Annotated in this window: 110 protein-coding genes, 1 tRNA gene and 1 riboswitch (1 of these 112 only partly in view); of the genes, 15 read left to right on the top strand and 96 right to left on the bottom strand. The window is 39.5% G+C overall.

Translation table 11 applies throughout. From position 1 onward, the window contains the following. On the bottom strand, positions 1-160 hold the beginning of the coding sequence (locus tag MOQ65_RS04790; protein ID WP_005385096.1) for a succinate dehydrogenase/fumarate reductase iron-sulfur subunit. 803 nt of this gene lie to the left of the window's left edge; only the first 160 of its 963 coding nucleotides appear in the window; it begins with the start codon at positions 158-160; its stop codon lies off the left edge, out of view. 1 nt (position 161) lies between these two features. Beyond that, positions 162-1880 (bottom strand): FAD-binding protein, encoded by a 1719-nt coding sequence (locus tag MOQ65_RS04785; protein WP_257846839.1) that lies wholly within the window; start codon positions 1878-1880, stop codon positions 162-164. A gap of 885 nt (positions 1881-2765) precedes the next feature. On the opposite strand from MOQ65_RS04785, the gene MOQ65_RS04780 reads away from it, so the two are divergent. Both MOQ65_RS04780 and MOQ65_RS04775 read left to right on the top strand, forming a co-directional pair. Further along, on the top strand, positions 2766-3440 hold the full coding sequence (locus tag MOQ65_RS04780; RefSeq protein WP_024066445.1) for a response regulator transcription factor: 675 nt from the start codon (positions 2766-2768) through the stop codon (positions 3438-3440). Beyond that, positions 3418-4833, top strand: a complete 1416-nt coding sequence (locus MOQ65_RS04775) for a sensor histidine kinase (RefSeq protein WP_257846838.1) — start codon at positions 3418-3420, stop codon at positions 4831-4833. Before MOQ65_RS04780 ends, MOQ65_RS04775 begins: the two co-directional genes overlap by 23 nt. 123 nt (positions 4834-4956) lie before the next feature. Here the strand turns inward: MOQ65_RS04775 and MOQ65_RS04770 are convergent, their stop codons facing one another. From MOQ65_RS04770 to MOQ65_RS04755, 4 genes are all read right to left on the bottom strand, one after another. Continuing rightward, a complete protein-coding gene (locus tag MOQ65_RS04770) occupies positions 4957-6270 on the bottom strand; it encodes a DUF445 domain-containing protein (RefSeq protein WP_257846837.1) in 1314 nt (437 codons plus the stop codon). Then, on the bottom strand, positions 6267-7502 hold the full coding sequence (locus tag MOQ65_RS04765) for a DUF445 family protein (protein WP_257846836.1): 1236 nt from the start codon (positions 7500-7502) through the stop codon (positions 6267-6269). The genes MOQ65_RS04770 and MOQ65_RS04765 overlap by 4 nt, the downstream gene beginning before the upstream one ends. A gap of 104 nt (positions 7503-7606) precedes the next feature. Continuing rightward, a complete protein-coding gene (locus MOQ65_RS04760; RefSeq protein WP_257846835.1) occupies positions 7607-8308 on the bottom strand; it encodes an MBL fold metallo-hydrolase in 702 nt (233 codons plus the stop codon). Positions 8309-8498: 190 nt separating this feature from the next. Beyond that, complete coding sequence (locus MOQ65_RS04755; protein WP_060923763.1) at positions 8499-8855, bottom strand: winged helix-turn-helix transcriptional regulator; 357 nt, start codon at positions 8853-8855, stop codon at positions 8499-8501. A gap of 433 nt (positions 8856-9288) precedes the next feature. Here MOQ65_RS04755 and MOQ65_RS04750 point away from each other — a divergent pair, with 433 nt between their 5' ends. Continuing rightward, positions 9289-9918: an NAD(P)-dependent oxidoreductase gene (locus tag MOQ65_RS04750; RefSeq protein ID WP_257846834.1), complete on the top strand. Its 630-nt coding sequence runs from the start codon at positions 9289-9291 to the stop codon at positions 9916-9918. A gap of 183 nt (positions 9919-10101) precedes the next feature. On the opposite strand, the gene MOQ65_RS04745 is transcribed toward MOQ65_RS04750, so the two are convergent. The 3 genes from MOQ65_RS04745 to MOQ65_RS04735 form a co-directional block, all read right to left on the bottom strand. After that, complete coding sequence (locus MOQ65_RS04745) at positions 10102-10893, bottom strand: hypothetical protein (protein WP_257846833.1); 792 nt, start codon at positions 10891-10893, stop codon at positions 10102-10104. Positions 10894-11102: 209 nt separating this feature from the next. Further along, on the bottom strand, positions 11103-12101 hold the full coding sequence (gene pta / locus MOQ65_RS04740; RefSeq protein WP_119207069.1) for a phosphate acetyltransferase: 999 nt from the start codon (positions 12099-12101) through the stop codon (positions 11103-11105). Between the two features lie 57 nt (positions 12102-12158). Beyond that, entirely contained in the window at positions 12159-13373 is a 1215-nt protein-coding gene (locus tag MOQ65_RS04735; RefSeq protein ID WP_257846832.1) for an ATP-binding protein, read from the bottom strand. Positions 13374-13720: 347 nt separating this feature from the next. Between MOQ65_RS04735 and MOQ65_RS04730 the strand changes: the two genes are divergently transcribed. Further along, complete coding sequence (locus MOQ65_RS04730) at positions 13721-14398, top strand: lactate utilization protein (RefSeq protein WP_129823301.1); 678 nt, start codon at positions 13721-13723, stop codon at positions 14396-14398. Here the strand turns inward: MOQ65_RS04730 and MOQ65_RS04725 are convergent. Continuing rightward, on the bottom strand, positions 14376-14651 hold the full coding sequence (locus MOQ65_RS04725) for a helix-turn-helix domain-containing protein (RefSeq protein WP_257846831.1): 276 nt from the start codon (positions 14649-14651) through the stop codon (positions 14376-14378). The genes MOQ65_RS04730 and MOQ65_RS04725 overlap by 23 nt on opposite strands. Positions 14652-15139: 488 nt before the next feature. After that, positions 15140-16492, bottom strand: a complete 1353-nt coding sequence (locus MOQ65_RS04720; RefSeq protein ID WP_213467350.1) for an NAD(P)-dependent oxidoreductase — start codon at positions 16490-16492, stop codon at positions 15140-15142. Between the two features lie 386 nt (positions 16493-16878). On the opposite strand from MOQ65_RS04720, the gene MOQ65_RS04715 reads away from it, so the two are divergent. Next, a complete protein-coding gene (locus MOQ65_RS04715) occupies positions 16879-18072 on the top strand; it encodes a MalY/PatB family protein (RefSeq protein WP_257846830.1) in 1194 nt (397 codons plus the stop codon). 156 nt (positions 18073-18228) lie between these two features. Here the strand turns inward: MOQ65_RS04715 and MOQ65_RS04710 are convergent, their stop codons facing one another. The 7 genes from MOQ65_RS04710 to MOQ65_RS04680 form a co-directional block, all read right to left on the bottom strand. Next, a complete protein-coding gene (locus tag MOQ65_RS04710) occupies positions 18229-19806 on the bottom strand; it encodes a DUF438 domain-containing protein (RefSeq protein ID WP_257846829.1) in 1578 nt (525 codons plus the stop codon). Positions 19807-20237: 431 nt separating this feature from the next. After that, complete coding sequence (locus tag MOQ65_RS04705) at positions 20238-20867, bottom strand: superoxide dismutase (RefSeq protein ID WP_257846828.1); 630 nt, start codon at positions 20865-20867, stop codon at positions 20238-20240. 316 nt (positions 20868-21183) lie between these two features. Then, positions 21184-21723, bottom strand: coding sequence for a cysteine hydrolase family protein (locus MOQ65_RS04700; protein WP_257846827.1), 540 nt, complete (start codon positions 21721-21723; stop codon positions 21184-21186). Between the two features lie 91 nt (positions 21724-21814). Continuing rightward, the gene (locus tag MOQ65_RS04695) at positions 21815-22333 is read right to left on the bottom strand and encodes a phosphatidylglycerophosphatase A family protein (RefSeq protein ID WP_105093711.1); all 519 of its coding nucleotides are present in this window, start codon (positions 22331-22333) and stop codon (positions 21815-21817) included. A 10-nt stretch (positions 22334-22343) separates the two neighbouring features. Beyond that, positions 22344-22739 carry a hypothetical protein gene (locus MOQ65_RS04690; RefSeq protein WP_257846826.1) on the bottom strand — a complete coding sequence of 132 codons (396 nt, stop codon included), beginning with the start codon at positions 22737-22739 and terminating at the stop codon, positions 22344-22346. Positions 22740-22846: 107 nt separating this feature from the next. Further along, entirely contained in the window at positions 22847-23191 is a 345-nt protein-coding gene (locus MOQ65_RS04685) for a zinc ribbon domain-containing protein YjdM (protein ID WP_257846825.1), read from the bottom strand. 503 nt (positions 23192-23694) lie between these two features. After that, positions 23695-24057, bottom strand: a complete 363-nt coding sequence (locus MOQ65_RS04680; RefSeq protein ID WP_156719894.1) for a MerR family transcriptional regulator — start codon at positions 24055-24057, stop codon at positions 23695-23697. Between the two features lie 66 nt (positions 24058-24123). On the opposite strand from MOQ65_RS04680, the gene MOQ65_RS04675 reads away from it, so the two are divergent. Both MOQ65_RS04675 and MOQ65_RS09560 read left to right on the top strand, forming a co-directional pair. Further along, positions 24124-24501, top strand: a complete 378-nt coding sequence (locus MOQ65_RS04675; protein ID WP_038141050.1) for a carboxymuconolactone decarboxylase family protein — start codon at positions 24124-24126, stop codon at positions 24499-24501. A gap of 214 nt (positions 24502-24715) precedes the next feature. Beyond that, complete coding sequence (locus MOQ65_RS09560; protein WP_219565824.1) at positions 24716-24787, top strand: putative holin-like toxin; 72 nt, start codon at positions 24716-24718, stop codon at positions 24785-24787. A 166-nt stretch (positions 24788-24953) separates the two neighbouring features. On the opposite strand, the gene MOQ65_RS04670 is transcribed toward MOQ65_RS09560, so the two are convergent. The 18 genes from MOQ65_RS04670 to MOQ65_RS04585 all read right to left on the bottom strand — a co-directional run bounded on the left by MOQ65_RS04670 (position 24954) and on the right by MOQ65_RS04585 (position 36846). Then, positions 24954-25301, bottom strand: a complete 348-nt coding sequence (locus tag MOQ65_RS04670) for a succinylarginine dihydrolase (protein WP_257846824.1) — start codon at positions 25299-25301, stop codon at positions 24954-24956. A 13-nt stretch (positions 25302-25314) separates the two neighbouring features. Further along, entirely contained in the window at positions 25315-25641 is a 327-nt protein-coding gene (locus MOQ65_RS04665) for a type II toxin-antitoxin system RelE/ParE family toxin (RefSeq protein ID WP_257846823.1), read from the bottom strand. 2 nt (positions 25642-25643) lie between these two features. Next, positions 25644-25925, bottom strand: a complete 282-nt coding sequence (locus MOQ65_RS04660; protein ID WP_105089900.1) for a type II toxin-antitoxin system Phd/YefM family antitoxin — start codon at positions 25923-25925, stop codon at positions 25644-25646. Positions 25926-25987: 62 nt separating this feature from the next. Next, a complete protein-coding gene (locus MOQ65_RS04655; RefSeq protein ID WP_257846822.1) occupies positions 25988-26485 on the bottom strand; it encodes an ECF transporter S component in 498 nt (165 codons plus the stop codon). Between the two features lie 109 nt (positions 26486-26594). Beyond that, on the bottom strand, positions 26595-26888 hold the full coding sequence (locus MOQ65_RS04650; protein ID WP_257846821.1) for a DUF2695 domain-containing protein: 294 nt from the start codon (positions 26886-26888) through the stop codon (positions 26595-26597). Positions 26889-26945: 57 nt separating this feature from the next. Next, entirely contained in the window at positions 26946-27710 is a 765-nt protein-coding gene (locus MOQ65_RS04645) for a leucine-rich repeat domain-containing protein (RefSeq protein WP_257846820.1), read from the bottom strand. A gap of 77 nt (positions 27711-27787) precedes the next feature. After that, positions 27788-28294: a YfbM family protein gene (locus MOQ65_RS04640; RefSeq protein ID WP_213467360.1), complete on the bottom strand. Its 507-nt coding sequence runs from the start codon at positions 28292-28294 to the stop codon at positions 27788-27790. Positions 28295-28325: 31 nt separating this feature from the next. Then, positions 28326-28868, bottom strand: a complete 543-nt coding sequence (locus tag MOQ65_RS04635; protein ID WP_156719889.1) for a hypothetical protein — start codon at positions 28866-28868, stop codon at positions 28326-28328. A 1-nt stretch (position 28869) separates the two neighbouring features. Next, complete coding sequence (locus MOQ65_RS04630) at positions 28870-29466, bottom strand: hypothetical protein (RefSeq protein WP_213467361.1); 597 nt, start codon at positions 29464-29466, stop codon at positions 28870-28872. A 52-nt stretch (positions 29467-29518) separates the two neighbouring features. Next, positions 29519-30325, bottom strand: coding sequence for a hypothetical protein (locus MOQ65_RS04625; RefSeq protein ID WP_156719887.1), 807 nt, complete (start codon positions 30323-30325; stop codon positions 29519-29521). 11 nt (positions 30326-30336) lie between these two features. Then, entirely contained in the window at positions 30337-30534 is a 198-nt protein-coding gene (locus tag MOQ65_RS04620) for a hypothetical protein (protein ID WP_257846819.1), read from the bottom strand. Positions 30535-30546: 12 nt separating this feature from the next. Beyond that, the gene (locus MOQ65_RS04615) at positions 30547-30837 is read right to left on the bottom strand and encodes a hypothetical protein (protein WP_257846818.1); all 291 of its coding nucleotides are present in this window, start codon (positions 30835-30837) and stop codon (positions 30547-30549) included. Between the two features lie 71 nt (positions 30838-30908). Beyond that, positions 30909-31340: a hypothetical protein gene (locus MOQ65_RS04610; protein ID WP_257846817.1), complete on the bottom strand. Its 432-nt coding sequence runs from the start codon at positions 31338-31340 to the stop codon at positions 30909-30911. Between the two features lie 20 nt (positions 31341-31360). Next, positions 31361-32176, bottom strand: a complete 816-nt coding sequence (locus MOQ65_RS04605; protein WP_257846816.1) for a DUF2262 domain-containing protein — start codon at positions 32174-32176, stop codon at positions 31361-31363. Positions 32177-32294: 118 nt separating this feature from the next. Continuing rightward, a complete protein-coding gene (locus MOQ65_RS04600; RefSeq protein ID WP_257846815.1) occupies positions 32295-33125 on the bottom strand; it encodes a DUF6630 family protein in 831 nt (276 codons plus the stop codon). Between the two features lie 234 nt (positions 33126-33359). Then, positions 33360-35504, bottom strand: a complete 2145-nt coding sequence (locus MOQ65_RS04595) for a YadA-like family protein (protein WP_257846814.1) — start codon at positions 35502-35504, stop codon at positions 33360-33362. A 227-nt stretch (positions 35505-35731) separates the two neighbouring features. Next, positions 35732-35808 (bottom strand) — tRNA-Arg (locus MOQ65_RS04590). Between the two features lie 48 nt (positions 35809-35856). Beyond that, the gene (locus MOQ65_RS04585) at positions 35857-36846 is read right to left on the bottom strand and encodes a 5'-nucleotidase, lipoprotein e(P4) family (RefSeq protein WP_257846813.1); all 990 of its coding nucleotides are present in this window, start codon (positions 36844-36846) and stop codon (positions 35857-35859) included. 187 nt (positions 36847-37033) lie between these two features. Here MOQ65_RS04585 and MOQ65_RS04580 point away from each other — a divergent pair, with 187 nt between their 5' ends. Continuing rightward, positions 37034-37915 carry a hypothetical protein gene (locus MOQ65_RS04580; RefSeq protein ID WP_257846812.1) on the top strand — a complete coding sequence of 294 codons (882 nt, stop codon included), beginning with the start codon at positions 37034-37036 and terminating at the stop codon, positions 37913-37915. A gap of 170 nt (positions 37916-38085) precedes the next feature. Here the strand turns inward: MOQ65_RS04580 and MOQ65_RS04575 are convergent, their stop codons facing one another. The 7 genes from MOQ65_RS04575 to purB form a co-directional block, all read right to left on the bottom strand. Further along, positions 38086-39354, bottom strand: coding sequence for a pectate lyase family protein (locus MOQ65_RS04575; protein ID WP_257846811.1), 1269 nt, complete (start codon positions 39352-39354; stop codon positions 38086-38088). Between the two features lie 124 nt (positions 39355-39478). Beyond that, positions 39479-39763: a hypothetical protein gene (locus MOQ65_RS04570; protein ID WP_105086046.1), complete on the bottom strand. Its 285-nt coding sequence runs from the start codon at positions 39761-39763 to the stop codon at positions 39479-39481. A 109-nt stretch (positions 39764-39872) separates the two neighbouring features. Next, on the bottom strand, positions 39873-41339 hold the full coding sequence (gene dinB, locus MOQ65_RS04565) for a DNA polymerase IV (protein WP_257846810.1): 1467 nt from the start codon (positions 41337-41339) through the stop codon (positions 39873-39875). A 2-nt stretch (positions 41340-41341) separates the two neighbouring features. Then, the gene (locus MOQ65_RS04560) at positions 41342-41686 is read right to left on the bottom strand and encodes an ArsR/SmtB family transcription factor (RefSeq protein ID WP_257846809.1); all 345 of its coding nucleotides are present in this window, start codon (positions 41684-41686) and stop codon (positions 41342-41344) included. A gap of 541 nt (positions 41687-42227) precedes the next feature. Further along, positions 42228-43511, bottom strand: coding sequence for an adenylosuccinate synthase (locus MOQ65_RS04555; protein ID WP_178885836.1), 1284 nt, complete (start codon positions 43509-43511; stop codon positions 42228-42230). Positions 43512-43599: 88 nt separating this feature from the next. Further along, positions 43600-44748, bottom strand: a complete 1149-nt coding sequence (locus MOQ65_RS04550) for an MFS transporter (RefSeq protein ID WP_257846808.1) — start codon at positions 44746-44748, stop codon at positions 43600-43602. Between the two features lie 120 nt (positions 44749-44868). Further along, positions 44869-46164 (bottom strand): adenylosuccinate lyase, encoded by a 1296-nt coding sequence (gene purB, locus MOQ65_RS04545; protein ID WP_060923735.1) that lies wholly within the window; start codon positions 46162-46164, stop codon positions 44869-44871. A 233-nt stretch (positions 46165-46397) separates the two neighbouring features. Between purB and MOQ65_RS04540 the strand changes: the two genes are divergently transcribed. Then, positions 46398-46808, top strand: coding sequence for a CAAX protease (locus MOQ65_RS04540; protein WP_257846807.1), 411 nt, complete (start codon positions 46398-46400; stop codon positions 46806-46808). A 95-nt stretch (positions 46809-46903) separates the two neighbouring features. On the opposite strand, the gene MOQ65_RS04535 is transcribed toward MOQ65_RS04540, so the two are convergent. The 9 genes from MOQ65_RS04535 to MOQ65_RS04495 all read right to left on the bottom strand — a co-directional run bounded on the left by MOQ65_RS04535 (position 46904) and on the right by MOQ65_RS04495 (position 57812). Further along, complete coding sequence (locus MOQ65_RS04535) at positions 46904-48556, bottom strand: malolactic enzyme (RefSeq protein WP_257846806.1); 1653 nt, start codon at positions 48554-48556, stop codon at positions 46904-46906. A 103-nt stretch (positions 48557-48659) separates the two neighbouring features. Continuing rightward, positions 48660-49505 carry a hypothetical protein gene (locus MOQ65_RS04530; protein ID WP_257846805.1) on the bottom strand — a complete coding sequence of 282 codons (846 nt, stop codon included), beginning with the start codon at positions 49503-49505 and terminating at the stop codon, positions 48660-48662. Positions 49506-49509: 4 nt separating this feature from the next. Then, the gene (locus MOQ65_RS04525) at positions 49510-49914 is read right to left on the bottom strand and encodes an ExbD/TolR family protein (RefSeq protein WP_009352440.1); all 405 of its coding nucleotides are present in this window, start codon (positions 49912-49914) and stop codon (positions 49510-49512) included. Further along, positions 49911-50516 (bottom strand): MotA/TolQ/ExbB proton channel family protein, encoded by a 606-nt coding sequence (locus MOQ65_RS04520; RefSeq protein WP_257846804.1) that lies wholly within the window; start codon positions 50514-50516, stop codon positions 49911-49913. The genes MOQ65_RS04525 and MOQ65_RS04520 overlap by 4 nt, the downstream gene beginning before the upstream one ends. A gap of 196 nt (positions 50517-50712) precedes the next feature. Continuing rightward, complete coding sequence (locus MOQ65_RS04515; RefSeq protein ID WP_257846803.1) at positions 50713-50973, bottom strand: hypothetical protein; 261 nt, start codon at positions 50971-50973, stop codon at positions 50713-50715. Positions 50974-51023: 50 nt separating this feature from the next. Then, positions 51024-51914: a DUF3829 domain-containing protein gene (locus tag MOQ65_RS04510; protein WP_005384998.1), complete on the bottom strand. Its 891-nt coding sequence runs from the start codon at positions 51912-51914 to the stop codon at positions 51024-51026. A 295-nt stretch (positions 51915-52209) separates the two neighbouring features. Continuing rightward, complete coding sequence (gene meaB, locus MOQ65_RS04505; protein ID WP_257846802.1) at positions 52210-53463, bottom strand: methylmalonyl Co-A mutase-associated GTPase MeaB; 1254 nt, start codon at positions 53461-53463, stop codon at positions 52210-52212. After that, a complete protein-coding gene (gene scpA, locus MOQ65_RS04500) occupies positions 53456-55645 on the bottom strand; it encodes a methylmalonyl-CoA mutase (RefSeq protein WP_257846801.1) in 2190 nt (729 codons plus the stop codon). Before scpA ends, meaB begins: the two co-directional genes overlap by 8 nt. Positions 55646-55649: 4 nt before the next feature. Beyond that, on the bottom strand, positions 55650-57812 hold the full coding sequence (locus MOQ65_RS04495) for a methylmalonyl-CoA mutase family protein (protein ID WP_257846800.1): 2163 nt from the start codon (positions 57810-57812) through the stop codon (positions 55650-55652). A 295-nt stretch (positions 57813-58107) separates the two neighbouring features. Further along, a riboswitch (cobalamin riboswitch) is annotated at positions 58108-58283 on the bottom strand. Positions 58284-58575: 292 nt separating this feature from the next. On the opposite strand from MOQ65_RS04495, the gene rarD reads away from it, so the two are divergent. Next, positions 58576-59466, top strand: coding sequence for an EamA family transporter RarD (rarD, locus tag MOQ65_RS04490; protein ID WP_257846799.1), 891 nt, complete (start codon positions 58576-58578; stop codon positions 59464-59466). A gap of 173 nt (positions 59467-59639) precedes the next feature. Here the strand turns inward: rarD and MOQ65_RS04485 are convergent, their stop codons facing one another. Next, positions 59640-60542 (bottom strand): DUF3829 domain-containing protein, encoded by a 903-nt coding sequence (locus MOQ65_RS04485; protein ID WP_257846798.1) that lies wholly within the window; start codon positions 60540-60542, stop codon positions 59640-59642. A gap of 266 nt (positions 60543-60808) precedes the next feature. On the opposite strand from MOQ65_RS04485, the gene MOQ65_RS04480 reads away from it, so the two are divergent. Further along, entirely contained in the window at positions 60809-61186 is a 378-nt protein-coding gene (locus tag MOQ65_RS04480; protein WP_005384984.1) for a type II toxin-antitoxin system HicB family antitoxin, read from the top strand. A gap of 16 nt (positions 61187-61202) precedes the next feature. Here the strand turns inward: MOQ65_RS04480 and MOQ65_RS04475 are convergent, their stop codons facing one another. The 13 genes from MOQ65_RS04475 to MOQ65_RS04415 form a co-directional block, all read right to left on the bottom strand. Continuing rightward, entirely contained in the window at positions 61203-61616 is a 414-nt protein-coding gene (locus tag MOQ65_RS04475; RefSeq protein WP_024064856.1) for a hypothetical protein, read from the bottom strand. Positions 61617-61618: 2 nt separating this feature from the next. After that, complete coding sequence (locus MOQ65_RS04470; RefSeq protein ID WP_257846797.1) at positions 61619-62227, bottom strand: tetratricopeptide repeat protein; 609 nt, start codon at positions 62225-62227, stop codon at positions 61619-61621. 190 nt (positions 62228-62417) lie between these two features. Continuing rightward, the gene (locus tag MOQ65_RS04465; RefSeq protein WP_257846796.1) at positions 62418-65240 is read right to left on the bottom strand and encodes an FAD-binding and (Fe-S)-binding domain-containing protein; all 2823 of its coding nucleotides are present in this window, start codon (positions 65238-65240) and stop codon (positions 62418-62420) included. A gap of 563 nt (positions 65241-65803) precedes the next feature. Continuing rightward, a complete protein-coding gene (locus tag MOQ65_RS04460; RefSeq protein WP_257846795.1) occupies positions 65804-66598 on the bottom strand; it encodes a sulfite exporter TauE/SafE family protein in 795 nt (264 codons plus the stop codon). Between the two features lie 46 nt (positions 66599-66644). Continuing rightward, complete coding sequence (locus MOQ65_RS04455; protein ID WP_257846794.1) at positions 66645-68189, bottom strand: ClC family H(+)/Cl(-) exchange transporter; 1545 nt, start codon at positions 68187-68189, stop codon at positions 66645-66647. A gap of 394 nt (positions 68190-68583) precedes the next feature. After that, a complete protein-coding gene (fucO, locus tag MOQ65_RS04450; RefSeq protein WP_257846793.1) occupies positions 68584-69735 on the bottom strand; it encodes a lactaldehyde reductase in 1152 nt (383 codons plus the stop codon). A gap of 209 nt (positions 69736-69944) precedes the next feature. Next, positions 69945-71093, bottom strand: a complete 1149-nt coding sequence (locus MOQ65_RS04445) for a glycoside hydrolase family 3 N-terminal domain-containing protein (protein ID WP_257846792.1) — start codon at positions 71091-71093, stop codon at positions 69945-69947. A 216-nt stretch (positions 71094-71309) separates the two neighbouring features. Then, the gene (locus MOQ65_RS04440) at positions 71310-71543 is read right to left on the bottom strand and encodes a (2Fe-2S)-binding protein (protein ID WP_024047871.1); all 234 of its coding nucleotides are present in this window, start codon (positions 71541-71543) and stop codon (positions 71310-71312) included. A 239-nt stretch (positions 71544-71782) separates the two neighbouring features. Next, positions 71783-72415 carry a site-2 protease family protein gene (locus MOQ65_RS04435; protein WP_156719856.1) on the bottom strand — a complete coding sequence of 211 codons (633 nt, stop codon included), beginning with the start codon at positions 72413-72415 and terminating at the stop codon, positions 71783-71785. 9 nt (positions 72416-72424) lie between these two features. Beyond that, positions 72425-73195, bottom strand: coding sequence for a carboxymuconolactone decarboxylase family protein (locus MOQ65_RS04430; protein WP_257846791.1), 771 nt, complete (start codon positions 73193-73195; stop codon positions 72425-72427). Positions 73196-73283: 88 nt separating this feature from the next. Further along, positions 73284-73682, bottom strand: a complete 399-nt coding sequence (locus MOQ65_RS04425) for a hypothetical protein (RefSeq protein ID WP_105089942.1) — start codon at positions 73680-73682, stop codon at positions 73284-73286. Between the two features lie 161 nt (positions 73683-73843). Beyond that, a complete protein-coding gene (locus MOQ65_RS04420; protein WP_257846790.1) occupies positions 73844-74362 on the bottom strand; it encodes a MarR family winged helix-turn-helix transcriptional regulator in 519 nt (172 codons plus the stop codon). Between the two features lie 218 nt (positions 74363-74580). Then, positions 74581-75009 (bottom strand): ferritin family protein, encoded by a 429-nt coding sequence (locus tag MOQ65_RS04415; protein WP_257846789.1) that lies wholly within the window; start codon positions 75007-75009, stop codon positions 74581-74583. 246 nt (positions 75010-75255) lie between these two features. Between MOQ65_RS04415 and MOQ65_RS04410 the strand changes: the two genes are divergently transcribed. Together MOQ65_RS04410 and pgtP are read left to right on the top strand one after the other, a co-directional pair. Next, on the top strand, positions 75256-75846 hold the full coding sequence (locus MOQ65_RS04410; RefSeq protein WP_257846788.1) for a nitroreductase: 591 nt from the start codon (positions 75256-75258) through the stop codon (positions 75844-75846). Between the two features lie 322 nt (positions 75847-76168). Next, complete coding sequence (pgtP, locus tag MOQ65_RS04405) at positions 76169-77497, top strand: phosphoglycerate transporter protein PgtP (RefSeq protein WP_119208575.1); 1329 nt, start codon at positions 76169-76171, stop codon at positions 77495-77497. A gap of 96 nt (positions 77498-77593) precedes the next feature. Here the strand turns inward: pgtP and MOQ65_RS04400 are convergent, their stop codons facing one another. The 7 genes from MOQ65_RS04400 to MOQ65_RS04370 all read right to left on the bottom strand — a co-directional run bounded on the left by MOQ65_RS04400 (position 77594) and on the right by MOQ65_RS04370 (position 82597). Then, on the bottom strand, positions 77594-78367 hold the full coding sequence (locus tag MOQ65_RS04400) for a hypothetical protein (RefSeq protein ID WP_257846787.1): 774 nt from the start codon (positions 78365-78367) through the stop codon (positions 77594-77596). Positions 78368-78978: 611 nt separating this feature from the next. Further along, on the bottom strand, positions 78979-79332 hold the full coding sequence (locus MOQ65_RS04395; RefSeq protein ID WP_005384960.1) for a Spx/MgsR family RNA polymerase-binding regulatory protein: 354 nt from the start codon (positions 79330-79332) through the stop codon (positions 78979-78981). 76 nt (positions 79333-79408) lie between these two features. Continuing rightward, complete coding sequence (locus tag MOQ65_RS04390) at positions 79409-79723, bottom strand: HigA family addiction module antitoxin (protein WP_024064215.1); 315 nt, start codon at positions 79721-79723, stop codon at positions 79409-79411. A 12-nt stretch (positions 79724-79735) separates the two neighbouring features. Continuing rightward, on the bottom strand, positions 79736-80020 hold the full coding sequence (locus MOQ65_RS04385) for a type II toxin-antitoxin system RelE/ParE family toxin (RefSeq protein ID WP_119208579.1): 285 nt from the start codon (positions 80018-80020) through the stop codon (positions 79736-79738). Between the two features lie 370 nt (positions 80021-80390). Then, entirely contained in the window at positions 80391-81107 is a 717-nt protein-coding gene (locus tag MOQ65_RS04380; RefSeq protein WP_257846786.1) for a DUF554 domain-containing protein, read from the bottom strand. A gap of 447 nt (positions 81108-81554) precedes the next feature. Further along, positions 81555-82154 (bottom strand): DNA-3-methyladenine glycosylase I, encoded by a 600-nt coding sequence (locus MOQ65_RS04375; protein WP_257846785.1) that lies wholly within the window; start codon positions 82152-82154, stop codon positions 81555-81557. After that, the gene (locus MOQ65_RS04370; RefSeq protein ID WP_213467390.1) at positions 82154-82597 is read right to left on the bottom strand and encodes a hypothetical protein; all 444 of its coding nucleotides are present in this window, start codon (positions 82595-82597) and stop codon (positions 82154-82156) included. Before MOQ65_RS04370 ends, MOQ65_RS04375 begins: the two co-directional genes overlap by 1 nt. Positions 82598-83251: 654 nt before the next feature. Here MOQ65_RS04370 and MOQ65_RS04365 point away from each other — a divergent pair. After that, positions 83252-84601: a hypothetical protein gene (locus MOQ65_RS04365; RefSeq protein ID WP_257846784.1), complete on the top strand. Its 1350-nt coding sequence runs from the start codon at positions 83252-83254 to the stop codon at positions 84599-84601. A 189-nt stretch (positions 84602-84790) separates the two neighbouring features. On the opposite strand, the gene MOQ65_RS04360 is transcribed toward MOQ65_RS04365, so the two are convergent. The 8 genes from MOQ65_RS04360 to MOQ65_RS04325 all read right to left on the bottom strand — a co-directional run bounded on the left by MOQ65_RS04360 (position 84791) and on the right by MOQ65_RS04325 (position 93323). Further along, positions 84791-85327: a flavin reductase gene (locus tag MOQ65_RS04360; RefSeq protein ID WP_119206384.1), complete on the bottom strand. Its 537-nt coding sequence runs from the start codon at positions 85325-85327 to the stop codon at positions 84791-84793. A gap of 21 nt (positions 85328-85348) precedes the next feature. Next, positions 85349-85942: a hypothetical protein gene (locus tag MOQ65_RS04355; RefSeq protein ID WP_213467392.1), complete on the bottom strand. Its 594-nt coding sequence runs from the start codon at positions 85940-85942 to the stop codon at positions 85349-85351. 1040 nt (positions 85943-86982) lie between these two features. Further along, the gene (locus MOQ65_RS04350) at positions 86983-88203 is read right to left on the bottom strand and encodes a hypothetical protein (RefSeq protein WP_257846783.1); all 1221 of its coding nucleotides are present in this window, start codon (positions 88201-88203) and stop codon (positions 86983-86985) included. A 591-nt stretch (positions 88204-88794) separates the two neighbouring features. Then, positions 88795-89370: a TonB-dependent receptor gene (locus MOQ65_RS04345; protein WP_257846782.1), complete on the bottom strand. Its 576-nt coding sequence runs from the start codon at positions 89368-89370 to the stop codon at positions 88795-88797. 528 nt (positions 89371-89898) lie between these two features. Continuing rightward, entirely contained in the window at positions 89899-90468 is a 570-nt protein-coding gene (locus tag MOQ65_RS04340) for a hypothetical protein (protein ID WP_257846781.1), read from the bottom strand. 8 nt (positions 90469-90476) lie between these two features. Continuing rightward, positions 90477-91049, bottom strand: a complete 573-nt coding sequence (locus MOQ65_RS04335) for a hypothetical protein (protein WP_257846780.1) — start codon at positions 91047-91049, stop codon at positions 90477-90479. Between the two features lie 35 nt (positions 91050-91084). Beyond that, positions 91085-92341, bottom strand: coding sequence for a hypothetical protein (locus MOQ65_RS04330; protein WP_257846779.1), 1257 nt, complete (start codon positions 92339-92341; stop codon positions 91085-91087). A 625-nt stretch (positions 92342-92966) separates the two neighbouring features. Further along, positions 92967-93323 (bottom strand): hypothetical protein, encoded by a 357-nt coding sequence (locus tag MOQ65_RS04325; protein ID WP_257846778.1) that lies wholly within the window; start codon positions 93321-93323, stop codon positions 92967-92969. Positions 93324-93583: 260 nt separating this feature from the next. On the opposite strand from MOQ65_RS04325, the gene MOQ65_RS04320 reads away from it, so the two are divergent. After that, positions 93584-94999 carry a sodium:solute symporter family protein gene (locus MOQ65_RS04320; protein WP_257846777.1) on the top strand — a complete coding sequence of 472 codons (1416 nt, stop codon included), beginning with the start codon at positions 93584-93586 and terminating at the stop codon, positions 94997-94999. A 515-nt stretch (positions 95000-95514) separates the two neighbouring features. Here MOQ65_RS04320 and MOQ65_RS04315 read toward each other — a convergent pair. The 15 genes from MOQ65_RS04315 to MOQ65_RS04245 form a co-directional block, all read right to left on the bottom strand. After that, positions 95515-96072, bottom strand: a complete 558-nt coding sequence (locus tag MOQ65_RS04315) for a hypothetical protein (protein ID WP_257846776.1) — start codon at positions 96070-96072, stop codon at positions 95515-95517. A 5-nt stretch (positions 96073-96077) separates the two neighbouring features. Continuing rightward, complete coding sequence (locus tag MOQ65_RS04310) at positions 96078-96644, bottom strand: hypothetical protein (RefSeq protein WP_257846775.1); 567 nt, start codon at positions 96642-96644, stop codon at positions 96078-96080. A gap of 85 nt (positions 96645-96729) precedes the next feature. Beyond that, complete coding sequence (locus tag MOQ65_RS04305; RefSeq protein WP_257846774.1) at positions 96730-97956, bottom strand: hypothetical protein; 1227 nt, start codon at positions 97954-97956, stop codon at positions 96730-96732. 137 nt (positions 97957-98093) lie between these two features. After that, positions 98094-99281, bottom strand: coding sequence for a YadA-like family protein (locus MOQ65_RS04300; protein ID WP_257846773.1), 1188 nt, complete (start codon positions 99279-99281; stop codon positions 98094-98096). After that, positions 99281-101017 carry a YadA-like family protein gene (locus tag MOQ65_RS04295; RefSeq protein ID WP_257846772.1) on the bottom strand — a complete coding sequence of 579 codons (1737 nt, stop codon included), beginning with the start codon at positions 101015-101017 and terminating at the stop codon, positions 99281-99283. The genes MOQ65_RS04300 and MOQ65_RS04295 overlap by 1 nt, the downstream gene beginning before the upstream one ends. A gap of 368 nt (positions 101018-101385) precedes the next feature. After that, positions 101386-103680, bottom strand: coding sequence for a hypothetical protein (locus MOQ65_RS04290; protein WP_257846771.1), 2295 nt, complete (start codon positions 103678-103680; stop codon positions 101386-101388). 306 nt (positions 103681-103986) lie between these two features. Next, positions 103987-105033 carry a hypothetical protein gene (locus MOQ65_RS04285; protein WP_257846770.1) on the bottom strand — a complete coding sequence of 349 codons (1047 nt, stop codon included), beginning with the start codon at positions 105031-105033 and terminating at the stop codon, positions 103987-103989. 612 nt (positions 105034-105645) lie between these two features. Further along, positions 105646-106254, bottom strand: coding sequence for a hypothetical protein (locus MOQ65_RS04280; protein ID WP_257846769.1), 609 nt, complete (start codon positions 106252-106254; stop codon positions 105646-105648). Positions 106255-106729: 475 nt separating this feature from the next. Then, a complete protein-coding gene (locus tag MOQ65_RS04275) occupies positions 106730-107635 on the bottom strand; it encodes a sigma-70 family RNA polymerase sigma factor (RefSeq protein WP_257846768.1) in 906 nt (301 codons plus the stop codon). A 333-nt stretch (positions 107636-107968) separates the two neighbouring features. Then, the gene (locus MOQ65_RS04270) at positions 107969-109033 is read right to left on the bottom strand and encodes an ATP-binding protein (RefSeq protein WP_257846767.1); all 1065 of its coding nucleotides are present in this window, start codon (positions 109031-109033) and stop codon (positions 107969-107971) included. A gap of 370 nt (positions 109034-109403) precedes the next feature. After that, a complete protein-coding gene (locus MOQ65_RS04265; protein WP_308221096.1) occupies positions 109404-110552 on the bottom strand; it encodes a glycoside hydrolase family 3 N-terminal domain-containing protein in 1149 nt (382 codons plus the stop codon). Between the two features lie 394 nt (positions 110553-110946). Next, on the bottom strand, positions 110947-112377 hold the full coding sequence (locus tag MOQ65_RS04260) for a [FeFe] hydrogenase, group A (RefSeq protein WP_060924841.1): 1431 nt from the start codon (positions 112375-112377) through the stop codon (positions 110947-110949). A gap of 402 nt (positions 112378-112779) precedes the next feature. Beyond that, positions 112780-113154, bottom strand: coding sequence for a hypothetical protein (locus MOQ65_RS04255; RefSeq protein ID WP_060924842.1), 375 nt, complete (start codon positions 113152-113154; stop codon positions 112780-112782). Between the two features lie 90 nt (positions 113155-113244). Next, positions 113245-114288: a Fic family protein gene (locus MOQ65_RS04250; RefSeq protein ID WP_257846765.1), complete on the bottom strand. Its 1044-nt coding sequence runs from the start codon at positions 114286-114288 to the stop codon at positions 113245-113247. A gap of 275 nt (positions 114289-114563) precedes the next feature. Next, complete coding sequence (locus MOQ65_RS04245) at positions 114564-114929, bottom strand: hypothetical protein (protein ID WP_213467414.1); 366 nt, start codon at positions 114927-114929, stop codon at positions 114564-114566. Positions 114930-115343: the final 414 nt, after the last annotated feature.

Here is a 115343-nt window from a genome sequence, read left to right as displayed (position 1 = left end):
AACGGCAAGCTGCCAAGAATGTTAAAGTTGGATCTTGAGTATCTTTAATTTTTTGAAGGCCCCAAAGAATTGTACGGTCAGCTTCATAGTCAAATTTGAAAGTCTGTACAAACGCGCGACCTTGTTGGTAACGGTGAATATGGTAGGTGATTTGTCTCATCTTAGTACTTCCTTTCTTGTGGTTCGTATTTAGTGAACACTACGTCGCGTTCAGTCAATTCGTACTCGCCGTTAGCACCCAATTTGATCAAAGAGTGTTTTAAGTATCTTTCATCATTACGTTTTGGATGGTCTTCACGGATATGAGCACCACGAGATTCACGACGGTGTAAAGCGCCCATAGCAATAGCTTTAGCTACTGTTAACATGGAACCGATTTCACAATAGTTAACGAATGCCATGTTGTAAGTACGTTCAGGGTCACCTACATAACAAGTTTTATAATCTTCCATCAATTGATTGATTTCTTTTAATGCTTCAGTAATACCGTCTTCATTACGGAAGATACCTACTTTGTTCCACATTGCATCAGCCAATGCATCGCGGATTTCAACTACAGGACGACCGCCTTCACGAGTTGTTACTTCAGTGAATTTAGCTTCCCAAGCTTTTGCAGCTGCAGCTAATTCTGCATCTACGTTAGGTTGTTCATGTGTTTCAGCATAGTCAGCTGCGCCAGCACCGGATACTTTACCGAATACTACGCCGTCTGCCAAGGAGTTACCACCTAAACGGTTAGCACCGTGGATGGAGATACAAGAAGCTTCGCCGGAGGAGAACAAACCAGGCAATTCACATGCACAAGTTTTGTAATCAACTACGTCGATACCGCCCATTGTATAGTGACATGTAGGACGAATAGGTACTGGTTGTACTAATGGATCGCAATGTTCGAAAGTCATAGCCAAGTCACGGATACCATGAAGTTTTTCAATGATAACTTCAGGACCTAAGTGACGAAGGTCAGCTACTACGTATGCGTTAAGACCAGAACCGAAACCACGACCTGCAGCGATTTCATCTTCGATTGCTTTCGCTACAACGTCACGGGATGCTAATTCCATTTTGTTAGGCGCATATTTTTTCATGAAACGTTCGCCTTCAGCGTTAAGAAGGTAACCACCTTCACCACGAACCGCTTCAGACATCAAGATACCAGTACGACCAAGACCAGTTGGATGGAATTGAATCATTTCCATATCTTTCAATGCATTACCAGCGCGGAATGCTGCTGCCATACCATCGCCTGTGGAAAGGAATGGGTTTGTAGTACGAGTCCAGAAAATACGACCTGCACCACCAGTAGACAAGATAACTGCTTTTGCTTTAATTTGTTCTACGCGACCTTCTTTCATGTTCCACACAACTGCGCCACCAACGTGACCGTTTGCGTCTTTAACAAGATCTAAAAGGTACCATTCTTGTAAGAAGTGTACACCTTCTTTCAAGCATTGTTCATAAGTAGTGTGCAAAATTACGTGACCAGTTTTATCCGCAGAGTAGCAAGTACGTGGATAAGATTGACCACCGAAGTTACGTTGAGCAATTTTGTTTTGCTCTGTACGAGAGAATGGAGCACCCATGTGGTCCATTTCAAGTACGCCTTCTGGACAACGAGAGCAGAAGAATTCGATCGCATCTTGGTCACCAAGATAGTCAGAACCTTTTACTGTGTCGAAAGTATGAGTTTCAACTGTATCTTCAGCTGCAACGTTATTCAAACATGCATTTACACCGCCTTGCGCCATTGCTGTTGCAGAGCGAGTTGGGAAAATTTTAGTAATAAGAGCTACATTTAAGCCTTTGCGACGACCAACTTCAAGAGCCGCGCGTTGACCAGCGCCACCGCTACCTACTACTAGAACATCAAACTGTTCCATAATGACCTCCTCATAACTACCTATTAATAAGAAAATTTGTTAGACTATCTCATTTCAAAAACTTATAAAAATTTTTGATAACCTAATCATTTTTCTTTCAAGAAAAGCCCCATACTTATGCGACTTTTCTTATAGCTTTACATATAATTATAGAGAGCATTTGGTGTGATGTCTAAACCCTATTATGCATAATTAATTTTGATTAATCTAACTGATAATTTATTTCACTTATTATTTTTCTTGTTTACTTATGAACATTTAAAATAGATTTATGAATATTTCATACAAGAAGTTAAGGATATTACGAAAGTAATTCGGTTCCGAAATTTTTGTATATTTTTATTTCTTACAAGACATCAACTAGCCTTATAAATACTGTGTTTATTCAACGTCGAAATCATTCATAATAATTAATATCCGTTAAATTCCTACCAAAACTACCTCGATTTTAACCATCGAAAATCATTAAATTTCTACGACTATTATTGGTATTTATCTCTCTGATAATTATTATCACAAGTTTTTTTAGTGATTTCTTTCACACTCGCCAAAATTGGTAAAATCAGGTCTATCTATGCGCATACGGCAATCTTCGATATAGTTCATCTTCATTCATTAGCAGAATTCATTAAGTTTCAAGTTTTTCCCATCTTTTGGCTTTCAAAACATGAAGAAGACGCTTATAAACTCGCATATACATTCATCTTTTGCTCATTCCTGTTGTATAAGGTATGATAATAGATAAATAAGTTATATAATATTATATATATAGTCACCCTTATATGGTGTTGTGGCTTTCACAAAAAAGAAAGCTTATATATATAATGACTATATTAATGTAGTTGGAGAGCTATATTTTTAACTCATACATAAGGAGAACAGAGAATGAAAATTTTACTTGTAGAAGACGAAGAAATGCTGAATGGCATTACCGCCAAATATTTACGTGCAGAGAATATGACGGTTGATACATGCTTCAACGGTCAACAAGCGATTGATTATGTAAACACATCTAGCTATGACGTTATCGTTATGGATATCATGATGCCGATCCTCGATGGCATTAGTGCTCTTGCTCAAATGCGTAACGATGGCAATACAACACCTGTATTGCTTTTAACTGCAAAAGATTCCTTACAAGATAAAGTTACAGGTCTCAACACTGGTGCTGATGATTACCTTGTAAAACCATTTGATCTTGAAGAGTTAACTGCTCGTATCTATGCATTAGCGCGCCGTAACGCACGTCATGCACAAAATGATATCCATGTTGGTCCTCTTACTATCAATGTGCCTCAACGTACTGTTAAACGCGACGGCGAAACAATCACATTGACTGCAAAAGAATTCGACCTCTTATACTATTTAGCAAGTAACGAAAACATCGTATTATCACGTCAACAAATTCTTGATCACGTTTGGGAATACGATTATGAAAGCTACTCTAATCTTATTGATGTATACATCAAAGATTTACGTAAAAAGATCGATACTGATGAGAATGTAAAACTCATTCAAACAGTTCGTGGAGTAGGGTATGTCCTCAAAACAGAAAACTAATGATCCTCACCGAGATCTAGACACCATGTCTGGGGCAGCTACCGATTTATTTAATCGGCTGCCCCTAACTTTTAAAATCATGTCTTGGTATACCATCTTCTTGCTTATCATTTTGATGGTTGCATCCGCATGGATTTATGCATATACGCACGAATCCGATAACAAAGAAGTTCGCGAGCGCTTACAGCAGCAAGCAATGATCATGGCTACGGATATTCGTAAATTTAAGCCGTACCAAGATAACACATTCTTCTTTGTATCAACCCAGGACGGCTATATTATTAAAGGTGCGCTACCAGATGGCTTCCCTAATCAAACAGTCCTATCCTTGGGGCAGGTTGGAGAAATCGCTGTTGGCGATGATACCTTCTACTACTACGATACACCGGTTAACGAACCAAATTATCGCGGTATTTTGCGCGCCGTTACAAAGGTAAAAACGGCCTCTAAAAAAACAGAAAACCTTTTATATAGTTTATTATTAGGTGATGTTATATTCTTGTTGATTTCATCATTAGGCGGTTATCTATTCATCAAGAAAGGTCTCAAGCCGGTCCGAACCTTGACGAAAACAGCTAAGGTTATCGGTAAGAATAACGACTTAAGTCGCCGTATTGATATTTCATCCCGTACAGCACGAGATGAAATATACGAGCTTACTACCACATTTAATCGCATGCTTTCAGGCCTTGAAGACTCCTCCAATCGGGAGAAGCAATTTAGTTCTGACGTATCCCACGAATTGCGCACACCGATTGCGGTTATTAAAGCGGAAAGTGAGTTTGCTTTAAAATACGGTCGTACAGAAGATGATTTACGTGAAGGTCTGACACATATCTTGGAACAAGCCAAGTTTATGACAAACCTCGTAAGCCAATTGCTCGATGTAGCACGCCTTGAAAATGCTCATGACCTTAACTTAGTGCCTGTAGATGTGTCGTTAATGTTAACGAACATGGTACATGACTATACACGGCTCTGTGCAGAAAATACAGAAAAAAGGATTTCCATCACATCCACCATTCAACCTAATATGCGTATCGTCGCTCATGAAGTATCCTTACGTCGTGCCATTACAAACTTAGTTGATAATGCTATCAAGTTTACGAACTCCTCTATCGACATTTCAGCTAAGCTTGCAGGTGGTGAACTGATTATCACCGTAACAGATAACGGCATCGGTATCGAGCCGGAAAACCTCGAGCATATTTGGGATCGAATGTATCAAACAGAGCAATCTCGGAACAAGAAATCCAACCATGGTATTGGCCTTGGCCTGTACTTTGTAAACAAAGTTATTAACTTGCACCACGGCACAGTAACAGCCACCAGTGAACCTCAAGTAAAAACTACATTTACAGTTCGATTGCCATACAATAGAATTGAAGAATAAGCTAAAGCTTACATACATATAACAAAACGCTAGCACAGAGACATCGTCTCGTTGCTAGCGTTTTTTTGTATTATGTAGTGTTTTTGTATTATGTAGCGTTTATAGTATATAATCTTGAATGGTTTAGCCTATAAATTGTTGCCATAGCGGCATATAAACGTATTCCAGGAAGGTCCATACAACAAGCCCCGCTACGGCACCAACGATGGCACCATTAATACGAATCCAGCTGAGGTCGTCCTCCACCTTAGATTCGATGAAGTAAATAAACTTCTCTGTGCTAAGGCCGCCGAGCACTTGGCGTATGATGGTTTCAATAAGATCATAGCCCTGTTCGAGGACATAGATGCCAATATTGTGCAATGTATCTTCTATACGGTTTCTCAAATCTTCGGATTGACCATATACAGTCCACAATTCAAGGGCAATATTCACGAGAACTTGTGCTGGTGTTTCCCCATTTTCATCCCCTACGAGTAACAATTCCTCTACATACGGGCATAAATGGTTTTCAATGACAGATTCCCAATCTTGTTCACGAATCCAACGTTCCCACGCTTCATCAAGAGCATTACAAACCTCGCGGTTTTCTTCAATATGGCGAATTGGATCTACCCATTGGCGAAGCCATGCAGTCCGTTCAGGACTATTTGGTCGCTTCCAGTTTTCAAGCATAGCATAAGCCTCTTGAACGATAGCCTGTGCCAACTCATGGTAGTTCACCACATCGGTCGCTTCAGACATGGAGATGAGGAAATCGGACCAAAAGCCTTTTCTCTTTTTCTTATGGGCCTCTTCTGCTACAACCGCTGTAAGCCATGTCACCATAGCTGGATGGTTGATACGTTCTTGAATTACGTTCAATACCTGTACAACCATGCTTTCATAGCGATTATGTTCACATAAATCGAGCAATACGTGTTTTAACACAGGTACGAGGGAGTGTTTTTCTAGTAAACCGCGAATGCGTTTTGCCCCCCATTGAGCCCATTCCTCGCTCGTTTGAGATTTCCATAATAGATGCAACCCTTGATGAATCACGAGACGCGCTGCTCGTTGCCCTTCCGGTGATAGCAAGAACTTTTCAAACAATGGAACAAATTCCACATTATTTAACAATACCTTGCAACGATCCTTGGTAAGCATCTTTGTCTCAACCAGCTTGATAACGCCGTTAATAAGGCGATCCTTATTTCTAGGAATTAACGCTGTATGATACGGGAAACCGAGCGGCTTACGGAATAAGGCTGTTACGGCAAACCAGTCGGCTACGCTGCCGATGAGCGCAGACTGTACAGCCCAATAAAGCGGCTGATACCAGCTTTCATGACCATAGAGAAATTGACCTACAAAAACAAAACAGTACAATACAGCAGTCAAACCAAGAATACCGTTTGCGCGCTGCCGCAAGGTGAGGGATTTCAAATATCTAATCATTTGAGCACCCCCTCTATCAAAAGGTATAAACCGTAGAATATACCACCTAAAACAGCCCCTACGAGTGAGCCGTTAATACGAACCATTTGAAGGTCATAGTACATCTTGCCGCGTACGATTTGGGTGATTTCCTCAGGTGAATAGCGAGATAGTTCCTGCCCTACCACCTTATCGATAAGAGGGTTCAATTTTTGTAACCACGGAATACTACGAATCAAGAAGAACCGTTCAAAGGGCGCTTGCTTATCTGGGTTCAACAAAATTTCCGTACCGAGCACATTAAAGCGACCGATAATGATATCCATGAGGCGTTTCCAGTCCACAGTATCGCCGTCGATGAGCTTGCCTTCCCATTCTTCGAGAACCATTCGGATCCATTGGTCTTTATGCTCTTCGATAAAAGCTTGCCACTCTGCATTAGTTTCCAAATTATTGAAGAAACGAATGGCTTGGCCCCATACGTAGCGACCTAGCGCAGAATCAATGGACTCATTTTCCTTCAAGAATTGAACGGCCTTTTTCTGCACCGTTTCTACCAATCGTTCTGGTGAAAGCCCATCGCCGCCAAAAGCAATGGCCAATTCACGGAAGAAGGAGTCCTTCGTATAGGTTTTCATAATGTCTAGCATAACGCGGTACAAGTACGGATATACTTGATTAGATGCGATGACACGCTGACATGTACGGTTAAAGTAGAGCCAGAAAACACTTGCTGTTTGGCGCTCTAACATGCAGCGACCAAATAAGATAACGAGAGGTGTCGCCTTCCAATTTGTAACACCTTTATATATAGCCTTGTTGATTTCCTGACGCATCGGCTCAATGTCCATATGGGACAAGACCTGATTTCCTACACCGTACAAAATATCGCGCATTTGGCCTTGCCCTACATCGCTCATGCCGTATTCGATGATACGGACCATAACGCGTTCTTTTTTTATGGCATAATACATCTGCGGCACGCGCAACAACTCTTCACTGAGCATGGTGCGCCCCATTTGAATAAGACGTTCCTTGCTACGCGGCAAGATGGCTGTCTTAAAGGGAATACCCAAAGGCTTCGTAAAGAGTGCCGTTACCGCATACCAGTCCGCCAAGCCACCGATCATAGCGGCCCCAGATACGTGCATGATAAATGCCCAAAACATATCTTGCCGTTGTGGATATGAAATTAAAAATATAATAGCCATGACAACTAATAGGGTAGTTGCCACTGGTTTAGTTTTCATCATCACTTGATCCTAACTTACTAAATTACGTATATAGACTCTCCCCATATAACGTAGTGACCACATAGGCCACGAACTTTCACATACTACAACTTGTGAAAGTATATTTAGAATGTGCATTCATCCCCATCTTTTTGAGGTTCCCATACAGGGACATCGCCAAAGAGAGCTTTAAAATACACAGATGGTGTCCATAGTGGTCCATTTAGATGCATAGGAATAAAGGCTTTTTTTACCTCTACACGGCGCAAGAACTCAATACTGCCCCACTCCATAGCGTCTTCTAGACGATTATCTACCGGGAACATCGCCACGTCTACAGATAAGCCGTCTAATTCCTTAAACTCACGCCATGCCATGCGTTTTGCATCAGCATTATTCTCCGGCGTATCACCAAGCCAATGCCACCAGTTAAGGTCACCTGCATGGAAGATAGAATCAGAGTCGATGTCAGCCGTATTTGTCTTTACGTAGAAAGAACCGCCTTCATCAGTGCTACCATACATATGGATGCCTATATCATCAAGTGTGGCATCTTGGCCAGGGCGCATAGTAATACATTTCTTCACCTTGCCCTCTAATGGTACATCTTGATGGCAAATATAACGAGTTTGAGGACCATCAAACTCTGTAATAGACGGATTAAAGTGATCACCGTGAGTATGACTCACAAAGAACCAAAGCTCACGACCGCGTTTCGCTAATTGCCAAACTATATTATTAGGATCTTTATAATAATCAAATACATAGCAACGCTTACCATCATCTACGAGGAAGCCGCTATGCGCTAAAAACGTAACATTTAACATTATTATCAATACTCCTCATTTATTGAGAATTTATATCATTCGTATTGTTTATTATACCATATTTTTCTTAATACATGGCATAAACAAATGGCTATTTATGACATATATAAAGGCCTTTTTATAGCCTTATCAAATATATAGTGCCCCAGGTTTATAATCATAATAAGGGCAGAAATGCCGCTGCCGCTTCTTACATGCGGCCAGCGGCTTTCATATAATCAATATATTGGTTCCCCCATATTTCAAGAGATGCAAGAACAGTTTTGAATCCAGCTCCAACTTCCGTAAGGCTGTACTCAACCTTTGGTGGAATGGTGCCGTATACTTCACGGTGCACAAGGCCATCATCCTCTAATTGGCGTAACGCTCTAGTAAGTGTTGCTTGTGTAATTGGATATAAGCGGCGCTCTAATTCACGGAAACGCACAGGACCTTCGGCTAATTCGTGCATGATCAACAAAGACCATTTACCGGCTAATAACTTTTGACTCGTTGCAAAGGGACATCTGCCCACTAAGTCATGAACATTTACGAGTTGCTCTGCCATTGTAATTCTCCTTTTCTATATAGCTTAAGTAGCTAGTTATAACAAGGCTAAACCTCTATAGCTAAGCTCAACCATGTATAGCTACACTACTATTTCCATTTCAAGATTAGAAATATGTCTTTCTAATGTAGTTCAAATCATATCACAAATTTATCATATTGCAAGCATTTTACAGTATCTTTTTTTAGGGTACAAATTATTTTGAAAAAATTTTAATCAGTATTTATCATAATTCTATCACTTTTGATAGTACCTCTCCAAAATGATTCTACTATTCAAAATATTGGCACCTTTATATAATGAGGTCATCAGCTGAACACAATAACAACTACGAAGTAAACTTTACTAACCTGTATCTAGAAAATAACTTTACTCCATCACATAAAAAACTATGCGCTCAATAAAAGAGACTTTCACAAAAAGGAGAATCATCATGAATATTTTAGTAATCGGTGCAAATGGTAAAGCAGGTCATCGTATAGTAGAAAAAGCCCTCAAAGCAGATCATCAAGTAACGGGCGTTGTTCGTCGTGAAGGCGCCATTGAAGGCATTCCAACCATCGTAAAAGATGCGTTACAATTAACAAAACAAGAACTAACTCAATTTGACGTAGTAATTAATGCTACTAGTGCTTTCACACCAGATACATATCATTTACCAGCAGATTTGACATTATTACTCGTAAAAGCATTAGCTAACACAAATACACGCCTCATCGCTATAGGTGGTGCAGGCAGTCTCTATGTAGACGAAGATCATACCGTTCAACTAAATGATACACCAGAGTTTCCTCCAGAGTTCCTAGTTCGTTCCAAAACCCATGGTAAATCTGACGATATTTTGCGTAAATTTAGCAATGTAGACTGGACAATGTTTACCCCACCACCAATCTTAGATGCAGAAGGTCCTGAATCTAATGACTATGTATTAGGTAATGAAAATGTTATCTTAAACAAAGAAGGCAAACCTTATATCTCATATGCTACATTCGCACAAATTCTAGTGGATGAAATCAACAACCACAAGTTTGGGCGTCAACGTTTTACTGCGGTACAAAACTAACAGCCTTTAACCAAAGTTATAATTCAGGTTCCCTGTCGATGACGGGATTTATTTTTGAAGGCAACAACTAGTACAAGTAAATAGCAAGATTATAGCTAAAAACAACTATAAAAGAGCCTCTACGGGCATTCCTTCATCAATAGGGAATCCATAGAGGCTCTTATTTATATATTGAGTTTATACTTAAACAAGTTGATTTACATCATATTTGAAAGCAGCCGTTCTTTCAGCCGCAGTTTTCTGCCATTCTGTAGGTGCTGTACCATCCTTTTCAAGGAAGAATCCAGAGTCAAGATAGCGAATGATGATATAGTTGGAATCTTTTTGATCAAAGCCATTACCACGACTGAAGTCAATGCCATGACCTGTATTGCGTGTTACGATGGCTTCCAATAATGGCAACGTAATGGCATTCAACGTGATTTTCATATCAGGAGAATCAAAGATCTTTTTAAGGAAAGAGCTAGGTTTTTCTTCCTTGTATACTAGCAATTTACTAATCGTGCCATTAGATGCACATACTACGCGACGAATATCTTTAATAGGAATATCTACCTTACCATTAGAGATAACGCCGTTTTTAATGGTAATTTCTCGTTTACCCATAAAGGAAGAGTCTAATGGCAATTGAAGAGTATCTAAGTTCGCAGGAAAATCTGCGGTCAATTTATTTCGAGCAAAGGCTGTAAGAATCGCTTTTGTTTCACGAATGTTATGACCAATGTTAGATTCTGTACGGTCCGTATCTAAATCTTGGCCTTCTATATTTTTCCAATTATGGTCTCTAAACAAAATCGTATAGTTACTATTTGAATTTAGATATCTTGTAAGATATAGCTCATTTACATCTTCAAAATCAATGTCAGTGATAACCGTACCATTAGCATCTTTACAGAGCACACCATTGTAACTAATAGTTAAAGTACGATCAGAACCTTCAAAAACAACAGGATTTGTGTCGAATACAGAAATCATAGCCCTCTCCTTTTCACAATTTCAATCACAGTTCCCCAGCACATACTGGATATATCATCGAAATACATATATTGATTAAAGTTATTAATCAAATATTCTTAACTTAATCATACACCTTCTATATAGATTTACACAAACAAAAAAGCTGATTCCGAAGAATCAGCTTTTTCTATTTCATTGAAAAGTTTCAAATGAAGTTTTAGTTGAAATTAGATGCTTTCAACAGCAGCGATAGCAGCAACGTCTACAACGTCTTGAGCAGAGCAGCCACGGGAAAGGTCATGAACTGGTTTAGCCAAGCCTTGAATCAATGGGCCAAGAGCGTCAGCGCCGGAGAAGCGTTGTACCAATTTGTAACCAATGTTAGCAGCTTGAAGATCAGGGAAGATCAAGATGTTAGCTTTACCAGCTACGTTGGAGCCAGGAGCTTTCTTTTCTGCTACGGAAGGAACGATGGAAGCGTCCAATTGTAATTCGCCATCGAATTTGAAGTCAACGTTGCGTTCTTTCAAGATGTTAACAGCTTCTACTACTTTGTCTACTTCTGGAGTGGAAGCGGAACCTTTAGTGGAGAAGGACAACATGGATACGCGAGGATCAGCCATGCCAACAACTTTGCGAGCTTTTTCTACAGTGGATTCTGCGATATCAGCCAATTGTTCGCTAGTTGGGTTAGGCAATACGCCGCAGTCGGAGAATACGAGCATACCGTCGTCGCCATATTCTTTTTTGCTTGTGAACATGAACATGGAAGAAGATACTGTTTTAAGACCTGGTTTAGTACCTACAACTTGTAATGCAGCGCGCAATACGTTTGCAGTTGGGCAACCGGAACCAGCAACCATGCCATCTACTGCGCCAAGACGAACAAGCATAGCGCCGAAGAATAAGCAGTCACCTTTCATAGTTGCGTCAGCTTTTTCAGGAGTCATACCTTTTTTAGCGCGCAATTCTACGAATGTATCAACCATTTCTTGGTAACGATCGTAGTTAGCTGGATCGATGATTTCAGCACCTTCGATGGATACGCCAACAGCTTTAGCAGCTTCAGCGATTTCAGCAGGATTACCTACTAATACAGGTGTTACGAAACCTTCTTTCAAAATGATTTCAGTTGCTTTCAATACACGTTCATCTTTGTATTCTGGCAACACGATTTTTTTACCTAATGGTTTTACTTGGTCTTTTAATTTTTGAATTAAATCCACGATTTTTGCCTCCTTAACATTGGCTTTATGCCATATCAATACTATTATTATAGCAAGTTAACAGCTCTCTAACAACCATTCTAAAACATTTCGTTGTTGAATTCCGTCATAATTTGCATTTTTATTGAGTTCATCTAAGGTAAGCAAAAACTTAGGATATTGATCATTGATAGCCTCTAGAGGCGCCAGTTCACGATTTAACGTATTTGGATCGAGCACAGTTTCACTAACCTGATAGTATTCAATAATACCAGCTTTTTCTGCGACAAAATCAATTTCACCCTTAGCTAGTTGACCTACATATACAGTATATCCACGACGTATGAGTTCTAGAAAAACAATATTTTCTAATATATGACCTGTATCACGGCTTGTATTGCCAACAATCAAATTTCTCAAGGTTACATCAACACTATAATATTTCGCATTAATGCGTAGTAATTCTTTGCCTCGTACATCATAGCGATTCACCTTGTATAGTAACAAACTATCCTGTAACCCTTGTAAATATCGTTCTACCGTTTTATTATCAATCTTTCGGCCAGCACTAACAAGAGATTTAGCTATTTTATTTGGTGAAAGCAAGCTTCCCACATTCGCCATAATATATCGCACAATATCTTGTAAAATCATGACATCATTAATTTTTAATCGAGCTACTACATCATGTAATAACAAGGTATTAAAGAGCCCCCGAAGATATTCTTGAATATCAAAATCTTCGCCACCCAAGTGTTGTGTATAAGGGAACGAGCTTTCACGAAGATACGCCTCATAGGCAGGAATCAAGGAGTACTGCTGTTCTTCATATTTGCTAAAGTAAAATTCAGCAAAGGACAGTGGTAACATCTGAATTTCTACATATCGACCAGTCAATAGTGTAGCAATATCAGAAGACATAAAATATGCATTTGAACCTGTAATATAAATATCCGTGTTCTCTTTTACAAATAGGCTATCTACAACACGATGAAATTGATCGACATGTTGAATCTCATCAAGAAAAATATAGTTCATTTGATTAGGCTGCATTTGATTTAATATATATTGATACAGCGCATGATACTCTCGTAAAGGTTCGTATTCTAACTCCTCAAAATTTATGGATATAATCTGTTCCGGTTTTACACCCTCTGCTAGTAGCTCATCCTTAAACAGACGAAATAATGTCGATTTACCACAACGACGTATGCCAGAAACGACTTTAATAATAGACCGTTCACGATTCCGTCGTAAAAACTCTATATACCCATGGCGCTGAATCAACTTCATAAGGGCCTCCTCATCTATGTACTTTCTCATAGATGGAACCCAATTACTGTTATTGTCAGTCATCATATCGACTACCTACAAAACTTGGATTCCATTCCAACTTTATACTAATATTACCACAAAGTTGGATTTCATTCCAAAGTTTTATTGTATAGATACATAATTTGGATTTTATTCCTATAATTAATCTAATAAATTATAATACCTCACCTCTATTTGTTCTTATACCAAGGAAGATATATAGCTTTCATTGAACTCTAAGCCTATAAAACGATACAATAGTAAATAGCAAACACTACTAATCGAAACATTAGCTTCTAATCACAAACACCTATTCAGGAGGACTCATGGCCAATACAGAAACGACGATTAACGCAGTTATCAATCCTCAAAACAACGATACCCCCATCGATATAGAGAAAACGATCAAAGCTTTAGAGCGCAATAAATTCGTAGTTCATTATTTTGAAACGGGCGCCGAAGCCGTTGCGTATCTAAAAAATCGCATTCAAAACAAATGTGTAGCCATTGGCGATTCTCGCACTTTATTAGAAATAGGTGTTCATGATGCTTTATCTGAGGTCAACGAGGACATAACAGACATTCAGCGTCCACTGCCTGGTGAAAGCTTTCGCGATACGGCGTTACGCACAATGGGACGCGATGTATTTCTCACCTCGGTAAACGCCCTTTCACAAACGGGAGAGATGGTGAATATCGACGGCACAGGCAATCGTGTGGCGGCCTCTCTATTTGGTTCTCAAGAGGTATTCTTTGTATTAGGCGTTAATAAAATAACGCCTGACTTAGCGTCTGCCATTTATCGAGCACGAAATGTAGCAGCCCCACTTAACAGTAAGAAAAATAAAAAGAGCTCTCTCAATCCATGTGCTACCTTGGACGAAAAATGCTACGACTGCGGCTCTCCAGATCGTATATGTAATGCATTAACTATTTACTATAAAAAGATGCGTAATATGCAAACCATGGAGATTATTATTATCAATGAGTCCTTAGGCTTCTAATGGTTTGTGGACCATTTAGAAAATCTTGTACGCTCATTTGCCCTAATCCAGATACAACCCTATAAATTGTGGACCACCGCGGATCAATAGCACCACTTTCAAGATCACTTATATAAGATTGAGCTAGACCTGATTTATCTGCTAATTGATACTGTGTCATGCCCAATTGTCTACGCCAAAGTAAAATTAATACTCCTAGCTTGTGAACTTCTTGTCGAACCTGTATATCACGACAACATAGGATAGGATTCATAGCAACCTCTATCTACTTTCACACTCAACACATGGTTATGCCTTTACTATACGTCTAGCCCAAGGCCGTGACTAGTAGCAGTTGAAATGCGATAACAGAAAAGCCTCCATAAAAACTAAGGTATAAATTAGTTCTATCGAGGCTTTTTTCTTTGCATATTAAGTTATGTCCGATTTCATCAATTCGTGGAATTTTAGTATATCTAGAGATAATTAAGACTAAAAATACAAGTATTGTAATCGATAAGCTCAGGTTTTATAAGTATTTATCGTAATTTCTATACATTGTCTATACAGAAAACACAAATTTGAATTCTAATATCACACTGGATTAGCCTACATCATAATAAGTACATATATACATGACCCTCTACTTTGACCGTAAACTGAAACCAATAATAAAACACTATTAAAACACTATAATAATCAAATCCTTATAGTAAAAAGAGGCCTATACTAAGTATGGCCCCTTTAATTATCTCTATAAGATTATTGATTAGCACTTTCTTGAGCTTTTTTGATTTCCATATATTTAACCATGCCGTCAACAGCTTTTTTAGCTTCGCGCATAGCGAGTACTACTGTAGCAGGTTTATGTACAACGTCACCGCCAGCAAAGACGCCAGCGCGATTAGTCATACCATATGGATCTTCAGATGTAATGATATAGCCTTTTTCATCTACTTTCAAGTTATTACCTTCGCCGATAAGACGTGCATTTGGTTTGTGACCAGCAGCGATAATAATTTTATCTACAGGCATAACTTGGAAGTTACCAGTACCATGGATACCCGCACCATCTTCGTTAAGAGCCATCACTTCGTATTTGAAGCCTTCTACCTTGTCTTTACCTTCTACGCCTACTGGAGAAGCGAACCATTGGAATTGAACGCCTTCGGCACGTGCTTCTTCGTATTCAGACAACAATGCTGGCATTTGTTCTTGGCTACGACGGTACGCTACCGTTACGGCTTCACAGCCTAAACGTACGCATGTACGTGCCGCATCCATCGCTACGTTACCACCGCCGATGATGATAACACGGTCGCCTTTTTTAACAGGAATTTGAGCTTCATCAAGCTCGCCATTTTCTACTAATTGTACATTCGTCAACAAGTACATTGCTTGGAATACACCATGCACTTCATCATTTTCCATGCGTACTTCTTGAGGAATATGTGTACCAGTACCGATAAAGATGGAGTCAAAGCCTTCTGCAAAGAGTTCATCCAATGTTTTATCTTGACCAATAAATGTATTACATACAAATTTAACGCCTAAACCTTCAAGACGAGCGATTTCACGACGTACAACGGATTTAGATAAGCGGAATTCTGGAATACCGAATAAAAGTACGCCACCTGGTTCAGATTGACCTTCGAATACAGTTACATCGTAGCCAAGTTTAGCGATATCGCCGGCTACGGACAAGCCTGCAGGACCAGAACCTACAACGGCAACCTTACCAAGATCTTGTTTAATCTTCTTAGGTTTGCGAAGTTCATTGATGCTTTCAAAATCAGCAGCAAAGCGTTCCAATTTACCGATATTGATAGGCGGTTTTTTCGCCTTATTCATGATACAGTTACCTTCACATTGGTTTTCGCGTGGACATACGCGACCACAAATGGATGGCAAGTTTGTACGTTCTGCCAAGATATCGTTGGCTAAACCGAAGTTACCGTGCGCAATAGCTTGGATAAAACGAGGGATTTCGTTTTCAATAGGGCAACCCATACGGCACAATGGTTTTGGACAATTTAGACAACGTTTCGCCTCAGCGAGCGCTTCCTCCATTGTATAATCCGCATCAAAATGTAGTGGTTTTAATTCGTTACTCATGGCACATGCCTCCTAACAAGGATCCAGTACTATACTTATACAGCGTTGCATGTACCTGAACAATCCGATGAGCCCTCTCACATAGGGATGTCGCCACATGCTGCTAAGATTTATCTTTTGTAACCATTCGATAGACGTGTGGTCACTGGTCAGACACACACTATTCTATAGTATATTCTAAATTGTGAAAGTCCCAACAGTCAAGCAAATATAGCACCTTTTGTATACCAATATAGCCCCTATTCATGCAAGGATTGCATAGAAACAGAAGATACTGTAACAGCCATTCTTAAGGGTATATTTACATATATATCCATGCATGTATACTGATAATAGATAGAGTAATTAATTTCCACCACATTAACATACACATATAGAGGTTTACTATGAGCACAATAGACTTTACTGAAACATACTATATCGATCGCCGTGGGTCGCACTCCCGTAAATGGGACGGTCAGCATTTGAAATTTAATCGCACAGATCTATTGCCTCTATGGGTAGCAGATATGGATTTTATGCCGCCTCAGTGCATACAAGAGGCTATTTGTACCTATGTAAAAGCCCAACCTTTAGGCTATACCATGACAAATCCCAAGTATCTTGAAGCAGTCATAGATTGGTATAAGCGGCGCCACAAATGTATACTTTCTAAAGACTGGCTCACCAGCGCTCCAAATGTCATTACAGGCATTATGTGGTGTATCGGTGCTTTCACAAAACCAAATGATGCCATTGCCGTTCTAAGTCCTGTGTACGGCGCCTTTGATACGAGCGCTAGCGATGCACAGCGCCAGATCATCGCTATTCCTATGAAACGCAGTGACGATAATCGCTACACCGTAGATTACGAGGCCTTTGAAACGGTGATTACCAAGCATGATGTTAAATTGTTCATTCACTGCAATCCACATAATCCTGTAGGTCACGTCTGGACAGAAAATGAGATGGATCGGTTATTTAGCATTTGTGAGCGACACAAGGTGCTCATCATCAGCGACGAAATCCATCAGGATCTCATCACAGGTTCAACATCATTTACATCGGCTCTAACAGTAGCTAGCGGTGCCTATGCGGATAGCATTATTGCTATGTCTTCCCTGTCAAAATCGTTTAATATGGCTAGCTTGCATCACGCAGAGGTTATCATCCCAAACGAAAAGCTGAGGGACCAATACAATGCCTATAAAACTCATGTGTACCATACGGACTCCGACGTTATTGCCGAAACGGCTATCACTGCAGCCTACACACATCCAGAGGCAGAGGCATGGCTCACAGATGTACTGGCTGTTATACGTGAAAATTATGAATATCTGTGCCGAGAGCTTTGTACGGCATTACCACAAATCCACATCAGCCCTATGGACGGCACCTATTTAGCATGGATTGATTTTGGTGCCTATGTTAAAGCTGAAGATATGCACGACTTATTCGAAAATAAATGCCGTATCGCACCAAGCTTTGGCGAATGGTTTGGCGGCGAAAACTACGCCACCTTTGTGCGACTTAACTTGGCTACTAGCCTTGAAAATATCAAGACTGCTACCCATAATATTATCAAGTACGTACACCCTTAATGGGTACCTCTCATCAGGAATTACATTAATCATATTAAAAAATTCATTTCCTACAAATAAAACAATAAAAGAGGCTGCTCTAGCATCATTCAATGTTAGAGCAGCCTTTTTGTATCAAAGTTTCACTGTATCACACAACTAGTATTACACTAGTTTTTATTTAATTCTATCGAAATGTTCCTTTGCAAATTGCATGTCTTGTACGAGTTCTAATGTACCAATATAGTTATTGTTTTGATCGCGTACAGCCATGTAGTTTACATAGAATGGACGACCTTGTTTTTCAAGCCATACTGCCACATTATCGCGGTCACCTTTACGGAAGGAGTCGATAATACCACGTACAATCGGTTCTACCTTTGGTGGATGGCAGGAGTACACATCACGACCAATTGCTGTAGTAGGACGTTTGAATACCTTTTCACCATCATTGAAGTAACGGTTAATATCTTCATGGTCAACGAAGGTTACCTCCATTGGCATTGTATTGAGCATAGCATCTAGTTGGTCTACAGTTAAAGTACCACCAATTAAACCGATAGCATTATTATCACCACTTGGTTTTGTAGTTTGCGCAGCTAATGCGGCATCAGCTTCTGGCCAAGCAATGCGTGTTACCCCAAAGATGTCTTCATACTGCGCTGTATCTTTGTAAATTTGATACCAATCTTCTTTGCTGAAGTTTTCTGCACAGATTGGGAACAAGATATTTTGTTCTTTGTAGATCATTTCTTGAGCACGTGTAAGAAGCTCATCAAAACGTCTATACCAATCATCTACACTTTGGCTAGATTTTGCTAAATCACCTAATTGGTCGCGAATATCGCCATCAACAGTCCACATAACCATGGATGGACCACCAATTGCATAATCCACTTTCAATTTTGGATATAATAAATCGCCTTTTTTAGCATAGTGAACAGATAGTTGACGCACTGTATTCACATCATCATAAGTGGCAGTTTTGTCTGCTACTTTTGGACGAATAGCCTCAATCAACTCATCGAGCGCTTTATTTTCTTCTGTTAATCGGTTTAACGGATGACCTGCAGTCTCTACCAAACCCACAACGCTCTTGCTCTTTTCTTGAGCTTCTAGAACCGCTTCTACCTTAGCATGTTCTGCATCCATTTGTTCATGAATGGTGGAACCATGGAACAACGCAGAGTGAAGGTCACATAATTGTTGTACCTCTTCTAGAGGTGTACCTTCACGCATAAGACCTTGTTCAGCTTTCATAATTTCACTAGCCTCAACATGTTTGAATTGGCTCGCAAAGTCTTCACGAACAGCACCAAGCTCTTCACCAGTACCTAACCGTTTCAAGAAACCTTTCAATTGTTCTACACGTTCGCTATCTGTAACAGTATCCTCTGCATTAGCTTCTACATTTTTAGTAGCATTAGCTTCTACACTGTCATTAGCATTAGATGCCTCAGTATGAGTAGTAGCTACCTCTGCAGGAGCACCCTTAGCAGATGCATCATCACCATGTAGGTTTGGCATTTCACCTTCCAAGGTAAAACCAGCTTTCATGAATGCGCTCACGATATCGATCATGGATACGCCCTTCATTTTAGCCCCTTTCGGGATGGTCATGATTTTACCAACAGAGTTCAACATCACTTTATTAGTGATTTCACTGAACCCTAAGCTTTTCATAATCTCTGTTACTTCAGGATATTCTGTTACCAAATCATATACGGATTTGGACAAATCTAATTTCTTTTCCATTTTGATCCCCTCGTGTCAAAAATATTGTTTATTACTTATGTGAGTAGCCCTCTATACGTACCACTGTGTATACAAGGCCATATATACTGTGAAAGGTTTATCTAACATAACCTATGACCCTATGATAAACGATATCGATTATAAAATCTGTATCCATGGCTATACTTTTGAAAGATATTTCAATAATATCAAAATTTCATATAAAAATAACGGATAGCTGAGTATTCAAAGTCACCTAAGCAATCAAAGCGCTTTGAACCAACTATCCGTTATTTATTAAAATATATATCTAGTTTTTAGAGAGATGAAAGTTCTGAGAGATTTATTAGTTTTGAAAGGTTTAGTATTTTAAGAGAGTTAGTAAAATGAGAGATTTATATATTTCTGAGATCAACTAGTTTGATAGATATACCAATACTAAAAACTACCTCTTATTGATGATGAGGTTTCAATGCTTTTTCGTAGTTTTCAGAAACCTTATCCCAGTTAATAACGCGGAAGAATTCCTTAATGTAATCTGGGCGACGGTTTTGGTAGTGCAAATAATATGCATGTTCCCAAACGTCTAAGCAAAGGATTGCTGTTTTACCTTCTAGTAGAGGGTTATCTTGGTTCGCAGTAGATGTCACTTCGAGTTTACCATCTTTGTTTACCACAAGCCATGCCCAACCAGAGCCGAAGCGTGTTGCTGCTGCAGCGGAGAAACTTTCAACAAAGGCATCATAGCCACCAAGTTCAGCATCGATAGCCTCTTTCAAAGGGCCTTCCAATTTAGACGTATCTGGTTTTGTCATAATTTCCCAGAACATAGTGTGGTTCTTGTGACCGCCACCGTTGTTGATAACTGCTTGACGGATGTCCTCTGGCACATTAGCGATATCGCCGAGGATGCAGTCTACACAGCCATAAGCAAGATCAGGATATTTTGCGATAGCAGCGTTCAAATTATTAACATACGCTTGATGGTGCTTATCATGGTGCAATTTCATTGTTTCTGCGTCGATAACAGGCTCAAGGTAATCATAAGCATATGGCAATGGTGCGAGTTCGAAAGGTTTCATAATAGTCCTCCTTAAATTTAGGGCATGAACGATTTTAAATACTATGTATCGTTCTTGTGAAAGCGTTTCGATGCACCTGCATCTTTATTTTATTTAATTGATATGAATTATCATTATTCATTTATTGTACACTCTATATAGAAAATCGTCAATATAAGTGCCCATAGAAAAAGGCTATAGGATTACCTATAGCCTTTGGGTTCTTTTACCAATATAAAATTCTAATTCTCAATGGTATATGTTTACTATGCATCAAAGTATATGTTAATCACTATACACCGATGTAATTCAATCTACTATAGTGATAACAAGATAATTATTCAACGATACATTGGCACATTTTCATTGTTTTTAACGCCGCTTGGTGAGACTCTTCTGTGACGCCTGCACAGCAGCTAGAATCTACGTAAACAGGGATTTCTGGCAATCCTGCTTTCAGTATAATCGCATTAGAAACAACGCAAATATCAGTACATAAACCAACGAGCGTAATAGACTCAATAGGATTTACCGAGTTCATGCCTTCCAAACGGGATAATAATTCAAAGGATCCGAAATTTGGCTTATCGATAAAGGATACAGGGCTCATGATAGGACGCCCTTCTGCTGCTTCGATTAAACCTTTCACAATATGCCAGCCCTCTGTATTCTTCACACAATGTGTCACAGGTAAAAACTTGCCCTCTTGGCTTTCAAGATAATTAGTATCATGCGTATCGCGTGTAAATATGATAGGCCCGTCAAAGTTCTCAATTTTTTTGCGCACATTTTCTACAATCATCTGTGCTTGCGCTGAACCAAGAGCGCCATCTACGAAATCTTTTTGCATATCAATAACAACTAGAACCTTTTGCATAGTTCCTCCTGTATATAACCTACTAGTAATAAATTATTTATTCACTATACTAGTTATACTCTTTATACTCAATGACATCAATACTAGAAATTTATTCTTTTTCCTCAGCTAACGCATGACGTACGCGGTGTGGCTCATTATGAGCTAGCTTTCCTGCTGCAGCGGCCGCCACGGCACCTACAAGATCATCGAGGAATGTATTACAGTGACCGCCCTCTTCACTATCTAGCTTCTTAATAATACCTGGCTTTACCTTATCTAAATAGCCATAGTTCGTAAAGCCAATAGAGCCATACAGATTAACGATGGAAAAGGCTAGAATCTCATCGATACCATAGAGGCTTTCATCATTAGCCACGATGCGTTGCAAAGGCTGAGACAATTTATTTTGTTCTGTTAACTTGTCGAGCTCAATGCCCGTAATTATCGCATTGTGTACCTCTCGTTTTGAAAGCACGGATGCCACATGCTCACGACACTCTTCAATCTTTAAATTCGGCATATACGGTTTTTGAACGTATAAAACGAGCTCTGCAATATCCTCTACCGTAACGCCACGCTCCGCCAGTAGGTCGTAAGTGTATTTCTCTAAATCTTTTGTAGATTCCATAAGTGCTCCTTTATTTTTTCTTAGGCTTATCACCGGATAGCATAACAATACTAACTGGAATGGTTATCACCAACTCTTCCTCTGTATCCACATGCTTTGTATTCCAAGCCGCCTCTTTGGCAGCCTCTTCAAAGATGGGGTAAGCCTCTCGATCTAATTTCCAATTATTAGGCCCCGCTTCAACGGCTACAATATTTCCTTTATCGTCTGTTTTTATTTCTACGGGCACAATCAAGGTACCGTCAGCACTCGTTTTGAAAGCCTCACTAGGAATGATGACATTATAAGAGATTTGTTGCTGTAATTCATAGGTACGCTTATCTGTAGGCTTTAAATCAGCCGCCAAAGAACTAACAATTCCCATCGTAGACGCCAATAAGGCTAGTAACACAACACGTTTTAACATAGTTTCCTCTCGACTAAATACTCTCACGCTACACGCAGTATACGTTGATTATACCATTTATGATATGAAAAAATCCCTACCGAATATATCGGTAGGGATTCCTTATATTAGATTTTTTTAACCATTTCAGATTTCAATGCCATTGCACCGAAACCATCGATTTTGCAATCGATATCATGGCCATCACTAGCACCAGTGATGAGGCGAATATTTTTTACGCGCGTACCTTGTTTCAATACGCCAGCGCCTTTTACTTTGAGGTCTTTTACAACAACAACTGTATCGCCATCAGCTAGCTCGTTGCCGTTAGCATCGCGAATGATACCTGCTTCAGCTGCAGCTTGCGCGTCAGCCGCTGTCCATTCATTGCCGCACATAGGGCAGATAAACATATGACCATCTTCGTATGTGTACTCATCGCCGCACTTAGGGCAGTTAGGTAAATTTGCCATTTAGATCTCCTTTTCTCACTACATAATGAAAGTATTATACCATATAAAACTTTATTCCACTAAAACATTATAACTACTCTATAAAATAGTTATATCTCTATTAATCAATGCTTATTGTATCGCATATTAGTTCGCATTATAATAATAGTGTAGCCGACGAGGTTGGGCCTCTCTTCTTTTTAGAAGGGGGTGAAACTATGAGTGATTTTGAAATTTTATCAATTGTCATAGATATTTTGACAATTCTCATTTCTTTCGGCTCACTTATTGCCCTTATTTGCTTTACAAAAAGCAAATAGCCCTTCGTTACAGCTCGTAGCTAGATAAAACGAAAAGGCCATTTCCTGATTTTTTCAGTTTTTTGAGATGAGCCTGACGTCTCTACTCGCTCGGCTATCTACTCATATTATAGGTTGAATACCATATATCGTCAAATTATGATTAATAGGAGGTACCTACCTCCACATTGATACAAGTGCTATATACCATCTACAATAAAAAACCTAATCAATCTCATTTCTCTTTATTAAAGTTTCATACAACTCTAACTTATCTTCTAGATTATTCTTATAGCCTTCCAATCGTTTGATTTCGGCCTCAATAAACCGATAGTGGTCTTGTAACAGTGTCATTCTTTCATGAACCGTATGAGATCCGGCATACCTTAAATCCGCATACCGCTTGATATTCGCAAGCGGCATTCCCATGTCTTTCAAGCGTTTAATAAACTGCACAAACCCCACATCCTCCGCATGGTAATTGCGAATGCCGTTCTGCCGCTTGATGTGAAGGAACCCTTGATCCTCATAATATCGCAATGTAGAAATAGACAGCCCTACCAATTTTGAAAATTCACCGATTTTCATACTTTCACCACCTTGACCTCAAGTATACTCGAGCATATATCATACGTCTAGACGGAGGTAATAATTATGAAAGAAACACGTTTTAACATCGGTATGAACACATTGAAACAAATTGACGGGCTGCACGGCGAGGAGGTGTATAACACAATTCAAGAGATTTCACCGGCCATAGCCGATTTATTGGTCGAGCTGTTCGGCGACATCTACACGCGCCCCAACCTGGATTTCAAGGAACGGGAACTGATTACGCTCGCATCCCTATTAACGCTGGGCGGTTGCGAGGCACAGCTGAAAGTACACACCAATGCGGCACTCAATGTCGGTATTGCGCCCGAGCAAATCGTAGAGGTCTGTACCCACTGCATCCCCTATGCGGGATTTCCACGCGTGCTGAACGCACTGTTCACGGTGAAAGCGGTCTTTGAAGAACGAAACATACTGTAATTAAGGAACGACAGTAATAAAAATCTATTAATAAATATTAGTCTATTTAAAACTAACAAAGGGAGACTCTTGATAAAGTCTCCCTTTTATTCGTGTAAAAGTTGTACGAAATTAATTCGTATTTTTCAATATTCAAAATCCGCTATATACTAATAACGAAAGAGCCATTAACGTGAGTTAGGTTCATCTCCGTCTTTTCGAGGGAGGTGACATTATGACTGTATACGAAGCATTATCATTAATGATTTTATTCGCTACCCTCGTAGTGTTAATTCTTAAAAAGTAACTAGTAAATAGTTACAAAATAAGATAAACCTAACGTTTAAGACTAAGTACTGCAATACTTAGACACGTTAGGTTTATCAAATTCAACATTCTTTGATGAGCCTAACGCCTAGAACACGTTAACTGGCTCTTTTGTACTTATAGTATAGTCTGAATTCTAGAGGCTGTCAATTTACATCGTCCTTAGAGGATATTATAAAATGAAAAGGAACATAAATAACAAGATCTTCTTTAACATCAATATACCCTATATTCCAAACTGTATCTTTTGCAGACTGTACTAATTTTGAATATATCTCATCATTAGATATATTCTCATTTGAATCTAACTCAACAGAAGTAATACGTCCTTGAGAATCCGTTCTTATCATTAATGTAAAACTATAATCTTTATCATTCTTCGTTCTAAGGACTTCAGCCGGAACCTTTAACTGAGAATGTATCTGCTCATTAAGAGAGCGTTGTATATCAAACGTATCCCTCTGATAATCAGCAAAAGCATTAATAGGACTCAAAACAACTAAACATCTACAATCCTTGCAGAAGTTGTAAATAATCTTGCCGTTGACTAAATATATTATATATGCGCACTTCGTTTTTATCATCAAAGACACGATATAGAATAATATTTTTATTAATAATCAACATACGGTAGTTTTTATTACGTAAAACAGTATGTCTTGGAATCATGCCCATATAAGGATTATCCGCTAATAAAAGAATTCTATCCTTAATCTCTTGATAAACAGACTTGGCAGTTTCATTGGAAAAAGATTGCTTTACATGCAGAACAATATGATGCAATGCCTGATCGGCCTGCGCCATAATAATGATACGATAAGCAGTGTCTTCCATAACTATTCGGCCTCAGCTAACAACTGTTCTATGCTGATAAAAGTATCCTCAATAGGACCCATTCTACCTTTTCGTTCATCTTCCTCTGCCAAGGCAATAGCCTCTAATAATTCTATCTGTGCTTTCAATTTATTATAGGTTTCATATCCCATACATACCGTATCACCACGACCATTTACCGTCATAATACAAGCTTCATCCCCTGTTTTTAAAACGGTAGAGATTTCATTATATTTATTTCTTAAATCCGACGATGGTCGGATACTTTCACGTAATAACCCCATAAAAGCACCTCCTCATATACAAATTATATCATAATTTGTATATGAATTGTGAATCAGTAATCCTACCCCAATCGTTTACGCAAAATCGCATAGAGAATCATACTAATAATAACGCTCATAATGGCTTGAATGGTATTGGTCACAATACTAGCAATGGCTACGCCTGGATCAAATACAAAGTATTCGGCAATGAAGTAGCCTGCTACGATGATAATGCCACCTACAATGGTTGCCACTAAGGCAGAGATAGTTGTCTTATTGTTATAGACAGTACCGACAAGATAGCCTTCAATGCCTTTCACCACGAGAGTGATTGGTACAAAGATTGCGTAGCCGAGGAATAGATCAGCTAACGCTGGGCCGATAGCACCAATATAGGCGCCATATTTTCGACCTAATAATAGAGCTGACGTCATAATAACGACATCTCCAACATTGAAATAGCCGCGAATGCCAGGTACTGGAATTTTCGTGTACATGGTAAACAATGTTGCGAGGGCAATCAATACGGCTGTGAGTACTAACGCGGACGTAGTACTGCGGTTTTGAACGTGTTGCATAGCGTCCTCCTTATAAAAATAGACATGTGACTATATCCATCACATGTCTATACTATATACCTTTATGGTAACACCTGCAAATACATAGAATTAACTATAAAAAATACTATTAACAGTACTCTTCAAAACGTTCCTCTACATTGTAGAGAACCTCACAATCACAACCGCCACCTTCGTTGATAATCCAGTCTAGTACGCTTTCAACATCTACCTGTTGTTTTTCTAAAAACTCTCTTGTGAAAGTCAGACTATGATCGCAACCGTCATTTGTTTCTAATTTCTCGTCTACATAATCAAAGAGATTCCAAAATAATTCTTCGTCCATAGGTAAGCTATCATGAAAATTCTGTTTTTCTTTAGCTTTATAGCCTTTCAATAATTCCTTTTTACGCGCTTTATCCATTATGATTACTCCCTTTTATGTCTTATAAGTTATAGCTCATGACTTATATCTCAAGCCTTATTTCTCATATAATTCTGGTCGTTCTAATACAGTGCCATACTTCAACTTTGGTAGTTTAATTAATTGAGGATACAACTGCTTAACCTCTTTACAAGATTTTAACGTAAGATGTTCTAGATTATTGAGTTCTAAAATGGGAGAGTAGTCTTTATCTATCACCTTTGCCGTTAAAAAGCTAAAAAAACGCAACTGTTTCATATGGCGTAAAAATCCTAATGATTGAACCTTAAGAATTTTGGGCGATGCAAAATCACCTTCTAAGGCGAGACTTTCAAGATGTTTTAGATTAGCTAATGGCGTATAATCATCAATTTGTTGAAAGTTTTCAATCGACAGCGCTACTAAATTTACTAATCTGGAAATAGGCTCTAAGCTCGATACACTTCTTCCGGACCCAATGTGTAGATATTCTAGTTCTTGTAAGTTCTCTAATTTTGAAATATCTGGATAAACGCCCCATTTTATATGTAATTTTTTGAGTCTCTGTTGGGCACACACCGCATCAAATAACTCCTGTGGCATTCTTGTACAAAACATGAGCTCTGTAAAATTATCTGGATGTTCAACTAAAAAATCACACCACTCCTGTAAAATGCGTTTCTTATCTTTAGCAGAATAAGACTCATCTAACTGTGTGCAATTAATCATCAGCTTGTCTTCACCATCATATTCAGAAACCTCAACCACAGATTTTAGCTGTGTCTCATCCTTATGATAGTAGTCAAAGCCATATTTAATTTGCTTTTCCGTTAACACTGCCATTTACAATTCCTCATCTTCGTCAGTCCTATAATTAATTTATCTATAACCAGAGCCATGACCAACAGATTATAACGGGCCTAACAAATTGATACGAGCACATGCCCCTTCGCTTCTAGCACTTTTTTATAGAACACCTTCATCTGCTCGAAATCATGAAGAAGTTCATCTTTGATTTCTTCCTCTTCCTCTTCATAATCCCAAATATTTGGGTAAAGCTCTGCCTCTTTGCAGGCTGCCATATCAAAAGATTCGAGAGCTGCTTCCATGTCAAACTGTTCTAGAGCCGCCACGATATCTGCTAACTTATCGTGTTCGGTATACGCTAAGTAATCCGATATTTCTTCAACAGCTGTTATGCCAAGCACAGCTTGACTAAGAGGGTTATTATCATCCTTATGGTCCGTTCCTACGCCAGTTAGCACAAAGTGAAGTACATCCCACATCTTGTCGATATCAAGCAATAATTCATCATCGTCATTCCACTCTTCAACGCTCTCAAGAATTTCCTCTTCTTCTGAGCCCATGGCTTTAAGCTCTTTTAAATTTACATCGCTTAAACAGCTATAATTGGCAATTAGTCCCATAATTAAATCCTTTCATAAACTCTTCTAACCATTAGAAAAATAAATTTTCCGATTCTGTAATACTTCCATCATCTTCATGGAAATAGCAGGTATATACAGGTTCACGATGCGCCGCATCATAGAATTTCTGTAATACAAGTGAAAGTTTCATGTCTATTGGCATATGTAAAGCTTTCACAATGGGTTCCCATAGTTCCATTGGCGAATAAGAGATAATCTGAGACTGCTTATTCTGACCATATTCTTCAAGTACTGCCGCATCAGAATACTTACTTGAGTCACAGTAATCATGCCAACAAATACTAAAAACGATTAAGTGAAATAAATCGTCTATACTTTCAGCTAAACGGCCAGCGGCACCCTCGCTACTCCAATACCCTATGGATCCGTCCTCCAATAGATGATATTCACCGCCAGCGCCATCTACAGCAAATGCCATACCGGGCACAGAGAACGTGCAGCGACCTTCAGCCGTATCTCGTTCCTCCAACGCATCTAGCAAGCGAAAATCAAATAGTGTATCAAAATTTTCAGCTAACTTGGCATCATTTCGCAATATATCTAAATAACCCATCTTACACGCTCCTATTAGCAGAAATTATTCCTAGCAATTTAGCCTCTCCTTCATCAGATGTATCTAATAGCGGAATAGCTAACAAAAGTGCTTGCAAGGAGTAATAATAAAAGCTAAAGAATAAATCATCAGGGAATACGTCCTCTTCCTCATATCTAAGAACATCTTCGTCTTCATCATATTCTTCCGACCAAAGGTATTCTTCGTTGAGCATATCTTCAAAGTTCGGCAATGGATCTGCATGCTCTAGCATAAGACCATCTCGAATGCACTCAGCAATCACAACAAACAACTCAACCAATTGTTCTGCTAAATACTGAGCCACCTCATTATGAGCGCTCTCTTCCTGAGCTTTCTTAAAAATACGGAGCAAGAAAATCATGGCAAATGGTGTAGCATGCCACAACGTCGATTGATGCTCAATATTCTGTGCTAACGCCTCACCAGCCGCATCAACAGTTTCCATGCTTTCCATGTTCCACAACACATCAAGTTCTGTAGGAAAGTCTGTAGCACGGCCATAGGTTGTGGTTAACCGATGCCACGGTATATCACTGACTTTTACCGTTTCTATATATTGTTTCGTCATAGTATCCATTATAGTTATACCTTTATATATACGCCCATGTAGAAACGCCTTCGGCCAATGATTATTTCTCAATAACCGCTTTCACCAATTCATAGGTATCTATAAGGCGAAGTCTACCTATTCTTGGCTCGTCTGTAATCTCCTCATAGATATCCTCAAGCGTTCTTCTTGGTGCTAGTGTCCATAATTTACACGGATATAGTTCAACTGTCCCGATAATTTCCAAATTATCCAGTAACAAGCCTAAGTCCTTATGATTAAACCAACAATCTGTATCGATACCAAAATTTGTATTATCTTTCCGGCATGCGATTTTGCTATTTAAAAATTGCTCCATCGTTGGTTTTTCTTCTTGTAAAAGCCGCGTACAGGCTAAATGATATTCGATTTTCCGCGGCGATTGATCCACGTCAGAGACGAATATAGCACCATACTTGTTTTCAAACTTAACAGCTAATACGTCCCCCATCTTAAAATGAGGTTCTCTCTTCGTTTTAGATTTACGAACCTTAACAGGCTTCGGATTTTCGCTCTGTAGCTGCAGGGCTAACTTATCTAATACCTTTTGACGCTGTTTAAGGGCCTTATCATCGATTTCTAGCCAAAACTCATGAGGACCCTGAGCGATTATATCTAAGGCTTTCTGTTTAATGTCATCTGTTAGATGCCCTATCTTCCACAACGAATAAGCCACAGCAGTCCAATAAATCTCTGTGTAAAACTCATCAATGCAAAAATTTTGTTCTTCACTTAAGATTTCAGAAATTATGGTATCAACACTGACGCCATCCTTGTACCGCTCAACAATGGCATTATAAATATCATGACCGTCATCACTATCTATGATTTTCACACCGTCAATTGCCATATGAATCTCCTCTAGGACTCTCGTAATGCCAGTAGTGCAAATACTTCGTCCATATCAAGATTAAACATATTACTTTCAAGATTGATAGGCTCAAAATAGTAACGAACTGTATCTACCCCAAATTCATCTTCTAAATGGGCCCATTCTGCCCCTGAAAGCACGGTAAACCCAAGTGTATCGTTTCCAAGGCTTTCAACAAACCAGCGCACCTCATAATCAGGCTAAACGAAGTCGTTAAAGTATTTGATGGTTACATCCCGATCTTTCTCCTCACTATAAGGAATTTGCAGTTTTTTATCGCCCTTTTGTAACACAATATCGTCACCATAGAGCTTGCCATTACTAACAGTTTGAATATCGATAGGCTCATCCATCATATCATTGAAATAGTTCACCACATCCTCGTCATCCTCGCGCCAGTCAATCCAAATAATAGCCTCAGAATCAAATAAATCATCTAAATCCATATCATGACTGAAGAAATCTCTGACTAATTTATACATATCTTCCATGGTCTCTCTCCTATATATCACTTATATTTTTAGGTAGTCTACAACACCAGTATCCCCACTTTAATACAACTCTATAAGGTTTCATAAATCACATCTTGTTGAACCGTAAAGTTTTCATCAAAAGAAACTAAAACATATAGATGTCCTGCTGGGGATTCACCTATATCATAACCTAGTGCAAATGCGTCGTAACAACCTGATTTATTCAGCATTATATCCGTTAAGGTTAGTACAATAGACTCTTCTTGCGGTATTTCCTGTTGTATGAGTTCCTGTGCTAGTTGATCTAATTCATCTAATTCAACAGATAATTGTTTCCACATTGGTAGTGAAAGCACCTCAGCCTCAGTATAATTGGTACAACTAATATTAAGTTTTTGAAAGGCTTGTCCTTCATTCTCTAAACGATTAATGCCCAATCTGCGAGATACAAAGTAAACGCCATACGGTTCTTCAGACCAGCTTTCAACATTCCATAATGTCATTAATTCCGATTTTCTCATCAGGACGCTCCGTTAATTGATTATCCTGCAATATCCGCATCAACAGGGTTCCCATCCGCATCAATATTGGCTATGATGCAGTGTCCCCAGAAGATATCATCATCGTCATAATATACCTCTATGGTGCCATCGTTACGGAATGCCAATTCGCCCATCGTAATACGCTTAGCAAATACGTCTGATGTAATCGGGTCTTGGTCATCATTGTCGAGCCAATCATTAGCAAGGTCTAGTAATTTTTCACTAATATAGGTACTAATTCGTTGTTCAAATGCTTTGAAATTATCGATTGTATTGAAAGCAGCCAATGCTACAGTACAGCTTTCATCAGAGCCCTCATCTACATCAAGGGTGAATGCATAATCATCAATTCTTGCTGTGTAATATTGATACTCTCGATTTAACAAGAAGTCACCCCTGTCGGTATGAAGGTATTTAGGGGTTTTCAAATAAGCCGACAACACCTCTAATTCGCTATGTTTAGCATGTTCCTCTAACACCTCAAGCACATAATAGCGATTATTCCAAGATGGACGCATATAGCCCAAATCCTCTAAAGGCTTTGCTTTCTTAACCAACAATTTATAGACTCCATGGGGCTCAAAAGAATAACCCCATCTATCGTCAAGGCCCTCAATAATCCACGTCAAAATGCCTTCGCTACGGTCAAGCATACCAGTTCGAGTATCTAGGATAGCATCGGTGTCCACCAGTGGTCTATGATACTTATCTAAATAAGGACTAGCCCCATTCGCATCGCTGCGTGGCAATGCATAGATTTCAAACTCTTCCGATTCAAACTCTGCTTCATATTCTGGTAAACGTACAATACTCATATGACTCTCTCCTATTCATCACATTTTACGGTACAAACTATTTACAGTTAGAACTACATCCTTTTACAGATGATGCCATAGTATAATTACTTCTATAACATTAAAATGTTCTGTTGCATCACAAGTGTTCAGCTACATCAATTCTATGTAATAGTTCTTTCGCTAGTTCTTTGGCTATTTTGAATTCCTCATTTGAAAGCACCATAAGTACAAAGCTATCGGTTCCTGTGTCCATGCCTGCTAACGTATAGTTTTCCCACGTAGAATTAAGACTAGCACACCAGTCCATAATAACTTGATCTTCATCTAATGTTGCTGTATCAATAGTTAGATTTTCTCTAGTATCTAAAGACTTATTACGTATTAACTTCTGTACATAATAAATAAAATCCTCTAGTTCACATTTACAGTCTAACTCTACGGCATATCCTTTAGAGAGTAGTTCCTCATAGAGGTTCCACCAGCTATCTTCCAATTCTTCCAGGGAGCTCAACTTTACCTTGGTCATAAACGATTTAGCTTGTTTTGCATCGCCTAGCAACAACGTTGCTAATTCTGTAAATGTAGATCGCATCTGATCAATATCTAGATACACTGCTTCTACACACAAACTATAGTCAGGTACTCTGCGTTTTTTCATAAAAGCCCGCATCATCTTCACTGCGTCAGGATAACTTACATCAGCCATACGATAAGTCTTGCCATCTATATCTAAGAATAAATCTACTGCATCCTGCGTTTTACCTACACGTGCTTTCATGGCTGTACATCCATCGATGGCATGAGGTGGGTATAACTCCATGTACATATAAAATCCATCATGCATAGCCTTTAAGGTATTATCTATTCCGACTATATTAAAACCGTTTCCATTAGAACCAGGGCTCTTCAAGCGCCATTCTTCGAAATTATCAAATAGTTTTTCTTGAATCCAATTGTAAAAGCTCATATGCACTCTCCCCCATATACTGCTGTTTACATATAATGTTTAACTGACTATGTAACTAAATATGTAACTAAATATGTAACTGAATATGTAACTGAATATGTAACTGAATATATATCTTAATTATATCATTATTAAGGAATACTTATAATAAAAGCATAGGATAAAAAATACCCCTACAAGATACGTCTTGTAGGAGTATTGATCACACTATTTGGATTCTTATTTAGGTTCTAATTATTTAGATTCTAATTTAGCTGCCAATTCAGTATATTTTCGTTCTAACTCATTATATTTTTCAGATAGGTCTTTCATATCTTTCTTAAGTTGTGCTGCATCTTCAGTAGTTACCTCTTCAGAGCTTTTACCAAATTTGAAATTAGCACCTAAGCTAATAGAATTACGACCGTTACCAACAGTAGTAGCAGCATTAAACATTGTGTTTTTATTAGGGCGATAGAACGCACCTAACGCCGCTGCATTAGCATTTTTATAGTTACCAAAGCCAACGGAATAGGACCATTTGTCATGTTTATCGAAATCTAATGGATGCAAGCCAGCGAGTGCTGCAGAAGCCGCTGCTACGCTAGATACTTGTTGATCAGTGTAGGATTTAGCTTCATTTAAGCTATTAGCACCGCCATTAATAATACGATTATTTAATGTATTAATATCGCCTTCTATAGTAGTGATACGGTTTTCATGATTATCTACCACGTCTTTAATGGCATGTAATTGGGAGCCATTGACTGCATCAGTAGATGTCGCAGATACACGGCCTGCCGCTACATTTGTAATCGTACGTTCTGCACCACTATCACCAATGCTCAATGTACCAACCGCATTTCCACCAGCAAAGTTATAGGTTCTGCCGCCGATAACACCAGAGTTAGTAGATACAGCTGTAGCAGTAACAGACTTAGCACCTAGTGCAATGCTATTATCTGTGGCAGCCTTCGCATTCGTACCGATAGCGATGGAGTTTTCATTAAGAGCTTTAGCTGCATTTCCGATTGCAGTAGCGCTTTTACCAGAAGCCTCCGCTACAAAGCCAATAGCATTGGATGCAAAGCCTGTCGCTTTAGAAAGGCCAATCGCATTAGCCGCTCTGCCGGAAGCTACGGAAGACACACCAAGTGCTGTGGAGTATGTATCAGATGCTTGCGCATTATCACCGATAGCAGTGGATTGAGCACCAGTTGCTTTGGAAATAGTACCTACTGCAGTACCACCCCAGCCAGTTGCTACAGAGTCAGTACCGATGGATACGGCTAATTCATCAGCCGTCGTATTTCTACCAATTACAATACTACCTGCCTTAGCAATATTAGCTGCTTTACCGATAGCAATAGAATCAACGCCATCTACAGTCGCATTCGTACCGATAGCGATGCCATTTTCCTTTGTTGTAGTTGCGCTATGACCGATTGCTAAAGAGTCCTTTTCTGCTGCGTTAGCTAATGTACCAGCAGCAAAGGCACTTTTACCAGCACTAGTAGAATAGTTACCTAATGCTACAGAATCCTCATTAGAAGCTGCAGTTTTAAAGCCCAATGCGGTAGAATACGCACCGCTAGCATTTGCATAAGATCCCACTGCAGTTGTATTCATAGCAGTTGCTTCCGAATTGAAACCAAATGCAGAGGACTGATTACCAGAACCTGTGGAGCTATAACCTACTGCTGTAGCGTAATCATTTTTTGCTTTTGCATTATAGCCAATCGCTGTGCCCATAATGTTATTGGCCTTTGCATTATTACCAATAGCAACTGTATTTAGAGCAGTTGCTTCCGCTTTACGACCGATTGCATACGCATCGTTGTATGTTGCTTTCGCACTATCACCAAAGGCGATTGCATTATTACCTTGAACCTTGGCACCAGTACCACCTACCAAAGCATTATTGCCCTTAATGGTGTTATTCATGCCCAAAGCCACCGAATTCTGACCATCAATGCTATTACGGTTACCAATTAATAAAGAGTTAATTGCATTGTCATTATTAGCATGGTTAAAGCCACCTGCGATGTTATTAGTACCACCAATAGTATTGCTAGTACCTACTACCAAGCTGTGAGTAGCAGAGTTTGTATTATACCAACCTGATACGATACTACCTGGGCCAGATACAGTATTATTAGTACCAGAGGTGATAGTATCATTAGCGGAAGGTCGAACGGTATTCTTATCGCCACCAAGCAATATATTTTTTACAGGGGAGAACATACCCTGCTCAACTTTATTATCCCCACCATAGGCAATAGAATTTTGCATGCTTAGTGGCGCAGCAGTTGTAGCACTAATATCTAAATTAGATGCAGCAAAGGCTGTTGTAGTAATACCGGCGGTAATCATAGCCGTTAAAAGTAATTCTTTTTTCATGTGTTCTACCCCTTTTTAAGACAACACAAACAATATACTCAAAAAAAGATTCAAAGTTACCTAATGAAACCTGAATCGTATAGCACCCTCTATGCACCATTCATGATTTAACATGAATAAAGTATGAATATTACTCTAATATTATAATTCTAGCTCATAAGAATTGCAAGAAAATGCAAAAAAGAAGGTATACGGCTTTTATAAGCCGTATACCTTCTTTTCTATACTGGTGCGCCTAACCGGAATCGAACCAGTGACACGCAGTTTAGGAAACTGCTGCTCTATCCTACTGAGCTATAGACGCATGTATACTTTATTATATCGTTTTTAATAAAGTATACGCAAGGCGTCCTTATTGTTGTAGGTATTGGTTATTCACTTGTTTTTGTTCTTCTGGGCTTAGGTTTTGGTAGCCTTTTGCTAATGCACTAACCCAGGATCCGTAGGCAGGATTTGGGAATACAACAAAGGTAGTACCAAAGTCTTCTTTATGTTCATCGATGATAGCATTTCTTTCAGCTAAGGTCTTCCCTTTTGTACCAATTGGGAAGTCACCTGCATTATCACCCATAAACAAAATTATGCCGTACTTCTTAGTAATGGCATCAAAACGAGGTTGTTTATCAGAGTCTTTTTCGAATAGTAGTACATGTTCTTTATCGACCGATGGGAATCCTAGTTCTTTGAAGTTTTGTACTGTTACATCATAGTTAACAGGTGCATATCGGTTTGAAACGTAGAATATTTCAACACCTTGTTTATGTACTTCATTTAGGAACTCAACAGCACCTGGCATAGCTTGTGATTTACCTTGATGCACCGCTTGGCGCCACCAAGGAGCATCGAAGCGACCATTACCACTAGCAACGCTTTCACCCATCAGTTTAGTATTATCCACTACTGTTTCATCAGCATCAAGAACGATAGCAAGAGGTTTTCTTTGATGAGATGGATCAGTAACAGCCATCTTAACAAGATTTAGCGCCACATTGTACCCTTGATACGCTAGTGCTCTGTACTCTGCAGAGGTGCGCATCCATAAGAGCCCCATTGTTTCTGTTTCGGCTTGATACTGCTGTTTTTGCTTCAGTGCTACCTGCTCATCTAGCGCTACTGCAGCTTTTGTAGGCTCACTATTAGCAGCTACCGTATTAGCTACCGCATTCTTAGGCGCCGTACTATTAGTCGATTGGGTTGATTGAACCTCTGTAACAACCGCTGTAGGAACTACAGAATTTGCTTTCACCGCCGTCGGAGAATCCGCCTGCACTACAGACCCTACGCAAAGACTGCCGCCAAGGCAAGCCACCGCTACATACCATGCCAAACTACTACGTTTCATAATTGCCTCCTATCCACATGTGCTCTCTGTATACATCCAATACACAATGTAATTCTACATAGGTATACGAAAGTCCTCTATAGATTTATAGTCTATCTGTGTATTTTAAATCTATCTACACAAGAACTATGCTATAATACAGCTGTTGATAGTATTAGAGAGTTCTTATAAAAAAGAGGTATATGTAATGAAAGTATGTAAACGATCAATTATTACCAGTTCACTATTAGCTATATTGGCTATATCATCTGCATATGGGGCTACACCAGTACAGCCAACTGAAAGTACAGATGCTGCAGTGGTTGAGATGGATTATTCTAATATTCCAGAGCTAAAAAAATCTATCGAAAACGCAACACCTGCTATAGTACAATCTACGCTTAATATGTCTAAGGGAAAACCGACCAAAGATAAGCCCGTCTATTCAACAGTGACTATGTCTGGTAACCGTGTTGTATCCGTAAAAACTTACAAAACTAAAGAAGAACAAGAAAAGGCCATGTTAAAAGAGCGTAAACGCTTAGACAAGGTCACTGCAGAACGTCAGGCTAAAAGAAAAGACGAAACACGCACAGATATGCTAAAAGGTTTAACACCCATACCGTCCTATCCACCTGTCAGTGAAACACGCATATTACAAAGTGAAATGTTCTCTAGACCATTTGGCAGACAACTCGATTTGCGTTTAGTAGAGGCTTATACACAAGATTATGACAAGGCTAAACCTGGCGATATTTATGTCTATGCAGATTATGTGGATTACACATCTAAGCAGCTATTAGGTGAAAAAGATGGTACCACTGCTATTTCAGCTATGATTCTACGTGTAATCATGAGAAAAGACGAAAACAAAGCTTTCAGCATCGATGTAAATGCATACTTCATAAATCCAACAACACATACCATTTCCATAAGTCGGTCCGAAGATGTAAAAGGCATCGATATCAAGAAAGAGGAAAGAGCTGAAGCTGTATTCAAACTACCATCCCACCAATTGCAAGCCGGCGATCCTCAGTATGAAATCGCTAAGCTTATGTATCAAGACCTAACAAATAAGAAATTTGATTAGCGATATTTAAATACACTCACCACGACAAAAGCCCCTCCTTACTATGAGTTACATAGCAAGGAGGGGCTTCGTTTTAATTTAAGGAAGTTCTTTCTTAGAATAATAAAATAAGTAATAATATGACAAATCAGTAATGTCCGCTTCTATAACACTAATACAAAGAGATTAGCTTATCTAGTATTCTTAAATATCCCCGCATTCTGCAAGACCTTTTCTTTTACCTCATTCAAAGGATCTATTGTCGTGAACAGTTCAGGTTTCCAATCTACAGGTGTTAACGTATCATTAAATGTATCAACAATTTTTCCATTAAACATATTATTAATAGTTGTAAGTTGTTTTCCTCCAAATACTTTCACAAACGATGTATAGTCTTTACCTACTATGTCCGCTACATTGCTTTCAGCATAGATTTGAGAGTTTTTGCCGACGCCTAAGGAGTAAGCATACGCATATTCACCATTGGTAGTATCTGACACAAAATAATTGTTGTACATATGAACCTGTCCATATCGTACTCTAGGTACGCGTTGTACTACATTATGGAAATAGTTATGATGCAAGGTGACATGTAATTTTCCTTCATCTGCTACGTTTGAATCACTGTTGCCTATCAACATGGTTTTATTGTGATTTTCAAATGTTGAATAGGATATAGTTATATAGTCCGCTTGATTGGTAATATCCAGTGATCCATCCCTATGCTCGTATTTACGGCCAAAGTATGTTTCTACCGTTTCAGGAGCATCTTGGAACGAACAATGATCAATCCAAATGTGCGTACCACCTTTTATGGAAAGACTATCATACTGAGAATTCCAATTGCCCTCTGGACCATCCTTAGGGTCCCAAGCAGGAAAATAGTCATAAGGCGATTCAAATTGTACATTTCTTATGATGATATTATCCGCATCGAGGACCAAATCTACACCCTTTAATTTTGCATTATCCATGCCAATGATACTTGTATTAGCCGGTACATGAATGGTAATAGACTGACTTTGATTCTTTTGTGACGCCTTGCGCTTTTCTTCCTGCTCATCTTTCAAACTCTTAGGCGCTGTGCTATGTGGCTTATGAGTTTCTAAATATTGTTGAAAGTCATAACCATCGGCCATGTAATCTTTCATCGTCAGCGATTTGCCAGTATCATCGGTGTCAAAATCTATGGTGCCATAAACCAGCACAATCTTAGAGTCCGTATTTTTTCTATTCTTAAGAGCAGCTACAAATTCTTTTTTATTCGTCACTTTAAATACATTCTGCTCTGTAGCATTAGCGCCACCAGTAGTGCCATTACCTACGGAGGCAAATCCGTCCTGTTTTGGTAACACTTCACGCATAAAGGTAGGGCGTTCAGCAGAACTGTGTAAAAAGTTCACCATTATAGCAATGATTAATGCTATAAGAAATCCAATGGGTATCATTATCTTTTTCATACATTTCATTCCTTACTGTCTAGTACGTTGCAGCATATTATAGTAGTATTCTCACAAAAACGATAGCCACAATAAGAGAACCCCTTCATAGCACCAACATGGCTACGAAGGGGTTTCATTTTAATTATGCTGGACGGCTCCAGTCGACTTGTACGTCAATAGCTTCCCACATGCGTGTTAAAGCTAATTTTAAGTTATCCAAAGATTCTAATGGTTTTACATTCAACCGTTCATATGTATCAAGACCTGTAGCATGCTCGATGGCATGTTCATTGTTCAAGTAAGCGATAACCTTATCAGCCCACTCTTGTTCAGGTAAATCTACGGACACTGTTTTTGTTTCTGTGTCATAGGACAAGAAACCATTGCTGTTGATGCCATAATGAATGGCTACACGAAATAAACTCATATCTATACCTCTCTTGCGGTAATTTTTAAACACTATATCCATATTGTAACATGAATAAATATATTAGCGAAAGTATTCAATATAAACTTTATGAGTCTATTGTATCGAGTTATATGTCTTCGTTAATGTCTCCTACATCATCATTCTTATATAGGTCAAGGTCCTTATCCATTTTAGTAGATTCTACATCCTCAGTAGTAGACTGTGCATCTACTGCGGACTTTAGTTCCGATCGTTTTCTACGCGTTCCATTGTCTCCGTGAAAGCGCTGCCATAGAGCCCCACTCATAACGGCAGTTTCACCAAATTTAGACTCTAATGAATCTAATACACCAGCCAGTTTATTTTCAGTCTCATTTTTAGGTGATTCGAAAAGACTATCTTGCATAGGCACCTCTTCATCGAGACCACTTACGGTAAGGCCTAATAGTCGTATAGGGCCCGGGGGATCCATAAAGGCAATCTCACTAGAACCACCATAGTTTGAGCTACTATAGTTTGAATTAGTAGATTTTAAATTTGTAGATTTAACCTTCGTAGTGGCTCCTAATACTTCAATGTCTTTCTTTGTGCCTTTCGGTTTTTTACTGGTCTTATCTTGCATCAGTTTATTCCACAAGAGCAGAGCCGTTTCAAAAAACACATGCTCATGGTCTGATGGCGTGTCTAACCGCTTTTGGCGGGATACGGTAGTGAAATCATCGTACCGAACCTTAATGGATACGGTATGACCTAAGAGATTACGTTTTCGCAATCGTTTGGATAAGCGGTTAGCAAAGTATCTAAACTCTAATTCAATAGCATTACCATCCGTTAAATCTTCTTCGTATGTCTCCTCCGCACCAATAGATTGTATTTTGCGATCTGTTTCCACCGGTCTATCGTCAATCCCATTTGCTAGTTCCCATATGCGGCGCGCCTGGTTGCCCACGAGAGGAATTAAACAGCTTTCATCAGGCAACGCTTGAATATGACGCATCAAGTGAAAGCCCCCTGTTTTCAAGATTTTTTCTGTACGAGGACCTACGCCCCAAATGCGTTTAATCGGTAATGGAGCTAAAATCTCTTTTTCACGGCCATAAGGTATGACTACGAGGCCGTCGGGCTTATCTAAATCGGATGCCAATTTGGCAAGGAATTTATTCGGTGCTAGCCCTGCAGAGATAATAAGACCAGTTTCCTCAAATACTCGATCTTTAATGGCTCTGCCCAGTGCTTTTGGTCCACTATACATGGTAGACATACCGCTAACCTCGAGAAAGGCTTCGTCGATAGATAGAGGCTCAATGTGAGGCGTAAATTCTTTCATAATAGAAAAAATCTGATGAGATACCTCTTTGTAACGATCCATACGCGGATACACATAGACGCCATCGGGACAGAGTTTCTTAGCACGTGAAATAGGCATCGCCGAATGAACACCGAATTTGCGAGCCTCATAGGAGCAGGTAGCAACGACGCCACGTGAAGAAAGACCACCCACAATTACGGGGTGGCCTTTATATTCTGGATGATCCAATTGTTCGATGGACGCGAAAAATGCATCCATATCAACATGCATAATCCATCGTCTCATTGTTACGCTTCTTTTTCGTGCTCAGAAATACGGCAGTATTTAATTTGCGCGCAAATACACTCATCCTTAGATTTATATAGTTGAGGGATGATATCTAAAATATCGCTAAATGTAGCTTCATTAATGGAATAACGAGTCCATAAGCCATTACGTTGAGAGTTAACTACACCTGCATCAATTAAGATTTTCATGTGGTAGCTCAACGTAGATTGGGACAAATTGAAGCTAGCTAAAATATCAGCTGCACATAATTCATTGCAAGACAACATATCGATGATGTGTAATCTTGTTTCATCGCTTAATGCCTTAAAAATCGTAGCTAAACGTTCGTAAGAAACTTCAACCATATCTTTAACTCCTCAAATCCGTATCAAAAAATGTCAATCTACTTTATTGACTCTATTATATACTATTTCTTAATGTAAATCTATTTTTTTCTTTATATTTGTATCTTAATAATTTATTATGAATATCATTTTTATATAGATGAGTAATTTTTACCACATTATAAACTAATTTAAGCACGTTATAGTTTGTATATTGTGAATATTTTAAATAAATTTTCATCTCATAGATTTATTTAGTTATACATAATTTTGCATATATAAAAGTTGTGTAAAATATTCTTCTATAGAATTTTCGATATACACATTTTCCGATAACCTTATAGCATACTTCGATATACCGCACTATATTAGCAATCTAAAGGATTAGATATAAACTATACCGATTTTGTGTTCTAATGACTTTCAATACAAAAGACCCCTCATAGAGGGGCCTTATCTGTATAATTCTATAAGTCGATTGTATAGTAGGAAAAACATAGAATTTATAATGATGAATTCTAGTCTACTCTAGAGCAATCCTATTATATCAAATTAGTATAGCTTAAAATACGTTTACTAAATCAATAGTTTGACTGCGGTTAGGGCCAACGGATACGATACCCAAAGGTACGCCTGTTACTTCTGCAATACGTTCTACATATTTGCGAGCATTTTCAGGAAGATCTTCGTATTTACGGATACCAGAGATATCTGTTTCCCAACCTGGCAATGTTTCGTATACTGCTTCGCATGCTTCAAGGTCTTTCAAGTTAGCTGGGAAGCCTTCTACATCTTTACCATTCAATTTATAACCTACGCAGATTTTCAATTCTTTGAATGTATCAAGAATATCCAAACGAGTGATTGCAAGGTAATCAAGGCTGTTAAGACCTGCTGCGTATTTTACAACCATAAGATCTAACCAACCGCAACGACGAGGACGACCAGTTACAGTACCGAACTCATGACCAAGTTTGCGAAGGTTATCGCCAGTTTCATCAAGAAGCTCTGTAGGGAATGGACCTGCACCAACGCGTGTTGCGTATGCTTTTACTACACCGAAGATATTTTTCAAGTAGTTTGGACCAATACCAGCACCTGTGGAAGCACCACCAGCGATTGGATGAGAGGATGTTACGAATGGATATGTACCATGATCAAGGTCAAGCATAGTTGCTTGCGCGCCTTCGAACAACACCTTTTTATCCTCTTGCACTGCTTTCAAAACAGCGATATTAGTATCTGTTACATATGGTTTCAATGCTTCAGCATATTTGATGTAGTCAGCTAAGATTTCATCGTAGTTAACAGGTTCAGCATCATAAACCTTTGTAAGCATTTTGTTTTTGAATTCTACATTGTATGCTAATTTTTGTTTGAATGTATCCAAGTCATACAAATCGCAGATACGGATGCCGATACGGTTAATCTTATCAGCATAGCAAGGACCGATACCGTTTTTAGTAGTACCGATTTTAGCATCCCCTTTAGATGCTTCCTCTGCATTATCTAACGCGATATGATATGGCATGATAACATGCGCACGGTCAGAAATTTGAAGAGATTTTGCAGATTTACCTTGTTTTTCAAGACCTTCAATTTCTTGTAACAAAACTTTAGGGTCGATAACAACACCAGTACCAACGATATTTTGTTTATCATCATACAAGATACCACTTGGTAATAGGCGAAGCGCAAATGCTTTGTCATCTACTACAACAGTATGACCTGCGTTATTACCACCTTGACTGCGCACTACAACGTCCGCACGTTCCGCAATCCAGTCAACGATCTTACCTTTACCCTCGTCACCCCATTGAGTGCCGATAACCATACTTGTTGCCATATCTATATCCTCCATGTGAAAGTCTAAATAATTCACTAACATTATACAACAATGTTCGGACTCTGTGAAAGTATTTATTGTGCCAGTACTATTTTGGTTCTTTAAGCCATAGGCTCATTAGGAGCCCCATAAGTCCTACAGGTATCAATGTCATCAAAGCAGTTTGCACGTCATAGATGTCTGCTAGATGGCCTACATATGGCGCTACAAGGCCGCCTAAGGTAATGCCAAGGCCTAGTGTAATCCCCGATGCAAAGCCTGCATTTTTAGCAAGGTATTTTTGACCTAGTACAGTAATGGGTCCGTATTGTGAGAATACGCCAAAGGCCATCGGTATCATAGCACCGAAGAAGCCCCAGATATTAGGCACAAATATAAACACTAAAACGGATGGCAAGAAGATAAGATTGCCTAAGCGCACCGTTTTAAGGAAGCCTAATTTATCAGATAAAGCCCCGCCCATATAGGTAAGGACTGCTCCCATTGCAAAGTACATAGTTAGCGCCAAACTAGAGGCACTGGCTTCGCCGTTAATAACGGTAATGTATAGAATAGGAATAAAGATAGATAGTACAGAGAACAATATAGATCGTGAAGCGATTACAAAGAATAGCTTACCAAAGCTTACCCAATCGTTGGCACCAGTATTAGTGGACTTAGCAGAGCTTTTACTTTCACCAATAACATCGGTAGCTGCAGAACCTGTAAAGGCATACACATACAATAACACACCAATTAAGGCAATGGCCGTGAACACCCAAAGGAACTGAGCGCCAAAGACGTACACACCACCAGCAAGGAGCGGCCCCATTGCAAAACCAGCGCTACCGCCTACGGCAAAGCGCCCCATAGCATTACCAAGCTCATTGGATTGCATACGGTTTACAAGAAGTGCCGCCTCAGGATGGAACAATGCAGCCCCAAGGCCTGCAATGAGCGATAGAGCAAGTATCATCTCATAGCTCGTCGCCAGTGCAATGGCACTAATGGAGACTAATGTTATAGAAAAACCTACAGGAATGAACCAAGGCACGCGCCACCGATCCGCCACATAGCCCAAGATAGGTTGGGCTATAGAAGCCACGATGGTGTTACAGAAAATGATAGATGCTGATTGATAGTAATTAAGCCCAAAGTTAGCAATAAAAAACGGTATAAGCGCCGCTAGAGATCCTTGTCCAAAGTCATTAATACAATGAAAAATAGGCGGTCCGTATTTTCGTATAATACGTTTCATATAACCTCCTAAAATAAATAAAAACAGGTAGATATAGCCAACACCTAATGCATGTGCCATAGGCTTGTTGGTCTATACCTACCCTAATCTTTCATATGTTATGTGGGAAGTACCCTACAATTATAGGCCAAAGCGAGCCATGATTGTATCTACATGTTTCAATAATTTATGAGGATCGAAGCATGCATCGATTTCTTCAGCAGTCATGTATTTCTTGATGTTTTCATCAGATTTAAGACCTGTAGCGAAATCTTTACCTTCAAGCCAACGTTCCATAGCGTATTTTTGAACCCAACGGTATGCTTCGTCACGTACGGCACCTTTGTCTACAAGGTGAGTCAAAATTGTTTGGCTGAATACAAGACCACCTGTAAGGTTAAGGTTTTTAAGCATTGTTTCAGGATATACCAACAATTTATCAATTGTACGGATTGTAAGGTGAAGCATGTAGTTCAACGAAATTGTTGCATCTGGTAAGATGACACGTTCTACAGAGCTATGGGAAATGTCGCGTTCATGCCACAAAGCTTGGTCTTCGTAAGCAGATTGAGCATAGCCACGAAGCAAGCGAGCCATACCGCAAATTCTTTCACATGTAATCGGATTACGTTTATGAGGCATCGCAGAAGAACCCTTTTGTTTAGGGCTGAAATATTCTTCCGCTTCGCGCACTTCAGTACGTTGAAGATGACGAATTTCCAAAGCGATTTTATCCAATGTACCGCCTACAACAGCGATAGTGGATAACAATTCAGCATGACGGTCACGTTGTACGACTTGTGTAGCGATTTTAACAGGTTCAAGACCTAATTTTTCGCATACATATTGTTCTACGAATGGATCGATGTTGGAGTATGTACCAACTGCACCGGACAATTTACCAACAGCTACGCTTTTACGAGCGTGTTCCATGCGTTCGATATCGCGTTCTACTTCAGCCATCCACAATGCTAATTTCAAACCAAATGTAGTAGGTTCACCATGAATACCGTGAGTACGACCAATCATAGGTGTATATTTGAACTCAGCTGCGCGACGACGCAATACTTCGTGCAAACGTTTCAAATCTTCAATCAAGATGTCGCATGCTTGTTTCATCATGTAACCAAGTGCTGTATCTTTAACGTCAGTAGATGTAAGGCCAAGATGAATGTATTTAGCCGCTTCAGGACCTACGTATTCACCTACTGCTGTTACGAAGGAAATGATATCGTGGTTTGTTTCCTTTTCGATTTCATGAATGCGTTCAACGTCGAAATTGCCCTTTTCACGAATGGCTTTAGCCGCTTCTTTAGGGATAACGCCCAACTCAGCTTGTGCCTCGGATGCCAATGTTTCTACCAATAACATTGTGTCGAACTCATTGCGTTCGCTCCAAATATGGCCCATTTCTTCTCGTGTATAACGTGGTATCATGATGTCTCCTTTGCATGATAAAAGCTAGATTTCTTATAGGATAATTGTACCATATGTGAAAGCTCCATTCAATGAATGGACCTAAATTTTCCGAATGATAATTACATTAAATTTACTAATTGTTCGTATTTATTGGTACACCATACTTTAACTTAGAATTTATACTAATAAAATGATATACTAGAGCTATCTGAAATATACAGGAACTTGTATATCATTATCGGGAGGCTTTCATGGCAAATTTAAATCGCAAAGAGCGTCGTGCACAGCGCAACGAATCAAATACTATAGGCATACTATTGCGCCTATTCTTTGTACTCAGCTTTATCGGCTTGGCCGTAGTTCTGTTTGGAGAACTTGATCTCAACTATGTATTCTCCATCTTTACAGCAGATATCATCGTATCCTTAATTTACGTGATACTCAATAAATCTCGCATTACTACATCCTTAGCGGTTAACACCAATGTACGCGTTATCATTGCATTCCTCATCATGCTAGTAACTATGTTCTTCTACGCCTTTGCATTATGGCGTGTCGATCAGTTTAGTGCGCCTATGCAGGTCACATTATTTATCGGTGGCGCCATCGTATATCTTGCGGTGTTTAACTCTACCAAAACAATGCTTACAAACCAAGACTAATACAAACATAACAAAAGAGGCATATCTTACATACATGCGTATGTGAGGTATGCCTCTTGTTATTATTTATCTAATTATTGATGTACTGTTATTAATTATTTTTTGTATTCTGGTTTCCACAAGATAGCATCAATCGCAGCATCAATATCTTGTTCAGGTGCTAAGCCTTCTTTGATGGCACATTCGGCAACAGCTTTAGCAACTGTACGAGAGAATTGTGTTAATTTTGCTACTGGTGGTAACGTAGCTGCACCTGGTTTTGTAGTATCTACAATACCTTGTAAGGCATGAGCTGCTGCGGAAATCATAGCATCACTTAAGCGAGTTGCATTGACAGCTAATACACCAAGACCTACACCTGGATAAATGAGTGCATTGTTAGCTTGTCCAATATCATATGTTACACCTTTAAGTTCGATAGGTGAATATGGCACGCCTGTTGCGATAAGAGCCTTTCCATCTGTCCATGTTAACAGATCTTGTGCACTTGCTTCTGCTAATTTTGTCGGGTTAGATAATGGGAAAATAATAGGTCTTTCTACATGACTAGCCATTTCTTGGACAACCTCTTTTGTGAAAGTGCCTGGTGCTGTCGATGTACCAACGAGAATTCCTGGTTGTACAGCTTTAATAACAGCATGTAAATTAGTTAATTCATTAGCATTAGTGAATTCAGAACGTTTGCGAGCGAACGGCTTTTGCTCGATTGTTAAGTCTGTCATGTCATCGAATAGGAGACCTTGTTTATCTACGAGGTAGAAACGACTTCTAGCTTCCTCCTCGGATAGCCCTTGCGCTATCATTTCAGACATTACAAGGTTGGCGATACCTACACCTGCTGTACCAGCGCCAAAGCACACATATTTTTTATCAGTTAATGTGTCCCCGCTAATTTTGAGTGCTCCTAAGATGCCTGCAAGGGAAATGATACCAGTACCTTGAACATCATCATTGAAGGTAGCAATTTGAGGACGATATACTTTTAAAATTTCAGTAGCATGGTCGCGACCAAAATCTTCCCAATGTAGGTATAATTTAGGGAATTTAGATTCTACGTGACGAACAAAAGTTTCAATAAATTTATTGTATGCATCTCCTGTGATGCGGTTTTTACGAACCCCTAGATATAATGGATCCTCAAGAAGCTCTTGTCTATTTGTACCTACATCAAGTACAACTGGTAGTACCCATTCAGGATTTACGCCTGCTGCTGCAGTGTAGACCATTAATTTCCCTACAGAAATATCTACGCCGTTAGTACCCCAATCGCCAATCCCCAAGATTTCTTCTGCATCAGTAACTACAATTAAGCGAATATCACGACCATCTGCAGCTCGATCTAAAATAGTATCAAGTTGATCAATATTCTCTTCTGTAATATAGGCTGCATATTCTGGATCAATGAATTCGTGGCTAAAACGTTCTATACTTTCAGCTATAACAGGATCATAAACGATTGGCATCATTTCAACAACATGCTCGCTAAATACTTTGAAGAATAGAGTGCGATTTGTGGAGAAAATACGCATTAAGAATTCACGTTTTTGTAATAGAGAATCTTTGCGACTAAATAATTCATAAGTTTGGGTTGCTTGCTGTTCTAACGTTTGTACAACTGGAGGCAATAAACCTTCAAGACCAAGGTTTTTACGTTCTTCCTTTGTAAAGGCAGTACCTTTATTTAGGAAGGGATTGTTCAAAATTTCATAAGCTTTCATATAAACCTCCTGATAGGAACTACTTGGCACGACTTACTACTGTACCTACTTTAATCATACACTAACTGTCAAGAGAGTTTTATAAACATAAAAAGAGGCATATCTTACATACATTTGTATGAGATATGCCTCTTTATTGTCCTAGAATAACGGGAACCGCTAAGTAAACAGGTTCGCCCCGTCGGTTAACAATGGATCCACTGCTTTTGATGATGCGCAGTGCTTCGTCTCGTACAGCTGGTGGTACATCGTCCACGATCAGTGGCGTATGTTCGCCAACGATGACATTACCGTTAACATCAAAGTTAACTCGTACTACCACCTTGCCTGTTACGACAGATGCTCGCCCCTGTTCTTGCACAGTCCGCAAATAGTCATGAGGATTAATATCTGGTTTTTGTAAAAGCGCTTGTTGTCCTGGCGTCAATAAACTCAATGCTAAATCAGATAAGACAGATAAGTCACTAGATTCAGGCAATCCATCTCCAGTTGCATTCGGATCTGATGTTATCTCTTTACCGATAGGCGCTTTACTATTCTTGGAGGATTTTCCATCCTTAGAATCTGCTCCGTGCGTAACTACAGCTTGTTCACTGCTACTCGTTTCCGATTCAATAGCCTTTGGAACAGTCCATTCTCGGCGCACACTAGATGCTGCTGTACTTTCACTTAACTCTTTAGTACGTTCCTCCTCTGGCTTGCGCTCATTCACCAAAGAATTCGCCTTAGGTGCCGCGCCTTCTGGAGTTACGTTCTGTAGTTTTTCCATAGGATTTTCCGCTGGTTTCGGTGCAGTGTCAACAGCCTCAACCCCTGTATCGCTTTCACCATCATCAGGCAAATCAAAGCTAATTTCCGCCGCATCATGGGCAGCACCTGTACCTGCCATTCCCCGCAAAGAAAGGCCCATACCAGAAATCAGCATAGTCGTAATCCCTAAGGACACAATAAACGGTTTCAAATAATGCGATTCAAACATAGAATCACTTCCGTTCTGTGGCAACGCTAATATATTTAGCACCATTCACCTTGAGCATGTCCAATAGAGCGATAACCTCGCTGTAATACACATCCTTAGATGCGCGAATGACAAAAGCTTGTCGAGGTGCCTGCTTCACGATAGATTGTACCTCTTCAGCCAATCGGTCGGAAGAGATTTCCTGATTGTCGATATATAGCGTGTGCGTTGTGGTGAGCGTAATCGTAATAGGTTCAATAGATTTTGCTGTAGATGTGGATGCAGATGGCAAATTGAGCGGAATTTGTTGCTCTGTATTCATGTACAGCGTGCCAACCATGAAGAATACCAATAAGAAAAATACGATATCGATCATAGGGATAATCATGATGGTCGGTTCTTTTTTAACCCCTAATGTGCGTCGTCTCATATATCATGTTCCTCGTTGTATGCATCGAGGATATTACCACACTCATGCTCTAAGGTAGTAATAGAATCGTTTACCTTTGCCGCACAGTAACTGTGAAAGCCAAGAGCGATAATCGCTACAGTCAAGCCTGTCGCTGTTGCTACCAAGGCTTCGGATACACCGCCTGTAATGATGGTAGGCGCACCAATATCGCCACCTACGACAGCAAAGGCGCGAATCATGCCAAGCACGGTCCCCAATAGACCCAATAGTGGAGCCATGGTTACGATCATACTAAGCCAGCTAAGGCCGCGTTTTAAACGCTCATCGGCGTAAGACACTACGTCTTGCAAACGGTTTTCTAGACCATTATAGTTCTTTGCACTGCGCATAGCGCGAGCAAACAAAGCGCCAAGCTCCTCTGTATCGCGTTCCAGAACACTTGGTAACATGACCCAAGATTGATTCTTCTCTAACACCTTATTAAAGCGACGCAAGTCCTTTGTAAACTTGCGATATAAAACGATACGCTCAATGCCAATCATCAACGCAAAGAGCAAAAAAATTACTAGCGGATACATTACAAATCCACCAGCCACAAATAAATGCGCTATGCTACTCATACTAACCTCCAAAAGCCTTTACCCTCTAGGCCCCAATACCCTTTATTATATCATGTTTTAAGGGATCTAAAAATAATTATGAGTTAAAAAAAGGCTATACTAATAGTGATACACATATTAGTATAGCCCTTTATTTTGCTTTATTTTGCTTTTATTCCGTCATGATTTTATAGCATAATCATAGCATTTGTATGGTTTATTGGTCTTTTTTTAGGAATTTTACAAGTATGCCACCGATTGTTAAGGACACGCCAAAACCAGTAAAGAACATACCGAGGGAATACATCCATGCATAGGTTTGATTATTAGAAGAAATCGCTTTCGCTGCGTCTCGTGCATTAGTAGCGTTTCTTGCAATTTCCAAATTTGTTGTAGCTGGATCTGGATTTAATAATAGGATAACAATACCTATAATCAGAACAACTATACCAACGGGTAATAACATTTTCTTGCTCATTTAAATATTCCTCTCCTAACATTTCATAACATGGTATATACGATTAGATATTATTTATCGAGTTTGTTCATATCCAAGCGATTTACACTGCCAATAAAGCTATTGTAGGATTCAATCATATCATTGTAATGATCAGCTGTTTGGTCACCTAAGAATGTACGAATTCTACCAATAGTTGTATTTAAATGATTTTTAGCAGAGTTATAGTCCGGACTAGTAATGCTGCTGGATACATCCATGATTCCTTGCAACTCTTGGTTCGCCGCATTTACATCGATTTGCTTGCCTTCTTCAAAGCTATCCAATAATGCAGTTAAACGTAAATGAACTTCTTGAGCAGCAGCTGCATTTTTCTTACCGGAATCTTTAAGTTCTTTCAACTGTTCTTGTTGATTTTCCGTATTATGTTTATGAATTACTGCGTCTAACTGATTATATGCTGCATAGAATTGATCATATAGTTGAACGTATTTAGGTCCTAATTGTTGTTCCTTAGCATAATTATCTGCTTGATATGAATTAGTTTGGTAGTACGTATCCAATTCATTTGCTACTGGTACAATGTCCTTTAATACGGCTAATACGTTATCAAGAGGTTCCTTCATATCATCATATGGTATACCGGCATCTTTAGCGGCTTGTAATTTTTGTTGTAAGCTATCAAACTTTGGTGCCATAAAGCTTGATAAATGTTGACCCTCTCTTAGTTTTTGAATGGAAGGATTAATAGCATATCCAAAGCGTACGGTACCACTGTTAAAATTACCAACTGCTTCAATATACTGATTAAAGACTTGAATGTCTTTTTGCGATGCCTTTTGAGCGCCTTGCTGCACCCCATTGGCAATCTTAGAAAAACTACAACCACTCAAAAATAATGGAGCTGTTAGAGTAGATGCACACAATACGGCTGTTAACATTTTCTTTACTAGTGGTTTCATAATGACCCTCTCTTTTTAATCACATACAAGTAACAATCTATGATTAAATTATATATCATATATGATATTTATGAAAGTATCAACCGTGTTTTTTATGAAATTTGTTTCATGAATATGCTTTCACAGGCACATAAAAAGGCATAGTATACATCTTCATTGGGCTAAACCCAATAGTAATGTTTATACTATGCCTTTTCTGGATACATCTTATATGTCTAAATCAGTATGATAGCTAATCGGAGTGTCTTAATAGATAAGTTATGCCATCTTATCAAATAGGTATGTAGCTATCTACTCATTTAATAGACTTGTCAAAAACCCCAATTAATTCTTCAACGGCTTGAGATTCGCTCATTTCACCGTCTAAAACAGCTGCTTCGACTTCGCCCATACGACCTTGAATGACTACATTATTAAAGAATAGGTTGTGCAAGTGTTCGTCAATCATATCACGTACCCAACGGAGGGATTGTTCTTGACGGCGTTTTAAGAAGACGCCATTTTCTTTACCTTGTTCAGCAAATTCTTGGATTACATCCCACAATTCATCAAGGCCATCCTTTGTAACTGCTGAACATGTGTAGGCTTGGGTTTTCCATTTTTCCGTAGCAGGACGAATGTAATGCAACATCCGATCGTAATCGCTACGAGCGATGAGAGCGCGCTTGAGGTTATCCCCATCAGCCTTGTTGACCACAATAGCATCGGCCAGCTCCATAACGCCTTTTTTGATGCCTTGTAATTCATCGCCTGCACCTGTTAATACGATGAGCATAAAGAAGTCTACCATGGAACGCACAGTGACTTCGCTTTGCCCAACCCCTACGGTTTCGACGAGAATAATATCGTACCCAGCAGCCTCGCAAAGTAGCATCGTTTCTCTACTTTTACGAGCCACACCGCCTAGTGTACCGCCAGCCGGCGACGGACGAATATAGGCTTCAGGATGTTTCGTCAACGTTTCCATCCGCGTTTTATCGCCCAAAATACTGCCTTTTGTGACTTGGCTTGTAGGGTCTACAGCGAGTACGGCAACCTTGTAACCAGCTTCAATGAGCATGTTGCCAAAGGCTTCAATAAATGTACTTTTACCGGCCCCAGGCACACCAGTAATACCGATGCGCAACGCCTTGCCCGTACGAGGCAATACGGCTTGCAATACTTGTTGAGCTAGTTTGAAATGGTCCTTATTATTACTTTCTACTAATGTGATAGCCCGTGAAAGTATAACGCGGTCCCCCTGCTCGATACCGCGTACATAATCAGCGACAGTTAACTTCTTTCGCCGCTGTACGGGACGTACCGACGGAGCCAGATGAGCGGAGCTAGACAAGAGGCCGTCATGCATTTCCTTGACGCCTTTCATTACATGACACGCGAAGGTATCATCCTTTTTCGCATCTTCCGGCACCCAATCGGGACGATAGGTACTACCCTCGGCGCTTGCATTCTTTACACCTAATTCAGGGGCCTTACCTTCACCAGTGGTGAAGGTAGCATCCTGAGTCGTATGCAATACATCCGGAGTAGGCCGTTTATTATCAGTCATTGTCTTCGTCTTGAACGTGGCTAGTCAATGTTTCTAGTAATTTTTTCGCCGCTACTGGCAAGACTGTACCAGGGCCAAAGATAGCCACTGCGCCATGTTCGCGTAGGAATTCATAGTCCTGAGCAGGGATTACGCCACCGATGGCAACCAATATATCTCCACGACCGCGTTTTTTGAGTTCTTCCACAAGTTGAGGTAACAATGTTTTGTGACCTGCCGCAAGGGAACTGAATCCGACGATGTGAACGTCATTATCCACCGCATCTTGCGCTGTTTCTTCTGGAGTTTGGAACAAAGGTCCGATATCCACGTCAAAGCCCATATCCGCGAAGGATGTAGCGATAACTTTGGCACCGCGGTCATGACCGTCTTGGCCCATCTTCGCAATCATGATACGAGGGCGACGACCTTCGAGTTCTTCGAAGTCATCTGCCATTTGACGTACTTCTTTGATGACATCGTCATCTTCATATTCACTAGAATATACGCCAGAAATAGAGCGGATAACCGCTTTATGACGGCCACAAACTTTTTCAACAGCAAAGGAAATTTCACCCAAGGATGCACGAGCACGAGCTGCTTCAAGTGCAAGGGCAAGCAAGTTGCCTTCCCCAGATTCTGTAGCATTTGTAATCGCTTCGAGGCAGGATTGAACCTTATCTTCATCACGGTTAGCACGCAATTGTTCGAGACGACGGATTTGCGCTTCTCGTACAGCTGTGTTATCTACGTCGAGGATATCCAATGGATCTTCTTTATCTAGACGATATTTATTGATACCAATAATTGCTTCACGGCCAGAGTCGATACGAGCTTGGCGACGAGCTGCCGCTTCTTCGATACGCATCTTAGGAAGACCAGTATCAATCGCTTTCGCCATACCACCAAGGGATTCGATTTCTTGGATATGGCCCCAAGCACGACGGATCAATTCATCAGTCAAGGCTTCTACATAGTAGGAACCGCCCCATGGGTCGATAACCTTACATACCTTAGTTTCGTCTTGAATGTAAAGCTGCGTATTACGAGCAATACGTGCAGAGAAGTCTGTAGGCAATGCAATGGCTTCGTCAAGCGCATTCGTATGCAAGGATTGCGTATGGCCTAAAGCGGCACCCATCGCTTCCATACATGTACGAGCTACGTTGTTGAACGGATCTTGTTCCGTTAAGGACCAACCAGATGTTTGGCTATGTGTACGAAGGGCCATGGATTTAGGATTTTCAGAACCGAAGCTCTTGATAATCTTAGCCCACAACATACGAGCTGCACGCATTTTCGCTACTTCCATGAAGTAGTTTTTACCGATTGCCCAGAAGAAGGACAAACGTGGAGCGAATTTATCTACATGAAGGCCTGCATTTACACCGGTACGGATGTATTCAAGACCATCGGCCAATGTGTAACCTAATTCGATATCTGCAGTAGCGCCTGCTTCTTGCATATGGTAGCCAGAAATGGAGATACTGTTGAACTTAGGCATGTACTGAGAGGTGTAAGCAAAGATATCGCCGATGATGCGCATGGACGTAGCTGGAGGGTAAATATAGGTATTACGTACCATGAATTCTTTCAAGATATCATTTTGAATCGTACCAGCCATAACCTTTTTATCAACACCTTGTTCTTCACCAGCTAGGATGTAGAACGCCATAACAGGCAATACGGCGCCGTTCATTGTCATGGATACGGACATTTGGTCGAGAGGAATACCGGAGAATAGAATTTCCATATCGAGGATGGAGTCTACCGCAACACCAGCTTTACCAACGTCACCTACTACGCGAGGATGGTCGGAGTCGTAACCACGGTGTGTGGCAAGGTCAAAGGCGATAGACAAACCTTTTTGGCCTGCTGCCAAGTTACGACGGTAGAACGCATTGGATTCTTCGGCTGTGGAGAAACCAGCATACTGACGTACTGTCCAAGGACGAGTTACGTACATTGTGGAATAAGGTCCACGCAAGAATGGAGGTACACCAGCCATGTAGTCAAGGTGTGTCATTCCTTCATAATCCATCTCTGTGTAGAGAGGTTTTAGTTGGATTTGCTCCATTGTCGTATTATATAAATCTTCAAAGCTTTTTCCTGTTTCTTTTTGAAGTTCAGCAAGCCATGCATCGCGAGATGTCGGCGACTGAGATCCCAAGCCAAGAGAGGAGAAGTCTGGATTTTTAAACATGAGCTCACATCCCTTTCTTATCTTGTAACGTATGTAAGATTTCGTAGCAATTTGCACGAACGGAAATGAAGTCGTCTACGCCAGCTTCACGGTATACAGGCTCAAGGTCCTTAGGAGGCGCCCCTGCCAAAATAACTGTTACATTCGGCATAGTTTCTTTCAACTCTTTAGCGAGTGGTGGTACTAATTCTGGATATGTATCATCTGTGGAACAGATAACCACAACATCGGCACCACTTTCACGAGCAGCCTTCGCCGCATCAGACGTTGTTTCATGACCATCGTTTTTAATAACTTCAAAAGCACCTACTTCGAAGAAGCCTGTGGAGAAGTCCGCACGAGGTTTATGTTGAGGGATTGGGCCCATATTAGCCAAGAATACCTTCACATTATCTTTCGTACGTTGTTTATACGCTTCCGTGCGCATGCGAAGTGCCTCGAATTGTTCAGTCCAGCGATGTGCTGTAATTGGTTCGATTGTTTCAGAAGCAATATCGCCTGCATCTAAAGCCTTACGGATTTGACGGATTGTCAATTTTTGTAATGCTCCAAGCTCGATGAGGCCAATCAATGCACCTGGTTCTGTTGTACTTGCTTCTAGAGTAGCCTGTGCTTTCACAACTGCATCAGCCTCTGCACCTGCCAAGTACTCATCGATTTGGGCAGCTCGTTTTTGACGCAATGTTTCTTGATTTTCTGGTTTAGGATCAAGCAATTCTTCCGTCATGTTCGCATACATGTTATTACCAACTGCGACGTCCTTACGGAATGCAAGGTTCTTGAAGCGTTCTTCGAGGATGGCTTTCACTTGAGCTTGAGGATAGCCTTCTTTCAACGCTGCAATAATGCCACCTTTAGCTTCGATTGTTTGGAACTCAGCCCAAATTTTTTCACAGAGTTCAGCAGCCAATGTTTCCACGTACCAAGAACCACCTACAGGGTCCACAGGTTGACGCAACTCGAATTCAGTTTGCAACATAACTTGGATGTTGCGGGCAATACGGCGAGAGAAATCGTCGGCTTTGCGAATTGGTTGGTCAAATGGAGATACTTCAAGGCTGTTCAAACCGCCTACAACGCCAGAGAATGCTTGTGTCGTATTGCGCAACAAGTTTACATATGGATCGTATACAGTTTTTGTGAAAGCAGATGTTCTTCCGTGTACATGAACGGCGCGGTCTGCTTCTTCGGCCCCGAATGCTTCCATAATGCGAGCCCAAAGTACGCGCAACGCACGTAATTTAGCAATTTCCATAAAGAAGTTAGCACCTAAGGAGAATGTGAACATCATGCTCTTCGCGATGGTGTGAATATCGATATTGCGTTGTGCTAATTGACGCACGTAGCATACAGCTGTTGCCAATGCATAGGCAACCTCTTGTACATCGTTAGCGCCGCCATTAGCGTATACATCGCCAGATACGAGTACTGTTTTAAGCTCTGGAGCTTGTTCTTTAGCCCACACAACAGTATGTGCCATTTCATCAAAGGCTGTATCTAAGGAAATGTGCAAAGCACCATCTTTCACCCAAACACCGATAGGGTCTGCACCAACGAGACCTTTCAAATCAGATGTTTGTTTTTTAGCGCCTTTCACAGTAGCCGCTAACATGCCAAGCAAGATGGCTGCAGAAGCACCTGTTTCAATGTACAAAGGATTTTCCTTCAAATTGAAGCGGTCAATCAATTGTTTGCAGTCATCCATAGTGGATACAGATGTACCACCAACGCCAACGGATGCGCCTACTTGCACATCTTGATCATGACGTGTTGCTTCATCTAGGCGGATGTTGTGAATGGTGCCACCTTTTACAATCTCGTATAAACTTGCATGATTAGCATCTTTAGGCAAAGAGTCATCTACATATTGGGATACACCCCAAGAGTCTTTAATATAACCACTTGCCTTAGTGCCACGTAGGAACTCACCTGCCCCAGGGTATACGCCCTTCGGAATTGCTTCTGCATGCAATGCAGGTGTGTAGATCGGCTGCAACGTAATACCTTCATAGGTTTTCGTGAACATCTTCTTGTGGAAGTCGCCACCTTTTAACGCCTTTTCAACTTCAGCCTGCCATTGTTCATACGTAGGTTTCTCAAATTCATCAAAGGATACAGGAGCTAATAGATCGCGTTCAGCATCCTTTGAAGTCTTTTTGTCAGACATATATGTGCCTCCTTTTCAACTCGAAACCATACCGAGAAACAGCGCACCGTACCTGCGAATTGTTATACATATACATCACACGAGCTTTCCTATATTTAGATCACATCAACCTCAAATATGTGTTCATCAATTCATTAACTATGAAGCCTGATATATATGCTTAACAGCCACTTTCAAGGGCAACAAAAAACGTGCCACCCAAAAGTGACACGTAAAGGTTTCTTATTGAAAGGTACACCAAAAAACACTGAAACCAGCATACCCCAATCCCCTTCCTATCGCTCGTAGGTACATAACGGTGATTATCAAATAGGCAGTTCTCCTGGCTCGGGCTCATCACCTCGCTTTCGCCTTCCCAGATTTCTCCAGTGACATTTTTGAAAGCAGGCTCGTCCTTACAGTGGCGGGACCGCATCGGCTTGTACCGATTTCTCTATTAAGTCTTGTGACACCTATTCTCTATATTCGTTGTTCTAAGTCCAATATAGTGTAAGATTATGCACAAAGTCAATGAACATAACAGTTAATCATAAGTATCAAATTTTAGGTTATAACTAATGCATATTTAAAATGATAAAAACTCATCACAATCAAATATACGTACTCATCACAATCAAATATACGTATTCATCGCTAACAAATATACGTATTCATTGTCTGCAAATCGAGTTATAAATCGAGTACAAATCATCATAAAATCTAAGCCTACGCACAAATGCAAGCACAATGCGTGATATAATGAATACAATCACAAGGAGGCATTATGGAGCACACAAGTAAAAAAGGTCTAATGACAGCCCTTAGTTGCTATATCATCTGGGGCTTACTCCCTCTCTATTGGGCATTATTAAACCATGTTTCACCGTATAATATACTGGCGCAGCGCATTATCTGGTCAGGCATTTGCATGGCCATCGTCGTATTTGGCCTACATTTTAAACAGTTCAAAAAAGACTTTCAATTACTAAAAGAACAGCGCTCACAACTATTACTACTGTTGGTAGCATCAGTCATCATCAGCGTAAATTGGTTTACCTACATTTGGGCCATCGCCAACAACCAAGTTATGGACACGAGCCTTGGCTATTACATCAACCCACTCTTTAATGTAGTGTTAGGTGTCATCCTATTTAAAGAGGTTCTATCTGTACCGAAAAAGCTAAGCGTCCTCATCGCTACCATCGGTATCGCCTTGCTCACCTATCAAGTGGGATCCTTGCCGTTAGTGTCGATGATCCTCGCCGTTTCCTTTGGTCTCTATGGGGTCGTTAAAAAAAAGCTGCTCATCTCTCCCTTTACGAGCATCGCCTTTGAGGCTTGGCTATTAACACCACTAGCCTTACTCTATACGACCATGGTCGATAATACAGTGTGGTCCTATTTCGGCACAGATTGGTATACGTCCATGCTACTCATAGCCTGCGGTCTAACAACATCGGTTCCATTAGTGCTATTCTCCTATGGGGCCCAACTATTGCCGCTCAACCTACTAGGCTTCCTTCAATATGTATCTCCAACTATTGCTTTATTGATAGCTATCTTCTACTTTGGTGAAAGCTTTGGCACACCACAAATGATCGCCTTTGGTTGTATCTGGATAGCCTTAGTGTTGTTCTCATTATCAAATCAAATTACAACCATTAGAAAAATGTAGTTAAGTACAAGAGAGCGTATGCCATCTGCATGCAATCTCACAAGAGATTTTAGCAACTATATCTAACCTATAAACACATAAAAGCTGTATCAAATGATATCCTCATTCGATACAGCTTTCTTTTTATATCTTATATATGCCTATTAATTTATCACACTATTCTTCTAGCTTGCTTATTGATCCAATTCATTCATATTGGTCGTATTCATATTGGAAATATAACGGTTATAGGCCTCAACCATATGTTTATAATCGTTATCTTGTTTAGATCCCATATAGGTACGGATTGCACCAATCGTAGAGTTTACAGAGGTCTTAACAGAGTCATACTTAGGATTAGAAATACCATTCGCTAAATCACCAATAGCTTGTAGCTCTTGATTGATCGCATTTACATCTGGTTCTTTTTCACTATCTAGCTTTTCTAGGACTGCAGTAAGTCGCAAAGAAACCTCTTGTGCAGCGGCTGCATTTTTCTTACCTGCATCGCGCAATTGTTGTAACCGTTGTTGCAATCGGTCCGTGTTAATCTTATGCATCAAATTATCAAAGTCAGCATAAATAGGAATAAATTGTTCGTATAACTGAACATATTTAGGACCTAATTGTTGCTCCTTAGCATAGTTATCTGTGGTATACCCTTTAGATTTATAGTATGCATCGAGCTCTTCCGCAACCGGTGTTATTTCGTTCAATTTTGAAAGTAGCTTATCTAAAGGCTCCTTCATTTCATCATAAGGAACACCTGCTTGCTTAGCCTCTTCTAATTCTTTTTGTAGCTGTTTAAAGTTCGGCGCATTAAATACAGTTAAATGCTGCCCCGCTTTTAACTCATTAAGAGTTGGCCTATTCGCATAATCAAACATAACAGCCATGCGATTAAATCGGCTTATTGCTTTTACATATTGATTAAATAACTGTACCTGATCCTGCTCAGACCGCTGTGCAATTTCCTTGCGACTCTGTTCAGAGCCCTGCCATAATTCTGACATACTACAACCGCTCAACAATAAGGGGGATGTCAACGTCGCCGCACACAACACAGCCATTGCAATCCGTTTACCCAATGGTTTCATGATGAATTCTCTCCTTTCATCAATATACAACCCGATTTATATACCTTAATTATATACTAATATAATTTATACAAATAGAATTAATGCACGCAACGCATACATCTAGTTTCTCAAGTGATAGAGTCAGGGGTGACCAATGGTCACCCCTGTTTTCTGTTATATACAGTTAGACTATAAATAAGAATATATAACTCCTAACAATTGTTTTATACGTATACACGTGTTACCATAAAAGAAAACGTACGGGACTAAAATAAGGAGGACCTATGAAATTTATATACCCTGCTATAATCCATGATGATGCTGATGGTTTCTGGGCTGAGTTTCCAGACTTAGAATATACTAGCAGTACTGGCTCAACCCTAACAGAGCTCGTAACTAATGCCCAAGAGGCAATGGAACTATATATTTTAGGTGCCTTAGAAGATGGAGAAAGCTTACCTACACCTACATCTATTCGCAACTTACCTTGTACAGATACAACGTATCCTACATTAGTACAAACAGATATTGATTTAGCTAAAAATAGTAAATCCGTAAAGAAAACCTTAACAATTCCTGCATGGCTAAATGATCGAGCGCTAGCTAAAGGAATTAATTTTTCTCAACTTTTACAAGAAGCATTAGTAGAGAAAACAATGTAAATGTAAATGTACATCATCAATTGCTCAGTAAAATTAGAACTACTGTCCACGCAATAACTGCTAAGGTAAGTAATATGATACAAAGCATCCACAGAATTGTTACGAAATAGAGCAATAATTTTAGTACATATAGCACATCAAACCATATGCTATGGCAATCTTCTAATCGCGCCATAAATTCGGAGAGATGGCGCACTAAAAATGGAACTTTCACATTAGGATTTAGCTTCTTCCAGTACAGCATAATATACGGTGTTACAAAACATCCTACAAATACTAAGTATGTAAGGAATAGAGGTGTTTCTATATTATGTTGGGACATAAACCCTGACCAGTCTACGACCATTAAACCACCAAGGTATAGAAAAACAAACCAATATATAAATCCTATCGCCTTTATAATAAGGCGAATCATCTGTTTCACATCCATGCCTATAATCCTACTAATGTTTTAAATCGCGCATTATTGTGAAAGCGTTCAAAATGGTCTTGTTCAGCGGCCACAGCTTTCACAGATGGATCAATGTTAATTGCTTTTTCAAGCCAATCAAGGGCCTTCGTATCATCCCCTTGGTCTGCATAAATAGTAGCAATGCCATACACAGACCAGGTGTTACTAGGGTCCTTTTCTAATACCTTTTCAAACCATTGTTTAGACTCATTTAATTGGCCTTGTAATTTGTACACCATAGCCATGTTGTAGTAGTTCGCTACATTATTAGGATCTAGGTCATATGATTTTTTAGTATCTGTTAAGCCCTTAGCTGTATCACCATTCAATGCCGTAGCGAAGCCACGGATGGAGTACGCCTCTGCATTATTAGGATTATCCTTAATAGAAGCTGATGCTTCCTCAATGGTTTTAGCATAATCGCCAGAGGATAAAGCTTGCTTAGCTGCCATTACGTGAGCATCTTGACCTTGATCTTTTTTAGCTTGTTCGTTAGCTGTTGTTGTAGGTTTAGTGTCTTGCGGGGTCTTAGTATCTGTGCCACAACCTAATAGGCTAAGCAAACATATACATAATAGAATATATTTCATACAATACCTCTATATTATCTATATAATACAACCACATTATGTCGTATATATTCATTATTTAATGTGATGACAATATGTAGTAATATCTTATAATTTATTAAATACATTACAATTATACCAAAACTATATACAAAAAAGGACGAGCCGAAACTCGTCCTTTTTCGTTATATGGTAGGTAATGTTATAAATCTTATTGTTTTGCTTTAGAGCAACGGTCTAATAGGAATGCAATGCCTACGAATGGGATGCCACCGCTTTCACCAAGACCAATTTCACATGTGGAACTGGAGCTTACGCCTAATGTTGCGCCGTATTCAGCAATTTCACCAGCAAGGTCTTTTGTGGCAGATTTGTTAAGTTCTGGTGTAAAGAAACCTTTTTGACCAGCAAAGCCATCGCATGCGAAGGATTTGATATTGAATACATGGTCTGTGCAGAGTCGCGCCAAGTCTTCAATATATTGAGATTTATTCAAAGATTTAATCTTACATTGTTTGTGTACGATAACGCGTTCATCGCATTTTTCAATGTCGAGATGAGGTACTACGTATTTGCACAAGAATTCAGAAATATCGTTGATTTCTAAGTCTGGCATGTGTTTGAAAGCATGGTTGAAGCATGCGCTATGGTCAATCACGATTGGATATTTACCATTTTGAGATGCTTTCATCAATGCATCGTGCAAGTCTTTTACAGCACGTTCATGAACGTCATCGTAGTTTTCAAAGCTCAAGCCACAGCAGAGGTTTTCGATATGTTTTGGATAGATAATATCGATATGAGCCTTGTTGCAGAGACTTTCTACAACTTGTTGCAAGCTGCGATCATCGTCATAACCTTGGTTAGGTTTAAAGGCACGGTTTGCACATGTACTGAAGTATACAACCTTTTCAAAGTTAGTTGGTTTGATGCGGTTTTTCAATTTGTAGCGATTAGCTTTAGGAGTTGTTTTAGGAACATATGGTGTAACACCTGTTACGCCATGCAAACCTTCAGTAATCTTAGAAATTGCTTTTTGAGTAATGATGGAACCAGCAATGCCTTCAAGGCTCACGCCAGCACGACACATTTGAAGTGTTGTAGAGAAGTTATCGTAGATTTTCTTAGCCAATTCTGGTGCAGGTGGGTCGATGCGGCGCATGGATAAAGCAATTTGAGCAGTATCGATGCTGAGTGGGCAAAGGCCTTTACACATGGAGCATGCAGCACAAGTATCTACGCCGAAGTATTCATAGCCTTTTCTAAGTTCAGATGCCAATGTGAAATTGCCTTCGTTTTCAAGGCGTTTAGTTTCACGCAACAATGCGATACGTTGACGTGGAGTCAATGTTAAATTACGGCTTGGACAATGTTTTTCACAGAAACCGCATTCCATACAGATTGTGAAAGCATCGTCGATAACGCATTGAGCTTTAAGATTTTTCTTGTACACATCTGGATCATCAGTAATCATAACATCAGGGTTCAAGATGCGTTCAGGGTCAAAGATAGCTTTGATGCGACGGTTGATTTCGTACGCTTTTTTGCCCCATTCCATTTCAACAAATGGTGCTACCATGCGGCCTGTACCATGTTCGGCTTTCAAAGAACCACCGAAACCAGATACGCGTTCGGACATTTCTTTTACCAAATCGCCGAAGTTCTTAGTATCTTTAGGATCGCTGAAATCAGGTGTAATGTTAAAGTGAACGTTACCAGATAAAGCATGACCGAAGATTACACCACCATCAACGAAATCGTATTTGTGGAATAATTCTGTAAGCATTTCAATGCCTTTAGTGAAGTCTTCGATTTGGAAGCAAACGTCTTCGGTAATAACAGTAGTACCTTTTCTACGTTGACCACCAACGATAGGCAAGATACCTTTACGAATTGCCCACCAGGAATCGTATTCTTTAGGATCTTGAGAGTAAAGACTTGGGATAGCTGTTGGGATATCTTTCAATTGTTCTTTAATGAAAGCTAAATTTTCATCTACAGTATCTTTGGAATAGCTTTCAGTTTGGAACAAGATAGCACTTGTACCTTCTGGTACTTCACGAACGAAGTCAGGTACATTTTCAAGAGTTTGAACTGCTTTCAAGGATTGATAGTCCATCATTTCAGCAGCAACAACCTTTTCACGGCCCATATTAGCCAAGGCTACAACCGCAAGAGATGCATCGTTCAATGTGCTAAAGAACATGAGACCGCAACCTTTATGAGGTACGTCTTCAACGGTGTTGTACACGATTTCAGATACGAAGCCCAATGTACCTTCAGAACCGATGAACAAGTGATTGATGATGTCGATGATGTCTTCGAAATCAACAAGGGAGTTCAAGCCATAGCCTGTAGTATTTTTGATTTTGTATTTGTGATGAATCAAATGAGTCAATTCTTCATCAGCTAAGATTTCTTTGCGCAATTGCAAGATATCTTCAACCATTTGAGGTTTTTCACGAAGGAATTGTTCAATAGATTTTTTGTCGGATGTATCAAGAACAGTACCATCTAGTAATACAACGCGGATGGAACGGATTGTTTTATAGGAGTTTTGAGCCGTACCACAGCACATACCAGAGGAGTTATTATTCAAAATACCGCCTACTAATGCTGTTGCAAGTGTAGCAGGATCTGGACCAATTTTGCGGTTATATGGTTTCAATAAATCGTTCGCATCGGAACCGATAACACCACATTCGCATTTTAAAGCTTTGCCATCGTCGATAACTTCCATTTTTTTGAAGCCATCATTACATACGATAAGCACGTCTTCACTGGAACATTGACCAGACAAAGAAGAACCAGCTGCACGGAATGTAAATGGTGTACCACATTGTTGGCACAAACGAATAAGGCGTCTTACTTCACGTTCATCCTCAGCCTTTACAACAACCTTTGGTAAATAGCTATAACAGGACGCGTCAACACCATATGCATAACGACGTAAATGATCAGTATAGACACGATCTTTGCAAATCTCTTTTGCCTCCTTGGCAAAACGTTCATAATCTTTTATAAGCGTACTCACTTGTATATCCTCCTATCCTCTCTTAAGGAATTTGTCTTATATTTAGTATACGCCGTTCTCATTCTCACTACTATAATTATGCATAAATTATATGTCTCCTAATAATTCTCGATATGCATGGCTTTTTTATTTCTTTACTTGAAAGTGCATCTCAGTGGCATTATCATGTACTCATTTTTTCACATATTAAAATAAAACTATTTTGTTTACTTAGTAATTAAAGAACTCTATAATAAATGAACGCCAAATTGCCCATAAAACTTGATTTATCGTGTATATAATTCTATAGGAAATAGTTTACATAAATTATACATAAAACTGTATATTTTCATTTATTTCAATTTTATCATTCTCATTTATATTTAAGTATGACTTTTAATCATAACTTTTAGATTTCCCTACTAATAATCGTTCACTTTCACATAAAAAGCCCTCTAGCGATATAACTCTTTCGAGCAATCACTAGAGGGATTAGAGTAAACATATCAAATCTATCGGCTCATACTAGCTAGAACATAAGCAGTATAGTATTCAAATTTCTGTTGATCATCAGAGAAGTCATATTATCCCAAAATACCAGACTTAAGAATAAGACGTACAGCTAGTGCAAAGACTGCAACGCTCATAAGGGCAAGGATAGATTTTGCTTTCAACCGTTTAGCAATTCGCGCCCCTACTTGGGCCCCAAAGATAGCGCCAATACTAGTAGGAATAGCAATACTAAAGACGATATGATTTTCCAATAAATGAGTTATAACGCCTATCATTGTAGATACAGCAAGGATGGATTGGCTTGTAGCTGTAGCCATATGGGTAGGAAACCCCATGAGATAAATTAAGGCCGGTACATGAATAAGGCCACCACCAATACCAAAGATACTGGAGATAAAACCTACAAAAAAGCTAATGCTAATGCCAATAGGCTTGCTATACGTTAGTTGATCAAGAGTAAGGCTTTCTTCCTTCCGTTCCCCTTTTCGGAAGTTCTTAAATCCAATTAGGCCCGAGGCACAGAGCATAAAACACCCAAAGGCAAACATAAAGCCTTTACCAGAGAACCAACCAGACATTTGAGCCCCTAAGATAGCGCCAGGAAAAGTGGCTAAGCTAAAGACTATAGCTGCACTAATAAGCACCTTTTTCTGCTTAATATACGCAATAGAACCAGAAACGGCGTTACACATAACGGAAAAGAGCGATGTCCCTACAATCATAGATGGGGACCACTCCGGGAACCAATACATGAAGAGAGGAACGAACACAAGGCCCCCTCCGGCACCGATGATGGTGCCTAGCATAGCCGCTAAAAAGCCGACTATGGTAAAGAATATATAAAATACTATAATGTTATCCAGCATAATAAGGCCTCCCTTTACTTAGATTGGAGAAATCTCTTTGCTATAACTAATTCGATTGGAAAAAGTCTTTCGCTGCTTTTAATCGTCCTCGTTCACAAGAGACTTGTAGCTCGTCACCTGGTTCGAGTTTCACATCCCCAAGAGGTACAATGTAGGTACCATTTCGGCGAATACTTACGATTAATGTGCCATCTGGCAATGCCAAGTCTTGTAACTGCACCTCTGTATAGTTTGCCACTACAGGCACCTTCGTTTGGAAGAAGGTTTGCACTGATTCTAAATGGCTTTGACCGGTCATGGCTTGCAATAAGGAATCGTAAATTGGCGGCTCTTTTAAAAGCTCTGCTACAAGGTATGCCACAAGTGTAACAATACCGATAGCGTAAATATTAGAGAAGCTATTCGTCATTTCAAGGACGAGTAAAATCGCCAAAATTGGTGTTCGCATAGCAGCTGCTAGCATACCACCCATGGCACAAATAACGAATTGAGGTACAAAATCAGGTGAGATAATACCAATTGATGAAAGCACGCTTTCACAAAAAGCACCTGCAGAGGCACCTATGACGAGCATGGGCAAGAATATGCCGCCTTGCGCGCCACTACCATAGCAGAAGGTGGTAAGTAAAATCTTACCTAGTACGATACCACCCAAGAGCAATACGCCATGCGATTGAAAGGCTAGCTGTCCTACCAGATCATTGCCACCACCTAAAAGAAGTTGCGAGTCATAGCCGATGACGGCTACAGTCACAAAGGTGAGGGCTAATTTCAAGAACCGAGAGCATTTAAGCCACTCAAAGAATTTCTTGAACGCAAAGATCATGCGGCAGAAGAGCACCCCACAGAGCCCCATGATAACGCCCACCATAAGCAGTACAGGGAAGTACTCAAGAGGAACCCCTGAGGTTACCGAAAACCCAAGAGCTGGGTCGAGGCCAAAGATACTAACTGTAATATAGTTAGAAATCAATGTGGCCACAAAGGTTGGCACAACGAGGTAAGGATAAAAACTTTTATGGATCTCTTCAAAGACGAACATCGCCCCCGATACAGGTGCACTAAAGGCAGCCGTTAAGCCCGCCCCTGCACCAGCAGAAGTCAAGATGCGCTGCTCACGAAGCCCTGAATTCATCCAATAGGATACAATTTTACCGGCAGAGCCGCCGATTTGTACGGCTGGTCCTTCACGGCCTACAGAAAAGCCTGCAAAACCAGTCAGTACGCCACCAATCATCTTAGAAGCCAATGTCCGATACGGTTTCATATCAAAGAGGCCCAGCATTTCCCCTTCGATTTGAGGAATACCAGAGCCCCCAGACAATGGGGCCCATGCAAGCAATCTGTCGACGATAAAGGCAAAGATGACCATCACTATAAGCCAGCCTATGGCCCATTCCATGGTAATGTCGTCCATCAAATGCCAACGAATATGCTCTGACTCAAGGATTAAATAACGGTACGTAGCACCACAAAAGCCTGCAATCACGCCCACAAGAGCGCCCTTCGCAATGAGCTCTGTTAACAACATACGATTCATGGACATATCTGCTAAGGTAGAACTGCGCTTATTAAATTTCCATAGCCTCATACCATTCCTCCTTAGCATTAGCCAAAATTTAAACACTCGTGCATAAACTATGTATTCATATCCTTAGTATACTTATGTAAACCATCATTTTCAAGAAACGATTACATACAATGTCAGTTATCTAATTAGAAGACAACGCTACAAACGCAAAGCTAGCCACCTCTACAATGAGATGGCTAGTTTTGTTAAGCAAGTGTATAAATGTATTTTCTTTACATATTCGGAGGCATCTGAAATATGTAAAGACACTAAAGGTGTAAAACCCGCAGGGCTAGAGCTTCACATCATTTAGACCAGGAAATTATTTAGACCTACAAATCATGCATCAATATGATGTTATAGTCTTAAATCATTCAAGCCATAAAATACTATATATCATCAAGCTCTTACTTCCTTAGAATATGGATTCATAAATGCCAATGATTTCTTCTAAGGATGCATCTCGTGGGTTACCAGGTGTACATGCATCGTTGAAAGCAGATTCAGCGAGGAATGGAATGTCTTCTCGTTTTACGCCTGCTTCGCTAAGGGATTTAGGAATGCCAACATCATCAGCTAATTTTTGGATTACATCAATAGCTGCTTGACGATATGTTTCTTGATCCATTTCATCTACATCAGGAACGCCCATAACGCGAGCGATTTCACGATATTTTTCGCCTGTTGCAGGAGCATTGAATTTCAATACTGCTGTTAAAAGCATTGCACACGCCTTGCCATGAGGGATATCGTATACAGCACTCAATGGATGTGCCATGGAGTGAACAATGCCGAGGCCTACGTTGGAGAATCCCATACCTGCAATATATTGACCAAGAGACATAGCTTCACGGCCTGCGAAGTCACCAGCTACGGCGCTACGCAAGGAACGACCGATGATTTCGATAGCTTTCAAATGAAGCATATCCGTAAGTTCCCACGCACCTTTTGTAATGTAACCTTCTACGGCATGCACGAGGGCATCCATACCGGTAGACGCACAAAGACCAGTTGGCATCGATGCGGACATATCAGGGTCCACGATGGCTACGATTGGAATATCATGAGGATCAACACATACAAATTTACGGTTCTTTTCAACATCTGTAATAACGTAGTTAATAGTAACCTCTGCAGCCGTACCAGATGTGGTAGACACAGCGATAATCGGCAAGCAAGGATGTTTTGTAGGCGCCACACCTTCAAGGCTGCGTACATCACCGAACTCAGGGTTCGTCATAATTATCGCAATGGCCTTACTTGTATCAATAGCACTGCCCCCACCTACAGCAACGATAGCTTCAGCACCTGCCGCCTTACAAGCAGCCACACCAGATGTTACATTTTCAATGGTTGGATTCGGCTTAATATTGTCATATACATCGTAAGCAATACCTGCCGCATCAAGTAGGTCTGTTACCTTTGTAGCTACCTTAAACTCAAATAAATCAGGTGTAGACGTAACAAGAACCTTTTTAAAATGACGATTCTTAATTTCGTTCACAATCTCCTGAATCGCCCCTTGTCCAAAATAGGACGTACCGTTCAACATAATTCTCCGAGCCATATACATTCACTCCTAACGAATAAAAAATAAACCGATAGAGAATAACTATACTAAGTAATTCTCTATCGATTTATTAAAATCCTTGAAGCTGTGTTATGTATACACTATATAATCATTGTAATATTTCGTTCTCTCATCAATCGTAATAGGGAATCTAAAGACTTAAAAGGCTTAGACATAAGTCCCTCCTACAAAGAAAAACAAATCGCCTAAGAAATTTTACTCATCTTCATAAGCAAGATCCGTTTCACAGATTCATCGAGTCGTTCTTTAGAGATACGACCATCTTTTACAGCTTTCATAAGGCCATTATACGCCTCTTGCATGTGTTCATACTCATGGCACACGAGCAAGATATCGCTACCAGCCAAGATAGATTGAACCGCCATATCGCCGAAGGTATAGTGTTTTGCAAGAGCGCCCATGTCCATATCGTCTGTTATGACAACGCCGTTATACCCCATATCTTTGCGCAACCAGTCAGTAATAATCGCTTTAGACAGGCTAGATGGATGATCTGCATCGATTTGAGGATACATGGCATGGGACACCATAATTGCATAGGTATTCGGTTTAGACTGCTTAATGAGGTCTACAAATACCTTCGTATCTTCATTCAACAAAGTCTCTTTAGACACTGGCACAACACTGGTATCCGCATGTAAGTCTACATCTGTTTTACCAATGCCTGGGAAATGCTTATAGGAATACCATAAACCAGCTTCATCATAGGCCTTACCTACAGCGCTGGCATAACGTACAACATCATCAGGATTTGTGCTAAAGGAACGGCCATAGGTTAAGCCCAAGTCCGCTACGGGAGCAAAGTTAATGTTGAATCCCAAGTCCTTTAGTTCTGTACCAGACTGTTTTGCCAAGGATACCGCTTGTTCAATAGGTTCTTTACCTAATTCTTCTGCAGGAGGAACCTTGATGAGCTGATCCTCCATGCGCGCCACCGCGCCCCCCTCTTGGTCGATGCCGATGAACAATGGAGTTAAACCGGCGCTTTTACCAGTTTTATTAATATCTGTAATGAGCGATTTCACTTGATCCTTTGACTCCATATTGCGGTCAAACAAGATGATGCCGCCCACGCGGTACTCATTGAGCATAAACTTCGCATCATCGTTCAAGGTCTTGCCGTGGATACCAATCATCAACAATTGGCCTACCTTGTCCGCGTCAGACATATTAGCTACTAATTTGTCCACCTTTTCCTCTGGTGAAAGCTCGCTCTGTGCCACAGATTCATAGGTTACAGGCTCCGCCTTAGAAGTAAATGGATTATGTAAACCGCAGCCCGTTGTAAGCGCCAATGCGCCAATCATCGTAGCCGCTACGATACGTCGAAACATATATACCTCCAAAATCTCTAAAAAGTATTATGTATAGTATATCAAATAATAAAGACAACCCCAAAACGCCAATACATCTAGTCCTGCGTTAGTGCAAAAAAGACTATTACCCAAAACCTACGAATATATACCGTATTGGTTTGAAGTAATAGTCTTTATATGAGTTAAGGGCAAACTTACGCTTAAATTTTGCTTGTACTTAACTTTTGCTTATCCTTAAATTTTACCTTGCTCCTTCATTTCTGCTAAAAGCTTTACGATGCGAGGGCCACAGCCTTTGCCACCGCAAGCGCCTGTGCCGGCACGAGTTGCTTCTTTTACTTCGGGAAATGTATGAGCACCATTCAAAATAGCTTCTTTAATCGTTTTACGTGTAATGCTACGGCAGGTACACACCTTTGTAAGCTTATCCAGAATTGCCTCTGGCACTTGGTTTTCTTCAAAATCCATATATATTCCTCTTCTATCCACTTGAATATCTCTATACTAACTTATATACAGTGTCTATATACTTATAGTATTAAATACTTCATTATATAGTATTTAGCACTGCTTTATATACGATATACTAGAATACTAATATATCGAAAATTTACGATTTCTATCTCTAGTATATCATACTTATCGAATTATATCGATACTTTTTAATATAGTGAGGAAGATGGACTAAAGTTCTTACAGTATAGCACTTACAAAATAACGCTTACGATACGATCAAACAACTGCAAAATAGTTTGTTGTAATGGAATGAAAATCTTACTAGCAATTGGTGTATTAAGTACTAAGATGAGCAAAATCAAACTTACAAAACTTAAACGTTCCAACGTAAATTGCCAGCTCCCAGGCAATAGACTTGTAATAATACGACTGCCATCTAGTGGTGGTATTGGCATCATATTAAGAATAGCAAAATTGATATTATATACGACAATCAGTGTCAGTATTAATTCTAATGATTCATTCGTCAACAAGCCATAACTTTCAAGAAAACGAAGGGCTAAATACCCCAAAAAGGCCATCAACACATTAGATGCTGGTCCCGCAATAGAAACTAAAGTAGAATCCGTACGAGGATCACGGAAATTAGATGGATTAACCATTACTGGCTTAGCCCAACCAAATCCACCAACAAGGAAGGCTATAGAGCCAATTAAATCAAGATGTGCCACGGGATTCAATGTTAATCGCCCCATAGAGCGCGGCGTAGAATCACCGAGCATATCAGCTACCTTAGCATGAGCAAATTCATGTCCTGCAGCCGCGATGATAAGCGCTGGTATAGACGCTAAAATCATCGTTAAACTAATACCAGAAAATAACATAGAACTCCTTTATTGTTTAGCTTCCCATGCGGTGTAGCCATCTTGAATGCAACGAAGGGCATTCAATGTACGAGGATAACCGATGTACGGCACGCATTGGGACGCTATGTTAATCAAATATTGCTTACTGTTGCCTACGTTTAAGTTGCCTTCTACGTGAGCCTCAAGTTGAGGTTCACAGCCACCTTGAGCCGCCAAGAAACAGAAGGTAATCATTTCACGATGGGTCACACTCAAGCCTTTACGAGTGTAGTAGTCACCAAACATATTCGCAAGCCACTTATTGATGTGACGTGTCTCTTCAGGACCTTCTTGGTAAGAATTACGGATAGACTCACCAAAGATTTCAACCTGTTTCTCTACACCCTTTTCAAGGCGAGATTCACTAGTGATTGTACTACGAGACGGATCTACAACAGTTTCCCCGCGATAGTCAAAAATCTTATTTGTGACCTTAAAGAATGGACGCACACGACCGATGCCAAGATATGGCACAGCTTGATAAAGGAGCTCTATTACTTCATCGGGAATCAAGCCAAAATTAAGTGCTGCTGGTAGCATCAACGCATATTCATCGACAGCAGATACACCCACTAATGTGGCAAGGATGGCTAAGAAACGATCCTTTGCAGGCACATTGCGACCCTCTTCGGTAATAACTTCATCAAATGCAAAATTATCAAACAATACTTCAAACTCAGGGTCGATATAACCTGCAGGGGCTGCAATATCAGGGAACATGCGCTCCGTATAGGCTTGAGCAAATTCAGATTTAGACATAGGAAACCTCCATAAACAACACTGGTGAAAGCCCAAAGGAGCTTTCACCAGCAATAGTTATGTAATTATTACGGCTTGCGCCATCAAATTATAAAGCTGGGAAAGAGAAATCAGTGCCGTATACTTCTTTCCAAGCAGCCAAGAACATATTGTATTCATTAGAACCAGGAGTGATTTGGTACGCTTGACCATCTGGAGAGAAACGATATACAGTATGCAAGCTTGGATGAACAATATATTTGAACAATGTAGCTTCGCCATATTGATTGTTATGCATATTCACTACATTGATGCCGAATACATAGTTACGGCTACTATCGATACCACTGAATTGGGATGCTTTATCAAAGAAGTATGTTTCAGAACCATTTGCACTGTTTGGAACCTCTGGATAGTTAGCTAAACCATTCCAGTTTGCTGCATTAGCAACACCACCAACTAATAATGTACCGGCTAATACAAATGCACCTAATAAATTTTTATTCATAATGCTCTCCTTTTTGCCTTTACGGCATCTCACGACAGGTCATGCTCTCACATGACCTCAGCACAATACGTTATATGTATAGTATATCACATTTTATGAAAATATTAGATATATTAAATTACAGAATGTATGCATATGAGATCTTACTAGAGTACGCTACATTAGCGCTTAAGCTTCTCTGCTGTTCTAGCATTAGCGTTATCGATTGCTTCTAACAATTTGTTAAGCAACATGCGCATTTGACGTGTTTCTTCAACGTCAAAAATCGGGCCTGCAGCTTCAGACAAGCGACGTGGTATATGAACTGCTTCATCACGTAATGCTTTACCTGTATCAGTAAGGGTTACCATTACTACGCGTTCATCTTGGCGGCTGCGTTTACGCTTTAAGAATGCTTTTGCTTCTAATTTCTTTAAAAGTGGTGTTAATGTACCAGAATCAAGGCGCAATACTTGGCCTAGTTCTTTAACGGACAAATCACCATATTGCCACAATGCCATCATTACGATGTATTGAGTATATGTCAAATTTAACGGATCTAAGTGACTGCGATATGCATTAACAATTTCCTTCGCCACTACATAAAGTGGGAAGCTCAATTGGTTTTCTAATTTCAGGTACTCTGCATCAGGTACATCTTCTTTATGTTTGTAACCTTCGAGTACGCCAATTTCTGCCATATTCTACCTCCATATGCACACAATAATCTACAAATTAATTGTACACAATTCTACAGCAAGCAGTCAACGTAAAAAACCTACTTTGTTCAGATATTTTTAAATTTGTCAATTAATTAATATATTTTTTCTTTTTTATTAAGAAAATGAGTGCATCTATAGAATTTATGGGCAGAAATCACACCATATAACTGTGAACCTATTAATAAAATTTTTTTATATTAGAATTCAATACCACATGCGGACATTGCTTCTTCAAGACGTTTAGCATGATCCAATTCTTCTGGAATAGAATGCTCAATTAATTCAGCAATTTTATGAGCGCCCTCTTCATTAGAGTTGCGAACTTCATCAGCTAATTTCGCAAGGATCGTATCAGCAGACGCTTCAGCCTTGTAGAAATTAATGACCATCTTAATGAAGTCTTCCTTTGTAGCAGGACCATCGCCTAATAAATGGCTATAAATTCCGCCATGTGCTGCATCTTCTGCAGCATTTTTATAGATTGCATCAGCAATTTCAAAATAACCAAGCTCTTTAGCTAAAAAATACATCGTGAAATACTGATTAGCACCGTTAATTTCTGCGTTCTTTAACATCTCAATAGTTTTTTCAAAGGATTTACCCTTTGCAATACCATGTAAATTCATAATATTCTCCTTCTATAATAAGCTATATAGATTTAAAACTTTAAGTAGCTGCTCACGTATGAATACTCAACAAAACCAAAAGTTAAAATATAATTTTACACAATTAATATTGTAAGTTCTATATCTATCTTTGTCAATATACTTGGTTTAATTAGCTAGTTAGTAAAATGTGGCCTCTTCTAGTTTTTCTTTGTAGTATAATAAAAGAAACTCTATACCAAATCTCATTTATCTTAGGAGGCCCTCATGAACACCTTAGAATGTATCAAAACACGTCATAGTACGCGTAAATTTAAAGCAGATCAAGTATCTCGTGAGCTTATAGACCAAGTACTAGACGCTGGCCGCCGTGCCCCATCTGGTGGTAATACACAATTGACACATTTTATGGTCATTACAAACCAGGATGTGCTCAAAGAGCTAGTAACACTTGTACAAGAGGAATACGGCAAAATGCCGATTACAGAAAATACATTACCTTACATGGTGAATATCATTAAAATGTCTGCTGAAGGCAAGTTTGTATTTAACTATGGCGCGCCTGTACTTATCATATTGGCTAGCAAACCAAGTTATGCCAACAACTTTGCTGACGTGTCATGTGCAATGCAAAACATGATGCTCGCTTGCAATGAACTCGACCTTGGCAGCTGCTGGGTAAACCAAATCCGTCACCTTCAAGACAACGAACGCATCCAGGCTAAAATGCGTGAACTAGGCCTTAAAGAAGGTGAAAAAGTATATGCTAGCCTTGCTATTGGCTATCCAGATTTGCCAAACGGTCTTAACCGCCGTGAAATCGAAGCAAAAGGCTATCCTGTAACATATATTGATTAATTGAGACTGTAAAATCAATATATTTACGTACAGTATATAAATATATTCACAATTAATATACAACACAAAAGCGCTATCTATCCCACAACTCTAATTGAGTGTCTATCGGAATAGATAGCGCTATTTTATTGACACCATTCATGTATTTTGGTGCTAGTTCTCTCTAATAAATAGTAGATATTTTAATGACCTATAATCTATGCGCTAAGCCCATAATGGTGCACTAAAATAACTATTTATCATAATTAAAAATAAAATATAGTCGACTTTTGGTCATACATGGTATGATTACAATGGCATTTTGTAGAAAGGATGTGTGATGATGTCGATTTTCTCTCCAGCTCCTCATATTGAACGATTACCAGAGGGGCAAATCGATTCCACCTACAAACGTCTTCGCAAAGAAGTCTTTGCAGGTACTTTTATTGGTTATGCTACATTCTATTTGATCCGCCAAAACTTTAGTTTGGCTGTTCCGTACATGATTGCTGAGTACGGCTACACTAAAGCGGATCTTGGTATTGTCATGACCCTCTTATCCGTAGCGTACGGCGTAAGTAAATTTGTCATGGGTAATGCGTCTGACCGCTCTAACCCAAAATACTTCTCCACAGTAGGTCTATTGCTCAGTGCTTTAGTTATGTTATTATTCGGCACCTTACCTGGTGTGTTAAGCAGTATTCCTATCATGTGCGTACTCGCCTTCTTAAATGGTTGGTTCCAAGGTATGGGTTACCCTCCATATGCGAAAAATATGGTAACTTGGTTCTCCCGTTCTGAACGCGGTGCTTGGTGGTCCTGGTGGAACGTATCCCACAATCTTGGTGGCGGTATCATCGCACCTCTTGCTACGTTAGGTATCTATCTATTTGGTACATGGCATAGTATTTTCTTCTTCCCTGCGCTTATTTCTATCGTGTTAGCTGTGGTTACATTCTTCTTGTTGAAAGATACACCTCAATCCTGTGGCTTGCCACCTATCGAGGAATATAAACACGAAACAGTAGCAACTGAAGTAAAAGATGAAAATAAAACTACTTTCAAAGAAATCTTCTACAAATATATTTTGCATAACAAATACTTATGGTATCTTGCAATCGCAAATATCTTTGTATACTTCATCCGTTATGGCGTAGTAAGCTGGGCGCCTACTTATTTGACTGCTGTGAAAGGCTTTACAAAAGAAGGTTCCCGTTGGGCTTACTTCTTATACGAATGGGCTGGTATTCCAGGCATGCTCGTAAGTGGCTATTTGAGTGACCGCGTATTCCGCGGCCGTCGTGCTCCAGCTACCATCTGCTTCATGCTATTCGTTATCTTGGCGATCCTTGTTTACTGGTTCAACCCAGCAGGCAATATCCTTATCGATAACTTAGCACTTATCGCTATTGGCTTCCTCATCTACGGTCCTGTTATGATGATCGGCCTTCAAGCAGCAGACATGGTACCACGTGTAGCAACAGGTGGCGCTACTGGTCTTACAGGCCTTCTTGGTTACCTCATCGGTTCCGCTGGTGCTGGTGCGTTCATGGGTCTCATGGTTGACCTTTATGGTTGGGATGGCGGCTTCGTGGCCCTCGTTGGTGCATGTATCCTCGCTATCGTATTCCTTCTTCTCACACTTGGTGACAAATCCCAAGCAAAAGAATAATCTACAACTAGCTGTTGTATGAACGTAAAAATCCCCTAGTAACACATGGTTACTAGGGGATTTTATTATGTCTTAAAATATATACTGTACTAAATTCTATGCTACACACAAAGAACCATTTAAAACTTTCAAATTGTACACGAGACCAAGTCGTGCCAAACCGTGCAATGCAACAGCCGTAACAGGAGCGATAAGACCAAGTACGCCCACGCAGATGATCGCTACGTGGAATACAATAGACACGATGAGTAGACCTAAATGAGACTGCTTTGTTCCTTTTGAAAGCTCCGATACAGGAGATGCATCATCCACAAGGGAGCCCATCATTAACGCCACTAAAATAAGTTCCAAGGAACATGGGCATAGTACCAATAACAATGTTATAGTATGTATGAAATCCTGTGTCAATGCAAAGGAGCCCATAGATAATAGCAATACAGCCACAACAATGACAGATGAATAATTGTTAATGCCCTGACGCATAGCAACGAGTTGTGCTGGCATTGTAGGCAGCATATCATCATCTACAGTGTAATGTGACTCACCCGTAATAAGCTGCTCCAGAAAGAAACCTGCCTGTACGATGAGCCCCACATAGGCCGCCGTATGATAATCGCCAATGGAAATAAGCGCCACCATGGCCACTACAATGAGAAAATTAGCATGGATCTCTAAACGCTCCCAAATACTTTGAACACTGTTAATAAGCAGTGGTAAACCACAAACTAGAACCGTTACCCACGCTAAATCTATAACAGGATTTAATGACTCTGTAATCACATCCAAAAGAATAAAAACAACGCCTAATGCTAAAATAGCACCTTGCGTGAATAACGACACCTGCGCCGATAAAGACTGTAAAAACTTCATATAGACCTCTCTATACACTAGAACCGGCCTCACTTGCTCCGGAAACACAACACAAAAACAATACTAATTCAAAACTTTTTATACCTTAAGCAATTTGAAACTCTCTGTGCCTAAAGTAATTTAAAACACTTTGTACCTAAAGTAATTTAAAACGCTTTGTACCTAAGGTAATTTAAATTTTATGTACCCATAGGGGTATATCTACAATGTAAATATTATACAAAACATACAAACAATATACAAATCAATTTTTTCGATAAATAATAAAGAACTGTATTTCCTATATAGAATAGGAAAAGAACGAATTCATAAAAATGACCTCTCCCTTTAAAGCTCTAGTTGAAGGCTCTTATTTCTTTATTATTTTTAGAAAAAACAGATCCCTAAAAACGACTTAACTCACTTTGGAAACTCTTCAATAGGCCCTAGTTGAAGATGCTAATTTCATATAAAAAGAAAAGCCCCTATCTCTAAAAATGACTTAATACTAAGAGGTATTAGTTGATAGCTCTAACTTTTTTATTAGATATAGAAAGAACAGGTCCCTAAAAACGACTTAGCTCGCTTTGGAGGCTTTTAGGGACCTGTTCTTTCGGTTAAATAATATGAAATTAGAGCTTCAACGCCTCAATCCATTCGGCTTCTTTAAAGCCCACTAGAACTTTGTCTTCAAGAACCAAGATAGGACGTTTTACAAGCATACCATTGGATGCTAATAAAGCTAGTTTTTCTTCTTCACTAAGGTTTGGCAATTTATCCTTCAATTGTTGTTCACGATAAATCATACCGGAAGTATTAAAGAATGCTTTCAAGTCTTTACCAGATTGTGGGTACCATGCGGCGATTTCTTCAGCTGTAGGGTTTTCAGACTTAATATCACGATCTGTGTATTTAATATTATGATCATCTAAGAATTTCTTTGCTTTTTTGCATGTTGTGCATTTAGGATATTCAACGAATAACATAGCGTCTCCTTATAGTAATACATAATGTTATAACGATTTATTTATAGATTAAGTGTACCAAATATATCGAAAATTATCAATCAGCAATAGATTGAGTTGTAATACATATAATATTTTTTAAATCAGCTTGCAATCCCTCTGTATCCTCTGCTTCAAGCAAATCTAAATCCATCTGCAATCTTAAGAAAAACCCTTTAGACATACCAAAATATTTACACAATCTTAAATCTGTATCTGCCGTAATTTTTCGTTTATCTTGAAGAATTTCTTGTATTCGTGATACAGGAACCATAATATCCTTCGCAACACGGTATGCACTTAGCCCCAATGGTTGCATAAATTCTTCACGTAGAACCTCACTCATTTTAGGTACTGGGATTAGTTCCTTCATACTTTTATCTCCTTAATGATAATCTACAATTTCCACATCATATAAATTAAAATCTTCATCTATACAAAAACATATTCTATATTGCTTATTAATACGAATACTACATTGCCCAAGTCGATCACCTTGTAAAAACTCAAAACGATTACCAGGTGGAACCATAAAATCATCTATAGTCCGACAAGCATGTAACATACGTAATTTTAATAATACTATTTTTTGAATCTGAGTCGGTAAACGTCGTGAGTATCCACGATAAAAAATGCGTTCTGTTTCTTTATCCTTAAATCCGATAATCATAGAATCTCTCCTTTGATTATACCTGTTAAACAGGTATAATTCAATAATATCTACCTGAATAACAGTCATATGGGAAATTAAAATTATTCTGCTATTAGTTTTGGTAAAAGATTTCTAGGTAATACCAGTCAAATCCTACTTTGGCAGTGACTCTATTGGTCACCTATTTCGGAACGTAAGGATCTATATCTATCAACTTAATTGGGTTGAGGGATGTCATTAACTTGATTGAGTGGAGAAATATCATAAGTTATTTTATTACAAAATAATTTCAGAAAATAAAAAGACCTATATCCTCCACCTCATGTACAAGGTACATATCAAAGGTTTAGAGAATATAGGTTTCTTATAATGCTATTTATAGTATGATTTACAGCAAGAATGTTAAGCCCATAGCCACGAAGATGGCTGGCAATAGGTTGGCAATTCGGATTTTACCAGGCCAGATGAGGTCAATACCGACACAGAAGATCAGAATAGATCCCACGTAGGACAGGTTATCGATAGCACTCGGCGTCATTAGCGGCGCAGCGATATGAGCCATAGCGGTAATAATCCATTGAGTAATCCCTACAGGAATAAAGGAAAACAATGCGCCCTTGCCCATAGAGGACACCATAACCATAACGATGATGCCGTCGAGGATACCTTTCAACAATAGCGTTTGATAGTTACCCGTCAAGCCGTCTTGAATAGAGCCTAGCACACCCATAGCTCCCACGGTAAACGTAAGGGACGCTGTAATAAAAGCGTGCGTAAACTGCGGATCACCAGTGTTGCCAGTTTTTGCTTTCACCCAGTCACCAAAAACAGTAATCCAACGGTTAAGATCGATAAGCTCGCCGATTATAGCGCCTGCGACCATGCTAATAATCATGAGCATAGGCCCCGTCGTTTGCAACGTGCTGTTTACAATGACTAGCATATACTGCATAGCGCCGCTCATCCCGAGGAGGAGAACGATAATGCCGCTCACCATCATGAGCGTCTGTTTCAAATTTTCTTTCATAAACCGACCAAATGCGAGGCCGCACAAGCTGCCGGCTATGATGAGGCCAATGTTAATGGCCGTGCCCAAACCAATCATATATTTCCCTTTCTTAATTGTGAAAGTAATACTTTATTTCATCATCAGTATACCAACTATATCGAAACAAATCAATCTGCATAGTATACAACCAATCTATGCCGTTATATGGCCCTAGATAAAAACATATAGCAAAAAGACCCTATCCAGTAAAGGATAAGGTCTTTATGTTGTGTTTATAGCTTTGAGAGAGAAGTATATGAGAGACCCGCTTTGGAGAGAGAGAATATATGTGTTTGTATATAAAGCGGGCCGACATATGATGGAACGCTATCTTTCCATCCACTATAGTGTACACCTTAAAGTGTGGTTTAACACAAGTTCAATTTTGTAACATCAATCATGTATAAAAACTATTGTTAACTAATCATTATATAAATACGTTACAACAGGCATTGAAAACAAGTAAAGAAATATAACGCTAGATACAGAATAATAAGAACTATATTAATTCTCACCATCCGCAGGTAGTCGGATAATATCTGCATTTGCATTAATCTCGTCAAAACAAGGACAGTCCTTGCCGTGATCGTTGATGAGACCACTAGCTTGCAGGTGGGAATAGATAGTAACAGGGCCTACAAACTTAAACCCTCGTTTCTTTAGATCCTTACTAATCCGCATGGACAAGCCATTCTTCGCAGGTATATTTCCATCAGGGTGGCTTTCATAAATAATAGTTTTATGGTCTGTGAAAGCCCAGATATAGTTGCAAAACGAACCAAATTCATCTTGAATATCTTTAAAAGCAGAAGCATTATTGATGATAGCTTCAATTTTAGGACGAGACTTGAGCATACCCTCGGTCTGCAAGATTCTCTCTACGTCGCTTTCACCATAACTAGCAACCGTATCAATATCAAAATGATCAAAGCAGCCTCGGATAATGTCTCGTTTATTCAAAATCGTAAGCCAGCTGAGGCCACATTGGAGACTTTCAAGACAGAGATGTTCAAACTGCAACCGATCATCATGAATAGGCCGCCCCCACTCATGATCGTGATAGGCCTGATACAAAGGCGTAGTAGGCCACTCGCAAGTCGCCATCACACACCTCCATGAGCCCACACGAGGACATCATACATGAGAGCCACTACGAGACCCATCACGAGATGACCGCCTACGTAGAGCGGGATTAGCAAATAGATAAATAACAATAGGGAATGCAAGGTTTTGCGTAACCATACAATCGGCGTAGATGTACCGCCGCCAACCTTGCCATCAAGCCAATTGTGAACGATGTAGATAGGCGTGCCTAAGCGGCGAATCCAATCAGGAACGCGCTTGCCATGGTTCAACCCAGGGCAATACAAAATCACCAATGGCAATACCACCGCATCAAGGATGAGTAGCACCGTTAAGGTCAAGGAGAACAAATCTATTTCGCCTTCCCACGTCACGGGATGTGCTATAAAGCGGAGGGCCCACAAATAGGCTTTATATACGATATACGGTTCTAATAGCCATAATAAGGGCTTCACTACACTCATGGGACTACCTATACCAAACACAAAATAAGAAAACTACGCATCTGCGTAGTCGTTTTTTATATACAACGTTCCGATCGCATCGATGTAACTATAAGAACTACGGATATTTTAGGCCCAAAGGTGAGTCTAAAAACATCAATTCACACTCAAAATTTTTAGTCCTTTTATACATCGATTTCTATACTATTATTATATCAGATTTTGGCCTTTTTGTGGGGTTAAAATTCACATAATTTTGCTAAAATATACAATTTATAGTAGTTATCAACAATAGAACCCACTATATAAGCTATCCATCACTATCGACTCATATATACTAATTTTTCATCAAAATTATGACTTATTTTGATAAATCTTTTAGAAAATACAGCATCCAATGTAATATAAAATCCAAAATAAAGAACTAAGAATCTGTATCAATAATATGTGGCATTTTATGCCCATACCCTATGTTATTATAAATACAGGTAGTAAATACCGTCTCACTTTCTTTTGATAAACAATGCAAAAAGGGCAGCTTCTTAGGGCTGCCTTTTTTGTATTCCACATACAACTTAAAAATATAGTCATTTAGTTATATAATTATACTTAACAACTTAGCCTATGGATTACACAAGATCAATAGATATGAGAGTATAAACGGGAGATACTACCATGATCAAACTACCACTATTAGCGGGTATTTTCATGATGAGCACCATATTATCACCAGTAGGCGCCATCAATGTTAATATTCCTGGCGCAGATTCGAAGATTCCAAAGGATGCCTACATAAATTACAAAACCACGAATCCTGATATTGAAAAGGATGTAGCAAACTATGTGGAAACACTAAAAGCAACGGACAAGGCTAAAGGTATTAGCAAAAGCGAAATGGAGTATGCTAAAGCTGCCTCTATCTATCGCGGTCAACATTACCATAATACGGTCATTTCCGTTCATGACAAATACAACCAAATTCGACTTTCATTCCCCGTAGCGGGCATAAAAAGTGATTATAATATAGGGCGTTACAAAAATCCGAGTCGAACCATTGAGGACTATCGAGTGTTTACCGATAACGGAAGTCTCAATTTAGAAATTGACTATGCTGATTACAAAGACTATGACTGGCGTAACACAAAAATAGCTTATGAAAAACTAACTGACAAGAATGTACTTGATTTCTTTCAAGACATGGCAAAACATAATCCAGCAAAACATATTTCTGATATAAAGGGTACAGTATTTTCATATCCTACTGTTACCTATAGCACTTGGGATAGCATGAAGATGCCGCACATTGAAAACGGTAAAAAAACAACTCTTACCATCGACACAATCAATTTTAAATTTAAGGGCTATAACATGCGTCATCCCTTATATCACGCAGGGTTTGTCTATTATGATAACAACCCCGTTCTGAACAAAGTTCCTACAGATAAATTATTGGCTAATTATGTGCTTCCCTCTGTGCAAAACCTAAATGAATTAAATCAATATTCACGCATAGAAAACTTAAATGGTGTCCAATACCGTGTACCAAAAGACGCCATATACAAAGGTGAAGAAAAGGGCACCGAGTACCAAGATATTAGATACTACAAAAAGGGGAACATAACATTCTTTGTTTCTACTAATAATATTCCTAAAAACCCATATGCGCGCGATCTTGTTGTAAACGGTCATTACAATTTTAAAATTAATTTAGATACGTTCTGGAATATTTACTATTACCAACCAACATCAGATTATATTAATTATACCGTTATATGGAATAATAATATTCCTGGACTATCCACACACATCTATACACCTCATAAGGATGATCACATCCTAACCTTTCAATCCTATGATGGGACCTATAGCTTTACCTATATCATCTTTTACCCAAGTTTTTTACATGCTGAGGAAGTTCAAAAATTACGGAATATGATTGAGTTTTTTGAGTCTACCAATAATCCTAACTTCAAACTGAAAGCGCATGTTCTATTTCCAGATACAGAGGGGAGCCATGCCCATTAAAACATCGTTCAAAATCAACCTAATAGTATCAAACGTGTAAACCAAACAGCCAGTACTGCAAATCGCAATACTGGCTGTTTTTATATCTCATTATTTCTTTATAAGTATATATTTATCTCAGATACAGCATTCACAGTACTCCAAAGAATTGAAAATTGAATGCACATCCTCATTTGTTACGTGAACAAACTAGCCCTCTATAGCCTCAAGTACTTCGCCGATGTACATATAATGTGGTTCCCAACGATCATGACCAATTTGAGTATAGGCAGTAGGGTTTGCTGCATAATATTCCTTTATTTTATCTGCCAAATGAGCTTCATCGAATTGGTGTTCATATAACTTTTTACATACAAATGTTAAATCTGCTTCTTTGAAGGTCACTCCATCACCGACTGCCACTGGTGTTAAACCAGAATTGGCAACCTTATCTTCATCGCGACCAGAATGAGAGCCTAAATAGCCAAGAGCCTTACGCTGGCTGTTAGGGAATAAGCTAACTGTAAAAGTATCGTATTTCGCCATGAATTCTTGAGTATAGCGAGCTGGATGAATGTACACAGTCACGGTAGATATATCATTGCCAAGCATGCCCCACATGTTACCCATACTGCCCCAACTAACTGTACACGTATTAAAATCATCAAGCGTACCCGCTGTAACAAGAGCCCAACGTTCCTCAAACATGGTAAACGCCTTATAATCTTTTGTTTCAAATGCTTTCATAATAACCTCCGAACATAGAATTTAATTAACAATAACCTCATCAAAATGTTCCTTATATACTTCATAATACACTGCATCAGCGATATCGTAAAACTCTTTATTTAGAGAATCTTTCACAACGGGTCTGCGCAGAAAGGCACCACGATTGATAGGCCGAGGCGTTCCATCAAAGCCAAAGCGACTGATTTCCTCTTCATCGCGCATAATACCTGGATTAGACCACATATCTTCATTCATATCCATATTCGCACCCGCATCAGTATTAATCGCCGTTTTCCCTTGCTGTTGCGCCCGATAGACCTTACTAGCTGCTGAATTGCTACTATCATAGGTGAAAGTCATGTCCTTAACGGTAATGACCTTCTCATCATTCCACTGATACGCTTTATATACCGTCGCCTTGATTGTATAAATAGGCGGCTCAAAACCGATTACTTTCACCGTATTCACGTCAATATAGGACGCGCCACGCTCGTCTATATTAGGAATATCCGATACAAACTGAGATACCTGCTTAAACTGCGGCTGAGACGTGAGCTTCTCAATCGTGATTGCTTGAGCTGGGATGGTGAAAGCAAGCATAAGCCCTAGAGTTATTAAAAATCGATGTAACATATATCCTCTCATCTTTCTAAACTTTTACAACATAAATAAGCACAACCTTATTAGCATAAGTATACTATGCAAATAAGACTATGCATATTACGTATTATTTATAAGTTTATATTTTAGAATATAAAGGGATTAGCGCTATTAGTACTTATAATGTTTATCTTAATTTGACGATATATATCTTTACCCCTATAATATAAGTAGATAGTCAGACGAGCAGTTACGTCAGGCGCATCTCGAAATTGAAAAAAGATTAGGAAATGGCCTTTCAGTTATCTAGTCACACTAGGCAACGGAGGGCTATTTGCTTTTTGTAAGGCAAATAAGGGCTACTAAGGCTCCAAAAGCAATGACAATAGCCAAGACTTGTAAGAGGAGCATGATTATTTCATAATCACTCATAGACTTATCCCTCCCTTCAAAAACGAAGAGAGGCCCAACCTCGTCCAACTATCCTAAGTCTATTATAGAACGAACTAATATACGATACAATAAGCATTACATTATATGAATATACGAATAAACTAATAAAAGCTGAGCTACTTAACCAACGCAGTAGCTCAGCTTTTTAGTTAATTTAACGTTTGATAGAATACTAATAATCTATCAGTGGAATGCTTAAAACAGTAGAGATAGCGATTAAGATATACACTACAAGACATAGTTTTAGCAAAAGCAGTAAACTGCCAAATAGGACTTTATAGATAGGTGCTTCTTGTTTCTTGGATCGTATCCAGTCTTTAATTTTATAATATATTTTTGGTTTGTTAAAAGCTGGCGGTAATCGCTTACACCATAAAACAAGCCACAGAATACAACATATATTACCAAAGAGAAAGAATAGAAATAGGTCGAAATGCTCCAGTGAATATACTTTTAATACATAGATATTATAGAGTAGCTGAGTAAAGGTCTCTACAAAGTTAATCCATAGATAGACAAGATACGCCTTAAGCAAAAGTACTAATATAGTTTTGATATATTTGAGTTTACTCATTAGTTCACCCCTATCAAAATATACAAACTAAATATACACAACTATATTACATTTTTTCTTGACTTTGAATGCGGATTACCTTATTTCTCAATGTTTCAATATTTGCAAAGTCAGAATATTCTACTGTATTACGCAGCTGAATATGAGAATATGGCACTGCTCCGTCAGTATAAACTAAACTCATAATATATATATTCTTGTCATCCCGTAAGAATCGATGCATTAAAGATTTTTTACCCGGTTGATAGTTATCTACTAAAAGACTAGGCACGCCATTATTCCAAACAGATGCTGCCTGAATAGGTGCATCACCTATAATTTGACTTTCTGGCTTTACCTCCGAAATTTCGTTAATAAAGGAGTAAATATATTTATCATCTACCTTTACAGATTTCTTGGCCACAACAAGTCGCATACCTAATCCACGATAGTCCCTTATTTCGGCAGAGTCCTTTAATGACTTCTGTGCTGTTAGTTTAAGTCCTTTAGGAATGCGATACAGGAGATTATCCCAGTTGATACTTTCACTATACTGATCCATATCATCTAAAGAGTGAATCGACGGAATTACATAATTACTCATAACACGCTCAAGCTTGTCGGTAACGGGCTGATTTTTGTAGCTAAGCCCTATCATATATTCTTGATTTGGCTGATTATCTAAACCAACTACGGCAACCATAGCAGGCGTATTTTCGCCAAAAGACTCTGTTTCAATAGCCCATTTACCATGCGGGATACCGGGATATATAAACTCCCCTTTTCGGTCCGTTTTTAGTTTGCCTAATGCATCATCATAATTCTGTTTCGTACCGATGGCAAAAAACACAGAATGTTCTCTTACAATAGATAAACGCTCACCATCACTGCGTTTGGGGTAATATTTACTTGCTAATAGTAGTCCAGGGACAGATGCTCGGATGTTATTACGATCATCATGCAACAACACAACTGCAGACTCATTAACTAACAAATCCATCACCTTCTCAGAATCTCTTGCTATCTGATTGACTTCATCTTGTGTTAGTTCCCAGTCAGTTCTATACATTTCCATACGCTTATCAGATTCAGAATGTAATTTTATAACATCACTAGCCCCCACATTACTCAAGCTACCCGCCCGATAATTCTCATACGCATTGGCAGGAATACTCGCATCAGCACCTGGCATAGGCGGCTGTCCGGCTGGGACTTCGATCTGTACAGCACTTACATTCATGGTGAAAGCAGTAGCTAGTGCCATCATAATTATACTTTTACGTAACATAAAACCCTCTTTTTTTCTCTCACATTACAACAAAATAAGCACAACCTTATTAGCATAAGTATACTATGCAAACAAGACTGTGCCTATTATTAATAATTTTATATTTTAGTATGTATAAGTTTTGTGTATATATTTAGTATTGATAAGGTTTATCTCAATTTGACGATATATATCTTTATCCCTATAATATAAGTAGATAGTCAGACGAGTCGTACCGTCAGGCTCATCTCGGAAAACATAAAATTTTGAGAAATGGCCTTTTCGTTTTATACTAATCTCCAGGTTAGTGGAAATGAAGGGCTATTTGTCTTTTGTAAGACAAATAAGCGCTATTAATGCCCCAAAGGCAATAACGACAGTTATTACCTGTAATAAGAGCATGATTAATTCATAATCACTCATAGGCTTATCCCTCCCTTCAAAACGAAGAGAGGCCCAACCTCGTCTAACTATCCTAAGTCTATTATAGAACGAACTAATATACGACACAATAAGTATTATATTATATAAATATACGAATAAACTAATAAAAGCTGAGCTAATTCTATAACTAAATAGCTCAGCTTTTTTGTGCCTGTTATTCCAATATAATCATCTATAAATCAAAATTCTACTGACTTTATCGCCTTTTTGTTCAAATTGTATTCCGTGCATAATATCAGTCCGATAGCGATATTTCCCATAAAACCATCGATTGTTAGAGTCCACTAAATCAGGTCTACCATATACATTAAGAACTTTTCGCATGGAATCGCCTACGGCAATACCTCTATGTGTAACGGCATCACGATTCTCAATCATCATATATGTAACGATTGGCCCTACGCCATCCATTTTTAAATTTCCAAATGTAACACCACCATAAGTAATTCCTCTACTCGTCTCTTTAGTTGGTTGACCTAGACTAGCTTTCACGCTATCAAATGTATTGCCTAAAGAAACTCCAAGAATCATCATATCCTCTTCTGGCAAGGTATCCCCTACAATTTGTCCACCCACATAATGAGTGTATTGCTCAGCTTTTGGCCAATCATAAGACTGTTTCGCTGCATTTGTTTCAAGACGGTCCCAAGTTTTGCTCAGCCAACTTGCATCTGTCACATAATTATAGCTACTTACCAATTGCAGACCTATAACAAGCCCCATAATTATAAGTTTCCTTTTCATAGCCTCTCTCCTAAACATTCTTGTAAACAACTCAAACTAGTAATTTTATATAATATTATCTAAAAGCTGATGACATATCATGCTAATGATTGCCAATAGCACTGGTCCTATAATAATACAAGCTAGCATTATAATCGTGCCGTATATGAGCAAACATAACTTTATAAAAAACTCTATGCTATAAAAGATAAGCACCCCTACGTGGGATTGCTCTTTCAAAGAAACGAACCAATCTTTTACTCCATAATAAACCTTAGGCGTATCAAATGCAGGGTATAGCTTTTTACACCACAAAATGAGCCACGGCAAAATCCAAATATTTCCAAAGGTAAATATCAATACTGAAAGATAATGCCCTAATGGGTATGCTTCTAATACATATCGATCGTACAGTAATGTATAAATCCACCAAATAGAGGATCCCCAAATAAGTAAAAGCACAAACTTTAACAGAAACAAAAAAATAAGTTTAATCATCAATCTAAGTCTATCCTCGATTCTGACCATTCTAATACTATCAATAATTTATTATGTCTCATCGTCATAAGCTATGCCATATGCTTTTTTATACATCAAATTAGGCAATTTATATTTTTCATCACCAAAATCAGCAGGTAGAATCATGGCTTTTAGATTTTCTGCATAGATTCGTTGTTGGCGATTCTGCCCATTATTGTAATAGGTACCACCATCATTAACAGTTCCAGTGATTCCTGAGTTTCCTTGTTTTGCACGCCAAATAGAGATATATGGCGTCTTATCACCTTGTTTTAAACTTTTATCATGATCATTAATCAAATGGCGCAAAGAACGAGCCATTTGGTAATCGTATTGTACTGAAAGTCCTTGAATCATATTAGTAGCAGGCATAGAAACATAGATGACCGCTTCGATACGACGATGACCATTCGGTGCCGTTACAGGCTTAACAGATGAAAGGTCCAAATATTTTCCATCCCCTCGTCCAGAGTCAGCACTCGAATCGATGTGCTCAAATCGCTCTGCGTTTAATAAGTCAGCCTGTGATATGGCTTGACCTTTCATAGGCAATACGAGGCAGGCTAATAACCATAGTGAAAGTAAATATATGCGTTTCATCGTCCACCTCACTGCACCGCAATATCGTCAAAATGCTGCTGATACACGGACATAAACATAGCATCCGCTATATCATACATAATAGTGTTATTACGATTAAGTGGGAACTTACGCGTATCATTCACATAATGCATTGGCTTCGTCGCCCCATCAAAGGTATACTTCGCCACATCCACCTCTGTCATAGCTAAACCAGACTTACTTTCACTAGCCTCAATCAAAGCCATCATAGATGGACTTGGGTTCATTATACGAGACGAATAAATAAGAGTCGCTAACGAAAAGTTAGTATCATAATCCACCGTGAGCTGTCTCTCATCGATAGTAGATTGATAAGACGTATCCATCACAACATAGTAGGTACCACGCAAGGAATACTGTGGCGGTGCATAGCGAAGAGCTTCAATAGAATAGGTGTTTAAATAGATATACAAGCCACCACTCTCCATAGAACCATTCATCGATCGAGTATGAACTAACTTAAACTGTGGTGATGTTTTCAACTCTTGATAGGTAATTGCCTCTGTAGGCATGGTGAAAGCCAGCAATACAAGGACTAGCATTAAAATACGTTGAACCATAAAAACCTCTCTCAAACTAAATAGTCAAATACAGCTTATTTACTTAACAGCTTAACCCATTCCATATACCATGGAATAAAGATGGAACTATTTTCAAGACTCTCCTTATATGCCCCTTCTTCCCGCCATTGTGGCTCTTTTCGTAACTTTGCCGCATCATCAAAGCCTACGTATTCAATCATATCTCTTAGCTGCTTATGCGTATACGATATTTTACTTTTATCATAATTAATACGATAACTGTAATAGTATACAGAATCTTTCACAACATGACGAAGATAGGATTCACGATTGGGCTTATAGGCATCAACTAATGAACCAGGAATTCCGTTATTCCACACTACGGCGTACTGTGTAGGTGTATCCAAATCATTATATTTATGTAAATAATATATTATTGGAACCTTAATCAGCGTGTTATCTGTCTCTTTGCTCATAATTGCGCTACGTATTACCCGTATTTTAACCCCTGTATCCTCATAAGTTCTCACCTCATGTCTCTCATTTTCTACGGCTTCACTGACTAACTTAGCCGTCTTAGGAATGCGATAGTGAAAGTTCCCCCAATGCTCAATCTGACTGTAATTATCTAATCCAGATAAGGATTCTATGGATGGAATAATATAATTACTCATCACCACTTCAGGTGCTTGATCTTGATATGGATCTTCTGTATTAACCCATCCCCCATAAGTAACTCCATACGTTGTCTTTGTATCATCCGGAGTGAATTCCGTATACATTATACGAGAATTGTTTGACATGAACTTCCAAGATGCATTCCTCAACCCTGGATAATTATATTTTCCTTCACCTTCAGCATATTTACTAAGCTCTTTACCATGAGGTGGTCCTACTACTAAAAACGAACTGAGACTACGAACGGCAAATAATGGCCCTTTTCCAGGCTCAGTTTCTATCACATCACCACGGAAGCTAACATTTGGTACGGATAATCTGATATTTTTATCCCCTTCATGAATCAATACCACTGTAGACTGCGAATAATCTGCAAGCTCCAAAGCCTTAGAAAAACCAGGATGTTCCAGATTTAGCTTATCAAGCTTAGATGGCGGATTTTTAGGATTCGATTTTGCAAACTGACTATATGACTCTGCCTCTTGCTCCGCAACTTTATTAATATGCCGATAATTCTCATACGCATTAGCAGGAATACTCGCATCGGCCCCAGGCACAGGTGGCTGTCCTTTTGGCACTTCGATCTGCACAGCACTTACATTCATGGTGAAAGCAGCCGCTAATGCCATCATGATTATACTTTTACGTAACATAAAACCCTCTCTTCTTTTCTTCTCTCACATTACAACAAAATAAGCACAACCTTATTAGCATAAGTATACTATGCAAATAAGACTGTGCCTATTATTAATAATTTTATAATTTAGTATATATGAGTTACTTCTAATTGATATTTATAAGATTGATATTTATAAGGTTTATCTCCATTTGACGATATATATCTTTATCCCTATAATATAAGAAGATAGTCAGACGAGTAGTGACGTCAGGCTCATCTCTAAATCAGTAAAAAATTAGGAAATGGCCTTTCTGTTTACTTAGCTACCATGCGGTAACGGAGGGCTATTTGCTTTTTGTAAGGCAAATAAGGGCTATTAAGGCTCCGAAAGCAATGACAATAGCCAGTACTTGTAAGAGGAGCATGATTATTTCATAATCACTCATAGACTTATCCCTCCCTTCAAAAACGAAGAGAGGCCCAACCTCGTCTAACTATCCTAATTCTATTATAGAACGAACTAATATACGATACAATAAGGAACGAATAATAGAGATATACAGATAAATGCATAGAAAAAAGTCCGTTAATAACGGACTTTTTTAGTTCCTAAAAATATAATTCCTATTTATACAAACTTGCTATAACTAGCAAAACAATTACCATCTTTTTTCACTTTCATCGAAATGAGAGCCATATGCATAAAAATAAACATATTCCGCCACATAGTATCGATCTGAAGTAAATTTTATATCCACAAAACGATTATCATCTTTTGAAAGCGGTCCTTTAGTAACTAACTTACCATTATAGTCAAAAACCCCTGCACCTTGAACATTAATCTTAACTCCTGAATTACGGTGTTTACGAACATGAATCAATGCCAACCAATCTTCAGATAGAATATTAGGATATAAAGCCTTTATCTCACGCTGATAAGATAAAAAATTATAATTTTTATCATAAGCAAAAATTGCTCTTACACTAAATATTTGCCCATTCTTTTTAAGTCTCATAAGAAGATCTTCAATACAAAGAACTTCATTAGTTTTACCAAACTATAAGAACGTATTAATAACAATGAATAAAAATCGCTAATACTTTTAAACAAACCAAAAATGTTAATATTATACCTTTCTCCATCATTCACATAAACTCCTCTTTGTATTTTCTCCAATTTTTATGGATAATTAAACTATACTTGATATATGCACCGCAAGTAGTAAGGGTAATTTAGTATGTGTCTCTAACTAGTTTGTAGTTTAGGAGGTGGCATATGGACTCTTTAACAATTATATGGGTTATTGTTTGTGCCTATTTATTACTGAATTTATTGGTCGGCGTGTATTGTCATATTCGTGTAAAAGATAGTACTGATTATCTACTCGCAGGTCGTCGTATTGGGGTTCTTATGACGGCAGGCACATTAGCAGCTACGGAGATCGGTGGCGGGAGTACCGTTGGTGTAGCCGCAAAAGCGTATGGTTCTTGGGGTTTATCTGCAGGTTGGTACGTAGTCTCTGCAGGGATTGGGGTTATTCTCGTTGCTTTCATCGCACCGCTTTTACGTCGTGCGATGGCAACAACAGTGCCAGAGATCATCGGTCGTCGCTTCGGTGGCTCTAGCCATTTAATTACGTCCATTCTGTCCATGCTAGCAACGATTACATTAGCCGGTGTGCAGATTACTGCAACAGCAACCATTATTAGCGTTCTTACAGGACTTTCAACAGAGCTAGCTATCCTCATCTGCGGCGCGGTACTCGTAATTTACACCATGTCCGGCGGCATGTGGAGCGTAACGATGACGGACGTTATCCATTTCTTCGTTCTTGTTGGGGGCTTCTCCCTCGCTGTGCCGTTCGTATTACACAACGTAGGCGGATGGGAAACAGTAGTAGCAAAATTACCACCTGAGCAGCTCGGCTTCACTAAGGTTGGTTGGAAAACCATCATCGGCCTTATTATCATGTACTTCATGACCTTCTCCACCGGCCAAGAGTCCGTACAACGATACTTCGCTGCAAAGGACGAAAAAACAGCCGTTCTCGGTTCCATCATTTGTGGTATTGTCATGGCTCTATTTGCCTTCGTTCCTGCCGTATTGGGCCTCGTAGCATTGGCTGAGTTCCCGAACATCGAAGCGAATAATGCTGTGGCAACGGTTGCCCTTAACCTCATGCCTCCAGTAATGGCAGGCTTCGTTATGGCCGCTGTCGTATCGGCGACGCTTTCATCAGGCGCAGGCGACCTATTAGGCGCCGCTACTGTATTTACCAAGGATATTGTAGAACATCATTTTGATAAAAGCCTCACTGATGCTCAGCTCACTAGATATAGCCGTCTATGCGTGCTATTCCTCGGCATTATCGCCATCGTCATTTCTCTTGTAAGCAAAGCCATCATTCCGATGCTCGTATTTGCTTTCACCATGAGATCTGCGGGCCCATTCGCTGCCTTCCTACTAGGCCTCACCTGGAAAAATGCAACAGCTGGCGCTGGCATTTGGTCCATCGTGCTCGGCTCTATCGCAGGCGTGTACTGGGAATTCGTGGGCAATCCATATGGCATTATGTCTATCATCTTTGGTTCCATCGTCTGCCTCATCGTCTTTGTGGCTGTCGTATGCATTGAAAGGGCCATGGGTAAACCACCGGCTCCACCAGCTATACCTGATGATTTAAAAGAATAATATAAAAGAACGTTCTAAAAGAGTTCTCTAAGAAAAAACTCCTATCGGTTAAACCAATAGGAGTTTTTCTTATATTACAAGACCTCAACACATTACGTATTATACACATATTCATCACAATTTGACGATATATCATAACCTTACTATAATATAAGTAGATAGTCAGACGAGTCGTAACGTCAGGCTCATCTCTAAAAACAAAGAATCTTGAGAAATGGCCTTTCAGTTATCGAATCATCTAAGATAACGAAGGGCTATTTGTCTTTTCCAAGACAAATAAGCGCTATTAATGCCCCAAAGGCAATAACGACAGTTATTACCTGTAATAAGAGCATGATTATTTCATAATCACTCATAGGCTTATCCCTCCCTTCGATGACGAAGAGAGGCCCAACCTCGTCTAACTATCCTAGTCTTATTATATGACGAACTAATATACGATACAATAAGAAACGAATAATAGAGATATACAGATAAATACAAACTCCTATCGACTAAATCAATAGGAGTTTTTCTTATTTTACAACGATATCATCGAATTGCGCTCCATATACACGTTCATACAGACGGTTTGCCAAGAGGTATCCTGCAAAACCAAAGTCTACAGGGGCCGTTGCCATTCGTCTGTCTCGCGCTTCGCTTTGTGTATCATACCGGTTCCCATCTATATGATATTCTTTGAAATCAACAACACTAGATGTGATACCTGAGTTCTTTTGTTTAAGCAGCCATAGGTCTTTATAGGATCCTAATTGATGGGACTCTAGCTTCTTGATAAGACTAGCAAAGGACTGCTTTGTATCAAAGGTATACAGAACCTGCTTTTCCTGAATCACATCACCAGCAGGCATGAGTACATACTGTGTGAGGGCAATTTGCTTGGTTCCATTCGGCCCGTTAGAGGCCTTGATGGAATCCTTATCTATATAGGTGCCATCACCGTTTCCGCTTTCACCAAAGCCATGAAGCATTTCAAATCGGCTCGTATTTTGTAATTCCTGCATGGACATGCTGTGTGCGGGCACCACACAAGACAGCGCCAACGCCATTGCTATATATAGTACTTTCATCATGGGCCTCATTTCACCACCACATCTTCAAAATGCATACGGTACGCTTCATAGAATAACGTATCTGCTATATCATAACGAGTCGTATTAGGCGCCGTGCGCACAATAGCACGAGTCGAGGCTTTCACCTGTATCGGTAGCGACTGCCCATCAAAGGAGAATTTTCCCAATAGTTCCTCTGTGCCCGTCATACCAGTTTTCGTCTGTGCCGCATCAATAACCATCGTCAACGAATTACCTGCTTGTTTCGCACGGTATACCTGACTTGCTAAGGATTGACGCGTATCATAGGACACAGTCCAGGCATCACTAAAAATGATATGTTTCCGCGGCGACTGATACACATTGTACACAGTAGCCTTGATCTTATACATAGGCGGCACGTACTCTAGCACCTCAATAGAGCTCGTATCTAAATACCACGTAGTATGCTCATTAGCATTGGGAACATCAGGCGTTACCTCAGCAACTACCTTAAACTGCGGTGATGACTTGAACTCCTGTATTGAAATCGCTTGGCTAGGCATGGTGAAAGCTAGCGCCAGTGCCATCATCACTAAGAATCGTTTTAACATACATCTCTCCTAGAACCTCATAAACTATGATGTAAACTATATTTATTATACCGTAAAGACCGCACCCCAAGGTACGGTCTTTTTCTTATTTCTTTAGCTTCTTTTCTATCTTGCTTCTTAACTGGTTAGCGTTTTTAAAGTCTAAGTATTCCATCATATTACGTAACTTTAGATGATTGTATTTAGTTTTACCATCTTTATACGACAATACCATAACATAGGAGTATTCATTATCTTGTATCAAATGGAGTATACGTGATAGCTTACCAGGATTATATTGATCCATGATATAGGTAGGAACACCATTATTCAACACCATCGCAGATTGGATTGGTACATTTTGTAACAATAATTTAGAGGATCTATAGATAAGATCTTTAAAAACACGTTTAGGATATGCAACCATTGGATGATCTTTTATCTGTATAGGACCTCTTGTTACAACCAGCCGCATGTCTGGCCCTACATATACACGACCTTCTGCATGTGGCCCCTCTTTCATTTCTGATTGTAACTGCATACCCTTAGGCAAGCGATATGTTACATTCCCCCATGTAACAGCATCACTTGTACCATCTACATCATCTATTGGCTGTAGTGATGGTATTACAAAATTAGCCATTGTACTCTCTACCTTAGTAGTAATTGGGTGATTTATATGGCCAAGCGCTGCCACATAATTGTGGTTTGGTTGTTTATCAAACGTAACAGCAGCCAACATTAAAGGCGTATTCTCACCATAATATTTATCTGTTATACTCCAATACCCTTTCGTAATACCAGGATAATTAAACGCACCCTTTTGTTTAGCCGATTTATAGGCTACATCATCTACAAAGCTTTCACTAAAACTAACAAGCCCAGTAATAGCACTGTTTTCACCGGCAAAAGAAGCTATCCCATCCTTCTTATGAGATTCCTTATAAAAACTTCCAGTAACACCAATAGGCACGGTCATTTTAGCCCGATGCTCACCTTCGTGTAGCAAGATAACCGTAGATTCATGAGAAGATATATCCATAGATTTATCATGTGCTTTTTTCCAACGTTCTGCGTCTTCTACATTCCTTTTATTCTCTTGAACCTGCTTATCTAACATTTCATATATGTGCTTGCGCGCTAAAATAATTGCACTCGCATTAGCATTCAGAGCTTCACCATAACGATAGTTCTGATACGCATTATCTGGAATCCTAGAATCGGCCCCTGGTACAGGCGGCTGCCCTTCAGGAACAGTGTACTGCGCCGCATCAATAGGCATGGTGAAAGCTACTGCCACAGCCAAACTCAACAATGTACTTTTTAGTTTCATACAACACCTCTCAAACAATAATAGGCACGTTCTCTCATTAGTATAAGTATACTATATCCTCGAGAACGTGCCTATGTATGGTCCAAGCGTAAAGCTTAGCTATTATATAACTTATGTGACTATTATAAATACTACAATTACTGTAATTTTTTCAACGCTGCTTTAATTTCGTTAACTTCAGCTCGTAGTTCTTCGTTGTCTGCACGCAGTGATGCGTTGTCAGCTTGTAGGTCTTTGATTTGTTTTGCCATTTCAAAGCGGCTTGTTTTAAGTGTCGGATCTTGTTCGCCCACTTTGAAAGAAGCACCGATGTTAAACATGCTTTCACCACCAACGGTAACGCCAGCGTGAACCATGGAGTTTTCGTTCGGCTGATAGGACGCACCAATAGCACCAGCCGTGGAGTGTTTATAGTGGCCCAAGCTAGTGGCAAAGGACCATTTATCGTTTGGATTATAGTCCAAATAATGAAGCCCCGCCAATGCCGCAGAGGCAGCGCCCACCTTGGACACCTGACGATCCGTATAGGACTTGGCGTTATTAAGCACCTTGTCACCAATGTTAACCGTATTATTTTCGAGCGTAGAAATGCGATTCGTATTATTGTCCACCTGCGTTTTCACTTCGTGCAACTGACTACCGTTAATGACCTCCGTAGAGGTTTTAGAAACCTCGCCCTTAGACACATTTACGATTTTATTATTCCCATTATCTAGGCCTTTGTTAGTGAGAGACACCGTTTTCTCATTATCATGGTCCCCATCGGTAGTCGTGATGGTCACCCCATTATATCCATAATTCGTATTGTATTCAGTGCTATTCTCATTATCATAGTGCACAATCTTTGTGCCATCTGTACTAAGCTCAGACTTATCACCACTTTGAATATTGGTCATGGTAAAAGTTTTAGGCTCCATCTGTGCCATATATTTATTATCTTTTCGATCGAGGATAGCCAAGCCATAGTCCTTCACCCAGACAAGCTCATGCGTGCCATTATACATATCAAAGTGACCAGCTCCAATATGAGCATGACGATCATCAGGATGGCCCGCATTTGCTTCTACCGTATCACTAATAGATATACCATCAGATTCAATGCGAGTACCATGGTTAATATCCCCACCAGTACCTATAAACGTGCCCTGATATGTAGGATAATTCGTCGCAGAAATCTCATAATTCGTAGAACCATCTGCATTCGTACTCGTATGGACCATCAAATTTTCACTATTTGTAGAAACCGTAGAATCCGCATGAACCATTACACCATTCATACTCAACACAGACACAACACCGGCTAGCAATAACAACTTTGTATTCATTACAAATCCCTTCTTCCTGTGTTTACAGTTGCTTCTTGCAATGTTTTCAACGCTGCTTTAATTTCATCTACTTCAGTCCGTAATGATGCATTGTCAGATTGTAAATCTTTAATTTGTTTAGCCATTTCAAAGCGACTCATTTTAAGTGTTGGATCTTGATAGCCTACTTTCACATTGGCCCCTAAGCTCACCATATTACGATTATCCCCAAGGGTGGTAGCAATGTTGAACATCGTGTGTTCATTAGGTTGGTAAAAGGCACCTAGCGCAGTTGCCTGCGCATTTTTATAATTACCAAAACCAACACCAAAGCTCCACTTATCGTTTGGATTATAGTCTAGTGGATGTAGTCCTGCTAGTGCCGCCGCGCCAGCCCCTACTTTGGCAACTTGTCCATCCGTATATGATCTAGCTTGATTAATAACATTAGAATCAATATTAGTAATCTTCCGTTCCACATCTTTCAACTGTGCCACATTCACCGCATCCGTATCATCAACGCCTTTAGCCACATTATGGATTTGTTGGTCCCCTGCGGTAATGTACTCAGAGGAAAACTCGATTCGCTTGCCATCCTTTGTTTCACTAAAAAAGCCACTCGGACCAAAGGTACTCGTATTACCATTAATACTATTTTTGAAAATCAAAAACGTACTATCTAGAGAAGACGTACTATGCTCCGCATTAAACTGAACACTCTGTGCGGTTAAGGAGGAGCCTAATTTAGCTCGACGATTATCAAATCGTACTTCGTTACTATTAATTTCAGATGTATTTGCATCCGCTGCAGGCACACTATAAGGGTACTCATGTTCAGCAAACTGGGCGGAATTTAAGTTCTCCAAATCTGAATTCAAAGAAACATAATAATTATCTTTTAACGTGTTGAACTCTCGATATTTGTCTACCGTAATATTAAAACTGCTATTAACCGTAGGAATCTTAGAGGTTACATAATTATCGGCCATCTTAAGCTTGTACTTAGTCGAGCCATCTGGGTTCTTACCTTCCGTCACAATAATATCATAGGTATAATCTTCCGCAGCCACCGTCGAATGACGCATCGCCTCTTTGGCTACGCTATACAATTGAGCCCCATTTACAGCATCCATAGAGGTTTCAGTCATAGCACCTGGCTCTACGCCTTTCACCTGTCTGCCACCAAAAGAAACCAAGCTATAGGAATCTCGTTTAGCATCAGAATGTAAGAACTTAAACATATTATTAGGATCTACCTTACCAGGTCTACCAATAGCACGAACATGATTACCAATCGCAATATTACCTGCATCTGCCTCTGAATTAGAACCGATGACGATACCATTACTTTTAGCAGTCGAAGTATTGCCAATAATTGTAATCGGCTGAAGTGCATATTCGGATATAGCGCTATTATAGCGGCCAATAACAATGGATGAATCACCTTCTACTACATTATGATCGCCTGCTACAAAGTTACCCGTACCACTCGATTGTCTATGTCTCGGACCTGTAGCTGTATTATTCGTGCCTATAATAACCTGATTATCATCCCCCGTATTATCACGACCAACGGCAATAGTGCCAAGTTTAGCGGTATTATTAGAACCTACGGCAATCCCCCAAATATCCGTAGTATTCATATTACCTACCGCTACATTAGCGGATGTATTAGCCACAACGGTATTATCTGTCCCTAAATCTACATTATTATACATATCCGCCATCACTGTTGGCATACTAATTGTCCCTAACATACTACCTATTAATAAAGCTTTAAACACCTTCATAATACTCTCTCTCGCCCCTTATATACAATTCACACTTGTATTTATAAATCTGCTGAAAATCATCTATATTAATTCATATTTATTATAAATAGTGAAAGCCGGCCAGTCAACGAAAACTTCATTTTAAATTCATTTTATAATTCAGAAAGAAAAAGACCGTACCTCAGTACGATCTTTTTTATTCAAAGCATATATTTAGTTGTTATAAATAGACAAGGTAATGTTTTTATCACCACAGAATAAAAATAAACTTATAATACACAATACTTATAAGTCTGACGTATGTTTATGTCGATAATTGATTTTCATTATTTATTCATTTTCTGTACAATAACCTATTTGTATAGATACATCATATGAACATCGAAATACGCTTTATACTCATCGATAGTGGAGAATGTCCCTTTATTTTCTTGTATAACAGACTCAAAATCAGGCTTCGTCACAGCTACTATAGGTTGGATATTAGTTGCTGTAAGTTTTGTTTCAGTTATTGATGACTGAGTTCCGTTCCAGAGACGGTTACATTTACTTTCATAGTAAGCCCAACTAGCTTGTGTATAGACATGTGTAACATAGGCTTTATCATAGTACTCTTGCGCTGAATCTAGATGACCAAGGGCTTCGTCGATTTGAGCCATCGTATAGAAAGCAAAAGTGGACCAACTATAATCACTTGGTACAGGCTCACGCCAATGTCTTGACCTCTCAAAGCTAGTGTGTAAATCCTGCTTGATTCGTTCTGCCACCTCTCTATCTCCCATGTACATAGCGAGCACCACCATATACTTAGCACATAAGCGTTCTGCGTAATAGTCTTGAAAATTTCGTTTACCATACATAGACCATAATCGGAGCAATTCATTCCATAGATTTCGGTCTAATTGATCTAGGTAGAAACGATGAATTGATTTCAAAAGAACTAAGAAATATACAATATCATTACTATTGAGTTTAGTTTCTATGTCTAGCAAGTTGTGTATTTGCCCATATGCCTTAAAAGGCATCTTGAAATACGGATGATCAATAGACTGAATATGCTGATCAAAGCTTTCACAATCACCTATTTCAATATCATGATGCAATAATAAGTACTGCAAGCATTCAAGATTAAAGACATTGTCCTGACAGCTTACATCACAAATATAGTTATTGAAATACGGCTCATGAACCAACGGCGTTTGTTCCTGCGCGGCAATAAGTTCTTCCAATAGATTCCGATAGGCATTATTTCCTGTGAAAGCATGACCTAACATGCGATACCATTTAGATAGGCGAGATACCCGCTGCACATACTCAGCCTGCCAAGAGTCAGGAGATTCGATAGCTACCTCACCGATAGCTGCATCCAAAGCATCGACGATAGAAACTAGTACTTCATAATTCTGGTATCGTCGAACAGCCTCATAACAAACATCTAGAAGGCAATATATACGTTCTAATACCGTTAACTGAGCACCTTTATGAGACAATAAATCTACACCGATATTCTCAGCATTAGTTATATCATCAGGACAATCATCATCCTCTTTAACGCCTATGTGTATAAGCATGTTCTTTGCATGGCTAGTATAAGGCACCAAGAAATCAAAATACGCTCTAGCTTTATCAAAACCAGGATATAAATCAACGCGTAGCTTTTCTTGAGATAGTTCTCTAACAAGATCATCCGCCAAAGGACTCAGTATACGATGCCTTACGTAACCAAGTACACCTTCATTTCCTTCCTCCCAATAGTCTATCCCCTCACTGAATCTATCATATAGATTATATATATAATCATGTAACAAGCAATCAGTCCAATCGTTGCTTTCATCATATACAGAAATGATGGCATCATTGGTCAAATTCCTATAAAATCGATGAACAGGTTCACAAACTTTGCGGAAAAATGGATCTTTGGACAATGTATCTAGCTGTTCAGATTCTGTCTGACCATGCATGGCCTGTACCATATAAGCTCCTAATGCATCAGCAATCAGCATAAACTCAGACCGGTTCGATTCATCCATAGAATATGTATTATCTAAGGCTTGAACTGCAATCAACTCAGGTAAATAATATCTATCAACGCGATTTATTGCTTGATGAATGGTATAACACCGCAAAGGAGTGGTAATACGCTGTGCTCCTGCTGCCATTCCAAAAATGCCGCTCCTACCATATAAAGACTCTATTAAATATCCCACCATATGGTCAGATAAGAAAAGAAGCCCATTTGTATCCCCATAATTGCGTTGGAATAGTAAATCCCGTCCACGCTCACTCTTGTACAAGGCATGGACTTTGTAACTCCCTCTTCTCTTGGTTGAAAGTAGCTCCTCACCTTTATAGGTACCATCTAGCATAAACTCAGGCAAAGCCTTTACGAACTCATCTCGTAATTCGTTATACGGTTTACCATGTTCTGCACAAAGAGCCGACACAAAGAAGCGAATTCGTTCATGCTCTAACTCAATCTCAGGACCATTATCTGTAATATCATCGCCCTCTTCAAAAGGCAAAATATCTTCCGTACTATACTCCAAAGCATTTATGAACGTAATCTCTTCCTTGCCCTCTACAAGAGGGAATAACGATGGTCGAATTTCATCGAATATGCCTGTCGTCGTAATTGTTACATTATACATACAACATCCTTTTACTATAAAACTATGTATACACTAAGAACGATACGTAATCTATAGCTATTGTAACATTAAAACTCGCTAGTAATATAGGAACTATAATATAGGCATATAATAAGGGCTTTATCCCATCCATTGGGGTAAAGCCCTTATTTATTCGTGTATTAAATTATCAATTATCCAAAATAGATTAAATTGTAATCCAAGCTTATTACTGACTAATCTAATAGCAATCTAGGTCATCAATGCCTATTTAACATAAATTAGTGAATAATCCAGATTGCAATTGTACTTGTAATGAAAGAATAATTAATCACTTAACTGCCCCAGCACTATCGCCCCGCCCATTCTAGTAAACATATTAGGTCGGTGATAGTGAAAATCCGTATCTAATTGTATTTCTAGGATTTTTTTATATGACTCGGTAAATATTGCTTCATAAGACGCTCTAGAGAATGCTCCACAGCTTTGCAATATGCTCATATCACGTCGTAATTTATAGAGGTTACCTTCTGGAGTTACGTATAGTAGTGGTTTTCTCTCCCTATCATCAACCAACAACTGTAATATGTCCAGTACTAGCTTTAACTTACAATGACGTACGTAAAGAACGTAATATAATCCGCTATCATTCGTGGAAAAGGAATGATGAACCTTGTCATAGGGCACATCAAGAAAAGCGAGATACTGCTGCATTGTACGCCCTTCCACCTGATGATTGATGGCTGGAACGAAGAGAATATGATCTGCTCCTAAATGATTAGACATCTGACCAAAGACCTCTAGATTGCTACGATCACACTGAGGCGCACGAATTAAGCGATAGTCCTCATCAATAGAGGTGCATTGATACAAACTAGCCTTAATCCTAGAATTGTTTACAATCATTTGACCATATAGATCAATATACTCTGCCAGCCATGGCCCAAGTTTCTGATGCCCTACAATTCTAGAATCCTCACAATTCCAGATTTTAGCTTTCCCCTTTAAAGAAACAAACAAGACCTGTCGAACACCATGTTTCTGCACATACCACGCTGCTACCTCTTGCAAGTCCTCTAATCTATCAGGACTCCAACAAATAAGCTCCATATTAAAAGCTTCATCACCGATTAGACCATGAATACGATGACGATTCCAATTACGACCTGTCGTATAAGAATAAGGCAAGCCTACCACCGCTTGATTGTTAGCATCTAAGCAACATATCTTTTGACTATGAATAGATACATGATTAGTTCTCTCCTCCGCATCAGCCTCTTGCTTTACGCACTGACTAGGCACAACTATCATGATATGCTTGCCTATATACGACTGAACAACACTATTAAGCTGAGATCTAACTAAGACGTCCATACATGCCACCTCACTTAACAACAAACTAGGGTAAATGATAACTCTGCACCTATACTATAACAATAGAAATGAGGAAAATATTACACATAAAAAGAGCTCTACCTTAAAATACTAAGATAGAACTCTTATAGGCCCCGTAGGGGATTACTTAATTTAACCTAACAGTCAATAACGTCCAATCAAGCGGACAAATGAGTGTTAAGTTCCGTCCCCATCAGGGGATTATTTTTTTTAACCCTGTCTTTGAAACCGTAGATATTTACTGGTTCTAAAATGCAAAAAACGGCGGAGATCGTAAATAGACCTCTAAAGGCGCTTTAACAAGCTAAAATAATACCGTTTAACCGCACCACCATCACAACGGCGCAGATTTAGTTTTTCAAGGGTTAAATCTAGGTCTATTATAGCACAGCATCAATAGAAATGAAAAATATATGAAAACAGAGCTATCTCATAACAAGATAGCTCTGTATAAGAGTGAAAAGCTTTTAAGTTTATTTATGATCACCTATTTTTATATCTCCCGTATGTTGTTCTCCCTATAGCGCTCCTCCTTTGTCTCTCCCCTATTACGTCTTCTCCCCCTACTTATTCTTCTCTCCCCCTAGCGTCTTATCTCGTTAGGTCTCTCCAGGCGATAAATAGTTCGGCCACGACTTGTGGGTTTTGGCTGAGTTTGATGCGGGCTAGCATTTTGCGCACGTAGTTGCAGTGTTCTAGCATGGCTTCGTTCAGTTTGTGTTTAACGTGACGCGGGGATTGGTACACCAGAATCGGTGCAAAGTTCCCTACATGAATATAGCTCGTATCGGGTTCCGGACCTTCCGTGACGATATATTCATAAGGTATAGCCACGTTAAAGAGGCCGTACACAACGTCTTTGCCGATAGGGCGCCGACATTTGATATGGGCAAAGGTCAGATGCGGACCATAGGTCTTAGGCGATGTATAGCTACTACGCCGACCGTCGCTGGTCATAATATAATTGGGCCTCAACCCTTCCTGTACCGCCAGTTCCCGCGTAATGGTGCGCATCGGCAGACAGACCAGTTCTTCACGGCCATCTACGAAATAGCACTTCGTACTGTCACCACCACCAGGCTCATAAGTAGGAATAAAACAAACAATGTGGTTCTTTGGATTCGTATAGATCAAATCCAAATCCTCTCCCTTAGATAGCCGAGCGGCCATCATATCTGTTAATTCATCATGTGTTATCATAGGAATTCTCTCCACTTTAATTAGGAACATTCCTTTCAACAATACAATGAACACGTGTTCTGTGAAAGCAGATTCGCATGCTTTAATCTGCTGTTGATTTAATTGTATATCAGTCTGTATAATTTGTAAATATATACACAAAACTATAGAAATTTATGTAAAATTAAAGACTTTAAGATCTTGTAAAACTAATGATTACTTATATGTGTCAATATTTTCTCATTTAAATTGAGAATTGCATATTTTATGTATATCTGTTAATCGAGATTAATGTAATTATACAAAAACCAGAATATAAATAAGAAATTAAATTATATTAACACATATTATTTAATACGAACTAGACTCTAATAGACTAATATTCATATGTTTACACTACATATTCTAATCGATTCAGAGTTCTAAGAATCTCATATGTATATAACTCTAATACGTGTATATCTCTAATGAATGTATAGCCCTATTGCATTCATACTTAATGTACTCGTAGTTTCTTAAAATCTGTCGTCAAGTATCTACGCAGCTTCCGCAGAGCTCGTTCATGGCGCCGTTGGATAGCTTGGCGACTACAGTTCAATTCTTCGCTAACGGATACAAGACTTTTACAATCACCGTACACGCGGCGCAATAGGTCTTGTTGATCTGGAGATAATCTACCGAGAGCCCATACAAGGCGAGCCCGCAGGCGTTGTTCCTCATCGGCCGTCATGATCATATCTACTATATTTTCTCCAGATGAGAAGATATCCATGCCAACAGCTACCTCGCCATCATCGGTGATGCGATCTGGTATATGAATCTCACGATGATTACGTAATCGTTCTCGTTTCCAATACCGCATATAACCATATCTAATGCCAGCTTTCACAAAGCCAGGGAACGGTACAGCCCCTTTCAGATCAAAGCTATAAATCGATTCCAAGAGTATGGCCCATAGATAGCTCTCTAGGTCTTCCCTAAACTCGCGGTTCCCGGTCCGATTCGTATAGTGCAAGATGAGTGGTCGATACCTGCGACAAATCTCTATTTGTGCCGCATCATGGCGCAGCTCATCAACAGACCACGGCTGATATCCAACGGTCTGAATTCGCATGTTCGGATTTTGACAAATCGATACAAGGCTTTTATCCGATAAGGATGTTAATACCTGATGCCCACAAATGAGGGTCTGTAATTTCAACTCCTCTGGCACCTTGTACTTTAGTGCCTTAGAAAGTACTTCGTTAGAAGTTTTTTTCGCAGATGATAGCTCCTCAGATTGTGCTTTTTTAGATTGTCCTTTTTCAGATACTGATTTTCTAGTAACTAATTTCTCCGATTGTAAGCTTGCAGTTTTAATACAGGTTCGTTGTACTAACGGTTCTTCGTTTGTGTATAACATAAATCCCCTTTCCTGCCATGGCATAGCGCTTATCTACACAATAACGCGGAACGAGGATTTTGACAAATTGGCAATTCCTTAGAATTCCCACATATTCGGTTACAAGCTAGCATTAATTTCTATCCATTAAAAGACATAACTATACACCTAGATAGGTAATTGCTGAAAATAATAAAAAGAGACACCACAGAGGAATATAGTGTCTCTTTTAGAGGAATTAGTACTACCATTGGGTAATAGTACGTAAGTTACGATTACGGATATACACGTTAGGCGTAACGTATTCTGATGTTACAAGTAACTGTACAGGTAATCGTATTTTAAATTGTCTGATTACATAGCAATACAGGAGGCTTCCACAAAGTCTTTGAGTTGTGGTTTTACGTAGGTTTGGTACACGTCTGCACCATTGCCACGAACGATGTCGCCCCAGTATTTATACACATAGCGGTACCAGAAATGGAACATGCTATTTGTAAAGTGGTAGTCAGCGTATTTCGCTGGTCCACGGCTATTCGCTTGGATACGACCTACGAGGCCCATGGCCATCAAGTCGTTTAAGCGAGATGTAAAGGTGCCACTTTTAATTTGGCTAGCTTGCAACAACTCCACATAGTATGGTCTCTCTAGTGTAGCAAGGCCAGATAGGATCGCATTAGCACCGGTTATATTTTTCATATCTCGATGTAAGATATGCTGCGTTTCTTCAAAGAGTGCGCCCGATACGGAGAAGAACAAATTAATGATATTCGTATCGATGCTTTCACCATTATCAAAGTACTGCACATAAGCAGGCAAACCACCTGTTACGGCGAATACGGTACGCAAGTCATCCTTAGCATAGTGAAGGCCCAAGGATTTCATATCCACCAAGGAGAACGGTTTCACCTCAAAATATTCCGACACATAGGGACCGATTAGACTGCGATCGCCAATGATGCGACCATCGAGCTGTTCTAAACCATTGGCCATCAAAATGATGTTCAACTGGCTCGTTTCTTTATAGGTATCTAACAAATCACGCAAGTGTATGGGGAACTGAGGTACAGCCTCCACCAAGGAAGGGTAATCATCAATCACCACAGTCTGAGGCGTTTTCACACTGCTTTCAAATAGACCCTCAAAAGCCTCTTGCAAGCTAGTGATCGGTTCGAATTTGTCCTGCTCATCGGTAGGAACAAAACGTGCCTCAAGAGCTCGATTCATATCGGCTACATGGATTGCTTCATTAGCCATGCGACCTGCCAAGTATAACGCCTTATGACGTCGTACAAGCTGGGAAGCCACATAGGATTTGCCACTGCGATGCGGACCGTACACAACACACAAACTCATTTGATTCATCGCAATACGGGACTGGATACTCTCAATAATTTCAGCACGTCCCACAAAATTCATATACTCTCACCTCCAACATTCTATGGAGATTATTATATCATAAATTTAAAACAAATATAAACTTATTTTCATATTATTAACATGACTTTTGATTATGTTAAATTTTTTACGCATAAAATATACTTATTTAATGGTTTACTTTTTACCCATTCGATTGTGGAATCCCTTATATTTACTGCATTCTTATAGGTCCATCCTCGTCACACTGACATACAATATTCCGTATATAATCTTTTTCCATAATCAACATATATAAAAAGACGTGCCTACCATAAGGTATAGCACGTCATATGACTCGTATGTAATAAGGATATTTATAGAGTCGTTTCTTTATTGTTATAGTTGTTTCTTTATTGTTGTAGTTGTTTCTTTATTGTTGTAGTTGAGTTTGCATCTTCATAAGCAAAATATGTTTAACCGCATCATTGAGTCGGTCATTTGAAATGGTTCCGTTCGCCACCGCTTGCGTAAGTGCGCGATGGACTTCATCGATGTGACCCGTATCCGCATCAAGGAGGACTAAATCACTGCCTGCCACGATAGATGATACCGCAAAGTCCCCTATCTTTTGGTTTGCTTGCAAGGCCCCTACATCAACACGGGCTGTCATAACCACGCCGTTATAGCCTAGCTCACGTCGTAGCCAGTCCGTTATGATTGCTTTCGAGTTACTCGCTAGGTGTTCATTATCGATGGCAGGGATTTGCACATGGCTTATGACGAGCATGTACGTATTCGCTGTCGTCTGTGTAATGAGGCGTTTAAATACGGACACATCGTTGTTGTTCAGATAGGCCTTCGCATCATTAGCGGTCTCAAAGGATGCATCACCAAGGCTCACTGCTGGAAAGTAGTTATAGGCAAACCACATGTGGTTGATTTGGTAACGCTCCGCCATGGCCAGATCCATATGCCCGGCCCACGTAGGGTCCGATGTATAGGACACATTCGGCACCCCTAGGTTTGCATTCGGTCCCAAAATGAGATTAAAGCCCATATCGCGCATTTCGATGGCCGATCGAGTCACTAAATTGATGATCCGTTCCATCGGTAGTTGCCCCCAACGATTTGGCTCTGGCAAGCGCAAGAAACTTTCATTCGTACTCAACACCTTATCCCGATTGATGCCGATGTATGGCGTCACCATACTCGCCGTTGTGGCCGTTTGCATGATATCGCTGGTGAAAGCTTTCACTTGATTTTTATTATTTAGATTTTCATTTGTTAGCATAACGCCGCTCACACGGTATTTCCTGATGACATCCTTTTGGGACTGTCCTACCGTGCTGCCGTGAAGGCTAATCATCATCAGTTGACCTATCTTGTCCTCTTGAGACATAGCTCCAAGCCAGGTGTTCACCTTCTCAGGGACAGGTTTGTCTGATTCCATGACGGCCCGATACGATACAGTTCGTACCTCTTCCTGCTCTGCCTGACTCTCATGTTGGCATCCCACAGTACCGATGGCGGTGACTATCAAGGCTATGCCACATAAGGCACGCCGTAAAAACAAGTTCATCTCTCCACAAAACTCCTTGCTGAACTCTCTTACACATTACTTCTCTATATATTATACACTATATAATTCATCATTTCCTCATGTGAAAGCTAATTTTCTATACTAATTTATCATAATAAAGTTATAAAGTAATTGTAAGCATTGATATACGAGGTACTCAATCGTTATGAATCCATAATAAGGATAAACATAAAAATCCTACGAATCGCATGTAAGCTGACACTCAGTAGTCAATATCTACACAAGTATCAAGTCACTCATGACCCGTAGGATTTATGTATGTTCAGTTAGTTACCCATATACTAGTCTAATCACGCCAATGTATAGATGTACGTATCGACTGATTACATTTGAAACGACTCGTACTGACCGAATTAGCTACATGGTAATACGATTAGCCCTTATATTTAGGGGATGTTGGGCATGTTTCAGGTGTTACGTCTTTGCGATCACCAAGAACCGCGCTGCGATTTGTGTAATGTGTATGCAAGAGTTCGTGTGCCTTATGGCCCAATGGTTCGCCTAAGAAATCTTTGTACAATGCTTGGATTTCTGGATTTTCATAGGAAGCGACCCATTTGTAGTTCGCATCGGCTTCGTAAAGACCACCAATACGAGCTTCCTTAGTTTTCACAGCTTGAGGCAATTTAGTGCGCGGTTGACCGCCGCCACCGATACAGCCACCTGGACAAGCCATAACTTCGATAAAGTCATAGTGTTTATCACTGTCTTTTAAGGCATTAAGGAAGTCACGTGTGTTTTTACCGCCATGCACTACAGCAACAGACAAGGTTACATCATCACCTAATTGAACAGTGGCCTCTTTAACGCCTTCCATACCACGAACGTCTTCGAGGTGTGTCAATGCATATGGAGGTGGCTCTTTATCAGTGATAAGCTTGTATGCTGTACGCATAGCTGCTTCCATAACACCGCCAGTGTTACCGAAGATGATGGAGGCCCCAGTTTCCATACCGATTAAGTCATCGAATTGGGATTCTTCAATGGCATTGAAGTCGAGGTTTTCCTCTTGAATCCAACGGATGAATTCACGAGTTGTGATGGAAATATCCGTATCCATGCCAAGGGATTCATCATTATGGTAACGAGCCGCTGCATTTTCTTCTTCCCGTTTTGTTTCTGCTTTTTTAGCCGTACAAGGGTTTACGGATACGGATACGATATTGCTAGGATTAATGCCTTTTTTCTCAGCAAAATATGTTTTAATCATAGCTGCTTCCATAGCGATACAAGAACGTGTGGAAGACAAGTTAGGAATCAATTCAGGGAAGTAGATTTCCGCAAAGCGCACCCACGCTGGGCAGCAGCTTGTGAACTGAGGAATTTGACCGCCGTTTTTAAGGCGTTCTACAAGTTCAGATGCTTCTTCCATGATAGTTAAGTCCGCACCAAAGTTAGTGTCTACTACATAGTCTGCACCTAATGCACGCAATGCACCAACCATTTTACCTTCAAGGAATGTACCTGGTTCGTAACCGAAGCCTTCGCCGATAGCTACACGAACAGCTGGAGCTGTTTGAATAACAACAATTTTTTCAGGATCTGCAAGAGCTGCTTTCACCTTTTCAAGCTCGGATTTAGCATGCATGGAGTCGAATGGACATGCAGCCGCACATTGACCACAGTGGATACATACAGGCACGTCGCCATTTGCATCGAGATCGTAGTAGTCGAGTACGCTCATTACGTCCGCACAAGCGCGACGGCATAACGTACAGTTTTTACACTTAGAAATGTCGTGATAAATGGATGGATTGTCGAGCGCAATCGGCACGCGTTTATCGATAAATTCGTATTGAGACATGAGGACCTCCTCTAACAAACTAAAACTAGCAAACCTTTAAAAGAAATAGGCCAAACTACAGAGCACTGTGCTCAAGGCGTACTTCCACATCTTACCTTTAGTATACGCTATAGTGAAAGTTTATACTATGTAGAAATGTTACACTTTTGCGTAAAATTATGATCAATCAACCCTCTCTAGATGACATAATATTGTTCAAACATTCTACATGATATTGTGCGTAAGCATATTTCAATAAGAGACAACTTACAAAAATGCGTAATAATATTCCCATTGTACCACGAATGGATAAATAATTCACCAAATTTTAGGGAATTAAAGGTAAATAAAAAACGCACGTCCTCAAATAAGAACGTGCGTATGTAGGCTTTCACCAAAAATCATAACCCTCGGAGGATCAGATTATTTGTCACCCCAGATAAGTGTGTATACAGCGTATGCAGGAGTACCTTGTTCAACCTTACGAGTAGATTTGCTAGGTTGTTCTTGTTTTACTACTTCGCCTTTTGGATTGTAAAGAGTAACCTTAACGTCTTTTACTTCGCGTTTTTTGTGGTTGAACTCTTCAGTTACGATGTAGTGGTAACCTTCGTAGTCCATAGCTTTGATGTCCAAAACAGCTTTTTTGTCATCTTTTTTAACAGAATCATTATCGATGGACCAAGTGATGCCATTGCTATCAGTACCAACAGTATACCAATTTGCTGCATCAACACTACCGATGCCACCAATCAATAAAGCGCCTGCTGCCAAAACAGCTGCCAATGTTTTTTTCATATGTTTACCTCTCGATTTAAATACAAGAATACGAAAACTAGTATATTCGATAAAACTAAATATTTTATGAAAGACAAACGTGCTCAATTATTAAGACTTCACATAATAGGTAGAACGACCTCCACCTTTTCGTTGAATACGACCATCCTTCACAAGAGTACGTACAGCCCCTTCGATAGCACTATCGCTGAGATTTGGACACCATTCTCTAATATCTTGCTTTGTAAAAGCCCCTAAATGACTATTGATAGCTGCTTTCACCTGATCCATTGCTGAACCACTATTTACCAGTATAGAACTGCGGTCCTCAAAGTCATGATACGCTGCTAATAGCATTTGTAACCAATAGCGAATAAACGATATAGGGCAGGAACTTTCATCATACCAAGTATCACTAGACTCGCGTAAAGCAGCATAATACATATCCTTGTTTGCGGCGATTTTAGCCTCTAAGGACACATATTTACCAACCATAAAGCCACTGCGATACAGCAACAATGTCGTCAATAATCGACTCATGCGACCATTTCCATCATTGAATGGGTGAATACATAGGAAATCATGTATAAAAATAGGAATAGCTAGGAGTGGTTCTACCTCTCCATTGCCTACAACACGATTATATTCAGCACAAATCTGGTCAAGAGCCTCTGCTGTCTCATAGGGCGCTAGAGGAGTAAATAACACCTCTGTCTGTCCATCGGGATAGGTAGCACTAATATAGTTCTGTACACTCTTTAACTGCCCACCACGAGCATTGAACTGGTAATTATACAAAATCTTGTGTAACTGCAAAATATGATTGCGACACAAAGATATGGAATCATAACTTTCATGGATAACATTTAAAGCATCACGATACCCCATGATCTCCTGCTCGTCCCGATTTCGAGGCGTAGTCTTATCAGCCACCAACTGCCGAAGCCGTGTACTCGTCGTCACGATTCCTTCAATCGCATTTGAAGCCTCTGTACTCTGTACCTTTGCCAACTCTACAAGAGAATCTAATATGGCAGGACTCTGTGAAAGCAAAACCTCCTCCTTGCCATTCGCCCGATAAATCCCTGCGATAAGACTTAAAATATCCATATCCCACGACAAAGACTGAATTCGACCATACTCAAAACGACGCATACACACACCTCCATTCCACTCTAATCCCTTATAAATAAAATTATTCCCTTAAATTATACCATAAAATAAGGGAATAAGTATTTTGGAACATTTCCTCATTAGGAAATGAGAAAACGGGTGAATATATCTCGTAGGACGACTTAACTCGCTATTCCCCTACGCAGTTTTGAGTAAATTTAATCATACGTACAGAAAGGGTTCTATCTCTTTGAGACCGACTTAGGTCACTATGGAGGTCGATGAGAGATAGAACCCTTTCTACTAGTCGAGGAAATTTACCAAATCAAGTGATACACGTGATCTAGGTTACTTCCTTCTTGTATTTGTACTTTTGTATTTGCTAATGTTTCAGAGCCAATCATATAGCCTTGTGGGTTATATGTTGTAACATCAATGAGCTGCACTGTTTTATCAGCGCGGTTGAATGTCATTGTATAAATGGAATGATCTCCATTAGGATCTACAATCTTCAAACGCAATGTAGCACGAGCGTCATTTTTATCAACAGAATCATTATCGATGTAACCTGTACGACCAGCTTGGTCCGTATCCAATGCGTACCAACTTTCAGCATGAGACACGCCTACACCAGCGCTAAATAACAAACCGGCTACCGCTAAACAAGCAAACCATTTCTTCATAACTATTCTCTCCTGACTATAAAATTCAAATAACTATGCAATCTGCATACCATAAATTCTCTACGCCTTCATTATAACACCATAATTGCATATTACTAATAAAAACTCTATTAAATGCATAAATTATATAGAACCCCTAAGGAACATCTAGCGAGGCTCCTATGGATTAAATAATCGTATTGTAATAGGGATGCCCATACTAAGATTAGCGTAAATTAGAAATAAAAAGGCCCAACACTTCTATGAAAACGACTTAGCTTATTCCTCTAGGAACGTCTAGCAAGGCCCCTATGGGCTTTAAATAATCCAATGGATTTAAACGCTGATATTCGCTCTGTAAGATTGGTAAGAAAACAGAAAGCCCCGAACTATTCTGAAAACGACTTAGTTCACTATGGAGGCTTTCAGGATAGT

Source organism: Veillonella faecalis, assembly GCF_024677885.1.
Classification (GTDB): Bacteria; Bacillota; Negativicutes; order Veillonellales; family Veillonellaceae; genus Veillonella; species Veillonella nakazawae.
Note: the sequence above shows the minus strand (reverse complement) of the source record. Positions and strands in the feature narration are given on the sequence as shown.

Excerpts from the sequence above, each read along its gene's own strand:
- MOQ65_RS04595 (WP_257846814.1), bottom strand. The coding sequence starts at position 35,504 with ATGAAAAAAGAATTACTTTTAACGGCTATGATTACCGCCGGTATTACT.
- MOQ65_RS04780 (WP_024066445.1), top strand. The coding sequence starts at position 2,766 with ATGAAAATTTTACTTGTAGAAGACGAAGAAATGCTGAATGGCATTACC.
- MOQ65_RS04605 (WP_257846816.1), bottom strand. The coding sequence starts at position 32,176 with ATGAGTATTGTACGTTTACCAGAATATGAAGCAGAGTTTGAATCGGAA.
- MOQ65_RS04550 (WP_257846808.1), bottom strand. The coding sequence starts at position 44,748 with ATGAAACGTATTATACGAAAATACGGACCGCCTATTTTTCATTGTATT.
- MOQ65_RS04385 (WP_119208579.1), bottom strand. The coding sequence starts at position 80,020 with ATGATTATCGGATTTAAGGATAAAGAAACAGAACGCATTTTTTATCGT.
- MOQ65_RS04295 (WP_257846772.1), bottom strand. The coding sequence starts at position 101,017 with ATGTTAGGGACAATTAGTATGCCAACAGTGATGGCGGATATGTATAAT.
- MOQ65_RS04645 (WP_257846820.1), bottom strand. The coding sequence starts at position 27,710 with ATGGCAGTGTTAACGGAAAAGCAAATTAAATATGGCTTTGACTACTAT.
- MOQ65_RS04680 (WP_156719894.1), bottom strand. The coding sequence starts at position 24,057 with ATGAAAATCGGTGAATTTTCAAAATTGGTAGGGCTGTCTATTTCTACA.
- MOQ65_RS04755 (WP_060923763.1), bottom strand. The coding sequence starts at position 8,855 with ATGGCAGAGCAACTCGTAAATGTTCATGACTTAGTGGGCAGATGTCCC.
- fucO (WP_257846793.1), bottom strand. The coding sequence starts at position 69,735 with ATGGCTCGGAGAATTATGTTGAACGGTACGTCCTATTTTGGACAAGGG.
- MOQ65_RS04750 (WP_257846834.1), top strand. The coding sequence starts at position 9,289 with ATGAATATTTTAGTAATCGGTGCAAATGGTAAAGCAGGTCATCGTATA.
- rarD (WP_257846799.1), top strand. The coding sequence starts at position 58,576 with ATGGAGCACACAAGTAAAAAAGGTCTAATGACAGCCCTTAGTTGCTAT.
- MOQ65_RS04325 (WP_257846778.1), bottom strand. The coding sequence starts at position 93,323 with ATGAGACTTAAAAAGAATGGGCAAATATTTAGTGTAAGAGCAATTTTT.
- MOQ65_RS04285 (WP_257846770.1), bottom strand. The coding sequence starts at position 105,033 with ATGGACGTCTTAGTTAGATCTCAGCTTAATAGTGTTGTTCAGTCGTAT.
- MOQ65_RS04540 (WP_257846807.1), top strand. The coding sequence starts at position 46,398 with ATGGCAAATTTAAATCGCAAAGAGCGTCGTGCACAGCGCAACGAATCA.
- MOQ65_RS04360 (WP_119206384.1), bottom strand. The coding sequence starts at position 85,327 with ATGAAAGCATTTGAAACAAAAGATTATAAGGCGTTTACCATGTTTGAG.
- MOQ65_RS04665 (WP_257846823.1), bottom strand. The coding sequence starts at position 25,641 with ATGGAAGACACTGCTTATCGTATCATTATTATGGCGCAGGCCGATCAG.
- MOQ65_RS04440 (WP_024047871.1), bottom strand. The coding sequence starts at position 71,543 with ATGGATTTTGAAGAAAACCAAGTGCCAGAGGCAATTCTGGATAAGCTT.
- MOQ65_RS04400 (WP_257846787.1), bottom strand. The coding sequence starts at position 78,367 with ATGAAGTTTTTACAGTCTTTATCGGCGCAGGTGTCGTTATTCACGCAA.
- MOQ65_RS04475 (WP_024064856.1), bottom strand. The coding sequence starts at position 61,616 with ATGGATGTGAAACAGATGATTCGCCTTATTATAAAGGCGATAGGATTT.
- scpA (WP_257846801.1), bottom strand. The coding sequence starts at position 55,645 with ATGTTTAAAAATCCAGACTTCTCCTCTCTTGGCTTGGGATCTCAGTCG.
- MOQ65_RS04370 (WP_213467390.1), bottom strand. The coding sequence starts at position 82,597 with ATGAGTGTAGTGAAGCCCTTATTATGGCTATTAGAACCGTATATCGTA.
- MOQ65_RS04265 (WP_308221096.1), bottom strand. The coding sequence starts at position 110,552 with ATGAACTTGTTTTTACGGCGTGCCTTATGTGGCATAGCCTTGATAGTC.
- MOQ65_RS04555 (WP_178885836.1), bottom strand. The coding sequence starts at position 43,511 with ATGGCAACAAGTATGGTTATCGGCACTCAATGGGGTGACGAGGGTAAA.
- MOQ65_RS04520 (WP_257846804.1), bottom strand. The coding sequence starts at position 50,516 with ATGAGTAGCATAGCGCATTTATTTGTGGCTGGTGGATTTGTAATGTAT.
- MOQ65_RS04335 (WP_257846780.1), bottom strand. The coding sequence starts at position 91,049 with ATGGTTCAACGTATTTTAATGCTAGTCCTTGTATTGCTGGCTTTCACC.
- MOQ65_RS04615 (WP_257846818.1), bottom strand. The coding sequence starts at position 30,837 with ATGGAAGATATGTATAAATTAGTCAGAGATTTCTTCAGTCATGATATG.
- MOQ65_RS04425 (WP_105089942.1), bottom strand. The coding sequence starts at position 73,682 with ATGAATAAAAATTTATTAGGTGCATTTGTATTAGCCGGTACATTATTA.
- MOQ65_RS04455 (WP_257846794.1), bottom strand. The coding sequence starts at position 68,189 with ATGAGGCTATGGAAATTTAATAAGCGCAGTTCTACCTTAGCAGATATG.
- MOQ65_RS04525 (WP_009352440.1), bottom strand. The coding sequence starts at position 49,914 with ATGAGACGACGCACATTAGGGGTTAAAAAAGAACCGACCATCATGATT.
- dinB (WP_257846810.1), bottom strand. The coding sequence starts at position 41,339 with ATGAGACGATGGATTATGCATGTTGATATGGATGCATTTTTCGCGTCC.
- MOQ65_RS04515 (WP_257846803.1), bottom strand. The coding sequence starts at position 50,973 with ATGAGCAAGAAAATGTTATTACCCGTTGGTATAGTTGTTCTGATTATA.
- purB (WP_060923735.1), bottom strand. The coding sequence starts at position 46,164 with ATGATACCACGTTATACACGAGAAGAAATGGGCCATATTTGGAGCGAA.
- MOQ65_RS04365 (WP_257846784.1), top strand. The coding sequence starts at position 83,252 with ATGATCAAACTACCACTATTAGCGGGTATTTTCATGATGAGCACCATA.
- MOQ65_RS04630 (WP_213467361.1), bottom strand. The coding sequence starts at position 29,466 with ATGGATACTATGACGAAACAATATATAGAAACGGTAAAAGTCAGTGAT.
- MOQ65_RS04445 (WP_257846792.1), bottom strand. The coding sequence starts at position 71,093 with ATGTTTCGACGTATCGTAGCGGCTACGATGATTGGCGCATTGGCGCTT.
- MOQ65_RS04720 (WP_213467350.1), bottom strand. The coding sequence starts at position 16,492 with ATGAGTAACGAATTAAAACCACTACATTTTGATGCGGATTATACAATG.
- MOQ65_RS04380 (WP_257846786.1), bottom strand. The coding sequence starts at position 81,107 with ATGATTGGTTTGGGCACGGCCATTAACATTGGCCTCATCATAGCCGGC.
- MOQ65_RS04300 (WP_257846773.1), bottom strand. The coding sequence starts at position 99,281 with ATGAATACAAAGTTGTTATTGCTAGCCGGTGTTGTGTCTGTGTTGAGT.
- MOQ65_RS04625 (WP_156719887.1), bottom strand. The coding sequence starts at position 30,325 with ATGGCAATTGACGGTGTGAAAATCATAGATAGTGATGACGGTCATGAT.
- MOQ65_RS04495 (WP_257846800.1), bottom strand. The coding sequence starts at position 57,812 with ATGTCTGACAAAAAGACTTCAAAGGATGCTGAACGCGATCTATTAGCT.
- MOQ65_RS04530 (WP_257846805.1), bottom strand. The coding sequence starts at position 49,505 with ATGTTTGAATCGCATTATTTGAAACCGTTTATTGTGTCCTTAGGGATT.
- MOQ65_RS04250 (WP_257846765.1), bottom strand. The coding sequence starts at position 114,288 with ATGCGTCGTTTTGAGTATGGTCGAATTCAGTCTTTGTCGTGGGATATG.
- MOQ65_RS04275 (WP_257846768.1), bottom strand. The coding sequence starts at position 107,635 with ATGTTATACACAAACGAAGAACCGTTAGTACAACGAACCTGTATTAAA.
- MOQ65_RS04470 (WP_257846797.1), bottom strand. The coding sequence starts at position 62,227 with ATGAAATATATTCTATTATGTATATGTTTGCTTAGCCTATTAGGTTGT.
- MOQ65_RS04770 (WP_257846837.1), bottom strand. The coding sequence starts at position 6,270 with ATGATTAGATATTTGAAATCCCTCACCTTGCGGCAGCGCGCAAACGGT.
- MOQ65_RS04320 (WP_257846777.1), top strand. The coding sequence starts at position 93,584 with ATGGACTCTTTAACAATTATATGGGTTATTGTTTGTGCCTATTTATTA.
- MOQ65_RS04345 (WP_257846782.1), bottom strand. The coding sequence starts at position 89,370 with ATGAAAAGGAAACTTATAATTATGGGGCTTGTTATAGGTCTGCAATTG.
- MOQ65_RS04715 (WP_257846830.1), top strand. The coding sequence starts at position 16,879 with ATGAGCACAATAGACTTTACTGAAACATACTATATCGATCGCCGTGGG.
- MOQ65_RS04280 (WP_257846769.1), bottom strand. The coding sequence starts at position 106,254 with ATGATAACACATGATGAATTAACAGATATGATGGCCGCTCGGCTATCT.
- MOQ65_RS04485 (WP_257846798.1), bottom strand. The coding sequence starts at position 60,542 with ATGAAACCATTGGGTAAACGGATTGCAATGGCTGTGTTGTGTGCGGCG.
- MOQ65_RS04330 (WP_257846779.1), bottom strand. The coding sequence starts at position 92,341 with ATGTTACGTAAAAGTATAATCATGATGGCATTAGCGGCTGCTTTCACC.
- MOQ65_RS04675 (WP_038141050.1), top strand. The coding sequence starts at position 24,124 with ATGAAAGAAACACGTTTTAACATCGGTATGAACACATTGAAACAAATT.
- MOQ65_RS04390 (WP_024064215.1), bottom strand. The coding sequence starts at position 79,723 with ATGAAGGAACTAATCCCAGTACCTAAAATGAGTGAGGTTCTACGTGAA.
- MOQ65_RS04765 (WP_257846836.1), bottom strand. The coding sequence starts at position 7,502 with ATGATGAAAACTAAACCAGTGGCAACTACCCTATTAGTTGTCATGGCT.
- MOQ65_RS04410 (WP_257846788.1), top strand. The coding sequence starts at position 75,256 with ATGAACACCTTAGAATGTATCAAAACACGTCATAGTACGCGTAAATTT.
- MOQ65_RS04585 (WP_257846813.1), bottom strand. The coding sequence starts at position 36,846 with ATGAAACGTAGTAGTTTGGCATGGTATGTAGCGGTGGCTTGCCTTGGC.
- MOQ65_RS04305 (WP_257846774.1), bottom strand. The coding sequence starts at position 97,956 with ATGAAACTAAAAAGTACATTGTTGAGTTTGGCTGTGGCAGTAGCTTTC.
- MOQ65_RS04435 (WP_156719856.1), bottom strand. The coding sequence starts at position 72,415 with ATGTTATTTTCTGGTATTAGTTTAACGATGATTTTAGCGTCTATACCA.
- MOQ65_RS04660 (WP_105089900.1), bottom strand. The coding sequence starts at position 25,925 with ATGGGGTTATTACGTGAAAGTATCCGACCATCGTCGGATTTAAGAAAT.
- MOQ65_RS04310 (WP_257846775.1), bottom strand. The coding sequence starts at position 96,644 with ATGTTAAAACGATTCTTAGTGATGATGGCACTGGCGCTAGCTTTCACC.
- MOQ65_RS04315 (WP_257846776.1), bottom strand. The coding sequence starts at position 96,072 with ATGATGAAAGTACTATATATAGCAATGGCGTTGGCGCTGTCTTGTGTG.
- MOQ65_RS04650 (WP_257846821.1), bottom strand. The coding sequence starts at position 26,888 with ATGGATAAAGCGCGTAAAAAGGAATTATTGAAAGGCTATAAAGCTAAA.
- MOQ65_RS04775 (WP_257846838.1), top strand. The coding sequence starts at position 3,418 with ATGTCCTCAAAACAGAAAACTAATGATCCTCACCGAGATCTAGACACC.
- MOQ65_RS04355 (WP_213467392.1), bottom strand. The coding sequence starts at position 85,942 with ATGTTACATCGATTTTTAATAACTCTAGGGCTTATGCTTGCTTTCACC.
- MOQ65_RS04655 (WP_257846822.1), bottom strand. The coding sequence starts at position 26,485 with ATGCAACACGTTCAAAACCGCAGTACTACGTCCGCGTTAGTACTCACA.
- MOQ65_RS04460 (WP_257846795.1), bottom strand. The coding sequence starts at position 66,598 with ATGCTGGATAACATTATAGTATTTTATATATTCTTTACCATAGTCGGC.
- MOQ65_RS04255 (WP_060924842.1), bottom strand. The coding sequence starts at position 113,154 with ATGAAAAAAACATTGGCAGCTGTTTTGGCAGCAGGCGCTTTATTGATT.
- MOQ65_RS04635 (WP_156719889.1), bottom strand. The coding sequence starts at position 28,868 with ATGGGTTATTTAGATATATTGCGAAATGATGCCAAGTTAGCTGAAAAT.
- MOQ65_RS04340 (WP_257846781.1), bottom strand. The coding sequence starts at position 90,468 with ATGAAACGCATATATTTACTTTCACTATGGTTATTAGCCTGCCTCGTA.
- MOQ65_RS04570 (WP_105086046.1), bottom strand. The coding sequence starts at position 39,763 with ATGAGTTTATTTCGTGTAGCCATTCATTATGGCATCAACAGCAATGGT.
- MOQ65_RS04560 (WP_257846809.1), bottom strand. The coding sequence starts at position 41,686 with ATGGTTGAAGTTTCTTACGAACGTTTAGCTACGATTTTTAAGGCATTA.
- meaB (WP_257846802.1), bottom strand. The coding sequence starts at position 53,463 with ATGACTGATAATAAACGGCCTACTCCGGATGTATTGCATACGACTCAG.
- MOQ65_RS04575 (WP_257846811.1), bottom strand. The coding sequence starts at position 39,354 with ATGAAAAAGATAATGATACCCATTGGATTTCTTATAGCATTAATCATT.
- MOQ65_RS04580 (WP_257846812.1), top strand. The coding sequence starts at position 37,034 with ATGAAAGTATGTAAACGATCAATTATTACCAGTTCACTATTAGCTATA.
- MOQ65_RS04480 (WP_005384984.1), top strand. The coding sequence starts at position 60,809 with ATGAAATTTATATACCCTGCTATAATCCATGATGATGCTGATGGTTTC.
- MOQ65_RS04375 (WP_257846785.1), bottom strand. The coding sequence starts at position 82,154 with ATGGCGACTTGCGAGTGGCCTACTACGCCTTTGTATCAGGCCTATCAC.
- MOQ65_RS04690 (WP_257846826.1), bottom strand. The coding sequence starts at position 22,739 with ATGTTAAAACGTGTTGTGTTACTAGCCTTATTGGCGTCTACGATGGGA.
- MOQ65_RS04245 (WP_213467414.1), bottom strand. The coding sequence starts at position 114,929 with ATGAAGAAATGGTTTGCTTGTTTAGCGGTAGCCGGTTTGTTATTTAGC.
- MOQ65_RS04260 (WP_060924841.1), bottom strand. The coding sequence starts at position 112,377 with ATGTCTCAATACGAATTTATCGATAAACGCGTGCCGATTGCGCTCGAC.
- MOQ65_RS04430 (WP_257846791.1), bottom strand. The coding sequence starts at position 73,195 with ATGTCTAAATCTGAATTTGCTCAAGCCTATACGGAGCGCATGTTCCCT.
- MOQ65_RS04415 (WP_257846789.1), bottom strand. The coding sequence starts at position 75,009 with ATGAATTTACATGGTATTGCAAAGGGTAAATCCTTTGAAAAAACTATT.
- MOQ65_RS04600 (WP_257846815.1), bottom strand. The coding sequence starts at position 33,125 with ATGAGCTTTTACAATTGGATTCAAGAAAAACTATTTGATAATTTCGAA.
- pgtP (WP_119208575.1), top strand. The coding sequence starts at position 76,169 with ATGTCGATTTTCTCTCCAGCTCCTCATATTGAACGATTACCAGAGGGG.
- MOQ65_RS04270 (WP_257846767.1), bottom strand. The coding sequence starts at position 109,033 with ATGAATTTTGTGGGACGTGCTGAAATTATTGAGAGTATCCAGTCCCGT.
- MOQ65_RS04290 (WP_257846771.1), bottom strand. The coding sequence starts at position 103,680 with ATGTATAATGTAACAATTACGACGACAGGCATATTCGATGAAATTCGA.
- MOQ65_RS04395 (WP_005384960.1), bottom strand. The coding sequence starts at position 79,332 with ATGTTATTCGTTGAATATCCTAAATGCACAACATGCAAAAAAGCAAAG.
- MOQ65_RS04510 (WP_005384998.1), bottom strand. The coding sequence starts at position 51,914 with ATGAAACCACTAGTAAAGAAAATGTTAACAGCCGTATTGTGTGCATCT.
- MOQ65_RS04700 (WP_257846827.1), bottom strand. The coding sequence starts at position 21,723 with ATGCAAAAGGTTCTAGTTGTTATTGATATGCAAAAAGATTTCGTAGAT.
- MOQ65_RS04710 (WP_257846829.1), bottom strand. The coding sequence starts at position 19,806 with ATGGAAAAGAAATTAGATTTGTCCAAATCCGTATATGATTTGGTAACA.
- MOQ65_RS04745 (WP_257846833.1), bottom strand. The coding sequence starts at position 10,893 with ATGATTTCTGTATTCGACACAAATCCTGTTGTTTTTGAAGGTTCTGAT.
- MOQ65_RS04725 (WP_257846831.1), bottom strand. The coding sequence starts at position 14,651 with ATGAATCCTATCCTATGTTGTCGTGATATACAGGTTCGACAAGAAGTT.
- MOQ65_RS04685 (WP_257846825.1), bottom strand. The coding sequence starts at position 23,191 with ATGGCAAATTTACCTAACTGCCCTAAGTGCGGCGATGAGTACACATAC.
- MOQ65_RS04730 (WP_129823301.1), top strand. The coding sequence starts at position 13,721 with ATGGCCAATACAGAAACGACGATTAACGCAGTTATCAATCCTCAAAAC.
- MOQ65_RS04695 (WP_105093711.1), bottom strand. The coding sequence starts at position 22,333 with ATGGAATCTACAAAAGATTTAGAGAAATACACTTACGACCTACTGGCG.
- MOQ65_RS04640 (WP_213467360.1), bottom strand. The coding sequence starts at position 28,294 with ATGGGACTAATTGCCAATTATAGCTGTTTAAGCGATGTAAATTTAAAA.
- MOQ65_RS04735 (WP_257846832.1), bottom strand. The coding sequence starts at position 13,373 with ATGAAGTTGATTCAGCGCCATGGGTATATAGAGTTTTTACGACGGAAT.
- MOQ65_RS04420 (WP_257846790.1), bottom strand. The coding sequence starts at position 74,362 with ATGGCAGAAATTGGCGTACTCGAAGGTTACAAACATAAAGAAGATGTA.
- MOQ65_RS04785 (WP_257846839.1), bottom strand. The coding sequence starts at position 1,880 with ATGGAACAGTTTGATGTTCTAGTAGTAGGTAGCGGTGGCGCTGGTCAA.
- MOQ65_RS04760 (WP_257846835.1), bottom strand. The coding sequence starts at position 8,308 with ATGTTAAATGTTACGTTTTTAGCGCATAGCGGCTTCCTCGTAGATGAT.
- MOQ65_RS04705 (WP_257846828.1), bottom strand. The coding sequence starts at position 20,867 with ATGAAACCTTTCGAACTCGCACCATTGCCATATGCTTATGATTACCTT.
- MOQ65_RS04610 (WP_257846817.1), bottom strand. The coding sequence starts at position 31,340 with ATGAGAAAATCGGAATTAATGACATTATGGAATGTTGAAAGCTGGTCT.
- MOQ65_RS04350 (WP_257846783.1), bottom strand. The coding sequence starts at position 88,203 with ATGTTACGTAAAAGTATAATTATGATGGCACTAGCTACTGCTTTCACC.